This is a genomic window from Salinigranum halophilum (genome assembly GCF_007004735.1).
In the GTDB taxonomy this organism is placed as follows: Archaea; Halobacteriota; Halobacteria; order Halobacteriales; family Haloferacaceae; genus Salinigranum; species Salinigranum halophilum.
The window spans coordinates 388,244-503,586 of record NZ_SSNL01000005.1; the positions used below are offsets into that span (position 1 = coordinate 388,244).

Consider the following 115,343-nt stretch of genomic DNA (forward strand, 5'->3'; position numbering starts at 1 on the left):
CGGCGATGGCGACGGCCGTCGTGGTGCCGTCCCCGGCCTCGTCCTCCTGGGTCTCGGCAACCTCGACGATCATCTCGGCCGTCGGGTTGTCGATGTCCATCTCTTTGAGGATGGTGACGCCGTCGTTCGTGATGGTGACGTCGCCCATCGAGTCGACGAGCATCTTGTCCATCCCTTTCGGGCCGAGTGTCGAGCGTACGGCGTCCGCGACGGCTCGTGCCGCACGGATGTTGTACGCCTGCGCGTCGCGGTCCTTGACGCGCTGGGAGTCGTCACCGAGAATGATCATCGGCTGTCCCTGCTGCATGCGCTGACTCATAGTACACCAGCGGATTGTTTGTGATTCTATATAAACGTTTCGAGAGTGGCCGAAGCGTCGTCCCGGCTGAACGTCCGAGAGAGGCACCGAAAACACGACGACTGCGTTCGAGTATTCGACAGAGACATGCCAACGAGTCGCATACAAATGGGCCGTCAACGCTCGCGACAGAGCCCGTGTTTATATACTATCCGTCGACGGGTTCCTTCCAGTGAACGGTGACAGTCCCGACGGCGAAGGCGTCTCGCGAGTCGGGGTCGCGACGGATACGAAGAGTGTTCGTCCCCTCGTGGAGCCCCGTCCCCGTCAGCGTGTCCACCCAGTACTGCCAACCGTCGTTCGGGGGGATGTCGAAGCCCGACAGCGGCTCGCCGTTCACCTCGATCTCGTGACCGTACTCACCGACGTCGAACGCCTGCAGGCCGACGTAGGCGTCCTGTGGGTCGTCGGTGGGGACCTCGAACTCGTGGGGGTCGGTGGTGTCGCCGACGTTGGTCGCCCAGTCGAGGTCGAGCGCTCGTCCCTCCGGGGCGAGCTGGACGCCCAGGTACAGCGTCGCGTAGTTCGCGCGGTGTGACACGGCTGTCGCTACTCGTGGGTGGTGCATAAACACGGCGACATGGGCCGAAAACGCGAGTACGAGGTGGTTCAGTCGTCGTCGGGGGCCTCGTCGGCGATGAACTCGCCGTCGACGTCGGCCCACCGCGGCGGTTCGTCGTCGCGGTCGAGTGTCCGGAGTTCGCGTTCGTTCAGGCGCTCGTCCAGCTGGTTCAGCTTGTTCAGGCCTTTCTTCTCACGGCCACTCTTCGTGTCAGGCATTGTCAACCACACCAACGCAGGCAGTCGGTATTAACATTTCGTCAACGAGTGGAGACGACGTCCGGCGCCCGTCGTCGCGCGGCCCCGAACCCGACGGCTGTCCGAGGCGTGCGCGGTATCATCGGGGAGCGAACGGCCGAGTAGTACGTCTGTGGCGTCCGAGCGCTCACCAACCGCGGGTAGCGTCCGCGACCTCTCCCTCGCCCACCCGGTCGAACTCGTCGGCGAGTTGCTGGCGGACGGCGTCGGTGTCTCGGTCGGGGTCGGTCACGATGTCGAGCGCGGCCAGGAGGGCCGCGCGTGTCTCCTCGAGTTCCTCGACCCGTTCGACCAGTTCCTCGTGACTCCAGTCGTCGTACTTCGTGGACATGTGTCTACGGGCAGGTGGGGCGAGCACATAAGCAGTGGTGGCTGTCCGGGGCTCGGACACCGCGAACGGCGGGACGGGCAAACAGGTTTTGTGTTCGGCGCTACCTCCGACAGTATGGACCACGCTCTCGGTCGTCGCCGACTCCTCCGAACGATCACCGTCGGCGCGGCCGTCGGCCTCGCGGGCTGTTCGACGTCGTCGCCGGACGCCGGTGGCCAGTCCGAGCGGGCGACCGGCGAACCCACGCGAACAACCGACGCGCCGACGGCGACCACCACGGAGACGACGGCGGTGAACGCCTCGCCCGCTGACGTGCCGGACGCGGTCGGACTCGACACGCTCGCGACGGGACTCGGTGCCCCGCTCGACGTCGTCTTTACCCCCGACGGGACCCGCTACGTCGCCGATCAAGCGGGGCGTATCCTCGTCCACGACGCCGACGGCCTCCGCAACCGGCCCGCGCTCGACATCCGCGACGCCATCACGACCGGAGGCGAAAAGGGTCTCCTGGGGATCGAACCCCACCCCGCGTTCGCCGAGAACGGCCGGCTGTTCGTCCGGTACAGCGCGCCGTCCCGGGAGGGGACGCCGTCGGGTTTCAGCCACACGTTCGTCCTCAGCGAGTTCGACGTCGAGGACGACCGCGTCGACCCCGACTCCGAGCGGACGCTCCTGGAGATTCCACAGCCACAGAGCAATCACAACGCGGGTGACCTCGCGTTCGGGCCCGACGGGTTCCTCTACGTCGCCGTGGGCGACGGCGGGGCCGGCGGTGACCAGGGTCGGGGTCACGCCGACGACTGGTACGACGCTGTCGGCGGCGGGAACGGCCAGGACGTCACGGAGAACCTCCTCGGGTCCATCCTCCGCATCGACGTCGACGCCGGAGACGAGCCCTACGCGGTTCCGGACGACAACCCGCTCGTCGACCGCGAGGGACTGGACGAACAGTACGCCTGGGGCTTTCGTAACCCGTGGCGGCTGTCGTTCGACGGGACGGACCTGTTCGTCGCCGACGTGGGACAGCGCGACTACGAGGAGGTGAGTCTCGTCGAGCGGGGTGGCAACTACGGCTGGAACGTCCGGGAAGGAGCCCACTGCTTCCAAGCCAGCGACTGCCCGACGACGACACCGGACGACGTCCGCGGTGGCGAGCGCCTCGTCGACCCCGTCATCGAGTACCCCCACGGCGGCGCGTCGGTGAGCGGAATCTCAGTCATCGGCGGAGCGGTCTACCGGGGGTCGGCGCTGGCGGGTGCCGAGGGCGTCTACGTCTTCGGCGACTTCCAGGTCCGGGGACGGCTGTTCGCCGCGACGCCAGCGGACGAAGGGTTGTGGCCGACGACGACGGTCGAACTGGTCGGCGACGGCTCCGACCGACTCCGGACGCTCAGGTCGTTCGGCCGCGACGCCGACGGGGAACTGTACGTCGTCGGGACGGGCTCCGAAGGCGGGGCGCTCCACCGACTCGTCCCCGCGTGAGGACGGTCTGCGAAGTCGCCCGCGCCTCAGCGCTCCGTGACCTCGAGTACCTTACCGGCGGCGATAGTCTGGCCCATGTCCCGGACGGCGAAGCTCCCGAGTTCGGGAATCTCCGACGAGGGTTCGATGCTGAGCGGCTTCTGCGGCCGCAGCGTCACGACGGCGGCGTCACCCGCCTTGATGAAGTCGGGGTGCTCCTCGGCGACCTCGCCCGTCTTGGGGTCGAGTTTCTGGTCGATAGACTCGAAGGTGACCGCGACCTGCGCCGTGTGGGCGTGCAGGACCGGCGTGTAGCCGGCGGTGATGACCGAGGGGTGCTGCATGACGACAATCTGGGCTTTGAACGTCTCGGCGACCGACGGCGGGTTCGACGCCTCGCCGCAGACGTCGCCGCGGCGGATGTCGTCCTTGCCGACGCCACGGACGTTGAACCCGACGTTGTCACCGGGACCGGCCTCGTCGACCTCCTCGTGGTGCATCTCGACCGTCTTCACCTCGCCGCCCACGTCGCTCGGCATGAACACGACGTCCATCCCCGGCCGGAGGACGCCCGTCTCGATACGCCCGACGGGAACGGTCCCGATACCGGAGATAGTGTAGACGTCCTGGATGGGGATGCGCAGCGGCGCGTCCGTCGGCGGCGACATCTCGGGGAGGTTGTTCAGCGCCTCCAACACGGTCGGCCCGTCGTACCACGGCATATGCTCGGACGGCTCGGCGATGTTGTCGCCCTCGAACGCCGAGATGGGGATGAAGCGCGCGTCGTCGCTGTCGAAGCGGACCTGTGTGAGAAGCTTCTGGACTCCCTCCTTGACCTCGTTGTAGGTGTCTTCGGCGTAATCGACGGTATCCATCTTGTTGATGGCGACGATGAGCGTCTCGATTCCCAGGGTCTTCGAGAGGAAGACGTGTTCGCGGGTCTGTGGTGCGACGCCGTCGTCGGCGGCGACGACCAACACGGCGTGGTCGGCTTGACTCGCCCCGGTAATCATGTTCTTCACGAAGTCGCGGTGCCCGGGCGTATCCACGATGGTGAAGTAGTACTTGTCCGTGTCGAACCGCTGGTGAGCGATGTCGATGGTGACCCCTCGTTCGCGCTCCTCGGCGAGGTTGTCCATCACGTACGCGAACTCGAAGCCGCCTTTCCCCTTCTCTTCGGCCTCTTCGCGGTGCTGTTCGATGACGTGTTCGGGGACCGAGCCGGTCTCGAACAGCAGGCGGCCGACCAGCGTACTCTTCCCGTGGTCGACGTGCCCGATAATCGCTAGATTCTGGTGTGGTTTGTCTGCCATGATGTACTCCCCCCGGCGGTGTGCCGCAGGAGCTTACGAGTAGGGTGCCGACGGGCAAAACGGTTGTGTGATTGCTAGATTGACATGTATGTTCGGAAGGGACGAGTCTCGCCACTCACTCCCCGACTCGAACCCCTTCGGCAGCGGCTCACACGCTCACGAGTGGCGAGCACACGAGGTGCGCGCCGTGTTGTTCGCGGTAGTAGACGCCGGGACAGGAATGTGAACCGCCTGAACGTCGCTCGCGTTGCTCGCTCGTTCCGTGCTTCAAATCCTCCCACCGTCGCGTACAGAACCTCATCCGCGTCCGCTCGGCGACGACACGCCTCGCTCAGGGTCAGAGGTTCAGAGAAGCGCCGGGACAGGGATGTGAACCGGAACCGGACGGTCGTCCTCACTTCGCTCGGACGCTGCGACCGGTAGGGTTCAATCCCGTCCGTCTCGCTTTGCGTCCGTCACCGTGGTTGCGCCGAGATGAAACTCGGCGCTCAGCAGGTGACGGTTACAGAAGCGCCGGGACAGGGATTTGAACCCTGGATCCCAGAGGGAACACGCTTTCCAGGCGTGCGCCTTACCACTCGGCCATCCCGGCTCGGATTCAGCTAGCCCAGTCCGAGATTTAAGTCCTTCCCTTCGCCCTGAATCGGGGGGCGAGCCGGTACGAGAGCCCCGCAGCGGCGCTCCCGACGACCACCGCGACGGCGAGTCGGGCGACGAACCCCACGCTGAGCCCCGCGAGGAGGTCGTACCCCTGGACGAGCACGAGGAAGGCGAGCGCGCCGACGAGCCCCCAGAGGAGACTCGACTTCGTTCGCGGCGTCACGGTTCACTCACGCCGCGTCGGGGACGGCGGCGATAGCCTCGATTTCGACGGCGACCCCCTTGGGGAGGGCCCCGACCTGGACGGCGCTCCGCGCCGGTGGTTCGTCGTCGAAGAAGGTCGCGTAGGTCTCGTTCATCTCGTCGAAGTCGTCGATGTCGGCGAGGAACACCGTGACCTTGAGGACGTCCGCGGGGCCGGCGTCCTCGGCGGCGAGCACGCCCATGACGTTCTCCAGCGCCTGTGCCGTCTGCTCGGCCACCGGTGCGTCGTCGAGCAGTTCGCCGTCGGGCGTGAGCGGAATCTGTCCGGCGGTGAAGACCAGTTCGCCGGTCGTCGTGCCCTGGCTGTACGCGCCGACCGCGGCCGGTGCCTCCTCGGTAGCGATGGTTCGTTTCACACCGGTGGCTCGACGGGCAGGTACAAGAAGGTCGGTCTCTCGGGCCCGCCAGCGGTTACACCAGCACCTCGACCTCGTAGCCGTGGTCGCGGAGGTCGTCGAGCAGGTCCGCGACGTGGGCTTCCCCGCGCGTCTCGAGGTCGACCTCCACCTCGGCGGCGTTCATCGCCACGTCCTTCGAGGTGCGGTCGTGGTGGATGGCGTGGATGTTGGTGCGGTGGTCGACGAGGATCTCGGTGAGGTGCAACAGCGCACCGGGGCGGTCCTTCAGCACAGTCCTGATACGGAGGTATCGTCCGGTCTCCACGAGGCCGCGCATCAACACCGTCGTGAGGACGTTGAGGTCGATGTTGCCGCCACAGAGCGCGGGGACGATGACCTCGCCCTCGTCGTAGTCGAAGCGCTCGGCGAGGACCGCGGCGAGCGGGACCGCGCCGGCTCCCTCGACGAGCGTCTTCGAGCGTTCCAGGAGATGCGTCACGGCCATGGCGATCTCCTCGTCGGAGACGGTCACCACCTCGTCGACCCGCTCGCGGATGACCTCGAACGTCTGCTCGCCGACGCGACGAGTGGCGATGCCGTCCGCGATGGTGTCGACGGCGTCGAGTTCGACGATCTCGCCTTTCTGTAGCGAGTCGGCGAGGCTCGACGCACCTTCGGCCTGAACGCCGACGACCCGCGTGTCGGGCGACTGCGCTTTGACGGCCGTGGCGATACCCGAGATGAGGCCGCCGCCGCCGATACCCACGACCACGGTCTCGACGTCGGGGCACTGCTCGACGATTTCGAGGCCGAGGGTCCCCTGCCCGGCCATCACCGCCGGGTCGTCGAAGGCGTGAACGTAGGTCCGGCCCTCCTCCCGTTCGATCTCGTGGGCCTTCGCCTGCGCCTCGCTGTAGTCGACGCCGTGGAGGACGACCCGGCCGCCGTAACGCTTGGTGGCGTTGACCTTCGAGATGGGGGCGAACTCCGGCATGACGATGGTCGAGTCGACCCCGGCGCGGGTCGCCGCCAGCGCCACGCCCTGCGCGTGGTTCCCCGCGCTCGCGGTGACCACGCCGGCGTCTCGTTCGTCCGCCGACAGGGTCGCGATGCGGTTCGTCGCACCCCGAATCTTGAACGAGCCCGTCCGCTGGAAGTTCTCCAGTTTCAGGTGGACGTCGGCACCCGTCATCCGCGAGAAGGTGTGTGAGTACTCCAGGGGGGTTCGCCGTGCGACCGCCTCGACACGAGGCTGGGCTTCGAGCACGTCGTCCAGCGAGAGCATGCGCCGAGTTGCTCGGGGGAGGCGATAACCGTTGGGTGTCGACGGGACGAGCGACCGCGCCGCGAGGACGGCGGAAAGCGGGGGACTCGAACACACCCATCGGCTGCCGAGACGATTGTCAGAGTGCGGGAAGGACAGTCCGAGTATATCCAACTGTGGGGGTATCTCCGAAGTAGAGGGAAATCACGATGTCCACACACACTCGCACACTCAACGCCGAACTGTTCGGTCGGGAAACGAACTTCGAGTACTCAGAGCACTGGCTGGGCTACGCCATCATCGCGCTGCGGGTGACGATGGGATGGGTGCTGTTCCAGGGCGGCATCACGAAGCTGGTGACGTATCTCGACGCGGACCCCGCGAACAACTGGACGGCCGCCGGCTACCTGGCGAACGCCATCCCGGCGGGGAACCCGCTGGCGGGATTCTTCGCCTCGATGGCCGGCAACCCGCTCATCGACGTCCTGAACATGTGGGGGCTCACCCTCACCGGGTTGGCGCTCATCCTCGGCGCGTTCGTCCGCTGGAGCGCGTTCTGGGGCGCGGTCATGATGCTGTTCTACTGGCTCGCGGCGCTGGAAGGCGGCCTCCTCGCGGGACTGCCCCTCGCGCACGGCTGGGTCGTCGACGACCACCTCGTCTACGCCTTCCTCCTGTTCGGTCTCGGGGCGATCGGCGCGGGACGCATCCTCGGTCTCGACGCGTCCCTCGAGGAACTCTCGGTCGTCCAGAACAACCGCTGGCTCCGCTGGTTCCTCGGCTGAGCGGACCGGCACGGCCCGCCGTCGACCGTCTCTCCGACGGGACCTCGACCGGGGCCGTCGAACGCGGCCGACTGTTTTTACCAAGAGCGCACAGCAGACTCACCGCACGGACCGAGCCGTCGCTCCGAGAGTGATGGAGAAAGAACCGGCATGCCGCGTCCGCAATCGCGTCGCGTTCGTGCGGATTGGGGGAATGCACACGCTTGACGCGCACTTACTGATACGCCGGAGAAGGATATAAACGTCCGCCGAGCGGGGTGAAAGTGAAACTGTCCGACGCCGGCGTGTTCAAACGGTGCGTCAGACGTCTGTCGTCCGAACCGAGGGAGCCGAGAACGGGTGAGATGGAGCGACGACTCACCGGTCGACGACCGGTTCGACGGCGACCTCGAGCCGAGTCAGGAAGTCGCGGACCCGGGTCGCGAACGGGCCTTCGCCGGGCCAGGTGGCGTCGGCGTCGAGACGCTCGGGGTCCCCGACGTAGACGGCCGCCGTCCCCCCGTCTGTCCGGGGAACCGAGACGCGGACGTACAGGCCGTCGTCGACGCCCTCGTAGGCGTCGATGCGGTCGACCTCGTCCGTCCGGAGGAGTCGCCCCGCCGCCTCGCCGCCCGGCGCGAGCGTCGGATACCGTCCCTCGACGAGGTGGAGGCCGTGGAGACGCGCCGGGCCGACGAACGCGTACGAGTCGACGACGGTCGCGACGCGCTCGGGGTTCGTCAGCGTGCCGTAGACGAAGACGTCCATGGACGGTCGACGTGGCGCGATGATAAAAACGTCACAGCGCGAGTGACCCGATGACGACGCTCCGGATGGTGGAGAGCCACCGCGAGGCCGGGCGACCCGCGCCACGTGCGTCGCCGCAGTCACGGGATGGTCGTGGCGAACGGTCGGACAGAAGCGGGACGAACAGTGTAGCGACTGCCAGTATCCGGGAACGACCGTGGCGTGGGGACGAAGGCGGACGAGACGGCGGCCGGACGGGCGTTATCGCTCGTCGAGCGGGACGATCGACTGGTCACGCGGGCCGACGTAGCGGGCGCGCGGGCGGATGAGGCGATTCCCGTCGTACTGTTCGAGGACGTGCGCGATCCAGCCGCCGACGCGCGACATCGCGAAGATGGGGGTGTAGATGTCGATGGGGATGCCCATCTGGTAGTACGTCGAGGCGGAGTAGAAGTCGACGTTCGGGGCCAGTCCCTTCTCCGCCATCATGTACTCCTCGATGGCGACGGAGTAGTCGTACCACTTCATGTCCCCCGCGGCCTCCGCGAGCGCCTCGGACTGTTCGCCGAGGATCTTCGCCCGCGGGTCCTTGACGTTGTAGACGCGGTGACCGAAGCCGGCGACGCGCTTGCCCTCGTCGAGCGCATGCGCCACCCAGTCGGTCGGGTCCATCCCACTCTCGTCGACCTCGTGGAGCATCCGCATCACGTTCTGGTTGGCACCGCCGTGGAGCGACCCGGCGAGTGTGCCCACCGCGGAGGTGATGGCGGAGTGGAGGTCCGAGAGGGTCGACGCCGTGACCATCGCCGAGAAGGTCGAGGCGTTGAGGCCGTGGTCGGCGTGGAGGACGAGCGCCTGGTCGAACACGTCGGCGAGGACGTCGTCGGGTTCCTCGTCGTTGAGCATGTAGAGGAAGTTCGCCGCGTGCGAGAGGTCCTCACGGGGTTCGACGGGGTCTTCGCCGTCGCGGTGGCGCTTGAACGCCGCCAGCGCCGTCGGAACCTTCGCGGTGATGCGTCGGCCCTTCCGGACGTTGGCCTCACGGTCGGTCACGCCCTCGGCGTCGAACGTGGCCTCGTCGTCGTTCGCCGAGAGCTGTGAGACGACCGTCCGGAGGGCGGCCATCGGGTTCTCGTCGGCGTCGGCGAGCGCCTCGATGGTCCGGTGGATATCCTCGTCGAGCGACCGCTCGGCGGCCATCGCCGAGGAGAACTCCGCCAGTTCGTCGTGGTTCGGGAGCGTCCCGTACCAGAGGAGGTAGACGACCTCCTCGTAGGAGGCGCCGTCTGCGAGGTCGGCGATGTCGTACCCACGATAGACGAGCTGTCCGGCGTCGCCGTCGATAAAACTGAGCTCCGACTCCGCGACAAGGACGCCCTCCAGCCCCCGTTTCAGGTCGTCTGACATACGACCTGATTTCAGACCCTCTCAAAAAAGCGTTATCGTTCGGTGCGTCATCCGCCGGAACCGTGGTCGCGACGCAGGCGAGCAATTCTTTTGCGTCCCCGGCGGGTATCCGGGCGTATGTATCCGGAGGACGTGGAGTACGAGCCGGTCAGCGTGAAGGCGGTACTCGCGGAGATGAAAGACACCGCCGAACTGCTCATCGACCTCTCGTACTCCGCGGTCCTCCTCGGGAGTGACGAGATCGCGCGCGAGGTGTTGGCGCTCGAAGAGCGGATGGACATCCTCCAGTTGCAGGCGCGCATGAGCCTGCTGATGGCCGCCCGGAGCCCCGAGGACGCCGAGGAACTCGCGCCCGTGTTGGGCGTGGTCGGTGCCGCGGAGAAGATATCGAACGCGGCGGGTGACATCGCGAAGGTGGTCCTCGAGGACATGGGGCTGCCGGACGCGATTCGCTCGGCGCTCCCGGAGGCGACGGAGATTCTCGTCCGGGTCCCCGTCGCCGTGGACTCGCCGTACCACGGCCACTCGCTCGGAACGCTCAATATGGAGACCGAGACGGGAGTGCGAGTCATCGCCATCCGCCGCGAGCAGGCGACGGGGAAACGGCGGTGGATCACGAACCCGGACCACGAGAGCGTGCTCCAGTCGGGCGACATCCTCCTCCTGCGCGGTCCCGAGACGGGGCTGAAAGAGGTGTACGAGCGAGCCAGCGGCACCGCCTACGAACCCATCGCCCCGGCGGAGCCGCCCATCGACGACCTCGAACGGGCCGTCGACTCCATCGTGCTGATGAAGAACATGAGCGAACTCGCCGTCGACCTCGCCTACGGGGCCGTCCTCTTCGACAGCGAGGGCGTCGCCGAGGAGGTGGCCGAACTCGAAGCGGAGGTCGACGCGCTCAAATCGCGGTTCGAGGCGTGGACGCTCCGGGCGGCCGCTCGTGTCGAAGACCCCATCGCGCTCCGCGGACTGATGCATCTCGCCGTCTCGACGGAGGTCATCTCGGACGCGGCGCTGGAGATCAGCGAGGGCGTTCTCCACGGCCTCGCGGCCCACCCGGTCGTCGCGGCCGCGGTCAAAGAGTCCGACGAGGTCATCGTCCGCCTGACCGTCTCGCCCGGCAGTGACCTCGCGGGGACGACCATCGGCGACCAGATGATTCAGACGGAGACCGGGATGCGCATCATCGCGGTCAGGCGGGGCGGCGAGGGGAGCGACTGGGTCGTCCAGCCCGGGCCGACGACGGCACTGCGCGCCGGGGACGTCATCGTCGCGAAGGGGACCCGCGCGGGGACCGCCCGCCTGGGGGAGCTAGCGGGCGACCAGCCGGACGTCGGCGAGTGACGGGGAGGAGCTGTTGAACGGCTGCCACGTGTGGCGGTTTGTGAGGACACACGCTTATGCGCGTCCTTCCCTTCCCCCTGGTATGAGTATCGTCGCGGAGTTCACTATCGAAGCCGAGCAGTTCCTGTTAGGGCGAGTGCTCCGCGCAGGCGGAGGGATGAACATCGAAATCGAACGGGTCGTCCCCGCGTCGAAGCAGGTCATGCCGTACGTGTGGGTGAGCGGCGGGGACAGGACGGCGTTCGAGGAGGCCGTCAGGGCGACGGACGAGGTGCGCGAACTGCTCCACCTCGACACCATCGGCGAGCGCTCGCTCTACCGGATCGACTGGGACGAGACCGTCGAGAGCCTCATCTACGGGATGGTCGAGACGAACGCGACCATCCTCGAAGCCCACGGGCGGGACAACTGGCTGTTCCGCATCCGGTTCAACGACCACGAGTCGCTGTCGGCGTTCAGCGAATACTGTCAGATACACGATATCCGACTCAACGTGCGTCGCGTGCACAACCTCACGGCCGACGAGGTCGACGACGACCCCTTCGACCTCACCGACGAACAGCGCGAGGCAATCGAACTCGCCCTGCAGAAGGGGTACTTCGAGGTCCCCCGCCAGGCGACACTGTCGGACCTCGCGGTCGACCTCGACGTCTCCCAGCAGGCGATTTCGGAGCGACTGCGGCGGGGCACACAGAAGGTGATGGACGTCATCGTCGACGACACGTTCCGGGCGTCAGAACGGTAGGGCTGGACGAGCGCGTATGAGTGGCTTGAATTAACAAGCCGAAGGGCCTTGCGGGCGGAGACGCCTCAGAAGGTATGGCGCGAACCGGCGGACACAGCGGAGACGACCGACTCCTCAGCGAGTTGGTCTCCTCTCCACAGCGGCGGGAAGTGGTGTGGTACCTCACAGGCAACGGTGGCTCGGCGAGGTTCGACGACATCGTCGACGTCATCGCCAGCGACGCGGACCGGACGATGACCGCCGTTCGACTGCACCACGTCCACCTCCCGAAGCTCCGGACCGCCGGGGCTATCGAGTGGGACGACGAGCGAGGCGAGGTCCGGCTGACACCGCGAGCGCACGCGGCGGTCGACGACGTGTCACGGAGCGGTCTGCTCGGTCAGCGCGCGGGCGACTAGCCCGTCGAGCGTCCTCAGACTCGGAGTTCTCGCGCGAGGCGATACGCGGAGACGACGGTGAGCAACGCGGTCACGAACAGCGCCGTCGCCGACGCGAGGACGAACGCGAGGAGGAGGAACCACCCTTCGGCACCGAGGATCGGATACTGTCGCGTCCCGGCGAACGGCCCGAGCAGTTCGAGGACGCGAAACAGGTAGACCACGACGGCCAGCGCGACGCCGGTGGCCACACCCAGTTTCGCGTTCCGCGGGACGTTCAACGCCTGGACGAGACCGCCCGACGAGGGACGACCGGGAATCTCGTCTGTCACGTGTCGGAGGGAGGACGCGGGCGGTAAAGCCGCGTCGATTCTCCGTGTCCCGTGTCTCCGCCTCACTCAGGCGTACGCCTCGAACTCCTCGCCCGCGAGGAGGAAGTAGCCCGTCCCGAGGAGTCCGACGGCAGTGGCGACGCCGAAGGCGACCGCCGGCGACCCCCCGTAGAGCCACCCACCGACGGCCGCGCTCGGAATCGTAATCGCGTTGCGGACGAGGTAGTACGAGCCGACGACTCTCCCGCCGGTGTTGGCTTCCGCAGGCCCGACGATGAGCGCTTTGTGCGCCGGCAGACCCGCGAATCTGAGCCCCGAGAGCGCGAAGAGGAGCGCGACGACGAGCGGGTCGGCGGGGGCGGCGATGAGAAGCACGGGGAACACCGCGTAGACGGAGAAGCCGAGGGCGACGACCGGTTTCAGCCCCACGCGCTCGGCGAGTTTCGCCACCGGAACCATCGTCACGAGCGCGATGGCCATCTCCACGGCGAGCAGCACACCGAAGAACGCATCGGGCGAGAGGCGCCCGACGACGGGAAGCGTCACGGAGACGGCGAGGAACTCGGTGACGACGATGACGAAGAAGACGTACACCATCCCGTTGGCGAAGCGGACGAGAGTGTCGCCGACGAGGAGCGGTCGGAGTGGGGCCGGGAGCGACCGGAGGTCGGCGACGACGCTTTCGAGCCCCGCCAGGGACTGCCCGAACGAGTCCGCGGAGGCGTCGTAGAGGACGTGCTGGGCGAGCGTCCCGACGGCACCGAAGACTGCGGCGACGAGCAGGACGTAGCGGAAGCCGACGTCGAAGGCGAACCGTGCGAGAATGGCGGCTGCGAGGAGCGGGCCGAGGAGGAACGCCAGTCGGCGGACGGTCTCCGTCGAGGCGAAGCCGGTCGCCAGCTTCCCGGGTTCGACGCTCTGTTTGACCACGGCGAACGTGGCACCGAGGCCGAACGACTTCCACGCCTGTGAGAGTACCAGCCCGACGAAGACGACGACGACGCCGGCCGAGGTCGGTCCGAGTGGAACGTCGGCGAGTGGGCCCGCAGCGTACCAGACGACGAAGCCGAGCGTGGAGGCGAGCCCGAACGCCGTGAGCGCTGCGCGGGAGCCGATGCGGTCGGAGACGGCACCGCCGGGGTACGGGTAGACGGCGCTGATGAGGTTCCCGAAGCTCCCGTAGAGACCGATGGCGAGGCTCCCAGCGCCGAGGACGCTCAGATAGCGCGGCATGTACCGGCCGGTCATCTGGAAGCCGAGGCTGAACGCGAACATCGCCACGGAGAGGACGAGCACGTCGCCGTCGAGGGCGAGGAACTGTCGGAGCGTGCCACGGACGCCGGTCTCCGCGTCGGCCATAGCTGGCGGTTCCCGTCGCGACGAAAAATAGCTCCCGATAGGGGAGTGAGATGAGAACAGTTTACAGGGGAGCGCTCGGGAGCCGTGTGACGGTCAGAGGTCGACCCACTCCGTCGGCCGGGTCGCGGGAGCCGACAGTCGCTGGGCCGCACGGGGGTGCTCGCGGAGGTCGACGAAGGCGTCGAACAGCCGGTCGACGGGCAACGCCGAGAGGTCCCCACGCGGCCCGAGGTATCGGTAGTGACCCATACCCCGGACGCTGGCGACGGCGTCGGCCACACGGCGGAGGAACTGCTCGGCGGCGAGGGTGTCGTGGTCGGCAACGACGTCCTCGAGCGAGGTGACCGCGAGGCGGAGTTCGCCGCCAACGAGCGGTGACGAGGCGTCGAACGAGGTGACGACCGCCGCGACCCGGCGGGCGAGCGACGCGAGCGGGTCGGCGTCCTCCGGGGACGCGCGGTACTGGACGACGCGAACGTCCGGGTCCGTGGCCGAGACGCCCGAGGGGAGGAGTTCATCGGGTGTCGCGTCCCCACCGGTCCGAACGAGGACCCGCTTGCGTTCGAGGTCCGGCGAACCGAACAGCCGCTGTGTCGCGCGGTTCGCGGTTTCCTCGGAGGCGGGTCCCGCGACCAACAGGTTACACCCGTTTCGTTTGAGTCGCGGGAGGAGTGCCGCCGCCGACGGACCGTGTTCTCCCCCCACGGCGCGGCGGTCTCCCGACATATATTACATTAAGTAGCTTACAGAGATAAAACTTGTTACGAGTTTCATATAACCTCATTGTATTTGAAATGAACCGTCCGGAGCCCGAGACCGCCGGGCGGTACCGTCACGGTGGACCGAACCGGTAAAGGGGAGGCCGAACCAGTGTCGAACAATGACAACACTGGGAACGGCGACTGCGGCCCCCGGGGAGGTGGCGACGGGACGGCTCGACGTCGGTGAGACGCGAGACGGAAGCACGGTCGGTCTGCCGGTCGCCGTCGTCAACGGCTCCGCCGACGGGGACACGCTGTACGTGCAGGCGGTCAGCGACGGCGACGAGCTCAACGGCGTCGGCGTCATCAGTCGCGTCGTCCCGCAGTTAGCCCCCGAGGAACTCTCCGGGACGGTCCTCTTCGTCGGCATCGTCAACTACCACGCCTACCAGGTCGGCGAGCATCGCAACCCTATCGACGACCGGAAGCTGAACCGAACCTACCCGGGTGACCGGAACGGGACGTCGTCGGAGCGAATCAGTCACGCGACGTTCCAGGCGGCGCGGGAGGCGGACCTCATCCTCGACCTCCACCAGGGGTCGACGAGCCGGATGATCGACGAGACCCGAGTCCGCTGTGGCTCTCGTCACCGCCTCCACCGCGAGTGTCTCCGCCTCGCGAAGACGTTCGACTGCGGCTACATCCTCGACCAGAAGGGCCCCGACGGCCAACTCGCCCGCGCCGGTCCCGACGAGGGGATTCCGACCATCGACCCGGAACTCGGCGGGAGTGTCGGCTGGGACGAGACGAGTATCCGGCGCGGCGTCGACGGCGTCTTCAACGTGCTCAGAGGCTACGGCTTCCTCGAGGGGAGCGTCGACCCCGGACGGCAGGTCCGCGCGAAGGGGTTCGACCAGTACGGGTCGCCTAACGGTGGCCTCGTCCACTTCGAGAAAGACCTCGGGGACGAGGTCTCGGTCGGCGACACTCTGTTCGAGATCACCGACCCGTTCGGGACCGTGAAGGCACGCGTCACCGCCGACAGTTCGGGGGTCTTCTGGCGGACGCGACGCCTTCCCCAGGTCGCGACCGGCGAGTACGTCTGTTCGGTGGGAACGGACATCGACTCCTACTGACCCACCGCTTTCGAGGGACGGCACGGCCCTGGGGACCGGCCGCGCAGAAAAGCGGGAGCAGAAACGTCCGACTCTGGCTCGGCCGGTCGTCGCCCCCGACGAAGGGGCAGAGTGGCTACCTTCTTGTGCCGCCTCGCTCGACTGAGAGCCATGCCCGCCTCACTCTCCTGTCCCGCCTGTGGCTCGGAGTTCGAGGACCGCTGGCGGTGTACCTGCGGTGCCCCGCTCCGGTTCGCCGACCGGCCGCTCCCCGACGGCCCAGCGCCCGACCCGCACGAACTCGAACGCGACCGCGGCCTCTGGGCCTTCGAGGACTTCCTCCCCGTGGGTCGTGAGGTGACGCTCGGCGAGGGGTGGACGCCGCTCGTTCGAGCCGACGAGTGGGACGCCTCCTTCAAACTGGAGTACGTCTTCCCGACGGGGAGCTTCAAGGACCGCGGGGCGGCGACCACGCTCTCCAGAGCGGTCGAACTGGGGGTCGACACCGTCGTCGAGGACTCCTCGGGTAACGCGGGCGCGGCCATCGCCACCTACGCCGCCCGCGCCGGCATCGACGCCGAGATTTACGTGCCAGCCGCCGTCAAGCAGTCGAAGCTCAGGGCCATCGAACGAGCGGGGGCGACACCAGTCCGCGTCGAGGGGAGTAGACAGGACGTCACCGACGCGTGTCTGGCGGCAGTCGAAGCCGGCGACGGGTGGTACGCGAGCCACGCGTGGAACCCCGCCTTCTTCGCTGGCACGTCCACGGTCGCGTTCGAAGTCGCCGCCCAGCGCGGATGGGAGGCTCCCGACGCGTTCGTCACACCGCTCGGCCACGGAACGCTCTTTCTCGGGGCGTACCGGGGCTTCCGTGCCCTCTACGAGGCAGGGTGGATAGACGAGCTACCGCGACTGCTCGGGGCACAGGCCACCGGGTACGCCCCCATCGCCGACACGCTGCACGGTGAGGCCGACGCCGACCCCAACGAGGTGGCCGACGGCATCCAGATTCGCGAGCCGGTCCAGCGCGGCGACATCCTCCACGCGGTCGAAGCAACCGACGGCGACGTCGTCGCACTGTCCGAGGCGGCGGTCGAGGCCGAACTCGACGCGCTCCACGCGCGGGGGTTCTACACCGAGCCGACCTGTGCCGTCGCGCCCGCCGCCCTGCACGAGTTCAGAGCGCGTGGCGTCGTCGACGAGGGTGAAGACGTCGTCGTCGCGCTCACCGGAAGCGGGCTCAAAAGCTGATGGTCGCACGCACCCCCTCGTACTGCCCCGACTGCGGGAGCGAACTGGATAGCGTCGAGACCGAAGGGCGGACCCGCCGGCGCTGTCCCTCGTGTGCCCGAATCGTGTACCGGAACCCCGTGCCAGGGGCGAGTGCGGTGGTCGTCGACGGCGACCGCGTCCTGCTCGTCGAACGCGACATCGACCCCGGTGCGGGCACGTGGTGCGACCCGGGCGGGCATCTCGAGGTCGACGAGTCCCCTGCCGTCGCGGCGGCGCGCGAACTCGAAGAGGAGACCGGCGTCGCCGTCGACCCCGACGCGCTCACCCTCGTCGACGCCGTACAGATGGCGCCGTGGGGCGAGAAGTACATCGTCTCGGTGGGGTACGCCGTCGAGCGGGAGCACACGACCGGTGCCCTCTCGCCGGGAAGCGACGCGCGAGCGGCACGCTTTGTCCACCGCGAGGACCTGCCGAGGCTGACGTTCGCCTTCGACGACGTTCCCGCACGCATCGACCGGGCGTTCGCGCTGTTCGACGGCGATTAGCGCTCGGGATGCACCGGGGCGTCGAACCCCCCGCGGACGAGGGGTGTGGCGACGTGTCGCCGGGCACACGGCGGCACCTCGTACCAGCCGACGTCGAGGTCGCGGTCGAGAGCCGCCGGGACCTTCTCGCTCCGTGTCCCGCACGCTCGACAGCGATAGCCTTGTCCTCGCCCCGCACTCTCCATCGACCGCTCGCAGTCGGGGCAGGTCGGCGTGACGAGCGTCGTCCGGACGAGCGACCGCACGGCGAACTTCTCCAGCTTCAGTGTCCCGCGTGAGACCTCGCCACAGACGGTGACGCGGTCGCCCGGGCGGAGGGCGCGTACCCGGTCGCGGAAGCGCTTCGTCGGCTCGAACGCGACGCAGTCGAGACCCGTCTCGGTGTCGTCGTCCGAGTCCGGTCCGAGCCCGACGAAGACGTGACCGCCCCGGCGGGTCTCGGGTGCGGACGTGACCACGCCCGAGACCCGGGAGGCGCGGCCGTCGCGGAGCTCGTCGAAGCCGTCGTCGTGGAGGTGGGCGTCGGTGCCCTGGTTCGTCACGAACGTCGCCCGACGGTCGACCGGTTCGCTCTCGATGCGGGCGGCGGCGGCGCGACAGGTGTCGGGGTCGTCTCCCCTGATGCCGTAGAGGATGGGACCGGGGGCGTTCGGGACGCAGACGGGCTCACCCTCCACTCGGTCGACGGTGTCCCACACCGTCGGATAGCCCCAGTCGGCGGCGGCGAAGACGGAGTCGACGTCGACCGCCCGCGGCGTGCCGCAACGCTCGAATTCGCGGTAGGAGATGTGCTCGTAGGTCCACTCGTCGAAGCCGACCCACGCGCCGACGGCGGCGAGCGCGCCGATACGCCCGCGACCCCCGTCCCACCCCCGGTGCTGGTAGCCGTACTCGTCGACGAGCGTGAGCGCCGACTCGAGCGAGAGTCGCTCGCGGACGGCGTCGCGAGCGAACCGGGCGACGGGGGCCGGAACGGCGTCGGGGTCGCCCGCGGCGACGACGACGCCGGGACTGGTCCGGTCGTCTTCGAACTCGCTCCAGCGCTCGACGGCGCGGCAGGCGCGGTCGAACGCTGCCTCGGGCGGGCAGGAGGTGTGGAGCGCGACGGCCGCGTTGCCGCGGGTCTTGTGCTCGATGGCGGGGTCGAGGCGAACGAGCAGCCGTCGCTCGACGTCGTCTCCGGCGTCGCGAAGCGTCTCCGCGAGACGGGTCGCCAGATAGGTGCTGCACATCCCACGCTCGCGTGAGTCGGTGTCGTCGAGCGCGATGACGGTCATTGCGCGGCGTTACACGCCGAGGGGCTAACCGGTTTCGTCCCGAGCCTCGCTGTCGTGTGGACCGCGGCGAGGCGCTGGCGGACGGAGCGCCGGAGATGCGACGTCATCCTATATAACCGTGTCGGGGGCGGGCGGGCAAAACCACCGGACACCGCTCACGGCCGGGTGGGAAACACATATATCTGAGGAGCAGCCTAGTAATCCCCATGTCGCGGTCTGCGCTGATCAGTAACATCACCGCGATGTTGCGCGATGCCGGGTTCGTGGTGAGCGACCGCATCGCCATCAGGCCCAAGAGCTTCGACCTCGCAGCCCGCCGCGGAGACGACCTCATCCTGTTGAAGATTCTGGGGAACATCGACGCGTTCGACGGCGGGACGGGGGCGGAGATGCGGCGGCTCGGCTCGTATCTGGACGCGACGCCGATGGTCATCGGCATGCGCACGCGGAACGAGGACCTCAAGCCGGGCGTCGTCTACTTCCGTCACGGCGTCCCCGTCTTCAACCCGGACACCGCGATGGACCTGTTCGTCGAGGAGGTGCCACCGCTCATCTACGCTGCGCCCGGGGGACTGTACGTCAACATCGACGGCGACCTGCTCGCCGACGAGCGACAGGAACGCGGGATGAGCCTCGGCCAGTTGGCGAGCGAGCTCGGCGTCTCCCGGCGCACGGTCTCGAAGTACGAAGACGGCATGAACGCCTCCATCGAGGTGGCTGTCCAGCTGGAGGAGCTGTTCGACCAGCCCTTCTCCGCACCCGTCGAGGTGATGGACGGGGCCGACGAGGTTCGGACGTCCGAGCCGACGCCCGCAGACCCCGAGGCCGACCCCGACGACGAGCACGTCGTCACCGTGCTCACGCGGGCGGGGTACGACGTCCACCCGACGATGCGCGCGCCGTTCAAAGCCGTCTCCGAGGACAGCGCCGACAACCGACGCGGCCAGAACGTCCTCACTGGCCACTCCCCGTTCAACCGGAACGCCGAGAAGCGCGCCCGCATCATGTCCTCGCTGGGTGAGATTACCCGGACCCGCTCGGTGTACTTCACCGAGAAGCGCACGAAACGCGAGTCGATCGATCGGACCGCCATCGTCTCCTGTGAGGAACTCGCGTCCATCGACGACCCCGACGCGATTCGTGACCTCATCCGCGAGCGGACGAGCGAGCCGGCCGAGTCCTGAGAGCGTCTACGCTTATCTCGTTCGGCGTCGTCAGAGTGTGCCATGTACACGGACGAGTCAGGAAAGACGCTCTGTGACGCCGTCGAGGACCTCGTCATGGCGTGGCCGGGCGTCTCACGAAAGACCACCTTCGGCTATCCCTCCTACGTCGCCGACGGCGTCCTCTTCGCCGTCGTCTCGGAGCAGGGGCTCTCGCTCACCCGACTCACCGACGCCGAACGAGCCAGACTGGAGCGGTCGCTCGCCGTCGAACCGTTCGATACTGGCGGCCGACTCGTCCGGCGGTGGGCAACGGTTCGCGTCGACCACCCCGAGGACGCGCCGGTCGAGCGAGCCCTGCGACAGAGCTACGAGGCGGCCGTCGTCTGAGTTCGGGTCGTTAGCTCGCGCCGCCGTAGGTCTCTTCGAGGTACGCGACGATGTCGTCGGACTCGGACATCCCCTCGACACCGTGTTCTTCGTCGACGAGGACCGGGACACCGGTCTGGCCGCTGATCTCCTCGACAGCGGTTCGCTCGCTGTGCGACCGGGGGACCTCGCGGGACTCGTACTCGAGACCGAGTTCGGAGAGCGTGTTCTTCACCTTCGCACAGTAGGGGCAACCGGACAGTTCGTAGAGGATGAGACCTGACATCGTTCCAGCCTAGGGACTTCGGAGATAAGAGGGCGACGGTACTGTGTCGGGACGGGTCACAACCGTCGCGAACGAGACGCACGCAGGGGCCGGTCGCAGCCGTCAGAGTCGGTCCCGAGACCGTGTCCGAGGAGACGACTGGACGCGCGTCCGGACCGTCTCGACGGGGCGCGCCACGGGAGAGTCGAGGACTGTTCCGCCGTCGGCCCGACGTTACACCTGCGCGGCGAGGACGCCGCTGGTCCGGACGACGAAGTAGACGACGAACGCGAGGGCGAGCACCCAGTGACCGGCCCGGACGTCGTCGAGTTCGCCCGCGGCGAGCTTCACGATGGGGTAGGAGATGATCCCCGCGGCGATACCGTACGCGATGGAGAACGTGAAGGGCATGATGAGGATGGTCATGCCGGCAGGGACGGTGTAGGTGATGTCGTCCCACGCGATGTCGACGACGTTGCGGAGCATCACGACGCCGATGACGACCAGGGCGATGTGGGAGGCGTAGAGTGGAATCGCGGCCGCGAGGGGGACGAGCGCGAGCGAGGCGACGAAGAGCACGCCGACCGTGGTGGCCGTGAGGCCGGTCCGGCCACCCTCCTCGACGCCGGTAGCGCTCTCGATGTACGTCGTCACCGTCGAGGTGCCGAGCATCCCGCCGACGGTCGTGCCGACGGCGTCGGCCATCAGCGGCTTGTCGATGTCAGGGAGGTTCCCGTCCTCGTCGAGGAAGCCCGCGACCTGTGAGACACCCGTCAAGGTGCCAGCGGTGTCGAAGAAGTCGACGAAGAAGAAGGTGAAGACGATGAGCGCGAAGGAGAACGCCTCGACGTCCCCCAGTCCGGAGACGAACGCGCCCGCGAGCGGCGTGATGTCGTACTGAGCGGTCGTCGGCGGGGCGACGAGGCCGGCGTCGGGCGCGACGAGGCCGGCCTGCGTGACGACCCACCCGAGGGCGGTGGTGGCGACGATGCCGACGATGATCGAGCCTCTGATACCGCGGGCGTACAGCGCGAAGGTCAAGAAGAGACCGACGACCGAGAGGATGGCGATGGGGTCGGACGCGACCTGTCCGAGCGTGACGTACGTCGCCGGGTCGGCGGCGACGATGTTCATCTCCTCGAGGCCGATGAGCGCGAGGAAGAGGCCGATACCCGTCCCGACGGCGAACTTCACCGGTTCGGGGAACACCTTGATGATGTACTCACGCGCGCCGACGGCGGTGAGGACGATGAAGATGAGCCCCTCGACGACGACGGCGGCGAGCGCCGTCTGCCACGGGATGCCGAGCGCGCCGACGACGGTGAACGCGAAGAAGGCGTTCAGCCCCAGGCCGGGTGCCTGGCCGAACGGACGGTTCGCGTACAACCCCATGATGAGGGTGGCGACCGCCGCCGCGATGATGGTCACGACGGCGAGCATCGAGCGGACGGCCGCGGGGTCGAACCCCTGGATGATGATGCCCGGTTTCGCCTCCGGAATGCCGGCGAGGATGGCGGGGTTGACGACGACGATGTAACTCATCGTCAGGAACGTCGTCACCCCGGCCAGAATCTCGGTCCGGACGGTGGTGTCGTACTGGTCGATGTCGAAGTAGTCGGCGAGGGTCTGTTCCAGCCCCATATTACACGTCTGAGCATAACCCTGAGAACTCACTTAACCGTTCTCATCTCGCCCCCCGATTCTGTACACGAACGCGTACAGAATTTGGGGAGAAAAGGTGAAAATCGCCTGAGAACCGCACGAGTACGGATACCGACGGGGCCTCAGTCGAACGTCGCGAGGGCGGCGATGGGCGCGTCGGTCATGTCGCGGGCGGCGGCCATCCCCTCGTCGCCGGCCGCGATGAGCGTGAACACGCCGACGACGTCCGCGTCGGCCTGCGCCGCGATGTCGAGGAGGAGTTCCTGGGTCTCGCCCGAGCGGATGAGGTCGTCGACGACGAGCACCGACTGCCCGGACGAGAGCGCCGACGCCGGGAGGTAGTAGGTGAGTTCGATGCCCGAGGCCAACCGTTGTCTGGACTCGATGAAGTCCTCGACGGCGGTCTCTTTCGACTTCTTCGCGTAGGCGAGTCGTGCGTCGAAGTACGACGCCATCGCCGCGCCGAGCGTGATTCCGTCCGTCGCCGCCGTCAACACGACGTCGGGCCGGTCGAACCCGAACGCGTTGGCGGCGACGGGTGCGACGAGGTCGAGGAAGGACTGGTCGAAGACGACGCCGGAGTTGTCGACGTACCCCTCGTCGTCGAACGTCACGCGGGCTTCGAGTTCGGTCGCGAGCGCCTCGCGGCCGACGCCTTCGACGACCTGCCGGGCACGCTCGACACCCGGGAGGACGTGTCCGTTGACGTATCTGTTGAGGTCGCCGGCCGGCAAGTCGGTGAGGTCGGCGAGTTCGTCGTACGTCCGGGTCTCTTTCAGCATCCGAAGCACGGCGACCGCCTGCAGCTGGAGGGCCGCTTTCTCCGCTCTGTTCATGCGTCGTACGACAGCCCTACACAAGTATGAATACGTCGATGTACCGTCGAGAAGGAGTTGTCCACGTCCGTGTCGTCACCCGCCGCGACAGGGGTGTTCGAGCGTTACGCCGCGTCGGCGTCGCGGTCGGCGAGCAGGTCCGTCGCGGAGACGAGCGCCTCCAGTTCGACGTCGTGGTCGGCGAGCAGTTCCCGGGCCCCCTCCTCGCGGTCGACGACCACGAGGACGCGGTCGACGACGGCACCCATCTCACGGAGCGCCTCGACGGCGTCGAGCGCGCTCTTTCCGGTGGTGGCGATGTCCTCGAGGACGACGACTTCCTCTCCCTCGTCGAACCGTCCCTCGACGCGCTTTGCGGTGCCGTACTCCTTCGTCTTCTTGCGGACGACGACGTACGGGTTACCGGTCTCGACGCTCGTGACGGCCACGAGCGGGACGGCACCGAGGGCGACACCCGCGAGTTTCGTGTCGCCGACCCGCTCGGCGAACGCCTCGGCGATGAGCTGCAGGCAGTCGGGGTCGGTCTCGAAGAGGTACTTGTCGACGTAGTAGTCTGAGGTGCCGCCGTGTGAGAGTTCGAACTCGCCGAAGCGGACGGCGTCGGCGTTCTTCAGCGCCGCGATGAGTTCTCGGTTGGGCATGAGGGAGTGTCGGTCCGCGGGAGAGTATAAACGGGGTGGTCTGCGTCGGCTGTATCACGGACGCTGGTGTCGTCGTCAACAGAGGCAACCACACACGGCGGCAGTACCCGGTCCAGAACGGGTCGTCGCAGCACCACCACTGCGGTCTGACGTTTTTCGGGTTGTGTCGTGGCGACCGCGGCGAAGCCACGTGTCGCCACAGAGAAGCGGGTTCACCAGGGCTCGTCTTTCAGCCGCAACAGGTAGGCGATACCGTTCGTCACGAGGTGTAAGACGGGCGTGGCGGCGAGGACGACGACGAGCGCCAGGGGAGGGAAGGTCGCGGCGAACCAGGCGGGGGCGACGAGCGCCGCGAGGCCGAGCGCGCCGACGACGAAGTCGAGCTGGTCCAGGCCGGGGAACGCCGCCCCGCGTTCGCGACCGGTGCGGCGTTTGACGAACGAGGCTCCGATGTCGCCGAGCATCGCACCGAACGCGAGCGCGACGCCGACGGCGAGCGGAAAGGTCGGGAGCGCGAACCCCACGAGCCCCTCGACGACGGGTGCGGCCCGGTTCAGTACCAGCGCGAGGAGCGTCCCGGCGAGTGTCCCGGCGAGCGTCCCGCGCCAGGTCTTGCCGTCGCCGAGGAGCCGCCGACCGCCCCAGGTGCGTCCCCCGTCGATGGGCCGACCCCCACCGAAGATGACGGCCGCGTTGTTTGGGACGTACGCGGGCAGCATCGCCCACAGCGCACCGACGACGAGTGAACCGACCATACCGGATGTCCGAAAGCGACCCGATAAAACGCGGCGATTCTCCGCCGGTCGTGACTGTCGGTCTCACTGTCGACGCGGAGACGGCCGCCACGGGGGTCGAGAAGAAGACCTGATAAGGCCGGCCGACAACTCTCCACTGATGTCCTCATGGAGACGTGATTTCGCGTCGGGGCTCGTCGTCTTGGTCCCGATACTCGTCATCTTGTTCGTCGTCAACTGGCTCTACACACAGATCGCGTCTCTCCCGATCATTCGCGACATCAACCAGCCGCTCGGGTTCGGCGTTCTCATCGCCATCGTCGTCTTCGCGATGCTCGTGCTCTCGGTTGGCTATCTGATGCGCACGACCGCCGGTCGGCTCTTCGAGGCCGGCCTCGACAACGTGATGAACCGCGTCCCCCTCGTGCGCGTGCTCTACAACGCCTCCAAACTCGCCGTCGAGACGGCGCTCACGGGGACCGAAGACCTCCAGAAGCCCGTCCGGCTGGAAGTGTGGCCCGGCGTGCGGATGACCGCGTTCAAGACGGGCAAACGGACCAAAGACGGCCGCGAGGTGCTGTTCATGCCCACGGCGCCGAACATCACGACGGGGTTCGTGATGGAGGTCGAGTCCGAAGACATCACCGAGACCGACGAACGCGTCGAGGAGGCGCTGACGCGCATCCTCTCTGCGGGCTTCGCCGAGGAGACACACGGCGTCGAAATCGACGTCCACGAGGAGGACAGCTCCGACGGCGAGTCGTCGGGGTCGGTCGACATCACGACCGAATCGGGAACCGGATCGGGATCGCAGTCCTCGCAGTCGTAGCCGGCGGCCAGGCGGACAGAAGACGGGTGTCCGCGGCGACGGCGAGGAGAGACGCCTGACTCATTGGACGGACGGTGCTCCGAGCGGCCGCGCTCACGTTCTCGTCGACGGCTGTCTCCCGCTATCCCCGATTCGATGACATTCGCGTCCGACGGAGGCGGGCGGCACGTCCTCGTCACCGTCTCAGGGCGAGTCAGGACTCCGCGCCGAAGCGTTCTCGCCCGTCCTCGACGGCGAGGCCGTCGGGACGGCAGACGTCCGGGGGCTCAGCGACTACTCGACGTACGTGAACCACTCCTCGTGGTCGTCGGTACGACGCTCCACGAGGTCGAAGAACGCCTGCTGGAGTTCTTCGGTCACCGGCCCGCGCGAGCCGTCGCCGATGACGACGTTGTCGACCTTGCGGATGGGCGTCACTTCCGCCGCCGTGCCGGTGAAGAACAGTTCGTCGGCGGTGTTGAGTTCGCCACGGGAGATGGTGGCGTCGTCGTGGACGGTGTAGCCAAGTTCGCGCGCGAGGGTGATGGCGGTCTGGCGGGTGATGCCGTCGAGGATACTCTGAGAGAGCCCCGGGGTGTAAATCTCGCCGTCGCGGACGAGGAAGATGTTCTCGCCCGGCCCCTCCGCGACCTGGCCCTCCTTGTTGAGGACGATGGCCTCGACGTAGCCGTTTCGGCGCGCTTCCTCGCCGGCGAGAAGCGAGTTGACGTAGAGACCAGTCGTCTTCGCGTTGGTCGGAATCTGACTCGAGGAGTGCTTGCGCCACGACGAGACCATGACGTCGACGCCCTGTTCCAGCGCGTTCTCACCGAGGTACGTCCCCCACGGCCACGCCGCGATGGCGACGTCGACGGGGCAGTCACGCGGACTCACGCCGAGCGAATCGTAGCCGTAGAAGGCGATGGGCCGGATGTAACACGACTGGAGGTCCTGCCGGCGGATGAGTTCCAGCGTCGCTTCGGTCAGTTCCTCCCGCGAGAAGGGAATCTCCATGTTGTACGGCTTGCCCGACTGGTAGAAGCGCTCGAGGTGCTCCTCCCAGCGGAAGATTGCCGGTCCCTTTTCGGTGTCGTAACAGCGGACGCCCTCGAAGACGCCCGTCCCGTAGTGGAGGCCGTGTGTCAGGACGTGGATCTGCGCGTCGTCCCAGTCGACGAACTCGCCGTCCTGCCAGATCGTATCGACGTCCATCTCGTCGAAGCTCATACTCGCTCGTAGCGGGGCACCGTTATAAAATCATGAGCATCCCGTGCTCACACGCCTCACGAGGTCGTTCGGGGTGTGCGCCCCGTTCCGCGAGAGAACAGTGTCACGACCGTGGACGGTCGAGACACACCGGCTATTTTTTCGACGCGGTGTGACTCTCGGACGTGACCAACACTGTCCTCGTGACCGGTTCGACCGGTCGCATCGGCCCCATCGTCGTCGACCGCCTCGCAGACGAGTACCACGTCGTCGGCAACTCCCGCTCCGGCGGCGACGTCGGCGACGAACACGTCCGGGGGAATATGACGGACCCCGGCGACGCCTACGGCGTCCTGGCCACGAGCGACGCCGACGCCGTCGTCCACCTCGGGATGCTGTCGAACCCGACGGAGACACCAGGGCACACGACGTTCCTGAGCACCGTCGAGAGCACGTACAACGTCCTCGAGGCGAGCGAAGCGCTCGGGGTCGAGTCGGTCGTCCTCGCATCGAGCATGAGCGCGCTCGGCGCGGGATTCGACCCCGACCCCGTCCACCTGGAGTATCTCCCCCTCGACGAAGCCCACCCGCTCACGCCGCAGGACCCCTACGGCCTCGCCAAGCAGGTCATGGAGGTGACGGCCGACGGTGTCGGACGCCGGGCGGACGCACCCACCATCACCTCACTGCGGGTGCCGTGGATGCCCAGAGAGCAGGAGGTACAGGCGGCGTTCGTCGAGCGCGACCGCTCGCTCGACGCGGTTCGAGGCCACGAGTCGTACCACGCCATCCACAACACGCTCTTTTCGTACCTGCACGCCGAGGATGCCGCCGACCTCGTCGCCTGCGCGGTCGACGCAGGACACACCGGTCACGAGGCCGTCTGGGCGGCCGCCGAAGACACGACGGTCGCCCTCCCGACGGCCGAGTTGGTCGAGCGGGAGTATCCGGGGGTCGAGACCAGGCGTGACTTCGAGGGCTACGAGAGCCTCGTCTCGACGGAGAAGGCGACGGCGTTGCTCGGGTGGGAACCACAGCGGGGTTGGCGCGACTAGAACGGGGCGTCGCTCGACGGGGACGGATGCACGGGCCGGACGACGTCGACCCGGGCACTCACCGCGCCGCTCACGACAGTCCGTCGACGAGGTCACGACCCTCGACGTAGACGAAGTCGTTGCGCTGGGCGTACGCCCGCGCGTCCGCGACGGAGCGGGCCGCCCCCGTCTCGTCGTCGAGCATCTCACAGACGACCACCGCGGGCGGGAGGTCGGCGGCGCGGGCGAGTGCGAGGCCTAGTTCGGTGTGGCCGCGGCGCTCGTCGAGGAGTCCGCGGGCCCCGCGGAGCAAGTGGACGTGCCCGGGCGAGCGGAACTCGCGGGCGAAGTCGTCTGAGCCGTAGTCGTCGCCGGCGACCACCCGTTCGGCGACCGAGGCCAGCTCCGTGATGGTCAGCGAGCGGTCGGCATCCGTGATGCCCGTGAAGGTGTCGCGGTGGTTCACCGGCAGCGAGAACGACGAGCGCGAGTCGTAGCCCAGGTCGTGCCCCCCGGCCGTCGGGTGGTCGATGGTACTGTCGAGAAACGGCAGGTCGAGTGTCTCGGCCACGCGGTCGTCGAGTGCGGCGCAGACGAGGCCGCCCGCGTCGTTCCGGAGGTGCGCGACGGCGCTCGGCGTGACCGCGCTCGCGGGGTAGATGATGTCGGTCTCACCCTCGCGGTCGGCGGCGTCGTGGACGAGCACGGGGTCGCCGTGGCCGAACGCCGCGACGGCGCGGGCGACCGGGTTCTCCGTAGCGGTGGGGTCGGCGTCGACGTTCACGTCGGTGTCCGGGGTCGTCGGCATCACTGGACCTCCTCGACCGTGACGACGACGTCGTCGCCGTCCCCGACACCGAGGGCGTCACGGAGTCTGTCGGGCGCGATGACCTCCAGTTGCGTCTCGTCGTGGTGGGTTCGGTCGGGGACGATGATGTGTGCCCCCTCGTACGTCTCCCCGTCGGCGGTGAGTCGGGCGGCGTAGCAGGTCGCCGAGCCGAACGTCCGTTCGTCGTCCTCCCACGCGTCGATGGGAACGGCGTCGAGCGAGCGGATGCCCGCGCGGGTCCGCACGCTGTCGGGTGTGAGGTCGACGTTGAGCGTCCCGGGGTATGGCTCGTACCCGAGTCGCTCGCGGAACTGCGACATGTACCCCGGCAGGGAGATGTAGTGTTTGCCCTCGCCCATCCCCCCAGTGACACTCCCCTCGAGCGTGACCGACTCGGGCGACTCGAAGAGCGTGCGGTACGCGGCGTACTCCGCTCGGAGGGCCGCCTCGCCTGCGTCGGTGACCGACACCCACTGGCCGTCGCTCACGACGTCGCGGTCGAGATAGCCCGCCTCGTCGAGCCGCTGGAGGCGGCGCGATGCGGTCTGCCCCGACGTCTCCAACCCGGCAGCCAGCCCCGAACAGGAGATTTTGATGGGACCGGTCAGCCCACCGTCGAGCGCAACCCGCCGGAGGGCGGCGAGTTCGTCGTGACCGACGGCCGGCGTCTGTGCCGATTCTGACATGGAAGATACAACGAGGTCGTCGCGGATAAGTATATCGAAAATGGGATGCGTAACGAAATTGTGATGGTTTCCGGCGGCGGGAGAACGGGGGATTCGACGTATGAATCGACGCAGGCTAAACGTGTCGGTCGGCTAGCCGACGACGTGCTCGCGGTGGCTGTCGACGCCGCACGCGTCTCGGGACGGCGCGCGGACGTAACTCGATACTCTGATACCGGACGGGGCGGAAGGCACGCGCATGTTCAGAGCCTTCCGAGCGGAGGTCGAAGCCGCCATCGAAGCGGCGCTCGACTCGCTCGAACTGCCGACGGGCGACCTCGGCGTCGAGGAACCACCCGAAGACGTCCCTGCCACGCTCGCCTCGAGCGTCGCGTTCCGCCTCGCCGGCGAGGTCGGTGCTCCGCCGCCGAAGGTCGCCGCCGACATCGCCGACGCCATCGACCCGAGCGAGTACGCGTACGTCGAGGCCGTCGACACGCAGGGGCCGTACGTCAACTTCCACGTCACGCCCGCGTACGACGAGGCGACGCTCGACGCCGCCCAGGACGACGGCTACGGCCGTCTCGACGACCAGGAGACGAGCGTCGTCGTCGAGCACACCTCGGCGAACCCGACCGGGCCCGTCCACGTCGGCCGCGCACGCAACCCCATCCTCGGTGACGCCATCGCCCGCTGTCTCGACTACGCCGGCTACGACGTCGAGCGCCACTACTACGTGAACGACGCCGGCCGACAGGTCGCGGTGTTCACCTGGGCGTACGAGACCTTCGACGAGGAGGACCTGCCCGAACCCGAACGCGACCGCCCGGACTACGACCTCGTCCGGTACTACCGGAAAGGGAACCAGTGGCTCGACGAGGCCGACGCGGACCGGGCCGAGGCGGCCGAGGCCGAAATCGAATCCATCATGCAGGGGCTCGAAGCCGGCGACGACGAGACGTTCGAGCGGGTCGGGCGGGTCGTCGACCAGGTGCTGTCGGGGATGCGCCAGTCGCTCGAACGCCTACCGGCGGTGTTCGACGCCTTCGTCAAAGAGACGGAGTTCATCCGCGACGGGAGCGCGGAGGACGTCGTCGCTCGTCTCAAAGCGGACGACCACTCAGTGTACGAGGAAGACGCCTGGCAACTGGACCTTTCGGACTATGGAATCGAGAAACACCTCGTCTTCCTCCGCTCCGACGGGACGACGCTCTACACGACGCGCGACCTCGCCCACCACGAGTGGAAGTTCGAGAACTTCGACCGCGCCGTGACCGTGTTGGGAGAAGACCACAAGCTCCAGGCCGAACAGCTCCGAGCGGCACTGGACGTCCTCGGTAACGACACTTCGAAGCTCGAATCGACGTTCTACTCGTGGGTGAACCTCCCCGAAGGCGGAATGTCCACGCGGGAGGGAACCGGTGTCGACCTCGACGACCTGCTCGACGAGGCCATTGCCCGGGCGCGGAAGGAGGTCGAGTCTCGACTCGACACCCGTGGTCGCGACGACGACCTCTCAGAAGACGACATCGACCGCATCGCCCACCAGGTCGGCATCGGTGCCGTTCGCTACGACATCGTCTCGAAACAGCCGACCAAATCGATCACGTTCGAGTGGGAACGCGCCCTCGACTTCGAGGCGCAGTCCGCGCCGTACATCCAGTACGTCCACGCGCGCTGCTGTGGCATCCTCGACGAGGCCGACGTCGAGGAGACGGTCGACGCCTCGGTTCTCTCGACGCCCGAAGAACGCGCACTCCTTCGAGTCATCGCCCGCTTCCCCGCCCAGGTCGAACAGGCCGCCGATGACCTCGAACCGCACGTCATCGCGACCTACGCCCGCGAGTTCGCCGAGACGTTCAACGCGTTCTACCGCGAGTGTCCCGTGCTCTCCGCGGCGGATGCGGAGGTCCGCGCGGCCCGCCTCGCGCTCGTCCGCGCGTCGCGACACACCGTCGCGAACGCCCTTGACGTCCTCGGCGTCGAGGCCCCGACGTCGATGTGACGCCGGGCGGCCGTCGAGACGGTCCGCTCGACGGTGCGAGACGGTCGTCTCGAGAAAGGGGTCCGTCAGTCAGACCGCGACGGGGACCGGTGCAAGGACGCCGGCGACGAGCGACCCGCCAACGCCGAGGACTGTCGCCGCTCCCAGTCCGAGCGCGAGGAGCAAGAACAGCACGAGCCACCAGAACGGAACGGAGTCTGATTCAGCCATACGAAAGCTGTTCGGAGCGAGCTAAAAGAACTTCCCGTTCTTATGGAGAACTCAAGGCTAAAACCCCGCCCTTCAGAGCGGGGATACAGCCGACAATCCCGCCACTAACCACACCCGATGGCATAGCATGATATTCCACGTCTCGGTCGTTATTTTTAATATACTAATTCTCATAAGTACTTATGAACACAGTCTGATGCTGGAGACAACCCGTACCTATCGAGCGAAAATCGTCAACCACTCTCAGGTGAGTGACGACCTCGATGACTGCGGGCACTCAGCCTCAAAACTGTGGAACGTCGCCCGCTATCACATCCAACAAGAATGGGATGCTACCGGCGAGATTCCGTCCGAAGCCGACCTCAAGCGCGAATTAAAAGACCACGAACGATACAGTGACCTGCATTCTCAGTCAAGTCAGCGAGTTCTTGAAGAGCTTGCTGAGTCGTTCACCGGCTGGTTCAAAAAGCGCAAGAACGGCGACACAGACGCGAATCCCCCCGGATACAGAAAGCGAGGCGACAACCATCCACGCTCCACCGTGACGTGGAAGCAGAACGGCATCAAGCACGATTCCAAGCACAACCAACTCCGTCTGAGCAAAGGCTTCAACCTGAAGAACCACCGCTCGGACTTCATCCTCGCAGAGTACGAGACGCGCCCGGACGTGACCGTGGAGAACATCCAGCAGGTTCGAGCCGTGTGGAACGGCGACCGTTGGGAACTCCACCTCGTCTGCAAGGTCGAGATTCCTGTCGAGGACGCACCCGGTGACAACACCGCTGGAATCGACCTTGGTATCAGCAACTACCTCGCCATCGCCTACGACGACGGTGACGCTGAGTTGTATCCGGGGAACGTCTTGAAGCAGGACAAGCACTACTTCACCCGCGACGAGTACGACACAGAGGGCAAGAACGGCCCCTCGCGTCGTGCGCTTCGTGCTCGACAGAAACTCTCGCGTCGGAAAGACCACTTCCTACACGCTCTCGCCAAACACATCGTTGAGCAGTGCATCGACCACGAGGTCGGTCGCATCGCCATCGGTGACTTGAGCCAGATTCGTGAGGACGAGAACGGTGAGTCTCGGAACTGGGGCAAGCGTGGCAACAAGAAACTCCACGGATGGGAGTTCGACCGCTTCACCACGTTACTCGAATACAAGGCCGAAGAACACGGTATCCTCGTTGACCGTGTTTCAGAGCGAGATACGTCGAAGACGTGTTCGTGCTGTGGGCGAAAGCGTGACGCGAACCGTGTGGAGCGTGGCTTGTACGTTTGTGAGTCGTGCGGAACGACGATGAATGCGGACGTGAATGGTGCGGTGAACATTCGCAGAAAGATAACTCAGAATCCTCCGACGGAGGATATGGGTAACGGTCGTTTGGCACGGCCAGCAGTCCACCTGTTCAACCAAACCTCGGGGCGTTTCGCACCGAGCGAACAGGCGAGTTGCGAACCCTGATATCCCAACGCTCGGGAATCCTCGCCCTTTAGGGCGGGGAGGATGTCAATCTCGGTCGCCGCCTGCGGCGTCAGCCGAAGAAGCGCTTGAACAGCCCTCGCTTCTCGTCTGACTCCGCGACGTCGTCACTCTCGTCGGCGTCCGAATCCGTGTCCGTCGACGCGTCGCCGTCGGCGTCGACTTCGGGTCCGGCTTCGGATTCGGCGTCCGCATCGGCCCCCCCGTCGGCGTCGACAGCGTCGCCATCGGAATCGGTCGACACCGCCGAGGTGGGTGCATCGGTGGGGTCCGCCGGCCGGTCGGCCTCGGCGTCGGGGATACCGGCCGCCTCGTCGGCCGTGACGGACACGTCCTCGTCGGCCGCTTCGGCCTCGAAGGACGCGTCGGGTTCGGCCTCGTCGACCACGTCGGCCACCGGGGTGTCGTCGTCAGGTGCGTTCGAATCCGTGTCCGTATCCGCATCCGAATCCGTGTCTGCGTCCGGGACCGCATCGGGGGCAGCGACAGCCGAGTCGGTCGCGTCCGCCCCGGCACCCGCCTCCGCGTCTGCGAGCGCCGAGGCGATACCGCCACCGCGACTCCCGCCGGCGACCTCCTCGTCGTCGTCGTCGCCATCGTCGCCACTGTCGTCGCGATCGTCCCCCTCGTCGAAGAGCGACGCGACGTCCAGGTCGTCCGTGTCGTCGGTGCTCTCGTCGAGGAGCGATGCGACGTCCAGGCCGCTCGGCTCGGAGACGTCGTGCGCCGCGTCGATGCCGCCCGCCGGAACCTCATCCTCGGCTTCGCGCGCGTCGTCCTCGCCTGTGTCACCCTCGCTCGCCTCCCCGTCCGCGTCCGTGCCGCCGACGTCTTCGGTGTCCGTGGGCTCGCTGTCGCCCCTCCCCACGGCGACGGCGGCCTCGTCGAACGCCTCGCCCATCGCGTCGGCGGTAATCGCGTCGGCCAGCGTCCGGTAGGCGGCCGCGGCCGGCGTGTCGGCGTCGGCGTGGGGGGTCGCGGCCGGGTCGTCGCCGGTCTCGTTGCCGAGCGCGCGGTCCTCGGGGACGACCCCGAGGAGGTCGACGCCGACGTCGGCCACCGTCGCCTCGACGTCGACGTGTGCCGGGTCCACGCGGGCGAGCACGAGCCCGGCGACCGGGACCCCGACACGCGCGGCGAGTTGGTCGGTCTTCTTCGTATCGCCGAGGGCGTCGGGCGACGGCGTCGACACCAGCACGACCGCGTCGGCGAGGCCGAGCGGAAAGAGGGTGTCGTGGCTCAGCCCTGCGCCGGTATCGACGAGGACCAGATCGTACGCGGAGAGCGCGTCGAGGACGCGGTCGAGTCCGCGCGGGTCGGCCTTCGCGTACGCGCCGAGCGACGACGAGCCGGGGACGACGGCCAACCCCTCCGGGCCCTCGTAGACGGCGTCGAGCGGGTCCGCCTCGCCCGCGAGCACGTCGTGCAGCGTCGGGCCGTCGGGCGAGACGCCGAGCATCCGCCCGAGGTTCGGCATCCCGATGTCGGCGTCGACGACGGCGACCCGGTGGCCGGCGGCGGCGAGACTCGCCCCCAGCTTCGCTGTCGTGGTCGTCTTGCCGACCCCGCCTTTCGCGCTCGCGATGGCGTACACCCGTCCCATACTGTCCGAAACGAACCGCGGCGGGGATATAAACCTTCACCGGAGACTACGATAGATGAGAGACGGCTGAGAGAGTACGAGAGTCACTACTGACGACGACGGATTCGCTCCTGTGTATCTTCATATCTACTCTCGAGTTGACAGGGCGCTGGACTGCTCCCGTCTCGCACGGGTCGTATATGCGTCCGTCCGAGAGTTCGACGTTCGACCGCACACCAGACGGGAGAGGCACTCGTGCCGAGGAGGACGCACTGAGCCTCGTAACACACGCCGATGACTCGATGATGACTGACGATAGACAGACGAAGGGCGTACGATACGTCGCAGGTCAGCTCGCACACATCGCACCAGTAGGTGCCATGGCTGAGGCAGAGAGGAACTGGGGGAGCAGTGGCTCATACGAGTCCGAGACGGCTGTTCGGATGTTCGTGTGACACTCGGTCGAATGGTTTTCGGGAGTTAAGTCAGAGTGGTCAAAAGACCTCCGAGAAATCCACAAATATTGATATATTTGATAGTATATATAAGCCGTAGTTTTTCGAGTTATCTCCCAGTGAAAATCCACTTAATCTTATCGCAAAAATAGGACCATCGTCTGCGGGTAGACCTGACATATAAGCTCTAACCCCCCCGTTTCGTTCTACTGCATAGTACCGCGCCTTACACCGGTTTGTGCGCTCAAATATTCACTTTCACTCCGGTTTAGCATCCGTTAAGAGTGTCCCGATCATACTGGGGAATGAATCATCACCCTAAATGAAGGTACGACTGCTAAACAATAGTCTAACTTCAGATAGGTTTGGGACATCATCCCCGAGTCCCAAGAGTTAACAGCAGCAGTCACCCCACACACATCCATGTAAACGAGACACTCGCCACTGGTTGGCAGTATCGACCTGCGTGCATCAACGGACCTCCTACAATCTGCCGATGCACGCAGGGGAAAGCAAGCCCCTCTGCCGACAGGGGTCATACCTGTCGAGGGACATGGTGGGCTTTAGATAGCGACCACTTGAGTCCACCGGAGACGACAACTGTTCCTCGGCTCGGGAGTCGGCACGACCAGTCGAAACTATGGCAACAGCCGCCACTAAGACCGTCGCAGAACGCGCAATCGAATACCTCAAAGCCGAGGGGGGTTGGAAACGCCCTCGAACGGTAGCCGAGGCCATCGACTCAGGGACAGACTACACGAGGGACGTTCTCAACGACCTCTATGGTGAGGATAAAGTCCAGAAGCGAGAGAAGGGAATCATCCTTGGAACTCGCATCAGCGGGGATTGGAAGGTCATCGACTCCAGAGAGCAAGCGATATCGGTAATCCGTATACACGGTGATGCGGAACCGGATGGGATGGCTTCGATGACCCTCAACGAAGTTCGCAGTTACATCCGTACCAACATCGCTGAGGCTACTGGGGTACTCAACAAGAAGGTCTGGTTCAAGCGGGACTGAAACTCACACGAAAGGAATCGATCTAAATCATTTTTTCAGATTCGCTATCATGTGTTAGCTCTCTGTTGACCAATTTCTCGAGTTATGCCAGAGTAGGCAGGAGTCGTCTTCAAGAGAATTTCGTCCGCATTGGAAAGGGGGGCTCCCATTTTCGGAGGGATATTAACGGAGATATTCGTGAAATTCAACAGAAACAGATGGGTCAGAGATTTTTTCGAGAGGGTCGATTTCTGACCATGGATACAAGTACGAACTCGTCCCTGCCAGACCAAATCACACAGTCAAAGCATACTTAGCCACCGGACGGGCTACTAGGGACAATGAGTACCGACGCCGAAGAGGTAAGCGACGACCGCCGGAAGTACGAGTTCCGGAAGGTCATCGAGGACCTCAAGGAGTACGAGGGGTCAGGCACACAGCTCGTCTCCATCTACGTTCCACCGGACAAACAGATCTCGGACATCGTCGCCCACGTGACCCAAGAGCACTCCGAAGCGAGCAACATCAAGTCCAAACAGACCCGCACGGCGGTCCAGGACGCGCTGACGAGCATCAAGGACCGCCTCCGCTACTACAAGAACCCGCCGGACAACGGGATGGTGCTCTTTTCGGGTGCTATCGACTCCGGCGGCGGCCAGACCGACATGGTCACCAAGGTGCTGGAGAACCCGCCCGAGCCCATCCAGTCGTTCCGCTACCACTGTGACTCGGCGTTCCTCACCGAGCCGTTAGAGGAGATGCTGATGGACAAGGGCCTGTTCGGGCTCATCGTCCTTGACCGACGCGAGGCGAACGTCGGCTGGCTCAAGGGCAAGCGCGTCGAACCCGTCAAATCCGCGTCCTCTCTCGTCCCCGGCAAGCAGCGGAAAGGTGGCCAGTCCGCACAGCGGTTCGCCCGCCTCCGCCTAGAGGCCATCGACAACTTCTACCAGGAGGTCGCCGGGATGGCGAACGACCTGATGGTTCCCAAGCGCCACGAACTCGACGGCATCCTCGTCGGCGGTCCCTCCCCCACCAAAGACGAGTTCCTCGACGGCGACTACCTCCACCACGAACTGCAGGACCTCGTGGTCGGGAAGTTCGACGTCGCCTACACCGACGAGTCGGGGCTGCACGACCTCGTCGACGCCGGCCAGGACGTCCTCGCCGACCAGGAGGTCATGAAGGACAAAAAGCAGATGGAAGAGTTCTTCGAGAAACTCCACCGGGGAGACCAGTCGACGTACGGGTTCGAGCCCACGCGGAAGAACCTCGTGATGGGCTCTGTCGACCGGCTCTTGCTCTCCGAGGACCTCCGCGCCGACGTCGTCGTCTACGACTGCGGCGACACCGAGGAGTACGAGCTGGTCGACCGCCGACACTCGACGCCGACCCACACCTGCGAGGACGGCACCGAGGCGGAGGTGAAAGAGCGGACCGACGCCATCGAGTATCTGATGGAACTGGCCGAACAGCGCGGGACGGAGACGAAATTCATCTCGACCGACTTCGAGAAGGGCGAACAGTTGTACGACGCCTTCGGTGGCATCGCGGGCATCCTTCGGTACTCGACCGGCGTGTGAAGTCGGCACATCCCGCGGGACGACCCCGTGAACGTCTGGCGAGGACGACGGTCATCCCAACGTATATAACACCATCTCTCCTGTGAACGGGTGATGCGGGGGGACGGGAGCCCGTCGGACGTACGACAGTTGCTGAGTCAACGAGCCGATATCTTGTCGACGCTGTTGAGGAGCGAACGAACGAAGGGCGAGCTCACGGACACGCTCGACGTCTCGCGGTCGACGATCGACCGGGGCGTCCGACAGCTGGAGTCGACCGGACTCGTCCGGCGGAGCGGGGGGACGGTGACGGCGACACTCGCCGGCCGGCTGGCGTACGACTCGTACCGCCAGTACTGCGAGGAGACGGCGCACGTCGTCGAGTTCGGCGACCTTCTCGCGGAGCTCCCACCGTCGGCGGAGGTCAGCCACGAGATGCTCGACGGCGCGACAGCGTACCGGAGCGAACCGCCCGCGACGGGCCGGCCGGCCAACGAGATTACCGCACTCATCGCCCAGGGAACCCGAATGCGCGCCTGCGCGAGCGCCATCAACGACTCCGCGGCCGCCGACCAGTTCTACCGAATGATCACCGAACGCGGCGGACAGGGGTCGGTCGTCTACACGTCGAGCCTCGCCGAACACCTCCGAGAGGAGTACTTTCAGCCACATCACGAGATGGCGGCGACCGGCCGGTTTCGGGCGTTCGAGACCGACAGCCTCCCGCACGAACTCTATATCATCGACAGCGACGCCGGAACGACCGCTGGCGTGCTGATCTACAACGATTCGAAGACGATTCGCGGGACGATTCTCAACGACACCGACGCGGCCGTCGAGTGGGCGAGAGAGACGTTCGAAGACCAGGTCGCGGCGGCGACCGAGTTCACCGACGACTTCCGGATCGGAGGCACCACTGACGAGGATGCCGAGGAGGGGCCAGATGGCGGAGCGGAAACCGAGTGACGGAGCGGACCCAGAGCCGACCACCGACCACGGCAGTCGGCTCCGGCGCGTGCTCGACCAGCGTGCAGGCGTCCTCACACATCTCGGCGACGACCCGTCGACGAAGCCGGCGCTCGTCGAAGCGCTCGGCGTCTCGCGGTCGACGGTCGACCGGACGCTGAAGACGCTGACGGCGCACGGGCTCGTCCGGCGTGACGACGGGCGGGTCGTCGCGACAGGCGCGGGGCGACTCGCGGCTGACTCGGTTCGGCGCTATCACGGCGCAACCGCCGACGTCTCCCGCACGGCTGACGTCCTCCGAGTGCTCCCGGCGGACGCGGAAGTCGCACACGAGTTTCTCGCCGGGGCGACCGTCTACCGAGCCAGCGAAGCGGCGGGACGGCAGGCGCTCCGAGCGGCGATGTCCGTCGTCGAGGGAGCCGAGAGCGTCGCCGCGCTCTCGCGGACCGTCACCGACACCTCCGCACCGACGGCCGCGTACCGGCTGGTCGTCGAGACGGCCGCGACGCTGGAGGTCGTCTACGCGCCGAACGTCGCCGCGTTCATCAGAGAGGAACACGACGAAGACCGCCGTGAGATGGCCGGGACGGGGCGTTACCGGGCCTTCGAGGCCTCGTCGGTCCCGTTCGGGCTCTTCATCGCGAACGCGAACGGGGAGACGAGCGTCGCCCTCGCGGTTTACGACGCCGAAGAGACGCTCGTCGGCGTCCTCACGAACGACAGCGACGATGCCGTCGAGTGGGCCGAGGCGGTGTATCGGCGGTATCGGGCGGCCGCGACGGAGTTCACCGACGAGTTCGAAGCGACCTGAGACGGTCAGTCGACCAGCGAGGCGAGTTGGGCGGTGCGGTGGTCGAGGTCGACGTGTGGTTCGAGGGGGCCCGACGCGGCCATCTCGGAGAGGCGGTCGAGCGTGAGGAACGGGTCGCCGCCGGCCGCCTCGGCGTGTTCGAGGAGCGCGGTCACGTCGGCACGGCGGAGCGCGAGCGAGTCGAGGAGGCCGAGCAGGAGGGCCACGGCCACGCCCGCCTCGCCAGTCGGGAGTGGTTCCCACTCGACGGTCGCGTCCGCGTCCGCGTCCGCGACGTCGTTCGCATCGGCAGCGACCACCCGGAGGCAGGTCGTACAGAGACTCGCCCACGCGGCGGTGTCGGGGGCGTACGGGCGGAGCGACGGCGGAACGGCGAACGAGCGCTGCTCGCCGTCACAGGCGGGGCAGGACATAGGAGAAAACGGGAGGTGAACGGACAAAAACCCGTCCGTCGTGACGGCAGGTGGCGTGGGCGTGAGCGCGGCCGGTTCAGTCGTCGGCCGAGACGCGCTCGACGTCCTCGGCCGCGACTTCGGTCGCTTCCTGCTCGCGTTCTTTCTTCTCTTCTTCTTCCTTCTTCGCCTTGATCTTCTTCAGGCGGAAGATCTCCTCGCGCTCTTGTTCTTCGAGCTTCTGCTCGATGTACTCCTTGTTCTCGTAGAGGTCGGGCAGGAGTTTGAACTCGAGTGCGTTGACGCGGCGCTTCGTCGTCTCGATCTCTTCGAGCATCTTCTTCATCGCCGTCTCCACCTCGGCGGCGAGGATGATGGTCTCTAAGAGTTCCTCGTAGGCGTCGGCCGCCTCGTCGATCCGCGCCGACGAGCCGAGCAGCCCGTAGCCACGCTGGTCGAGGCTCTTTTTCACGCGCGAGGACTCGATCTGCGGGACGACGACGCCCATGATGTTCTTCGACTGGGTCGTGATCTCGGGGTGCTCTTTGAGCGCGGCCGCGGCTCCGCGGACCGCGACGTCGCCCTCCATGGCGCGGGCCATGTTGATCTTGTGCTGGGCGGTCTGGTAGTCGTCGGAGAGCTCCGACCGGACGTCCTGTGCCTGGTCGAGGATGTCCATGAACTCCATGATGAGGCCGTCACGCTTCTGTTCGAGCGTGTCGTGACCGCGCTCGGAGAGTTCGATGCGGTCCTCGATGGCCATCAGGTTCTTTCGCGTCGGTTTGACGTCTTCGGCCATTCTTGTCGGGTGTTGTTCGCCCGGGGTGTTAACCTTTTACTGTCGCTTCCGGCCCCGTTTCACGTGACGGGCCGAACGAACGCGCTAGCGCCGCTCGGAGGCCGGTGCGCGGACGTCGTCCGCGCGGACGGTTCGGTCGTGAACCCACGTCGTCTCCGAGGGTGCCGACGGGGTGACAGGGGCGGCCACCTGGCTCGTCCACCCCCACCGCTCGAGCACCCAGAGGAACAAGAACAGCCCCTGGACGACGAACAGGTTCGTCACGAGGAAGAACACCGCCTCCTCGACCGGGAGGCCGAACAGCGTCACACCGGTGGTGTACGTCTCCGAGATGACCCACACGCCGACGTCGATGGCGACCCAGTCGGCCGCCCAGAGGTACAGGGTGGGGACGCCCACGCCGAGAGCGAGAGTTCGTCGGGTCGCCCACAGCACGGGCCAGCCGAACCCCCACTGGAGGGCGAGGACGGGGCCGGCCCAGGCGAGAATCGCACCCAGGTAGTACGTCGGGGCGTCCCGAAGGAGCACCACGCCGACGAGGAGCACGAGACCCCCGGCGGCGACGCCGACGGCTCGCTGTCGGAGCGTGACCGAGACCGCACCCGGGTTCGGTGGGGCGAGGAGCGAGACCCACAGCACGGCCAGGACCGGCTGGAGCAGCATGAACAGGTACTCCTCGACCGGCGCGAGCCAGACAGTCGCGACGACGGTCCCGTCGCCGTACCACCAGACGCCGCGTTCGATGAGGTAGTTGTCCCACGGCGTCGTGTAGACGAGTGCGACGAGCGCCAGTACCACCAGTCCGAGGCCACGCGCCCGCCACGCGTCCCGGTCCAGTCGCGCCCGCCGACGCCACGCGACGGCGGCGAGAACCACCAGCGGGGGGACGACGAACACGGCGTGAAACGCGAGGTAGCTGAGTCGAATCACGGTCGGCTCCGAGTCGGGGTCGAGCGGTGTACAGTCATGTGATGGGGCTGTGGAACGTCCAAAGAACGGTTGTCAGGGCCGGGGTGCCGGTGTCAGTCGGCCGTCGCGCCAGCAGTGGTCGACTGCATCGCCGCTTCGAGGACCGAGTGGCTCCGCAGGAGGACGAACCCGAAGCCGACCTTCGCGGTCAGGTCCAGCACCATGAACGCCGCCGTCTCCCAGTAGAGGGGAATGATGCCGATGGTGCCCTCGGTGCCGAGGATCCACACCACGGGGTACGCCAGCCAGAGCACGATGAGCATGTTCCGGAGCGTCGTCGTCAGCTTCCGGACCTCCGGGGACTGCCTCGTCGCGGCCTCGCTGAGCGTGCGGATGAGGAAGTACAGGAGGAACAGCAGGAACACAGTGCTGATCGCCCACCAGACGATGCGGATGAACGCCGACGAGGCGGCGAGCGCGCCGATGACACCCGTCCCGATCATCAGGACGTCGAGTCCGACGAGCGTGTAGATGGTGTTCTTACTGGCCCGCGCCAACAGCGCGAGGTCGAGTAAGAGCAGCGGCGTCGTGAACAGCCAGTCGGCGTACCGTCCCCAGTAGATGTCGAGCACCTGGCCGTTGACCGTCACCTGCGTGAGGCCGAAGCCCGTGGCCATCGCGAAGTACGCCGCGGAGGCGATGGCCGTGATGAAGATGGTGATGAGGTAGAACCGTTGCTGTTCCTCGTCTTCGACGCCCCAGCCACGGGCGATGAAGTAGAACGTCCCGAGAGTCATCCCAGCGGTACCGAGCCACAGCCAGATGGATTCTGCGCCTGGAGTTGCCATTGCAGACGGACGTTAGTGTGTGAGAACATAACGCGGATACCGAACTAGTTGGGATGTCCTAAGCCGACTAGAACCACCTAGAATCACCTAGAACGTCCGAGGACAGCTCACGAGTCGTCTTGGTGGAACCGGGAGACGAGCTTCTTCTCCGCCGCGCGGAGGTGCTGGTGGAACGTCGACCGCGAGACACCCATCGCGTCGGCGAGTTCGTCGCCCGAGATGCCGTGGGGCCACTCGAAGAAACCCCCGACGTGTGCGAGCTGGAGCGCGGTACGCTGTTTCTCCGTCAGGACCTCTTCGACGTCGGCGACGAAGCCGCGACGGGTGGCGGGCGGGGTGTCGCGCTCGCGGATGCGACCTACCCGGACGCTCGCCGAGACCGATTTGAGCCCGTCGAGCAGCGCCCGTCCGGTCGAGCGGTCGGCGACAGTCACAGTGAGCGTGAGCGAGCGGTCCTGCGGGTCGACGGTGAGGTCGGTCAGGCGACCGCCCGTCTCGGCGACGAGTGAGAGGTTCGAGCGGGCGGGGAGCACGACCTCGAACACCCCGGTCTCGGTAGTGTCGCCGATACGTCGGACCTCCTCGATGCCCGGTATCGAGACGGTGTCGAGGGCGGTCTCCGGCGGCGTCACGGAGACGAACAGGAGAATCGTCCCGTCGTCGCGGACGACGACGCCCTCCGAGGCGAGCGAACACTCCGCCTCGACGGCGAGCGCGACCAGTGGGGCGGCGGGGTCGTCGACGACGACCTGGAGTTCGACCACGCTCTCGGTCAGCAGCGTCCGCCGGCTCTCGAACGCGTCGATCGCCGCACCAACGGCCCGGCCGACCGTTCCGAGGACGACCAGTTCGTGCTCCTCCACCGAGGCGCTGTGGGTGTACACCACGAGAACGCCGTAGAGCGTCTCCCGGTGGAGCAGCGGCACCGCGACGACCCCCTCGAACGGGAGGTCGGCGGGGTGGCCGCCTCGTTCGTCGGCGAGCGCTGCCGACTGCGGCTGCCGTGTCGAAACCGCTCGCGCGACGGGGTCAGCCGCCTCGTCGCGGTCGATGACGACGTCCTCGACGCTGACCTCACCGTCCGTCCACACCTTCGGGACGACGGTGTCGGGCGCGAGGTCGCAGTCGCCGACCCAGGCGTACGCGTACGAGGGGGCATCGGCCACCCGCTCGCAGACGCCGCGTTCGAGTTCCGCACGACTCTTCGCGCGGACGAGGACGCCGGTGACCTCCTCCAAGAGGCCCTCGATGTGCTCGAGCAGGCCCTGGAGCCGCTCGCGTTCGCGGTTGGCGGCCGCGGCGTAGCGCTCGGCCGCCTCCTCGGCGCGCACGCGCGCGGTGATGTCCGTCTGGAACCCCACGTAGTGGGTGACCTCGCCGTCGCCGTTCTTGATGGGGGCGATGTCGACCCGGTTCCAGAACTCCGACCCGTCGCGGCGGTAGTTGAGGAGTTCGACGGACGTCGGCTCGCCGGCGTCGACCGCACGCCGAAGCTCCGCCACCGACTCGGGGTCGGTGTCGGGGCCCTGCAGGTAGCGGCAGTTACGCCCGAGCGCTTCCGAACTGGTGTACCCGGTCGTCCGGCAGAACGCCCGATTGACGTACACCAGCGGTCTGTCGGGGAGTGAGAAGTCGGCGATGGTGATACCGACCGGGGCCTCGTCCATCGCCTGCTCTTTCAACTCCTCCGTGATGCGTGCCGTCGCCTCGGGGCGGAGTTCGCTCCAGGCGACGACGGCCGCGACGCGCTCACCCAGGCGGGCGAAGCGGTTCGAGTCGTCGACGGGGACGACGTCCGCCGCGCCGGCATCGAGTGCCGTCGCCACGTACTCCACCGCCAGGTCCGTCGACAGGACGACGATGGCCGTCTCCGGGTAGTCGGCGACGAGCGCGGCGACGTCGTCGACGACGTTGTCCGCGACGACGAGACAGCGAGCCGCCGGCGTGGGTGAGAGCGCGTCGAGGTCGTCGAGACTCCTGACGCCGTCGGTGCCGAAGACTTCGGAGAGCGGTGTCATTGCGCGCGACCGGGTCTCCTCGTCCGACGTCACGAGGACGACGGTCGCACTGGAGACGTCGTCCCCGGCGTCACCCAGACGGACGGCGTCGGGCGTCTCCACGTCGGTCGCGTCGGTCATACCCACACCTCGTGACGAAGGGGCGAATAGTTTTCGCGGCAACGGCCCCGTCGCGCGGCGGCGAGACAGCCGACGTTCGTTCGGGCCGTGTCGCTATCGCTCGCGAACGAATCGGCGGGCGGAGAGAAAGTGCGAGACGCGTTACGCCTCGGCCTCGACGGTCTCGGCCGACTCGTCCTCGCGGTAGTACTTCTCGATGAGTTCCTCGTCGATGCGGTTGAGCTCCTCTTTCGGGAGCATCGACAGGAGGTCCCAGCCGATGTCGAGGGTCTCGTCGATAGAGCGTTCGGTGGTGAAGCCCTGGTCGACGAACTCGTCCTCGAAGCGCTCGGCGAAGTCGAGGTACTTGTTGTCTCGTTCGCTGAGTGCCTCGCGACCGACGATGTTCACCAGGTCGCGGAGGTCCTCACCCTCCGCGTACGCGGCGTACATCTGGTCGGAGACGTCGGCGTGGTCCTCGCGGGTGAGGCCTTCGCCGATTCCGTCGTCCATCAGCCGGGAGAGCGACGGAAGCACGTTGACCGGGGGCTGGACGCCCTGGGAGTTGAGATTCCGGTCGACGTAGATCTGTCCCTCGGTGATGTACCCGGTCAGGTCCGGAATCGGGTGCGTGTCGTCGTCACCCGGCATCGTGAGGATGGGAATCTGCGTGACGGAGCCCTCACGACCCTGGATACGGCCGGCGCGCTCGTACAGCGTCGCCAGGTCGGTGTACATGTACCCGGGGTAGCCACGGCGACCCGGCACCTCCTCGCGGGCGGCACCGATCTCGCGCAGCGCCTCACAGTAGTTCGTCATGTCCGTGAGGATGACCAGGACGTGGTAGCCCTTGTCGAACGCGAGGTACTCGGCCGTGGTGAGGGCGAGTCGCGGCGTGACCGTCCGCTCGACGGCAGGGTCGTCCGCGAGGTTCATGAAGACCACGGAGCGCTCGAGTGCGCCCGTTCGCTCGAAGTCCTCCATGAACTCGTTGGCCTCCTCAGCGGTGATACCCATCGCGCCGAAGATGACAGCGAACTCGGAGCCTTCGCCGCCTTCGTCCTCTTCAGGGACGGTCGCCTGCCGGGCGACCTGCAGTGCGAGGTCGTTGTGCGGCAGCCCAGAGCCGGAGAAGATGGGCAGCTTCTGGCCCCGAACCAGCGTGTTCATGCCGTCGATGGCCGACACGCCCGTCTGGATGAACTCCTCGGGGTACTCCCGGGAGTAGGGGTTGATGGCGGCACCGACGATGTCGCGACGCTCGTCGGGGACGATCTCGGGGCCGCCGTCGATGGGCTGACCCGAGCCGTCGAGGACCCGGCCGAGGAGGTCCTCGGTGACGGGCATCTTCAGCGTCTCGCCGAGGAAGGTGACGGACGCGTTCTTGTCGATACCGGTAGTGCCCTCGAACACCTGGATGGCGACGACGCCCTCCGAGGACTCGAGCACCTGGCCGCGCTTGGTGTCGCCGTCGGGCGTCTCGATCTCGACGATCTCGTCGTACCCGATCGGCTGGTCGACCTCGGCGAACACCAGCGGACCGCTGATCTCGGTGATAGTCTGGTACTTCTTCATGTTAGTACTTCTCCCGGAGCTGCGACGCGAGGTCGTCTTTGAGCTCCTCGATGTACTCCTCCCAGTCCTCCTGGACACCGATGCGGTTCAGCCGCGGAGCGGCCTCGATAGACGTGATCTCGGGCACCGGGACGCCCGCGCCGAGGGCGTCGAACGCCTCGTCGTTGAACGTCTTGATGGCGGTGAGGATACCGTACGTCTTCGCCGGTTCGCAGTAGGTGTCCGTCGGGTGGAACGCGTTCTGCTGGAGGTACGCCTCGCGGAGGTAGCGGGCCACCTCGAGGGTGAGCTGCTGGTCCTCCGGCAAGGCGTCCTTCCCGACCAGCTGGACGATCTCCTGGAGTTCGGCCTCCTCGTCGAGGGTGTCGACCGCCCACTGGCGGATCTCCGACCACTCGTCGGTGACGTTGTCCTGGAACCAGGGGTCGAGCTGTTCGCGGTACAGGGAGTACGACTCGTTCCAGTTGATGGAGGGGAAGTGCCGACGCTCGGCGAGGTCGGCGTCGAGCGCCCAGAAGCACTTCACGATACGCAGGGTGTTCTGCGTGACCGGCTCGGAGAAGTCGCCGCCGGGCGGCGAGACGGCCCCGATGACCGAGATAGAGCCCTCGGTGCCGTTGATGTTCTCGAAGTAGCCGGCACGCTCGTAGAACTGCGAGAGGCGCGCGGAGAGGTAGGCGGGGTAGCCCTCCTCGCCGGGCATCTCCTCCAGTCGGGAGGAGATCTCGCGCATGGCCTCGGCCCACCGGGAGGTGGAGTCGGCCATCAGCGCCACGTCGTACCCCATGTCGCGGTAGAACTCCGCGATGGTGATGCCCGTGTACACGCACGATTCGCGTGCGGCGACGGGCATGTTCGACGTGTTGGCGATGAGCGACGTGCGGGCCATGAGCGGGTTCCCCGTCTTCGGGTCGTCCAGTTCGGGGAAGTCCTCGATGACCTCGGTCATCTCGTTACCGCGCTCGCCACAGCCGACGTAGACGACGATGTCGGCGTCGGCCCACTTCGCGAGCTGGTGCTGGGTGACGGTCTTTCCGGAGCCGAACGGACCGGGAATCGCGGCCGTCCCACCCTTCGCGATGGGGAACAGGCCGTCGAGGATGCGCTGCCCCGACACGAGCGGTTCGGTCGGGGTCTGCTTCTCCACGCTCGGCCGGGCCGAACGGACCGGCCACTCCTGGTGCATCGTGATCTCCTCGCCGCTCTCGAGGGTGACGACCGCCTCTTCGACGTTGAAGTCGCCCGCTTCCGCGGCTTCGACGACGCCGCCCTCGGAGCCGGGGGGCACCATGACCTTGTGGTCGATGCTCACCGTCTCCTCGACGACGCCGACGACGTCACCGGATTCGACCTCGTCACCGACCTCGACGGTGGGCTCGAAGGCCCACTCCTTCTCGAGGTCGATGCCGGGGGCGTCGACGCCGCGGTCGAGGAACGCACTGTTCATCTTGGATTCGAGGACGTCGAGGGGCCGCTGGACACCGTCGTAGATGGAGTCCAGCAGTCCCGGCCCCAGGTCGACCGTCAGCGGCTCGCCCGTGTTCTCGACGGGTTCGCCCGGGCCGACGCCGGAGGTCTCCTCGTACACCTGGATGGTCGTGATGTCGCCTTCGATCTCGATGACTTCGCCCATCAGCCCTTCGTCGCCCACGTAGACGACGTCGTTCATCCGGGCGTCGAGGTCGACGGCCTGTACGACCGGACCACTCACGCTCTCGATGATGCCGTCCTCTCGGACGTCCTGTGTTGCCTGACTCATGTGTTATTCGTCCATTAGGTCGATACCGATGGCTCGTTTGATCTGTTCGCGGAGGCCGCCCGCGCCGGCGCCGCCGCCGAGAGTGACGAGCACCGGTTCGATGCTCCCCTCGACGGCCTGTCGAGCCTGCCGGGACAGGTGGTCCATGTCGTCGTCGTGCATCACGATGATGCCGACCTCGTCGTCGTCGAGCGTCTCCATAACGGCCTCGTCGAGCGATTCGTCCTTCTCCTCGTCGGGGACGTTCCGGAACTTCCGGACGCCCGCGAGGCGAAAGCCCGTGGTGAAGTCGGGGCTGCCGACCACGGCAATCTCCTGACTCATAGTATCACCAGTTCCTCCTCGATCTGCTCGGGGGAGAGGCCGGCCTCGCGGGCTCGCGCGATGGCCCGGATGTTGTCGACCTCGCGCTCCTTCGCCAGGATGTACGAGATGACCGGGCTCACCGAGAGCGGGAAGACGTTCCCCAGGCTGGACGAGTACTCCAAGAGCGCCGTCTCCAGCGCCCGCTCGAACGCGATGAGGCTCTCGGCCTCCTCGAAGTCGTTGAGCGCGTCGGAGAGGTCGTCGCCGTACGTCGAGTCGCGGATACGCTGGACGAGTTCGTCGAGGTTCGACGCCAGCCCGCTCAGCTCCGCGCGGGTGAACAGCTGCCCGCCGTCGATGTAGTACTCCGCCGGGTCGATGTCCGCGCCGCTGCGGGCCAGCCGCAGGGCGTTTCGCGCGTTCCGGAAGTCGACCTCGGCCAGCAGGATGTCGCGATACTGCTGGGTCGCCTCGTCCCATCGGACCTCCGAGAGGAGGTTCTCGTAGAAGACGCGGTCGACGGCGTTCTCGAGGGGGACCAACACGCCCGCGGACTCGTACTCCTCGAACGCCGCCTCGAGCGCGGAGCCGAAGATGGTCCGGTCGAGGGTGTCGATGACCTCCTCGATGCTGGTCGCTTCCAGCAGCCGGTTGACGAGCCGTTCGTCGAACTCACCGGCGCGGATGAGGTCGGCTTCGACGTCCGCTCGCGAGGTGTCCGAGTAGATGCCGCGGATGACGGTCTTGACGTTCCACGCGTCGAACTTCCGCAGGTACCGCGCGATGAGGTCGTACAGCCGTCCGTTCGCCCAGTCGAGGATGTCGTCGAACTGCTTCGCGAGGTTGCGGTTCAGCGCGTACTCGACGAGGTCGACACCCGAGTGCCGCGCACCCAGGGCGTTGACCTCCTCTTCGTACGTCGACTCCTCCATGAACCGGGCGATTTCGGCCGTGCTCATCCGCACGAGTTTGCGGTAGTCCTCGTCCGCGAAGAGCGCGCTCCGACGGGCTCGAACACGGGCGTTGACGTACTCCGGATTCGAGCTGCCGGCTTTGCTCATTGGTCGAAAAGGATGCCGCTGACGTCCTTCAGGTTGTTCTCCCAGACGGTGTCGAGGAGCGAGTCGAAGGTGTTGTCCACCCGGACGCGCGACGTCTCCGCCTCGACGATGACGCCGCCGAGACAGTCGACGGCGTCGTCACCGAGCGAGAAGCCCTCGTAATCGGCGAGGATCTCCTCGAGCAGCGCTTCGTCCGCGGCGCGGCCGTGGACGACGACCTCCGCGTCGTCGAACTCCGCGGCCGACGCGTCGATCAGCGCTCGGGTGAGCTCCTCGCGCTTGTCGCCGGCGAGTTCGGCCAGCTCCGCTTCGACCTGCTCTCGCACGGTCTGCAAGGCGTCGCGGCGAGCCTCGAGGCGCTCCTGTTTGGCCTCGAGTTTGGCTGCCGAGAGCGCCTGTTCGCGCTCCTGGGCGATCGTCCGTTCGACCTCCCGTTCGCGCTCTTCGATGATCGCCTCGGCGTCGGCTTCCGCCTCGGAAACGATCTCGTCAGCGCGCTCTTCGCCCTCCGTACGAATCTCCTCGGCACGCGCGCGGGCTTCGTCTCGAATGTCCTCGACAACTGTGTCCAGACTCATTGGTAAAGGGAAAGGGGGTGCTTACCCGACCAGGAAGACGACGACGAGCGCGAGAATAACGAGCGTCTCCGGAAGGACTGTGAAGATGAGTCCCTGCACGAAGAGGTTCTCGTCCTCGGCGACCGCACCGACCGCGGCGGCACCGATACCACGCTCGGCGTAGCCCGCACCGAAGGCAGCCAGTCCGACTGCCAGTGCGGCAGCGGCCTGAGCGGGGATCGCGGGAGCGGATGAGCCTTCCTGCAGTACGACGTTCGCCAGCTGGGTTGCAGCGTCAATCATGGTTGTGTGGTATATCTCAGTGGTGTCCGTTTGGTCGTCTCCGAACGTTCGTGTGTGGAGGCAGGGTCATCATAAAGCTTCCCAAAAGACGTCGACAGCGCCCGATTCGGCTGAAAACGGAGTTACATCTGGTCGCGGGGCGAGCCCGCAGCGGGGGGCGAACAGGAGGGAACGGAGGTGCGTCAGTCGTCGGACGTGTACTTCCGCTCGTACCCGAACGGCTCGTACGGCGTCCCACCGCCGTCGAAGAACTTGTTGAAGAACTCGACGTACTCGAGACGCACCGCCTGCAGGCCGGCACTCGTGACACCGAGCGCCAGCACGAGCGCGTGACCGATGACGAGGACGAGGAAGCCGACGAGCACGAACGCCAGGCCACCGTGGACGAGGCCGCCGAACATGACCTCGGTGACCTCGTAGCCGTGGTACATCACGGTGTCGGCCCCGGCCGGGATGGTCGGCATCCCGTCGACGCCGAAGTGCCACCCGCCCTTGCTGTCGACGTAGACGCCGAAGAACAGCAGGTTGACCGTAAAGGCCATCCCTGCCTTCGCCAGCAGCACCGCGGCGATTCGGGTGTACGACAGCACGTTGACGAGCACGTTCAGGAACTCGACGGCTTCGATAGGCTCGCCGATGATGAGGAGGACGAGTCCGACCGCGAACACTGCGAGCCCCGCCAATCCGACGACGGCGGGGAAGCCGGAGAAGCCCAGCGCGATGACGCCCTCGCTCGAGAACGTCGTGTAGATGAACTCGGGAGCGGTCCCCCGGACGGCGTCGCTGAAGATCCAGATCCAGAGACCGTTCACCATCAGCAGCCACGAACCGGACTCGTAGAGCGCGTGTTTGAAGCCGTGGAACTCGAGGGTCTCGATGAAGTCGAGAATCCAGCCCATGTTGAGGTGGACGATGCCGATGAGCACGCTCACGAAGAGCCACGCCAGCGCCCACTCGGCGGTGGCCGGCGAGAGGCCCTTCTCTATCGGGGCGTGTTCGAGACCGACAACACCCTCCCAGAAGACCGACGCGATGGTGTGCAGTCCGAATAGCTCGCCGTAGAGGATACCGAACAGCATCGTGAACAGCCCGGCCGCGATGGTGATCCCGCCCATCGACCGGAACGCCGGCGACTCGAACTTCGAGTAGAGGAAGTACCCGATGAGGGTGTACACGACCCCGTACCCGAGGTCGCCGATCATGAACCCGAAGAACGCCGGGAACGTGAGGAAGACGAGGACCGTCGGGTCGAACTCGGTGTACTTCGGCCGGCCGACCGCGTTGACGAGCACCTCGAACGGCTTGACGACGCCCGGGTTGTCCTGGACGACCGGCGGGTCGTCGTTCTTCATGACGACGCTGCCACCGTCCGCCTTTGCTTCCTTGCCGCCGTCGGTCTGCGCCTGCTGACCGCCGTCGGCCGCCGCGGGCGCACCGCCGCCGGAGTACTGCTCGCGAAGCTCCTCACCGCCGTGGCGGTTGAACTGCGCGTCTTCGAGCCGCTGAATCTCGACGTGGTCGCCGACAGCGTCGGTGAGTTCGGCGACGAAGTCGCCGTACCGCGTGGTGGGAATCCACCCCTCGGCGACGAAGGCGTTGTCCGTCGTCGCGAAGGTCAGCGGTGCCTCTGTCTTCTGGACCTCGATGGAGAGGCGTTCCTCGGCCGCGAGCAGGAAGCCCGCGGCGTCGAGTTTGACCTCTTCGAGTTCGCCTTCGACCGTCTCCAGTCGGGACTGGTACTTCTTCCGACGGCTCTGCAGTTCCTGGACGTACGTCTCGGGGGAGACCGACCCGTCCGTCCCGCGCACGTCGTCGGGGATGTCGGAGATGTCGGGAATCTGGACGGGCCCGAACTCCGTGCCCACGAGGGCGTCAGAGAGGGTCTCGCCCTCGTAGGTGCGAGCGAAGATGCCCAGCGTCGACCCGTCGTCGGCGGCGAAGATGCGGTAGTGTTCGACCGCCGACGAGGAGACGAGCGCTTCCTCGACGGTGTCGCGCTTGCCCTCACCCACCGACACCTCGATTGACTCGTACCCAGAGAGGAGGTCGAGGTCGATCCCGAGCGCGACGAACGGCTCCATCGACTCGATTCGCTCTTCGACCTCGCGGAGGTCGGATTCGATATCGCTCTGTCGGTCGTCGAGTTCGTTGACGCGACCTCGGACCTCGGCGAGGTCCGCCTCGAGCGCCTCGTCGGAGACGACGCGCGTCGGGCCGGCGTCCTCCTCGTCGACGTCGAGGATGCTCTCGATGGAGCGGATGGTGACGAGTTTCTCCGACGCGGATTCGGCACTTGCCGCCGGGGTGCCCTGTTTGAAGCCGTCCCAGGAACCGTCGTACTCGGTGACGTGGAGCAAGTTGAGGTCGTGGACTGTCTCGACGACGTCGTCCATGACCTTCTTCGAGCCCGTCACCGACACTTTGCTCATCTGCTCAGGTCTGAGCATTCACCGCCTCCTCGAACTGTTCGATGGCGTATTCGACCGCCTCGTCTACGTTCGCTTCGGCCTCGTCGCGGAGCCGCTGGCGGTCGTCGGCCCCCTCTTCGAGGAGGCTCTCGCGCTCGGCGGCGATCTCCTCGCGGGCTTCGGCGAGCCGCGACTCCGCGAGCTCGTCGGCCTCCTCCTCGGCCTCCGCTCGGATACGCTCGGCCTTTGTTCGGGCCTCAGAGATCGTCTCTTCGCGGTCAGCCTCCGCCTCCGCGACGATCTCGTCGGCCTCCTGTTCGGCCTGCTTGATTCGATCGAGAACCTCTGGTCTCGGCATACTCCTATCACCCGTGAGGTGTGCAAGCGGCGTATAAGGTGTTTGCGGAACACTCGCGTGGGACACCGCGATACGCCTCGGACACGACGGGGGGTATGGGTCCTGCGACCAAAGTCGTTGTCCGTCGGCCGCCCGTCCCACGACAAATCCGCACCGTTATGCCAGACGACTCCTAAGCCGGCACGAGATGGGAGTCCTCGAGAACAAGGCCCGGGCACGCCTCTTCTACAAGTACCTCTCGAAGGTGTACGACCAGGTGAACCCGTTCATCTGGGACGACGAGATGCGCGCGGAGGCGCTCTCGATGATCGACATCCAGCGCGACGACAGAGTGCTCGACGTCGGCTGTGGGACGGGCTTCGCCACCGAAGGGCTGCTCGAACACACCGACGACGTCCACGGACTCGACCAGTCGGTCCACCAGATGGAGAGGGCGTTCGAGAAGTTCGGCAAGCGCGACCGCGTGAAGTTCTACCGCGGCGACGCCGAGCGGCTCCCGTTCAAGGACGACACGTTCGACGTCGTCTGGTCTTCGGGCTCCATCGAGTACTGGCCGAACCCCGTCGACGCACTCGTCGAGTTCCGCCGGGTCGTGAAGCCGGGGAACCAGGTGCTCGTCGTCGGCCCGGACGACCCCAAATCCTCGGTGTTCCAGAAGCTCGCCGACGCTATCATGCTCTTTTACGACGAGGAGGAGGCCCAGCGGATGTTCGAGGCGGCCGGCTACGTCGACATCGAACACCGCGTCCTCCAGCGTCGTCCGGGGTCGCCCCGCGCCATCGTCACCGTCGCGCGCGCTCCCGAGGAGTAGCGCGTCTCGCTCCCGACCACGACAGCAGTTCTCGACCCGAGATTCCGTTCGGATAACCGTCATCACCCCGTCCGCACCGACGCATCGGCGACCAGTGCGTCGTCGGTGTACACGCGAACGGTGACGACCTCGCCGGTCGTGAGCACCGGTCGGTTCGTCCCGGCGACGCGGACGCTCGCCGTCTCGCCGGCCGTCCACCGCGGGTCCGACGCGCTGTTGAACGGTCCGGTCGGTCCCGCGTGGAAGCCGCGCGCGGAGAAGAACGGCACGGGGGGCTGGTGCGCCAGCGGGTCGCCGTCGACGGTCACGACGAATCGGAGGGCGGTGACGTCGAGCGCGTCGCCGCCGCGGTGCGTGAGCCTGAGTTCGTCACCGTCGACGGTGAGTGACAGGGACGCACGGAGTGGGACGCCGTCCGAGACGCCGCCGTGCCCGCTGGCGAGGACCGCCCCCGAGACGGTGACGGCGAGGCCGAACGTGACGAGGAGCAGGAGGACACCGGTGAGGGGAGCGAGTCCACGGGCGCGAGCGGTGAGTCGAGCGGACATACGTCGGGTCACGCTGCGTTGGTCGCGGCTTCGTACTTCAACGCTCACGCCGGCGGCGGTGTGACCACGGCGTGCAGCGACGATGCGAGCGGGACCCCCTGGTGGACGGCCACGAGCACGGTCCGAAAACGCGTAGATTCGCCCGCCGCTTCGGGTATGGAAAGCGTTTTGACGTCACGATGAGGAGAACGAACGCACATGCGGAGCGCCGCGCTCACTCTCGCCCTCCTCATCATCCTCTCCGGCGCGGCACCGGCAACAGCCCTGGTTCCCACCGGTGTCGACGACGGACAGGAACCCGCATCAGCGACCGCGCTCGCGACGGCACCCGCAGTCGCGCAGGTCGAGTCGGACATGCGCCCTGCGACGGAGATACGGGTCCAACTCGAGCGGGACACCGACGCCCGATGGACGGTCACGCATCGGTACGCGCTCGCCGGCGAGGACGAAGTCGAGGCGTTCCGCGCGCTCGGCGCAGAGTTCGAGAACGGACAGGCGAGCGTCGGGTTCGACGCCAGCGTCTTCCGGACCATCGCAGCGGAGGCCGCACAGTCGACGGGGCGGAACATGGTCATCCGCGACGTCGCGCGCGAGGCGAGCGTCGAGCGGAACACGACGGCGACCGCCACGGGGACTGGGACGGTGACACCGACGGCGACACCGACGGGAACGCCCGAGAACGAGACCGTCACGGGCGTCCTCCGGCTGTCGTTCACCTGGACGAACTTCCTCGAACGCCGCGACGACGGGACCCTCCAGCTCGGGGACGTGTTCGTCACCAGCGACGGCGGCACGTGGCTCTCGTCGCTCGGTGACGACCAGCGACTGACGGTCGTCACCCCACCGGGGTACGTCATCAGCCGCACGAGCTTCCCCATCCAGCAGCAGAACGGCTCGCTCATCATCGACGGGCCGCGGGAGTTCACCAGCGAGGAACGGCTCTCGGTCACCTACCGCGAGAGCGGCCAGTCGGAACTGCCGTGGGTGCTCATCGTCGGCGGCGGCGTCGCAGTCGTCGTCGTCCTCGCGCTGGTCTTCCTCCGCTCGCGCGACCGGCGGTCGGCGGCGTCCGCGACGGGGAACGGAACCCCGATGACGAACGGCGGCGAGACGACGGCCGAGAGCCCCGAACGGACCCCCGACGACGCCGGAGCGACCGCCGGGTCGACGTCGGACGCCTCGACGACATCCCCGTCTCGGGGCCCAGAGCCGGGGCCGGGCCCAGGCCCTGGCGTCGACGCCGGTGCGGAGGACGCCGAAGCGCCCGCCGAGGACGAGGAGCCGGACTTCGACCTGCTCTCGGACGAAGAGCGCGTCGAGTACCTCCTCGAACAGCGCGGCGGGCGGATGAAGCAGGCGAACATCGTCAAGGAGACCGGCTGGTCGGACGCGAAGGTGTCACAGCTCCTCTCGTCGATGGCCGAGGCGGGTCGGGTCGAGAAGCTCAGGCTCGGCCGCGAGAACCTCATCTCGATTCCGGACGCCGACGAGGACGCGGCGGACGAGTAGGCGGTCCGGCCGGGGGCCGAAGGCCGGGGGTTACTCCACCGAGAACGTGCGTTGCACAGCCTCGGCATCGGTCGCCGACCGTCCGAGGGAGAGCGTGAACTCGCCGGGCTCGACGGTTCGCTCGCCGTCAGGGCCGACGACACCCATCGCGTCCGGTTCGACCGAGAGTTCGACCTGCCTCGACGCCCCGGCGTCGAGTTCGACGCGCTCGAACGCACAGAGTTCTCTGACCGGTTTCGCGCGCGAGGCGTACTCGTCACGGAGGTACGCCTGGACGACCTGGTCGCCCGCGCGGTCGCTCCGGTTCTCGACGGTCACGGAGACGCTGACTGACTCGCCGGCGTCGACGGTCTCCGCGGAGACGGTCGCCTCGGTCACCGCGACGTCTGCGTAGCTCAGTCCGTGGCCGAACGCGTACAGGGGGTCGTACGACGGCGGGTGTTCGTGTGCGCCGATGGGACAGGGGTGGCGGACGTAGTCGTGGTGAGTAGGGAGGTGCGCCGCCGACCGGGCGAACGAGATGGGGAGCGCTCCGCCCGGCTCCGCACCGAGGAGGACGTCCGCGAGCGCTCGGCCGCCCTCGGTCCCGCTCGGCGGGGTGAACAGGACGGCCGAGAGGGTGTCGGCCGCCCAGGGGAGCGGGAGCGGCCGGCCCGACGAGAGGACCAGGACGGTCGGCGTGCCGGTCGCGTGGACCGCCTCCAGGAGGTCGCGCTGGGGGCGGGGCAGCTCGAAGTGGTGCCGGGAGGGGAAACGCCCCGTCTCCGTGCGGCTCATCTCGCTCGGACCGAACTCGTGGAGATACCAGCCCTCACCGAGCGCGACGACGGCGACGTCGGCGTCGCGGGCGGCGTCGACGGCGGCGTCGATGTCCTCGTCACCGTCGTGGGTCACGCCGGGTTCGTAGGTGACGGCGGCGGCGTCCGCGAGGGCCGCACGGAATGTCACACCCTCGCTCGGGTCGAGGACGCTCCACCCGCCGACCTGGGCCGTGCGGTCGTCCGCGTTGGGGCCCGTCAGGAGGATGTCCTCGTCGCCGTCGAGCGGGAGGAGACCGTCGTTCTCGAGGAGCGTGATACCGCTGCGGGCGACCTCGTGTGCGAGGTCGGTGTGGTCCTCGCTGCGGAGGACGGAGTCGAGGCGGTCGGTGTCGACGAGGGGAGATTCGAACAGCCCCAGGTCGCGCTTGAGCGCGAGGACTCGCCGGACGGCCTCGTCGAGGAGCGCCTCGCCGAGGTCACCGGCGTCGACGAGGTCGACGATGGCCTCGGCGTGGCGCGTCCCGTTCACCGAGCCGATGTCGACGCCGGCGGTGAGCGCGTCGCCGACCGCCCGCTGGGAGGTCTCGGCCGTCTGGTGGTCGGCGTGGAGCATCTCGACGCCGTTCCAGTCGGAGGCGACGACGCCGTCGAAGCCCAGTTCCGCACGGAGTTGGCCGCGGAGGAACCGCGTCGACCCGTGGGCGGGTTCGCCGTCGATGGAGTTGTAACAGGGCATGACGCTCCTGACACCTTCGTCGAGCACGCGCGAGAAGGGCGGGACGAAGACGCGGTGGAACGTCGTCCGGGAGACCTCGACCGGCGACGCGTCTTCCCCTCTGAGGGGGCCGCCGTACGCCGGGAAGTGCTTGGCAGTGGCCGCGACCGTCTCGTCCGTGTCCAGCGCGTCGCCCTGGAGACCGCGGGCCTTCGCGGCGGCCATCTCGGCGACGAGCGTCGGCGACTCGCCGAACGTCTCGAAGGTGCGCCCCCAGCGGGGGTCGCGGGCGACGTCACAGGTCGGCCCGTAGTTGGTCGTCACGCCGGTGGCGCGCGCCTCGCGCGCGGTGACTCGTCCGACGCGCTCGGCCAGGTCGGGCGAGAAGGTGGCCGCCAGCGCGAGGTTCTGGGGGAACACGGTGGTGTGGTCGACGTAGGCGTGGCCGTGGACCGCATCGACGGGGACGAGAAGCGGAATCCCCGCTCGCGTCTCCTCGACGGCGTATCGCTGGAGTCGGTTCGCGACTTCGGCGGCGTCGTGCGGGTCGACGTGTGGCGACCCGGCCCAGCCGAACGGGGTCACCGAACCGAGGTGGTGGCTGTCGATGCGCGCCTCGACGTCGTCGACGCTCAACTGTTCGTCGAGTTCACCGACGTAGATGCCGGCGCACTGTCCCGCCTTCTCCGCGAGCGATAACTCGTCGAGGAGGGTGTCGACGTCGACGCGGCCGTCGTCGTCACGAGGGTAGTCGGGATTCATGGTGAAAAAATCACTCAGACTCGAAGTAAACCCACCGCATCTCGCGGTGCCTTTTTCGAAACCATTTAGCGCCGAGGAAGGCGAAGGGTCGATGATGAAGGTTCTCGTCACCGTAAAAGAGGTCGCCGAGGCGGCCGACGACTTCGAAATCGACGGCCTCGACATCGCCTCCGAGTATCTAGAGTACGACCTGAACGAGTGGGACGAGTACGCGGTCGAAGCCGCCGTTCAACTCCAGGAAGCGGGCCACGCCGACGAGGTGGTGAGCGTCACCATCGGGCCCGAACGGACCGAGGAGACGGTTCGGATGGCGCTGGCGAAGGGCGTCGACCGCGCCGTCAGGGTGTGGGACGACGACATCGCGGCGGCAGGGCTGCTCGACGTCGACGCGAAGGCGCGCCTCCTCGAGGCCGTCGTCGCCGAGGAGGAACCCGAACTCGTGCTCACCGGCGTCCAGGCGAACGACGACGGCTTCGGCGCGACCGGCGTCTCACTCGCCGAGCGCATCGGGTTCGAGTGGGCCGCCGTGGTGAACGACCTGGAACTCGAGGGTGACGTGGCGAAGGTCCACCGCGAACTCGAAGGCGGCGTCGAAGAGCACACCGAAGTCGACCTTCCCGCGGTCCTGACCATCCAGACGGGTATCAACGAGCCGCGGTACGCCTCACTCCGCGGCATCCGCCAGGCGCAGTCGAAGGAGATCGCGCCGAAGACGCTCGCAGACCTGGGGCTGGACGCCAGCGCCGTCGAGAGTTCGTTCTCCATGACCGCGATGTACGAACCCGAGACCGAGTCGGACGCGACCATCTTCGAGGGTGACGCTGAGACGACCGCCGCGGAACTCGCGACGGTCCTCCGCGAGAAGGGGGTGGGTGCGGAATGACGGTGCTTGCCGTCGCCGACCACCGTCGAGGCGAACTCCGCGACGTGAGCTACGAACTCGTCACCGCCGGGCGTGAACTCGCAGAAGCGCTCGACGCGGAACTGCACGTCGCGGTCGTCTCCGGCGACGTCGAGGCCTTCGCCGAGCACCTCTCGCTCGACGGCGTCGACACCGTCCACACGGTCGCCCACGGCGAGGAGTTCAACCACGACGTGTACGTGCAGGCGCTGGAGGCGCTCGACGCCGAAGTCGACCCGACGGTGCTTCTGATGCCGAACTCGGTGAACGGGCTCGACTACGCCCCCGCCGTCGCCTCGTCGCTCGGCCTCCCGCTCGTGAGCGACGCCGTCGCGCTCGCGTGGGACGACGGTCTCACCGTGACGCGAGAGATGTACGCCTCGAAGGTCGAGACGACCGTCGACGTGGACGCCGACCGGGTCGCCGTGACGATTCGCGGTGGCGAGTGGGGCCCCACGGAGGACCACGGGTCGCCGGCCGTCGAGGCGTTCGACCTGACGGTCGACGAATCCCGTGTCCGCTCGCGCGTCACGGGCTTCGAGGAGGTCGGCGGTGGCGACGTCGACATCGCCGACGCCGACGTCCTCGTCTCGGTGGGCCGCGGCATCGAAGAGGAGGAGAACATCGAACTCGTCGAGGAACTCGCCGACGCGATGGGCGCGACGCTCTCCGCCTCGCGGCCCATCGTCGACAACGGCTGGCTCCCGAAGAACCGGCAGGTGGGCCAGTCCGGGAAGGTGGTCACGCCCGACGTCTACCTCGCCATCGGCATCTCAGGCGCGGTCCAGCACGTCGCCGGGATGAAAGGTGCGGAGACCATCATCGCCATCAACACCGACCCGAACGCGCCTATCTTCGACATCGCCGACTACGGCATCGTGGGCGACCTCTTCGACGTCGTCCCCGCGCTCGTCGAGCAGTTCCGGTAGCGAACGACCGTCTCGAGCGCGAACGGCGGTCGGGGAGCGAGCGGTGACCGGTGACCGGGTGACGCCACTACGCTACCTCGATCGTGACCGCTTCTGAATCACCGTCGCTGTCGAGCGATTCGTCGGCCGCGGCCAGGTCGGCGAGCGCCAGCTCGACGTTCCGCGCGTTGGCCTTCCACACCGCGTCGAAGAGGACGCCGACGACGGGGACGGAACCGACCGCGACGTCGACCGCGACGTTCGCGAGCATCCGAAGCAGGGTGGTGAACGAGACGCCGAGGCGTGCGGATTCGAGGACGATGTACAGCGAGAGCCCGGCCCCGACGACGTCGCCGACGTTGCCCGGGAGCGCGCTCAAGAGCGGGTCGAGCCCGACGCGGAAGTCGGTCCCGGGGACGCGGACGCTGTCGTCGAGGAGTCGCCGCACGAACTGCATCCGCCTGACCGCCGCCTCGTCGACCGTCGACGGGAGGTCGACGGTGCCTTCGAACGAGTCTTCGGGGTCGTGAGCACGGGTAACCATACGTCAAACGTGAGGGCGACGAGGGGAAAAAGTGACGTGTGGGTTCGAGCCACGACCGAGCGGGCTCGTCGATGGGCGCGCGTCACGGTCACAGCCATCGCTCGGACACCGAGGCCGACGGCGAGAGACCTCTCGGTTCCGTTACCTACTTGCCTCCGCCGTCCTGAGACCCGCCAATGGAGTATCTGGAGCGCCGGGTCGGGCTCGTGAACGACCGACTCGAAGAGGTGGTCGAGGCGGTCGACCCGCCCGAGCTGTCCGACGAGCTCGAACACGTGGCGCTCTCCGGCGGCAAGCGGGTCCGCCCTGCCGTCACCGTCCTCTCGTGTGAGGCGGTCGGCGGCGCACCCTCGGCGGCCGTGGACTTCGCCGTCGCGGTCGAACTCGTCCACAACGCCTCGCTCGTCATCGACGACATCATCGACCGCTCCGGGGTCCGACGGGGGAAGCCGAGCGCGTGGGCCGAGTACGGCTACGGTCCCGCCATCGTCTGCTCGGACGGCCTCCTGGGAGAGGCGTTCGCCCTCCTCTCCGTGGACGACCAGGCGACACAGATCGTCGCGGAGGCGATGGTCGAACTGAGCGAGGGGGAGGCGACAGAACTCGTCGCCCGGCCCACGACCGACGACGAGTACATGACGCTCGCCCGCCGGAAGACGGGCGTCCTGTTCCGCGCGGCGGCCGAACTCGGCGTCGTCGCGGCGGGCGGAGAGATGGCGACCGTCGAGGCCTTCGGCGAGTACGCAGAGCGCGTCGGAGTGGCCTTTCAGATCCGCGACGACGTCCTCGACGCGACGGCCGACGCCGACGACCTGGGGAAACCCACCGGACAGGACGAGGCGATGGACCGCCCCTCGCTGGTGCAGGTGACCGGCATCGCGCCCGAGGAGGCGAACGAGCGGGCGCGCGCGGAGGCCGACCAGGCTCTCGCGGCGCTCGAAAACGCCGACCCCGAGGAGACGGCGGCGCTGGGCTATCTGCGTGACCTCGCGGAGTTCGTCGTCGTCCGCGAGCGGTAAGCGACACCCGCAACGGTCCGGACGGGGCGGTCACGCGGAGGCGTCGGTCTCGACGCCGGTGGGAAAGCGTGACTCGGCGATGGCGAACGCGAGCGTACTCAACACACCGAGGAGCGTCCCCGCCGTGAGCGCGACGGCGAGGTCGGTCAGCGAGAGCGAGGTGGCCCCCGGCACGGCCGGCAGGAAGAACCCCGAGAGGGCGTGGAGGACGACCGCGATGGCGACCACGTAGAAGGGCGCGTTGAGGTAGCGCCACTTGAAGCGGTCGGCGAGGTACTCGTCGGTCACCTGCCCCAGCGAGGAGGTGATGCCAGCGGCGGCGAACCACTGGACCGCCCCGTGGACGACCGCGGCCAGGACGACGCCGACGCCGAGTTGTCCCGGGACGCCAGCGTCGACGGTGCGGAGGAGTTCGAAGCCGCGGACGCCGCCGACGACCATGAGCGCGGCGGCGACGACGTAGGTGATGAGCGTCGCGCGGCCGGCGTAGAGGAGGTTGCGCCCGCGTTCGGCGACGTCGTCGACGACCGTCTCCAGGCCCAGCCCTCGAAAGAGCGTGTACAGGCCCAGGAGGGCGGAGATGAGGCCCAAGACGACCGCACCCGGGACGTCGAAGTACGAGGCGATGGTGACGAACGGGTAGATGAGGAGGAGAATCCCGAGCGGAACGAGAATCGTCCCCCGCGTCTCGGGGTCGTCGAGCACCTGTTTCATCGTGTAGTACATCGATTCGAGGTCCTGGGCCTGTCGGACGACCACGCGTCGGACCCCGTCGATGGGCACCCGCGACCGGATGACCGGGAGGACCGACTCGTCCTGTGCCCCGTCGGTGATGACGATGGCGCGGACGTTCTCTCCGGTCTGGAGGGCGGCGAGCACCTCGTCGATCTCCTCGCCGATGGCGCGGTTCGCTTTCACGTCCGAGCCGTCGATACCGGTGACGGCCGCGACCTCGACCTCTTCGCCGCCCTCGGCGAGGAGGTCGTCGTGGGTGTGGATGCCCTGGAAGAGCACGTTGATGTCGGAGTCCTCCGGGTCGGCCGTCGCCAGGGCGACTGCAGCCGTCTCGACGGCGTCTCGGCCGACGACCGGCGTCTCGAAGCCAGTCTTGCGACCGAGGTCGTCGTCGAGGTCGACACAGAGGACCAACAGCATCGCGGAGAGGTACGTCGTCGTCGTATATCTGTTTTCGGGACGAGGGCGGAATCGGCTGACGGGGATGGTGGGCGACGGGACGGGCGGGCCGGACGGCGGCAGGGTTAATCCACGGCCGTCCGAAGCGCTCGTGTGCCCCCCTCGTCGGTCCACCCGCCCACAGTCGAGTGGGAGTTCAGCCCCGCCACGACCCGCCCGCTCCGCCTCCTCGTGTACACCGCCGTCGGCCTCGGCGTCGGCCCAGTCTGTGGTCTCGTCGTCCTCGTGGGCGCGACGCTCGTCGGGAGCGGCGGCGTCCAGATTGCCCTCTTCGTGCTCGTGCTCGCCCTCTTCGTCGGTCTCGGCGTCGGGAGTGGCCGCGCGCTGTTCGCGCTGGGGAACGCCCCGCCCGAGGTCCACGAGACCGTCCGCGCGCTCTCGCGGAGGCGCGTCGTCGCCAGCGTACTGCTCGGGACGGGGCTCGGCGTCGCCGGCCTGTGGTGGACCGACGTCGGCTTCGAACTCGTCGTCGGTGGCGTCGTCGCGGGCTTCGCCGCCCTCGTCGTCGGGGCGGGACTGCAGTCGGAGGGTGTCGTCGACGGCGACACCGGGGAGCTGACGTACGCCGGGCACACCGTCCCGGTCGACGCGATTCGACGCGTCCGCTCCTGGCGACTCGGGAGGTTCGTGGTGATGGTCGTCACCTACCACCCCGGGCGGGTCGGCGCGTCGACGCCGCGGTTCGTCGTGTGCTCCGAGGCGGCCCGCGACGCAGTCAACGCGGGGGTGGCGCGGGCGACGCCCGACGACGACACCGCCGTCGAGGAGGGAACGCGAGCGCCGCGAGCGGTGCGAGCCGTCGCCGCGGCGTTCGGACTCGCCTGTCTGGCGGCCGGGCCGGTGCTGTGGGTGCTCGTTCCACCGGACGGTCGCCTGTTCGCGGGGTATCTCGGGCTCTTCGGCCTCCTCTTCGGAGCGCTGTTCGTCCGGTACGCAGTCGTCGCCTGAGACGGGGGGTCGCGCGTCAGTCGTCGGCGCTCGCCGCCTGCGGACGGTCGGTCGCCGCGTCCCCCGCCGCGACGGCCGCACGGTAGCGCCGGAGTTTGCGCACGAGCAGGAAGAGCAACACGCCGTCCCAGAGAACGATGAACGCGAACGTGGTGAGGCCGCTCATCGGCAGTACTCGGGGGAGAATCGTCGTGAGCGAGTTGTACGTCCCGTGCAGCAGCGCGGCGACGAGCAGGCCCTTCACTACGAGCGGGCCGTAGTGGTCGTCGGTGAACTTCGCGAGGCCGAGATAGTAGCCCGCGAAGGCGGAGTACAGGACGTGCCCGGGGCCGGCGAGCGAGCGGGCGACAGTGGTCGGGATGGTGGCCGCGAGGACCGGCCCGCCGCTCTGGATGGCCGTCAGCGCGTTCTGTGCGATGTAGATGACGTTCTCGATGGAGGCGAATCCCAGGCCGGCGGCCGCGCCGTACATCGCCCCGTCGATGACGGCGTCGAACTCGGAGCGGTCGTACGCGTACAGGCGGACGGCCAGCCACTTGACCAGTTCCTCGCCGGGGCCGACGACGAGGAAGAACAGGAGGATGGAGCCGACGACGGGAATCTGTCGGAAGACAGTCCCGGCGGCGGTGTTGACGAGGGCGGCGAAACTCGCGAGCAGTCCCCCGAGGACGAACGTGACCGCGAGCGTCCCGACCGGTTCGGGGTCGACGTCTTGTCGGCGGATGTACCAGACGAGGAGGAGCGCCGGAATCACCGACACGGCCGAGAACACGGCCAGGAAGGGGTCCGTGGCGAACAGGCCGAACGCCACGAAGAACTGTCCGAGCAGTACGAGTGCGGCGAGTGCGACGACGAGGACGCGCCAGTTGGCGGCGAGCGTTTCGTACATCGCGACGGAGAGCCGGTCACCGAGCGTTCGCGGCTCCCACGTCGTCACACCATGCGTGTCGACGGACGACTCGTCCGAGGACGTGGGCATGCGTTCTGTCCCCCGGACGCCAGCCTGAAGAGTTATGTGCAATAGATTTCGAGTGAATCTAACACAGAGCGCTGGGACAGGACAGTCTCGGTCAAGCGAGGGAGGCCTGGTTCGGTACTCCTGACAGCCACTTCGCGTCTGGAGGTGATTTAAACGATTTTAGTAGGTGGAACGAGAGGCAGGGGTATGGACAGACGACAAACAAGTAGCCGTGGCTTCCAGCCCCATCGATGGTAAACGTCGCGCTCTCGCTGGCACAGGTCGTCGTTGCGCTGGCTCTCGTGGTACTCAACGGCTTTTTCGTCGCTGCAGAGTTCGCCTTCGTACGGATACGAGGGACATCGGTCGAACAACTTGCCGAGGAGGGGCGCCCCGGCGCGGGGACGCTCCAGGAGGTGATGGCGGATCTCGACGACTATCTCGCGACGACACAACTCGGGATCACCATCGCCTCGCTCGGATTGGGGTGGGTCGGCGAACCGGCCGTGGCGTCGCTCATCGAGCCCGTGCTGGCACCGATTCTCCCGGCGGGGCTCATCCATCTGGTCGCCTTCGCGGTCGGCTTTAGTTTCATCACGTTCCTCCACGTCGTCTTCGGAGAACTCGCGCCGAAGACGCTCGCAATCGCCCAGACCGAGCGACTCTCTCTGTTTCTCGCCCCGCCGATGAAGGTGTTCTACTACCTCCTCTATCCGGGAATCGTCGTCTTCAACGGGGCTGCCAACGCGTTCACGCGAGCACTCGGCGTGCCACCCGCTTCCGAAACGGACGAGACGCTCGGCGAACGGGAACTCCTTCGGGTCCTGACCCGGTCCGGCGAGGAAGGGGACATCGACGTTGCGGAAGTGACGATGATCGAGCGTGTCTTCGACCTCGACGACATCGTGGTGCGGGAGGTCATGGTTCCACGACCGGACGTGGTGAGCGTTCCGGCGGATGCCTCGCTCTCTGACCTCCAGTCGGTCGTCCTCGAAGCTGGTCACACGCGCTATCCGGTTCTCGATGCCGACGACGGCGACCAGGTGGTCGGATTCGTCGACGTGAAAGACGTTTTACGAGCGGAGGTAGAGGGCGGAGAGGCCGAGTCAGTCGGCGACATCGCCCGCGAGATTCTCATCGTCCCCGAGACGATGGCACTGAGCGACCTCCTGAGACAGTTCAGGGAAGACCAACAGCAGATGGCCGCCGTTATCGACGAGTGGGGGGCGTTCGAGGGGATGGCAACGGTCGAAGACGTCGTCGAGGCGCTCGTCGGAGACCTCCGAGACGAGTTCGACGTGGACGAGCGTGAGCCGTCGATTCGCCAGCACGACGACGGGTACGACATCGACGGCAGCGTCCCGTTGTCGAAGGTCAACGACCTGATCGAGGGGGAGTTCACGAGTGACGAGGTCGAGACGATCGGTGGACTGGTACTCGAACACCTCGACCGTGCGCCAGAACGTGGCGATCGCGTCGAGGTTGCCGGATACGTTGTCGAGGTGATGAGCGTCGAGGGGACCCGAATTTCGACGGTCTGGGTCCACAAAGGTGAGGTGGACGACCCAGTCGTGGACTGAGTGGGGATGCGGAGTTGCCTGGGAGGATTCGTTCTTGAGTGCTCTCCGTGAGAGTAGTGTCTCGTGACGGTCTGACTCGAAGTCGCAGCACCCGAATCTACGAGTGACGGGTCCGGTTTTCGGTGGCAGAACTCCATCTTCCGGGACACGTACTGGAATTCGGTGCCAGTACGCGCGCGCTGTTCAGCGCGTCCGCTGAAACATCACTAACTGCTGTCAGAATCGGCGTGACACAGACAGAGGGTGGGTTCAGCACGGCGGATTCGTTTATTTTGAGAGGGTAGCTCTGAGTTGGCTAGTAGAGTGCAGGTGCGTGTCTATTGGTTCTCGTCTTGTTGAGATGCCAGACGTTGTTGAGCGTCGGCAATTGCTTCCACGGCCATGAGACCTCTCCAAAGGAAGTACAGAAGCACGATTACGAAACCGGGCAAGATACCCAGTAACAGCTGCCCCGCGATGAGTATCGAATACGCGAGGAAAAGTATGTAGAACACCGCTATTGCAACGAGCCAATTGCGTGGGATCGAAGGTGGGGACCAGTCTGACATACATTTCGGTCAAACTGTCACTGGATTATAAATTACGCTGATTGAATGGTTAGGAGTCCGTTTGTACCGACCGATATGACTGGTTCAGTAACAACCAGTCTCGCGTGACCGACTTGCGCTCTGTATGCGGCAGCATCGCTCGCAACTGTTCGATTTTGGTGGATACTGGCATGACTGCGATAGCGCGTGGGGCCGGCGCTCAGCAAGTACCCACCGGCGGCCGTCTCGGCACGCCGAATCCAGTGGATTCACGCAACTCTTGCGGCAGGTGTACCCACCGGGCGGTTTGCTCGAAGGAGACCGGTTGGGGTCCCAAAGTATACTGCACTCAACTGAGATGACACTCGTATGGGTGACTCCAAACGAACCCACTACGAAGTCAGTGCTTCGCGTGTCAGTCCGCACCGGACCCGAGTGACGACTGACGACGGGGAGTTCGTCGTCGGACACGACGTGAATCCCGTCGAGAATCTCCTCGGATCCGTCTTGGCCTGTCTCAACTCGACCGGGACGATGGTCGCCCGCGACATGGAGATTGATATCGTGTCGCTTGAGGCAACGGTCGAGGGGGATGTGAACTACGCGAGGTATCTGGGCAAGGACTCCGAGGACCGTCCAGGTTTGCAAGGACTCGACGTATCCCTCTCGGTCGAGGCAGAGGGCGACGCTGACCTCGACGCCTGGCTTTCGGCAGTCAAAGAGCGGTGTCCGGTCACTGATAACATCGAACACGAGACCGGACTCCGCGTCACACTCGATTGAACTGATAGAGAGCTGTACATGACCGGCTGGATGGGGTGAGCCGACGCCGTTTTCGGCTCTGCCAGTGGTGAATGCGCTCCCTGTACTTAGCACGGGATCGACAAACGAGCAGTGACAGAGCGTTCACCAGGTTCGACGCAGGTCAGAACGAGGGTCGCTGCTGGTCGCGGCAAGTCGCACCGTTTTTGACCGTTCGGACTCCTAGGTTCGGTACTGAATGATCTCGAAGGGCTGTGAGCAGTGCGCCAAGGGTGGGAAGATGGTCCTGTTCGTCTACGGCTACTGCGACCAGCGCGACTGTTTCTACTGCCCGCTGGGCGAGAACCGAAAGAACGTCACGCAGGTGTACGCCAACGAGCGCGCGGTCGAGTCGGACGAGGACGTCCTCACCGAGGCCAAGCGGATGGACGCGCTCGGCACCTCCATCACCGGCGGGGAGCCACAGGAGGCGCTCGACAAGACCTGTCACTACCTCTCGCTGCTGAAGGAGGAGTTCGGCGAGGACCACCACACGCACCTCTACACGGGGATTACGGGCGGGCGAGAGAACATGCGCCGACTCTCGGAGGCGGGCCTCGACGAGATTCGGTTCCACCCGCCGCTCGAACAGTGGGGCGACCTCCACGGAACCGAGTGGGAGGAGATTCTCTACATCGCGCGCGAGGAAGGCCTCACCCCGGCGTTCGAGATTCCCGGCATCCGCGCCGAGCCGGAGTTCCTGGAGTTCCTCGACGAGGGGGCCGCGGACTTCTGTAACATCAACGAGTTCGAGATGAGCGATGGGAACTTCCGCCGGATGCAAGAGGAGGGCTTCGAACTCCGCGACGGGCACATGAGCGCGGTCGAGTCGCCGAAAGAGGAGATACTCGACGTGATGGGCAGCCACGAGCGGGTCTACTTCTGCACCTCGGTGTTCAAAGACGCCGCCCAGCACCGCCGTCGGCTGAAGCGGATGGCTCGCAACCTCCGCCGCCCGTTCGACGAGGTAACCGACGACGGCACCCTCGTCTACGGGAAGACGTGGGTCTCGCCCGAGGAGTTGGATGCGCTCGGCGTCCCCGAGGAGTTCTACACGGTCAAGTCCGAGCACGTCGAGGTGGCGTGGTGGCTCCTCGAAGAGATGATCGAGGAGGGCGACCTGCCGGAGGGCGAAATCGTCGAGCAGTACCCCACCGTCGACGGGACGGTCGTCGAGCGAACGCCGTTAGCCTGAGCGGAGGTTCTTTCGCTCCGGCTTCGGAGCGGTGCGAAGCGAGTGAGCGGCCGCTCCGGTCACGCCCTCGCCGTCGTCGTCACCGTCGCGTTCGCGGCCGACCCGCCGCCCGACGAGTCACTCGGCGGGCGGGCCAGATGGAGCCACGCCGGTTCCGCGACCGTCGTCGCGTCGAACTGGCCGTAGGTCCACTCGAAGCGGAACCGGTAGCTCCCCTCGACGGTGACGACAGTGAACTCGACGGTCGCCTCGTGGACCAGGCCGTGCTCGCCGACGAACGCGACGACGCTGTAGTTGTACACCTCGGCCTGGAAGGCGGGCGGCGTGCCCGTCCCTTCGAGTCGATAGCGGGTTTCGCGGCCGACCTCGATGCGCTCTGTCACGTCGGTGGTCGGGGTCGCCAGATAGCGCGTGACGAGCGTACGGCGGAGGCGATGAGGGTCGGGGGCGACGTCGCCCTTGCTGCCGTTGATCCAGCGGACGCTCGCCGCCGCCGTCGTGCGGTCGTCGACGTACCAGTCGGTGCCGTCGAAGTAGACGATGCGGGTGAGCCGCCTGTCGTCGCCGGTCTCGAACGTCTCCTCGACGAGGTACCGGTCGCCCGCGACGGCGATGTCGGTGTCCCGCTGGGTCCGCGGCGCGTCGGGGACGCCGTTCTGTGGCCGGTAGCGGTCGGTCCAGAGCGTGTAGTTGACGCCGAGTTCTCGGTCGTGGGCGACGGCGAGCGCGGTCAGGTTCGTCACGCCGTCGGGACCGAGGCCCGGGACCGTGGCGAGCGACCCCACGTCCGGGTCGTCGGTGTCGGCCGTGGCGCTCGTCGAGGGTGTCGCCGTCGGTTCGGGCGTCACTGGACCGCGGTCGTCGGTCGGCTCCGAGAGACTCGCCGCGCCGACGAGCGGGTCGGACCCGTCGGCGGCGACCAGCGCGCCGTTCACGGCGAAGACGAGGACGACGACCGCGAGGAGGGCGGCGACTGTCGTGACGCCGATGGACTCCTCAACGCCGTGAATCGCGTCGACCCGGTCTCGGGCACGGAGTGAGAGTGGTCGCGGGAGGGTCTCGGGGGAACCACCCAGGTAGCGTCGGTAGAGCGACTCGGCGTCGGCGGAGTCGAGCGCGTACCGGAGCATCTCGCGGAGGCCCGTGGCGTCGAGCACACGCACGTCGTTCGCCGCAGTCGCCCACGCCGGGGGCTCGTCGAACGCGACGACGACGTCGACTTCGGGGGCAGGGCGAGGGACACGACGGCGGTGACCGAGACGGCGCGGCGGGACGGGGTAAAGCACCAGCGACTCGGCACGGCGGCGAGCGACCACGACGTCGTCGTCGACGGTCGTCTCGAACCCGCGGACGGCCCACAGGTCGGCGACGAAGGCGCGGCGGGTCGCGGCGTCGAGTCGAGCGAGGTGTGCGTCGACGACCGCGTCGGTGTCGGCGGTCACGGCCGTCCGGGGCGGCGCGGCCGCGACCGGGCCCGGAAGCCGCGGCCGGCCGGCCGGCGCGGCGGGACTGTGCGTGTCATCGGTACGCATACGCAGAGGGCGGCTGGGATATAGAGGCTTTCCCCACACTCAGGCGCGCTCGGGCGCCGTGAGGGCGTAGAAGAACGTCGGTGCGGCGGCGAGACAGAGGCCGACGAGGACCCACGACTCCAGTGCAGTTCCGCGGAGGAGGCCGACGAGGACGACGAGGACGCCACCGGCGGCACCGCCGGCAACGAATCGGCGGCGCGTGCGGGGAGTGAGTCGCTCGCCCCGTGCACGGGCGTAGAGACCGCCGGCGAGGACGGACGCGAGTGCCGTCGCCGCCGCGAACGGCACGCCGCCGACCAGGAGGGCGTATGCGAAGAGGCCGATGGCGACGAGCGTCGTCGCGAGGAGCGTCTGCGGCGAGGTGAGCGGATTGAGTCTGTCGGCCGCGTCACCCGCGGAGACGTGGTACGCCGCCGCCGGGAGGACGACGAGAGCGCCGAGGAACAGCGCGTAGGGGACCTCACGGGCGAGGCGGGACGGCTCCGCGTCGACCAGCACCGCGCCGGCGAGGACGACGCCGGTGACGAGCGCGGCGAGCGAAGTGAGTCGGGGCGGGAGGACGGTCGTGGGGTCGGCGCTGTGAGTGGTCGAGTAGGCGGCGAACGGGTAGAGGATGACCACCGACGTCAACAGGGTGCGAACGACGTCACCCGTGAGCGCGAGCCCGGCGACGAGGAACGAAAGCGAGAGGAACGCACCGGTGACGAGCGCGAACTCCGGGACGTGGCGGTTCGTCTCGGGGGAAGCGTCCATACCGGAGGGTAGGAAGAGCGGCACAAAGCCGTTCCGTCCCGCTACTCCGGTCGGATGACCGACTCACAGGACGGACACTCGGCGAAGACGCCCTGTTCGCCGTTCGCGCGTTCGTACTCGATGAGCGCCCACCCGCTCGGCACCGACCGACCACACTCCGGACAGCGGCCGAGCGGGGCGGCGTCCGTCGTCATGGCCGACGGACGGCCGACAGCCGTCCGTGCCGGACACGACGCAGTCGTGACGACGACGCGTCCGTCGGTGCCGTCGTCGGTAGATTCGTCCAGTACTCCCCCATCGAACGAACGGACGCGGCCGACCCACATAATGTTTTTTCCATGATAAGTCAGGAGGCACGGCGAACCACGGGCCGCTGAATTCACGGCGCACGCCCAGGAGGTGAATCCATCCGTTCGGCGAGCGGAACCGAGGCGTGACAGGCGTCGACACGCGGGGCGCAAGCGTTTAGAGCGCCCCCCGAGTACTCCACCGCATGCCCGACTGTCCACTGGCGGACGAGTGCCCGCGGTTCTCCGAGCGCATTGCGGGGATGGGCTGTCAGTACTTCGGCGACAAGGGCGGCGCCGAGTGGTGTGACAGCTACAACATGCCGATCTACGAGTTGAAACAGCAGCCGGTGAAAGCCGGCGAAGAGATCGAAATCGAGGTGACGGACATCCACGAGAGCGGTGCCGGGGTCGGCCGGACCGACGACGGGTTCATCGTGCTCGTCGACGGACTGTTGCCCGAGTGCCGCGCGATCGTCCGTATCGACCGGGTGAAGTCGAACCACGCACTCGCCAAGAAGGTCATCGAGAAGATGCCCCTCGAAGCCGACGACGAGGCCGACGAGACGAGCGAGAGCGACACCGGCCCCGAGCGGGGCGGCCGGCGCGGCGGGCGGAACCGTCGTGAGGCGCTCGGGAGTCGCGACAACTTCTGGGGGAAGTAGCCGACCGCGAAGTCTCGAATCGACGACAGAACCCACTCACCCGCTCCACCAGACACAGTCGACGCGCTGTCTTTTTCTCCGACGCCTCGTTGTATCCAGTATGGACGACACGGGAGCCGCCGACGCCGGCGACAGCGGCGCGAGCGACCTCGATATCGACATCGACGCCCTCCTCGACCGGGCGGGGTTCGACCCCGAGACGAGCGTCCTGACGCGGCGGCAGGCAGAGGTGCTCTTGCTCCGCGAGCAGGGGGTGCGCCAGACGACCATCGCCGACCACATCGGAACCTCGCGTGCGAACGTCTCGAGCATCGAGGCCAGCGCCCGCTCGAACGTCGAGAAGGCCCGCGAGACGGTCGCCTTCGCGGAGGCGCTGTCGGCTCCCGTGCGAGTCGAACTCGACGTCGGCACCGACCTCTACGACGTGCCGAAACTCGTGTACGACGCGTGTGACGAGGCGGGCGTGAAGGTGACCTACACGGCACCGGACCTGATGAAGGCCGTGAGCGACGCGGCGGGGGAGGCCGTCCAGGGTCGGGAGGTCCGCGAGTCCATCCTGGTCGGCGTGACGAGCGCCGGCGACGTCCGCGTCCGTCGGTCGACGGAACAGTGACGATGGCAGACACCGGCGGTCTCTACGCTCGGGTGAAACTCCTCGGTGGTGTCGCGCTCCCCCTGCTCGTCCTCTCGGGGGCGCTCGTTCGCGTCGACCCCGTCTTGCTCGTCGGGGCGGTACTGGCGCTCGGGTCGGTGTTCGGGGTCACCTACGCCTACGCGCAGTACGTCGACTTCGACGCCGTTCCCGGCGTCGAGCGCAAGCAGTGAGTCGGCGGACTAGAACCGCCCCTGTTGCTTCAGCATCGACACCACGTCTCGGACCCGCTGAGCCGATGCTTTGGGAACGACGAGGACCCGGTCGTCCCACGCGACGACGGCGAGGCCGTCGACGCCGGCTAGCGAGACATGCGGGCCGTCGGAGACGACCACGTTGTCGCCGCTGTCGACGAACAGGGCCGCATCGGCCTCGGAGCCGTCGGTCTCGTGACCCGCTTCGCCGACGTCGGTCCCGGCGTGAACGACGTTCCCGTCGTCGTCCGCGGGGAGCAACCGGGCGAGGGCGTCCCACGACCCCAGGTCGTCCCAGGGCACCTCGAGCGGGACGACGGCCGCGTCGGAGACGCGTTCCATCACCGCGTAGTCGACGCTCGTCGGCTCGACGGCGTCGAATCCGCCGGCGACGTCGCCGTCGTCGAGCGCCCGCACGAGCGGGGCGAGCGGGGAGTCGTCCGCGGCCGCGCGGAACGTCTCCACCCGCCACGCGAACATCCCGGCGTTCCACAGGTAGCCCGCCTCGATGTACCTGGCCGCGGTCTCGGCGTCGGGTTTCTCGTGGAACGCGTCGAGGTCGGCGAAGCCGTCGTGCTCGCGGCCGGGTTCGATGTAGCCGTAGCCCGTCTCGGGCCGGGTCGGGTCGACGCCGAAGGCGACCAGTCTGTCCGCCGCGCGGGCGACCTCTGCGCCGCGTTCGAGCGTCTCCGTGAACCGGCCCACGTCGCCGACGGTGTGGTCGCTCGGGAGGACGACCACGACGGCGTCGTCGCCGTACCGCTCGCCGATACAGTGGGTCGCGTACGCGAGCGCGGGCCCGGTGTCTTTACCCACGGGTTCGACGACGACCTCGGCCCCGGGCACGAGGTCACGGACGTCCGCTTCGAGTTCGGGACGGGTGCTCACGACGACGTGGTCGGCGAACGAGGCCCGGTCGACGGTGCGTTCGAGGAGCGTCTCCTCGCCCAGCAGGGGGAGGAACTGTTTCGGGCGGGTCGAGCGCGAGGCGGGATAGAGCCGCGACCCCGTCCCGCCGGCGAGGACGAGGGCGACGACGGGAGCCGAGGTCACCACGTCTCGACCACCCCCTCTCTGACGTCCTCTGCACAGCCCTCACAGTCGACGTGGTCGACCTCGAAACAGGCGGGGCGACCCTCGCTGTCGACCGGGACGGCCCGGCGCTCGGCGTAGCGGCGACAGACCAACCGAGCGCGCCCCTCGTCGTCGGTCGGAAGGTCGAACGTCGTCGACCAGTCGCGGCCCTCGCGGTAGGCGCGTTTCGCCTCCGCGTAGCGCCGGCCGGCCCGTCGGAACGTCGTGCGGACGAACCGGGCGAACCGGTCGTCCTCGCCGGAGTCGTTCATACGGAACGGTCGGCGGGCGAGGGTTTCAACGTTGGCTCCGGGTCGGTGGGCGACGTTTCAAGTCGAGTCGGGGCGAGTGAGGAGTATGACCGGAGTTCGGTGTCGGGTGATGACGTTCAACGTCCGCTACGACACCGCCGCGGACGGCGACCACGCGTGGGAACACCGCCGGCCGCTGGTCGCGAGCGTCGTTCGGTACCACGCGCCGGACGTCGTCGGCCTCCAGGAACCGTTGCACCACCAGTACGCGTCCCTCCGTGAGCAGCTCCCCGAGTACACCTGGGAGGGTGTCGGACGGAACAACGGCGGCTCCGAGGGCGAACACTGCCCGCTCGGCTGGCGGACGGCGCGGGTCGAACGCGAGCGCCACGGCACCGTCTGGCTCTCCGAGTCGCCGGGGCAGCCGGGGAGTTCCTATCCCACCGCGAGCAAGCCGCGGCTCGTGACGTGGGCACGCCTCGTCGTCGACGGGGCTCCGCTCGTCGTCTGTAACACCCACTTCGACCACGAGAGCGAGACGGCGCGGGTGCAGAGCGCCAGACAGCTTCGGCGGCTCGTCGGTGAACTCGGTGGCGCGACCGACGAGTCGGCGCTGACCGTCCCGGTCGCCGTCCTCGGTGACTTCAACTGCACGCCCGGCTCAGAGCCGTATCGGGTGCTCACGGGTGCCGGAGGCGATGCGGACGTCGAGGGGGACCCGGGGCCGGTACTCACCGACGCGATGGACGCCTCCGAGCACCCACATCACGGGCCGACAGTGACCTTCGAGCGGTTCCACGGCCCACCCGACACGAAGATCGACCACGTGTTCGTCGCCGGCGACGTCACCGTGCGACAACACGCCGTCGTCGCCGACCACTGGGACGGTCGCCCGCCGTCGGACCACTGCCCCGTGGTGGCCGAACTGGTCGTCGGGAAGTGAGACAAATCAGGCGTCGTCACACGGTTTTCACTTTCGCTTCGCCTACAGAACTTTTTATATCATCGGGAACCAATCGACGTACGCCTCCCATTGAAAACGAAGCGGAGGCGAGTCAACCATGAGCGATTTGCGTACCCACGCGGAAGAGATTGCATCGCAGTTTTCAGACCATCTGGACCTCACGGCGGACGAGGTCGAAGAGCGCCTGGACAACCTCGTCAACGAGTACCGGGTCCCCGTCGACGAGGCGCGGCGGAGCGTCACCAACAGCTACCTCGACGAAGCGGGGATGGAGCGTGACGACCTCGGCCGCGGCGGCACCCAGGAGGTGAAGCTCGGCGACATCGACGCCGACGAACAGTGGGTCGACATCACCGTGAAGCTCGTCGACCTCTGGGAGCCCCGTAGCGACTCCATCTCGCAGGTCGGCCTCGTCGGCGACGAGTCCGGGACGAAGAAGTTCGTCGCCTTCACCACCTCGGACCTGCCCGAGTTGGAGGAAGGAAAGTCGTACAAACTCTCGAACGTCGTCACCGACGAGTACCAGGGGAACTTCTCGGTCAAGCTCAACCGGACGACGACCATCACCGAACTCGACGAGGAGGTCGAGGTCGGCGACGACTCCAGCGAGGCCGAGGGCGCGCTGGTCGACATCCAGTCCGGGTCCGGGCTGATCAAGCGCTGCCCCGAGGAAGACTGTACGCGGGTGCTCCAGAACGGCCGGTGCTCCGAGCACGGGAACGTCGACGGTGAGTTCGACCTCCGCATCAAGGGCGTCCTCGACGACGGTGCCGACGTCCACGAGGTCATCTTCGGTCGCGAGATGACCGAGGAGTTGACCGGCGTCACGCTCGAGGAGGCGAAACAGCGGGCGATGGACGCCCTCGACACCACCGTCGTCGCCGAGGACATGCGGACCGACGTGCTCGGCCGGTACTACCGGGTGCGCGGCCCGACGTTCGGCCGCTACCTGCTCGTCGACGAGTTCGAACAGCTTTCCGCGCCCGCGGCCGCGGATGCGAGTGCCCTGCTGTCGGATGCGAGGTCGAGTTAAATGAGCCAGTCAATCCCCACCCGCGAAGTCGCCCGCCGCGTCTTCGCCAGCGAGTTCAACGACGCCAGCTACACGTTCAGTGAATCGGACGACGAGCGCGCCCCCGTCTACTTACTCCTCCCCACCGGAGAGAAGGCCAACCGGGTGTTCCTCGTCGGGACCCTCACCGAGAAGGAGGACATCGGCGACGACTCCGAGTACTGGCGCGGCCGCATCGTCGACCCGACGGGGACGTTCTTCGTCTACGCCGGACAGTACCAGCCCGAAGCCGCCGCCGCGCTCCGCGACCTCGACGCGCCGTCGTACGTGGCCATCGTCGGGAAGCCGCGGACGTACGAGCCCGAAGACGGCGACGGCGTCATCGTGAGCGTCCGCCCCGAGTCCATCACCGAAGTCGACGCCGGCACGCGCGACCGCTGGGTGGTCGAGACCGCCCAGCGCACGCTCGAACGCGTCCGCGCCTTCGACGACGAGGGCAACCAGTACGCCCGGATGGCGAAAGAACACTACGACCTGCCCGTCGACCAGTACCGCAGTGAGGCCATCACGGCGCTGCAGAGCCTCGACGAGACGGGCGAACTCGACACCGACGCCCCGCCGGCGTAGGCGTCGACGTCGGCACCGCCACGCGGCTGGTTCGACGTGACTGTCGCCGAGAGGTGACTGCGGCGAGACCAGCACAGGCACACGTGCCCGCAACCCGCGCTGTTTAGTCACCCGCCGAGGGACGTGTCAGCATGACTGCCGAGTCGACATCGGCGCGGCGTCCGTGGGTCGTGCTCGCGGGGTGTTTCCTCGTGGCGACGGGGTTCAACGCGTACCTCTTCGCCCCCGCGAGCATCATCTCGTTTTTCGTCGAGGCGTTCGCCATCGACAAGCCGGCGGCCGGGCTGTCCATCAGCGTCGTCTTCCTCGGGTGGGTGCTGTTTCAGATTCCCAGCGGACTCCTGATGGACCGGTACGACAACCGGGTGCTCGTGTGGGTCGGCATCGCAGTGTTCGTCGGTGCCGCCGTCGTGGGCCCGTTCGCACCGACGTATCCGGCGTTCTTGGTGACGCGATTCGTCGGTGGCGCGACGGCGGTGTTCCTCTGGACGGCGAACGCCAACATCGTCGCACAGTCGTTCCCCCAGGCGCGGCGGGCGGTCGGGACGAGCCTGTTCGTCACGAGCGCGCCCGCGGGAGCGACGCTCGCACAGGTGGCCGGCCCGCCGCTGCAGACCGTCGTCGGCTGGCGGGGCGTCGTCGCCGCGTACGCCGTCGTCACCATCGCCGGGGTCGTCCCCTTCCTCTGGGCGCTCGACGACCCCATCCGGAACGAGTCGGCGCTCTCGCTCTCGGGCTTCGCGACGGCGCTCAGTGACAAGCGAGTGCTGGCAATCGCGACGAGCAGTTTCTGTGCGTACTCGCTGTTCGTCTTCTTCAACTCGTGGATGCCGACCTACGCCGCCGAGGCCGTCAGCGTCGACCTCGCGACCGCCGGCGTGCTCTCTGCCATCGTCCCCGCGATGGGACTGCTCGCCCGACCGGGCGGCGGCTGGCTCTCCGACCGTCTCGGTGGGCGTCGCCGACCGGTCATCATCGCGGCCTTCGTGCTGGTGATTCCGGCGCTCGTCGTCGCCGCCGTCGCGACGTCCGTGGTCTGGTTCGCGGCCGCGCTGCTACTCGCGGGAGTCGGCTCACAGCTCGGCACGGGCGTCTTCTACGTCTACGTCGAGGAGGTGTCACCGCCGGCCTCCGGCGGGACGAGTCTCGCGGTGTTGATGACGCTCTCGATCGCCGGCGCGCTCGTCGCACCGGTCGCGGCCGGGTGGCTCGTCGACGTCGCCTCGTGGACCACGGCGTTCGGGGTCGGCGGGGTGCTCGCCCTCAGTGGGGTCGCCGCCGTCGCTCGCCTCCCGGAGAGCGAGTGAGAGTCCGGATCGCTGTGCGAAACGTGCGATTGTCTGACGAACCATTAAGTACGACGCGCGTCCATACCGAGGCAGACACAGTCATGGGCAACAAGAACAAAACGATCTCCTTCCGCGTCAACGAGGACTCCTTCGAGACGCTCCGAGAGATCGCCGAAGAGCGGGACATCTCGCTGTCCGCCGTCTTCCGCGACTACGTCGACACGCTCGTTGCCCACGACGGTCAAGTGAGAGTCGTCCCCGAACACGAGCTCAAACAGCTCCAGCAGAGCGACGACGACTCCGAGAGCTTCCCGCCGAAGGTGAAGGTGCCGAAGAGCTTCATCCGCGAGCACGAGCGGCTCGAACTCGAGGCCGAACACCTCCGCGAACAGCTCGAAGAGCACAAAGGGTACGTCAACTACCTCCGCGAACAGGTCGAAGCCCAAGACGACAACGAGGTCATCCAGCTCGAAGACCTCGACAGCGGCGAGCGCGACGAGCCCTCGTTCCGTCTCGGCTAGCCCGACAGCCCGTCGCGTCGCGACCGGTTCGGTCGCGGGAGCTGTCAGTAGGAACACGTATGTCAGTGCGTGTCGAACTCTTCTCGAGAGCCGATGGCGTCGAACGGGGGAGAGGCGGTTCGGGGGGAGCGAGCGGTCGGTGTTCGTGACGACCGCGTCCTCCCGCTCACTCGGTGGGTCGCTCGCGCCATCGTGCCGTTTCTCGCCGCGGCGTTCGTCGTCCTCTACGGAGTCCCGGCGCGGACGACCGAGTTCTTCGCGTGGACCATCCGCCCCGAGATGACGCCCATCGTCATGGGGGCGGGCTACGGTGCCGGGGTCTACTTCTTCTATCGGGTCTCGACCGCCGACGAGTGGCACACCGTCGCCCCGGTCTTCCTCGGCATCACGACGTTCACGTGGTTCATGGCCGTCGCGACGGTCCTCCACTGGGCGAACTTCAACCACAGCCACCACACGTTCTTCCTGTGGGTCGTCCTCTACGCCGTGACGCCGTTGCTCGTGCCCGCGGTGTGGGCGCACAACGGACGGACGCAGTCCGGCGAGCGAGCCGCGGACGAGGCCGTCCTCCCACCTCCGGTACGAGTGGTGGGTGGGGTGCTCGGCCTCGTCATCACACTCAGTGCCGTCGCGCTGTTCGTCGCGCCCGGGCCGATGATCGAGTCGTGGCCGTGGGCGGTCTCGCCGCTGACCGCGCGCGTCCTTGCCGGCTGGTTCGCGCTCTTCGGCGTCGTGAACGGCGTCGTCGTCCTCGACCCCCGCTGGAGCGGGGCGCGTGTCCTCGTCCAGAGCCAGTTGCTCGGCTTCGCGCTGGTGCTTCTCGGCGTCGCCCGCGCCTGGGAGGACTTCGACACCGAGAACCCGCTCACGTGGGCCGTCGTCGGCGGGATGGCGCTGTATCTGGCGCTCGTCGCCGTCTTGTACCTCGCGATGGAACGCCGGTGAGTCGGCGGCCGACGGGTCGGTCAGCGCCGGCCGGAGAGCGACCGCTTCACCCGGCCGAGTTCCTGTGCTGCCTGCGGGTTCCCGTCGACCTCCGCGAGCGTCTCGGCTGCCTCGAGCGTCCGGACCCCCTGGTCCAAGAACGAGAGGACGTCACCCGGGTACGCGTAGAGCATATACTCGTCGCCCATCACGTCGACGATGTCGTCGGGGCCGAGCCCCTGCTCGCGGAGTTCGAGCAGGTAGCGGATGAACTGCCGCTCGGGGTAACCCGTGTAGAGCTGGTTCTCGTCCTTGCAGTCGAGGAAGTCCTGCGCGAAGTCCAGCAAGCGGTCGCGTGTCGCGTCGTCGACCTTCGAGAGACCCTCACCGGAGTAGAGCAGTTCGATGGTCGCCCCCTTGAACGCCCCTTTCGGGATGGACGTGTCTAGCTGAGAGACGATCTGGCGGTGGTTCTTGAGGTAGACCTTGTCGGTGATGGCCACGTTCTTACCGTGCATTCGGACGAGACAGGCAAAAGCGTCCCGTTCTGGTCTGTCAGCACACGACCTCGGCGTCGCGTGGGGTGTCGCCACCGTTCCCCAACGTCGCGATGCCGTCACTCCTGTGGCACGTGGTGGACCGACTAGTACTCGGTGGTGTCGACGTCACGACCAGCGACCGGTTCTGACGGACAGGACCACGACCGGTGCGGCGCGTCGCCGTCCTGCGACCCCCCCTCGCCTCACACGTGGACAACGAACCAATCGCCTTCTGGTAGAAAGTATCACAGCTGGTAACCGGGGCGGCCTCGTTAAGTAGTCGCCCGAAGACCGTGACAGTGATTCGGATGGTGTCAGACGAGCTCGTAGGCGACCGGGCGGTCACGTCCGGCATCGCGACGATATTCATGGTCGCTGTCGTCGTCCTACTCGGGGCGACGCTTTCGGTCGCGTTCGGTGCGACGGTCGACAAGCCGACGCCGTCACCGACAGCGACGTTCGAGTACCAGAAGCACGAACGCGGCACGTCGTCCGACGAGGTCGAGATCACGCTCACCGGCGGGGAGCCGCTGGAAGCGAAGAAGCTGATGGTCGTCGCGAGCGAACCGGTCGACCTGGGGACGCCCGGGAACTACTGGTCCGAGGGTGAGACGACAGGTGAGAAGGTGACCGAGGGGAACGACCAGGTACAGATCGGCGAGACGTGGGAGGCCGGCGAGTCGATACACCTCAGCAGGGACGGGGAGTTGGAAGGAGTGACCATCCGTCTCGTCTGGAACCCGGTGGAGGTCGACAAGGACGGCGCGGGCGGGCGGGACCCGAGCGAGGTCGTCGGCGAAGACTCGTACGTCCTCCTGCGGTTCACGGTGCGGTGAGACGGTCGGCGTGACCGGAGCCGACGATAGGCTGCTGTTCGCCGGTGTCAGCCGTCGGGAAGACGAGTCCTGCTGGTAGATTCACCACTGGGGCACGTCCACGCGCCGCTCGACGATCGACTCCACCTTCTCCCGCCGGACCTCGTCGAGGTCGCCGTTCGGTTCAACGCCGTTTCACCGGCCGACACTCAGAGGAGGCGAGCGAGCAGGTCGTCGACGCTCACCACGCCGTGGAGGCCGAGCGCGGCACCGACCTGAGTCGGAACGGGCGCCTGGACCCCCGACGCAGCCGTCACCGTCTCGTCGGTGAACGCCGCGGTCGGCGTCCCGTCCGCGAGCACTCGTCCCTCGGAGAGGACGACGACACGGTCGGCGTAGTCGGTGACGAACGCGACGTCGTGGGTGACGACGATCACCAGCCGACCGTCGGCGACGAGCGTAGAGACGACATCCCCGACCCGGTCGACGCCCGCGGCGTCCTGTCCGGCTGTCGGCTCGTCGAGGACGACCACCCGTGGCTCCATCGCGAGGACGGACGCGAGCGCGACGCGTTTGCGTGCGGCGCGGCCGAGTTCGTACGTGTCCGCCTCGCCCTGTCCATCGAGCCCGACCCGTTTCAGCGCCCGGTCGACCCGTGCGTCGACGTCGGCGGCCCCGAGATTCTCCGGGCCGAAGCCGACCTCGTCGGCCACGCGGGAGTGAAAGAGCTGGTCGTCGGGGTTCTGAAAGACCAGCCCGACGGCGGCGGCGAGGGTCGACACCTGCGTCTCTCGCGTGTCCGTCCCGTCGACGAGAACGCGGCCCGTCGTGGGAGTGAGCAGCCCGTTGAGGTGTTTCACGAGTGTCGTCTTGCCCGCTCCGTTCGGGCCGAGGAGCGCGACGCACCCACCGTCCACGGCGAGGTCGATACCCCGGAGTGCCTCGACGCCCTCCCCACGCTCGGACGCGTCGTAGGTGTGGTGGACGTCGTCGAGACGAACAAGCGGCTCGGCGTTCGCCGTCCCGACCGCGCCACCGCCGTCGGTCGGGGCCCGAGTCGTCCCATCCTCCGTGTCCAGGTCCGCGTGGCTCCGGAGTTCGTCGACGGCCGCCTCGACCGTGAGCGGCAGGGGTCGGTCGGCCGGGACGAGCCCGTCGTCGCGGAACGCGCGGCCGAGGCGAACCGTCGGAGGGACGCGGAGCCGGTCGTCGAGCGAGCGGTCGGCGAGCACGTCGCCCGGCGGACCGTCGCGGACGACCGCCCCGTCGTCGACGACGAGGAGCCGGTCGGCGCGGGGAGCCAGCCGCTGGAGGTCCTGGCTCACGACGACGACCGTGTAGCCCTCGCGGTGGAGTCGGCTCGCCACGTCGAAGACGGCGTCGGTCCCGTCGGGGTCGAGTTCCGCCGTCGGCTCGTCCAGCACCAGGAGGCTGGGGTCGAGCGCGAGGACGCTCGCCACCGCGACCCGCTGGAGTTGCCCGCCAGAGAGAGAGTGTGGGTCGCGCTCGGCGAGGTCGGCGACGCCCACACGGGCGAGTTCGTCCATCGACCGCCGCCGGAGGGCGTCAGTCGGAACACCCCGCTGTTCGAGCCCGAAAGCGACCTCCTCTAGCACCGTCGTCGCCGCGCCGGTCAGCTGGTCGGCGGGGTTCTCGAAGACGTAGCCGACCGTCGCTCCGAGTGCGGCGATGCTCGCCGACGGAACGTCGACGTCGCCGACCGTGACCGAACCGGTGAGGTCGCCAGTGAAAAAGTGCGGAACGAACCCCGGCAGGAGTCGACAGAGCGTCGTCTTGCCTGCGTCGGCCGGGCCGGTGATGCCGACGAACGAGCCCCCGTCGACTTGGACGGAGACCTCACGGAGCGCGGGGCTGTCACCGTCGCGGTAGCGGAACGTGACGCCGTCGAGCGAGAACGCGGTCACAGCAGCCGCCACCCCGCGAGGCCGACGACGCCGACGATGCCGACGACGCGCAGCGCCCAGTCGAGCGGTGACACAGAGAGCGTGTACAGCGACGTTCGCGGGCCATCGAGCGAGAAGCCGCGCGCCTCCAGCGCCAGCGACCGGGTCTGTGTCGCCACGAGCGCGCCGATGAGTAACGGACCGAGGAGGGAGACGAGCGCCCGTATCCGGCTCTGAAGCGACCCCCGAGTGTCCAGAGCGCGCGAGCGCTGGGCGTCGACGATCCGTTCTGCTCGCCGTCGAAGCTCCGGGACCAGCTGGAGCGAGGCGACGAACACGTACCCGAGTTTCCGCGGGACGCCCGCCTCGGTGAGTCCCGTCATCAGCTTCTTCGGGTGGGCGGTCGAGACGAACAGCAAGCCGGCGAGGACGAACGCGGCGAGGACGCCGAGGAACGAGACGGCGTACACGACGCCGTCGCGCCAGAGCGTGAGCGGGCCAACGGTGACGAGGACGGCTCCCGAGCCGGTGCGGAAGAAGCCGTGAACGGCGAGCAGCCCGACGCCGAGCGGAACGAGAATCGACAGTGCCGCGCGGCCGACGCTCGGGGCGACCCCCGCGACGGTGCTCGAGACGACGAGCACGCCGAGCAGGGCCGCCAGAGCGACCGGTGGCGCGAGGTACGCGCCGAGGATACAGCAGCCGAGCAGGGTGACCTTCGTCACCGGGTGGAGCCGGTGAACGACGCTCTCACCGTGCCGGTAGCCGGCGAGACCACTCATCAGGGGCGACCCCCCAGTGACACCCGCACGCTCACTCCTCCCGGTCGAGGACGCGCGCCGCCGTCTCGGGCATGTACCGCCGCGGGACCTGCTTGGCGACGAGCGCAGCCAGGAGGACGGTGACGACCTTGTCGATGGGTTCGACGACGAGCGTCTGGCCCACCACGGCCGACCAGATGTTCGCGCCGGTCGCGCGGAAGAAGGTCGTCACAGCGTCCGAGCCCGTTCCAGTGACGCCGCCGAAGGCCACCACCGTGATGGGCGCGCCCATCACGATGGAGATAGCGGCGATGACGAGGCCGACGACGACGATCTTCCAGTATCGACGGAACCAGCCGCGACGGGCCATGTAGCCCGCCGCGAGGCCGAACGCCACCTGTAACGGCGTGTACGCCCAGAACGTCGGGTTGACCAAGAACCCCTCGACGACGTTGACGAACACGCCGGTCAGCGCGGCCGCCCACGGCCCGGCGAGCAGGGCGACCAACACCACGCCGAGGGCGTCGAGGTAGAGGAACGGCACCTTCACCACGTTCACGACGTAGGCGGCGACGACGCTCAGCGCGACGCCGACAGGGATGAGCACCCACGTCTGCGTGGTGAACTCCCGGCGGAGGCCGCCGACGAACCCCGACTCAGTCCGCTCGGCCATCGCGGGTACCCCCGAACGAACCGTGCTCCGGTCGCTCCGTTTGGAGAGATTTTCTCTTCACATCCTCGGACTGAACGAGTTCTCTCATCGATTCGGAATCGTGTCTCTGTTCATATATGAGTTACGGGACATGTTAGTGTGTGGCAGAAGACTGTATCGTCACCTCGAATTCAGCGCCTCGGATACCGCGTATGCCACAAGAACAGGCGGTGAACACGGTGGAGAACGTCGTCACGGCGACCAACGGCGGCAGGGTTGCGGGCTCAGGGCGCTGTTCGAACGGGAACGTCGCGACGGAGGCGACGAACAGCGAGACGAAGAGCGCGAACGTCGCGAGCGGGGTGCAGAGGGCGCTGACGTCGTATACCTCGGGGGCGAAGCGCAACCGGAGAGACGAGTCGAAGATCGATCGGTGACCGTCGAGCGTCACCCGAGGCGGTCGGCGACAGCGGCCGTCTCCGTCACGAGCCAGTCGATGGCGGGAGACGGACGGTCGGCGAGTGCCGTGGGGACGCCCTCATCGAACCGGTTGGTCCACGCCGGCGCGACGGCGTCACGGCCGAGCGCGCAGCCGAGGACGGAGCCGACCGTCGCCGCGTTGCAGTCGGTGTCGAACCCCGCGTGGACGGCGCGGGCGAGTCCCCGAGAGAGGTCCGGCGGGGAAGCCGACGACTCCCAGACCAGCACCGCCGCGACGACCTGTGCGTTCGGCAGGACGTGGTAGCCCTCGTAGAAGTCGGCGTCGTCCCACGCGTCGTGAATGCGGTCGATAGCCGTCTCGTACGGGACGCCGGCGTCGTGCCACGAGAACACCGTCTCGACCGCATCGGTGAACCGCGAGTCGGCGGGGACTTCGGTCAGTCCCACGTCCATCGCGTCGCGGACCGTCTCGACCGCGGGGACGGCCGCGAGCGTCGCCGCGACCCACATCGCCCCGTACAGGCCGTTGCGGACGTGGCTGAGGCGGGCGTCGCGGTGAGCAAGCGCGGCCGCACGCTCCGGAGCGCCCGGGGCGACGTAGCCGTAACAGTCGCCGCGAATCTGCGCACCGATGAGTTCGCGGTACGGGTTCCGGTGGGTCGCCGTCTCGGGCGGGTCGACCCCGTCGAGGAGGTTCCGATACGCGACCCGCTCGGCGGTGTGGAGCGCACACGCCGGCAGCTGTGTCACCCACGTCCGTGCGAGGTCAGCGGTGGTGAACTGAGCGCCGGCACGCCGGAGCGTCTCCAAGGCGGCGACGGTGAAGTCGACGTCGTCGTCACGGACCCGCTCGTCGCGGTCGACCCACCCACCAGTCGCGTCGAGGTCGAAGCGGTCGCTCCCGGAACGGTCGGCACGGAGGTACCCCCCGAGCGACTGATCGGTCGTCTCGAGGAAGTCGTGGATTTCGGCTCGGGTCCACGTCTCGACCGGCTTGCCGAGGAAGCAGCCGGCGACCCGTCCCGCCCACGCCCCGGCGAGGCGATCGGAGCGGGCGTCGGGAGTCGTCGAGAGTGTCCGCGGGCCCGGCGGCCGGGCCGCGTGGATGGCGTCGAGGGTGTCCGGTTCGTCGTCGCGGGGGTCCGGTAGTGACCCACAGCGGTCGAGAAGCGACCGAGCGCGCCGTCGAACGTCCGCCTCCGTCGGGTCGCCGGCCGTCAGTTCCGCACGCAGCGCGCCGAAATCAGCGTCGACCGCCTCGGTCAGTCGGCCCGTGTCGGCGAGCTGGCGGCGCTCGACGTCGAGTGCCGCCGGACCGACCGTGAGGTAGTCGAGGTGCATGCAGAACGGTACGACGAGCCACACTTAGTTCCGGGTGTCACTCGCGCCCGGTGGCGGTCAGCCACTGGTCGGCTCTGCGCCCTCACCGGGAACGCCGAACCCCTCGTCGACGACGCCGTCCGCCGCGGCGACGCGCCCACCGGAGTCCGAAAGCAGCGGGAAGTCGATGTTGTCCGCGCGGGCGAATCACTGGTGGGCGTCGACGCTGTCCGCGCCGAAGCCGTCCGCGGGGAGGCGACCTTCACGAGGGACGCACAAGGCCCCGTATCGGAGAGGCGAGACGAGTCACAGCGGCGTCCGCAGCCGAACCGTCCGTCACCGCGGCGGCGCTCGGATGGCGGGGCTCGCTCTCCACCGTGATAATCTGGACTATACGGTTATCTTGGTGAGCAGAATTGTGGCATCAATGACCCCACCGCCAACTACTCGACCGATCCGACCGACTCGTGGACACGGGCCGGGAACCCACGTGCGTTCACCACCGGGCGGCGGCGGGGGACCCAGCGTCGACCACGGACCCAGCCGACTGCGCGGTCACACCGGTCGTCGCGACGACACGGGGAGGGATGAGCGCCCGTGACAGAGCGCTGGTTCGCCGGACGCCCGCTGGGAGTGCTGCTCGTGGTCGTCCTCGTCGTATCGGGCACGATCGTCGTCGAACCGGTGCGAGCGAACGGCTCCGACATCCAGTCGGGGACGATCGACACGTTCGGCAGTAACGCCTGGGCGTTCAACGACATGGCGCAGAACAGTTCCGGAACCATCCATCAAGTCAACATCGACGAGAACGACCGTATCACCGTCCGAGCGTGGGACGGCTCCGCGTGGTCGGTCGTGACCTCGTTCACGGCGGGGGAGGTGACCGACGTCACGGTCGATTCCCTCTCGAACGACCTCAGTCTCGACATCGACGCACAGGACCACCTGCACCTCACGTACAGAGGCTCGATCGGGTCCGGCGTCGACAACACCCGCGGTGTCCTCTACGGCGAGTACGACGGGTCGTCGTGGACGCACTCGTGGGTCGAGAGCGCCACCCACCCGAACGGGTGGAACAACTTCGACGACCCCCTGCTGGTCGTCGAGGACGACGGCACTCCCCACCTCCAGTACGAGTTCTCCGGTGAGAGCACGAACGACATCCGCTACGCCACGCCCGACGGCGCTGGCGGGTGGACCATCGAGACCATCGTCTCGACCGACGGCAGCGGGACGGACGAGGTGTTCACCGGAGCCGTCGACGTCGACAGCACCGGAACCGTCCACATGTGGTACACCCGCGAGGACGACCAGAACACGTACACCGGAAACGTCTACCACACGACGCGACCGTCGGGCGGCAGCTGGAGCAGTCCGACGAAGCTGCTCGACTCGACGGGCGACGGTATCGACTACGACTTCGGTGGCGCGCTCGTCGCCGACGGTGACCAGCATCTGGTCTACTCCTACACCGAGTGGGACACCGACTGGAACGTCGTCAACAGCGAGATTCGCCACGTGAGCGACGAGACCGGGTCGATGCAGGATACTCTCGTCGACCAGAGTACCTCCCGCTCGCTCGTCGCGCTCGGGGTCGCTACGACGACACAGGGTGCCCACGACGTGTACGTGATGGCCGACTCCTCCAACGCCGACTGGACGGTCGTCCACCAGCAGTTCTACGGACGGAACGCCGACGACCAGTGGGTCGACGGCACGGACCTGAGCTTCACGTCGAACAGCATCGGCGAGATGGTGTTCGAGGTGAACCCGTCGGGCGAACTCGTGACGGTCACCGAAGGGACGAACCTGCGGAACGTCTACTACAAGGCCGGACCCGTGAGTGCGTTCGTCCCCGTGCCCAACGATCCGCCGGCGTTCGACACCGCGTCGCCGACTCTCTCGGTCGACGAGGACAGCGGCGCGACGAGCATCGACAGTCTCCTCACGGCGACCGACACCGAAGGCGGAAGTACCCTGACGTGGTCTGTGGCGAGCACACCGTCGAACGGGACGCTCGGCGGCTTCGACGCGACTGCGAGTACCGGGACCGGCGTGGCCCCGTCGGGACTGACCTACACCCCCGACCCCGACTTCTTCGGCAGCGACAGCTTCGACGTGCAGGTCGCCGACGGCCTCGGTGGGACCGACACGGTGACCGTCGACGTGACCGTCTCCGGCGTCGGTGACGTGCCGGTCGCCGGCGACGAGACCCTGACGACGGACGAGGACACCGAGGGGAGCATCACCTTGCCGGCGGTGGACGCCGACGGCGACTCGCTCACTTACGCCGTGACGGCCCAGCCGACAGACGGGGTGGTGACGGTCGACGGCACCACGCTCACCTACGACCCCGACGCGGACTTCGTCGGATCGAACGTCTTCAGTTACCGGGTCGACGACGGCACCGACGGCACCGACACGGGGGACGTCTCGGTGACCGTCTCGGCGACGAACGACCCGCCGGTCGCGACGGCAACCAGCCTCACCACCGACGAGGAGGTCACCGCCGAGGTCGACGTCAGCGCGACCGACGTCGACGGCGACACGTTGACCTACAGCGTCGCCGCACAGGCCGCCGACGGCTGGGTGTACAACACCGACAACACGTTCACGTACGTACCCGACACCGACTTCTTCGGGACCGACGCGTTCACCTACGAGGTCGACGACGGCAACGGCGGGACCGACACCGCGACCGTCTCCGTCACGGTCACCAACGTCAACGACGCGCCGGTCGCCCCCGACGACGGACTGACCACCGACGAAGACACCCCGGGGACGCTCGCGGGCCCGGCGACCGACGTCGACGGCGACGACCTGACGTACACGGTACACACGTCGCCGTCGAACGGGAGCGTCTCCGTCGCCGATGGGACGTTCACCTTCACGCCCGATGCCGACTTCACCGGGAGCGATGCGTTCACCTACGAGGTCGACGACGGCAACGGCGGGACCGACACCGGAACCGTCTCGGTCACCGTCGCCGCGGTCAACGACGCGCCGGTCGCGGGCGACGACGACTACACGACCGCCGAGGATACGACGCTGACCGTTTCGACACCCGGCGTCCTCGGCAACGACGCCGACGTCGACGCCGACAGCCTGACCGCGACAGTCACCGACAGCCCAACGAACGGGTCGCTCAGCCTCGCCGCCGACGGCTCGTTCGACTACACCCCGGACGCCGACTTCTTCGGAACCGACGCGTTCACCTACGAGGTCGACGACGGCAACGGCGGGACCGACACCGGAACCGTCTCGGTCACCGTCACCGGGGTCAACGACGCCCCGGCGGCGACCGGGGACAGCTACACGACCGACGAGGACACGGCTCTCTCCGTCTCGACGCCCGGCGTCCTCGGCAACGACGCCGACGTCGACGCCGACAGCCTGACGGCGACAGTCACCGGCAGTCCGACGAACGGGTCGCTCACCCTCGCCGCCGATGGCTCGTTCGACTACACCCCGGATGCCGACTTCTTCGGAACCGACGCGTTCACCTACGAGGTCGACGACAGGAACGGCGAGACCGACACTGGGTCCGTCTCCATCACTGTCGCTGCGGTCAACGACGCGCCGACCGTCGCCGACGACGAGTACACCACCGACGAGGATACGACGCTGACCGTGGACGTCGCTGGGGGCGTCCTCGCGAACGACACCGACGTCGAGGGCGAGGGGCTCACCGCCTCGGTCGTGTCGGGCCCGTCGAACGGGACGCTCACGCTCTTTACCGACGGCTCGTTCACCTACGACCCGGACACCGACTTCGCCGGGGCGGACAGCTTCACCTACGAGGCCAGAGACGACACCGGGGCCACCACCGGAGGAACGGTCACGGTGACCGTCGCCGTCGTCGCCGACGCGCCGCGTCTCTCGAACCTCGATGGGACGACCGTCACGTACACCGAGGACGGGATGCCGGTCGAACTCGACACGGCACCGCACGTCACGGTCACCGACCCCGACCCGGATGGGAGCCGGACGACGGGGACGCTCGTCGCCAGCGTCACGGCGAACGGAACGGCCGAAGAGGACGTGCTCGCGCTGAACACCAGCGGCCCCGTCTCGCTGTCGGCCGGGACGACCGCCGGGTCGACGGTCGGCGTCTCCGGGACAACGGTCGGGACCGTCCGGGCAGGCGAGACGGGGGCCGACGGGGAACCGTTCGGCGTCGACTTCGAGCCCGGCATCACGGACGCGCAGGTCGAATCGTTGCTCCGGGCCATCACGTACGAGAACGTGAACGCGGATGCGCCGGACACGCGTTCTCGGACCGTGACGGTGACGGTCACCGACGCCGGTGGGTCGGACACCGCCACGGTGACGGTTCCGGTCGTCGCGACGAACGATGCACCGACCGTCGCCGCCGACCACTACAGCATGAACGAAGACGAGTCGCTCTCGGTCCCGGCTCCCGGCGTCCTCAGCAACGACACCGACGCCGACGGGGACACGCTCGCGGTGAACACCACGGCCGGGGCGGCTCCGACGAACGGGACGCTGACGCGGTTCGCGAACGGGTCGTTCGTGTACACGCCGAATCCCGACTTCGCAGGGACCGACAGCTTCGTCTACGAAGTCGCCGACGGCAACGGAGGCACCGACACCGGGACCGTCACCGTGGTCGTGACCGACGTCCCGGAGCCGAGGGGCAGCAGCGAGGAGGAGACGACGGCGGGTCGGGTCCTGCTCTCGACGTCGAGCCCCATCGACAGCGTGACCGGCCGGGCGACGTTCGGCGCGGCCAGCGACTCGGTCGAGTCGGTCCAGGTCGAGTTCGCGGGGCACGCGCGCGGGCGCTGGCGCACCAGCCAACTGGAGCGCCCGCCGGCCGAGTCGAACTACGCCGGTGACGAGGAGGACGTCGTCGCCTCGCTCGACATCACCGTCCCGCCGAACGTCGAGAACAGACCGGCCGTCATCACGATGACCATCCACGAGTCGCGGGTCGATTCGATGGGCGTCACGTCCGACCAACTGGTCGTCGACCACTACGACGAGCCGACGGACACGTGGACACGGCTGGACTCGCGCGTCGTCGGGACGGCGAACGGCTACGTCACCCTCGAGGTGCAGACGCCGCACTTCTCGCTGTTCGTCATCGCTGCCGACCGGTCCGTCGCCTCCCCCTCGACGGCCGGCCCGACCCGACCCACGACCCCGGACGCGACAGACGGGAGCGGTGACTCGGCGGGCGAGGACGGTCCGCTCGACGACGTCGTGTCGGACCTGGTCGATGCCGAACCCGTTCCCGACGTGGATGTCGACGTCGACGCCGCCGAGGTCGCACCGGAAACCGTCCCCGGTCCCGACGAGACCGTGGGCGCGGCGGTGGTCGCGCTCCTGCTTGCACTGGTCGCGGTCGGCGTCGGACTCCGCCGCCGGTAAGCGCCGTGTCGACGTCGCATCCGGGCTGTCCGGGTCCCGCGACCCCGTCGGGATGCGACCCGTTCGTCGCGAGCGACGACTGCAGGACTGACCAGTGTCGATGAAGCCCGTTCGGGCGTGTGTGTGCCTCACACGGCCTGAGAAGCGAGTCGTAACGCTTTTTGACTGCACACGACTTTGACTGTATTGCAGACGCAAGCACCCAGCGTGTCCGGGTTGGGGTAATGGTTATCCTTCAGCCTTGTGGAGGCTGAGAAGTGGGTTCGATTCTCACACCCGGACCATGTCAGAAATTAAACATGTTTGCAGGACGTTTCCTGCGAACGGTTCTTTATACGACTTCGGAGTCGCTACGCTCTCGGCCTATTTTGTCAAAGATAAAGTCAAATTTCCAAACTACTCCCGGTCACGGAGTGCCCGCAGTCGCTCGGGACTGATCTTCCCGAACTCGGCTTTTCGGTGACACCGACTGCAGAGAGACGCGACGTTGTCGAGGAAGTGCGCGTCCTCACGGCTGAGGTCCTCAGCTTCGATGTACCACCGCACGGGGACGATGTGGTGCACGTCAGGATTGCGGCCGATCTCCTCACGGGTCACGCCACAGACGACACACTGGTGCCCATCTCGTTCGAGTGCGTCCGAACGGACAGCAGCCCAGCCACTCCCGTACGCTTCGTTGCCGCCGCCGAGCCAGTTCGGGTGCCCGTCCCCAGAGAAGGTCTCCGAAAGCCACTGAGAACGACATTCTTCCCCGCAAAGAACGACGTCACCGATGTTGCTCGGATATCGTTCGACCACGTCGCCACAGACGTCGCACTCGGTCGTGCGTCGGCCCCCCGACCACCGGGGATTGCGGGGGCCGTCGATACTGGGTGGTGTTCGCCACTGTTCAGTCGTGACACACTCGGAACAGTACAATCCTCGCTTCTCCGAAGGGTAGTACTCGAACGTTGCACCACAGATACGACAGGTCGTCTCCGTCTTCCCACCTCGATAGTTCGGATTTCGCTCCCCGGCGTAGGGAGCCGCCTCGGTGAGGCACGCCTCAGAGCAGTATTTCTTCTCGTAGTCGCTGTAGAACGCATCGCCACAGTGATCGCACTCGCGATTTCGGAGGCGCTCGCCGTGTACAATCGAGTGGTGGACACCGAGACCACGGCGGGAGCTGAAGGGTTGACCGCACGTCGGACAGGTGTGGTCGTCGTATGCGTTAGTCGTCATCGGTCAGAGACGCTCCGGGAGTGGATGGGCGGTGAAGAGACGATACAGCAGTCGGTGAGTCGTGGGTGTGGTCGCATTGTATTGCTGCGGTGACTCGGATGAGTTCCCGCACTCCTCTTTGGGGACGACAAAAGTCACGGGCGGAGCACTCCCCAGTCGTAGTTCCGCTGAGAGTATTCAATCGGATAGTGATTTTCTATCAGTTCCTCAGACTACCATATTATATTGATAGTCTATGAATGGAGAACATGGCTCGAGTAGCACGCCAAGAGCGAGCGACGCTTCCGGCCGGGGTACCTGCAAAGGCCACGCCACAACACGAGAAGCCCGGACTCCGGCCGGCGGATAGAACGGCCGAAACGGATGTCTCGTGGCCACCGACTCCCGACCATATCCAGAGTATCAACACACACCACGTGGTCGTCGTTTGTTCTAGGAGCATCGATTTCCCACATCTTGAGCATACGAACGCGTGTTACACCGCGCTTGAGCGGATTGTGGGGTCGTATTCAGACGAAACCCTCGGCCTCGAGACCGTGCTGTCAGAAGTCGAGCGGCGATGGGATTCGCCGCGGCCCGGGCGCTGTCGAGGCGGTGTCATCGCCGGTGATACGTGTATCCAGACGCATACGAAGATACCTACAGCGTTCCTCGAAGACGTGGCGGCAGCCAAGCAATTCGTCCAGTCGTTGCCGGCGGACCTCACCAGATACGGAATGTCACCCTATGAGTGCCGTGCGGCACTCTGTTGGCCAGTCCAGCCAGGCCACTTCTACGTTGAGTACGAGTATCAGAGCGAGAATCACTTCGGTGGAGAACGCGAGCAGTTGGCATTCGGGCTCCTCTTGTCCGATCCGCTGTTCGACGACTCACTGGTCCGGGAGTTTTTTGCTGCACTCGACGTCGATCCACCCCTGTACCAGCGACAGTGGCCGTACCAGGTGCTCGTCGTGCAGGGAGGGTCCGAGGGCGTTCCGGTCGAGCCCATCGCGACCAGGGGGAACGACACGGATGAGAGCCGACGGCTGCTCCACGCGGAGAACCCACTCTACGGTGTCAATCAAGATGACCTCCGAGTGAAAACGAGGACCGATGCATCGGGGCCGCCGACCACGACGCAACAGCTATCGATGGAGTGCTACCGTCCGCTCCAACACATCGACTCGCTTGGGTACGATAAAAAGACAGACTCGTCGCATCTCGAGACGCACCACCTCGACGAAATCACCGTCATCAATCCACCGGGATTCAATTCGATGTGGGTCAACGCTTCACTTGACACGATTTATTCACGATATGGGTAAATCGATGTAGGAGACAACGAATTCCCAGACACGCGCGGCATCGACGAGCTCCTCAAATACGAATTCGTCGTCGCACTCACTGTGCAACATGGAGGACCAGATCGAGTATATTGTGATGATATTTCAGCGGCACTACAGTGGATGAAAATCATATTTGTCAGAATTAAGTCATCTTATCCTAACTAACCGAGTCTTGTACTACGGATAGCCATAATTGAGCAATCAGGAAAGACGCTTGATAAATTGTTTGACAGCCCTGCAAGCCGCTTCGGCGTCAGATGTCGAGCGGGAGAAGTCAGAACTGATAGGTTCTGTGAACCCGGGGCGATGGTAGTCAGGGCCAGCCGTCTCGCTAGCTTCTATATGCCACTTGCCGTCAAGATACTGGAGTGAAACGACTCGTATCGGCACGTCAGTGCCAACGAGTGAGACGTCTTCAAGATTCCATGAATATTCGTCATCAGCCATCTCTCGAACCCACTGATAGCTATCCTTGTCGAGCCGGGTTCGTTCCCAGTGACAGTCGTTCTCTTCGATACTCTGGGGAGGTAGGTCAACGTCATCTTCGGTCGACATACCCCAAGACACAGGTCGGAGCAGCTAAATAATGTAGGCCGGTGTGTCCGACTTATTGACCTCAGTTGAGACACAGGTCAGTCAATCATATAACTGAACTCGTCTATAAAGTGGCCCCGTGGAGAGATATAACAGTGCCTGATGATTTGAATGACTTCGCCCGCTGCGCCACTACCGAGAACGCCAAGGGTACGCTAAGTTCCGAACTACTTTGACGACCCCTACACAACCACGTGAATAATGGAAGATCGGCCGTCCGCGATCGATCTATTCTGTGGGGCAGGAGGTCTCACACAGGGACTCCGAGACGCGGATTTCGATGTCTGCTGGGCGATTGATTGTGATTCTGCTGCAGTAGAAACCTACCGACGAAACCACGGCAATCACGTAGTTGAAAAAGATATTCGTGAAACTGACCCGGGGATAGACGGACCCGACATCGAACCAAGGGTACTCGACCTTGTGGCAGGTGGACCCCCATGTCCCTCCTTCTCTACTATTGGACGAGCAAAACTTGGTTCGCTGGAAAACAGATCGACCGAGGAAGACGACAGGAACATTCTCTACCGTGACTTCCTCCGGTACGTCGACTATTTCGAGCCCGCAGCCTTCATCATGGAGAACGTTCCGGGCCTGCTCAATGATACCGCGGTCGTCGAAACAGACACGATTCAGCAGTCGCTACCGACGTTCTCAGCGTCTACTGGGGAACCGGTCGGCAAGGAAACCCCAGTCCCCGAGATTATCCTCGAAGAGATGAGGGCACTCGGATATCACGCGGATTGGGAAATGGTCGACGCAGCTGACTACGGGGTTCCCCAGCATCGAAAGCGGGTTTTCTTCATCGGAACACGTGAGGGAGACAGCCTACCGGACCTCAATCAATGGGAAACACACCGTGAACCGAAGAACAAGACAGAGCGAACCATGCAGGTCCGGAGTAGCCCCGGGGCGTTCAAAGAATCCTCTCAGACTACGTTCAATACGGAGCCAGCAGTTCCACCTTTCAACCGAGGTGACACGGCCAAGCGACCGTATGTGACTGTCGCGGACGCAATCATGGACCTGCCTCCGGTCTCACCTAGTGGAGAGATGCCGCCGAGAGAAGCGACGGAATACACCCTCCCCCCGGTTTCACCATATCAGGAATGGCTACGCGATATCCTGGAGGATGAAGACTGGGACGATCAACCGCTACGGAACCACAGTTGTCGGTGGCACAACCATCTGGACCTCTCTATCTACAAACTGCTCGGGCATGGTGTCGGATGGAATATCGGGGACGTAAGCCAGGAGCTCCAGCCCTACCGCGATGATGTCTTCCCAGACAAGTACAAGAAACAGAATCCCTCCAAGCCGGCGTCAACCATTCTTGCACACATCCAGAAGGACGGCCACATGTTTATTCACCCCACTGAAGCCCGATCGCTCACTGTCCGAGAGGCCGCCCGGTTGCAGTCATTTCGTGATTCATACTGGTTTCCGGAGAGCAGGACGAACGCGTATCGGCTTGTCGGAAACGCCGTGCCTCCACGATTGGCACACGCTGTAGGCCATGCGACTAGAGAAGAAGTTCTCGAGTGTTAGGTCAGGGACTATCGAGGACGTGGATTATCGGCGACAGCGGTGATGTATCCGTGGGCAAATTCGATTATATCAAGATCAAGCTCGCTCCGGTCTTCGATACGGAAGTGGAAGAGACGATTGCGGTGTTCTCCAATGCGGCTGACCAGCTGTCGAACGAAATCCTGCCGCTCGTGAAAGAACTCGTCGAACCCGTCGTTCCAGTTTTTTGAAATTAGGAATTCGTAGTGACTGAAGCTGCACTCGTCGAGGCTCTCAACGAGACGTAGATGGTCAGACTCCGAGGAGAGATCTCTCAACACCGCTGGAACCTCGTCGCCATAGACATCCCGAATGATGCTACGGATTGCGTTCTCAATGCCCTCGATCAGAAGAAAGGGCTGGGTGGACTCCCTCCAGAATTCGCGGATATCGTAGTCAGTAACAATTCTGTATCCGTCCGGGGAGTCCACGAGTACGTATGAGCGTTCGCCAAGAATGCTGAACAGAGTATTGAACTCATCATCGTGGTCGACTATCCGTGGCTTTTCGACTGCGAGTTCTGCTGTCCGGTTGCTCAGTCTCTTTGGCGAGTCGAACAGTTCGTCAGTTGCGAGCAACGCTCTTGCAATCGACTGATACGATACAGCGCCGATGAGTTCACCACTGCGGGTGATTCCAACCTGAGAGTACTGCCGTGCCAGCATTAGTTCGATTACGTCCCGCAGGTTTGTCTCCGCAGTAACCGTCTCAAAAGAGGGGGCGTCGATCTCACCAACTGTATCAAACACCATAGGGTATACATGAACTCCGTTCAGGAAAATATGAACGGGTCCCTGACATAGTCGTCTCGGATGAGTTACACAAGCAATTGATCAATGCGTTCATACTGGCGTTCATCTGGAAGTGACCGATTCACGAAGAGGAGTTGTCTAGCCCGCACGAATTGGCAGTACTCTCGCAAGAATTATTCGAACAGGTATCCGAGTTGCAACGATGTTATATACGATTGCGTGTGGAAATCGTCAAATAAAATTCAACAGACAACTGGGTTCTGTGGCTAATTCTCAAAGGCGTCGATAACGGCGGCCATGTTGATGAGCTCCGGCTCGTCAGGAATCACCTGCTCTTCCTCTTCAAGCCTCGCCAGCTCTGCATCCCGTTCTTTCTTTAATTCCTTGAGCTGGCTCTGTGCTTTCGCGAGAACGATGCGCATGTCTTCATCCGGCTGTGTGTCCCGTTCTTCGAAACGCTCGATCCGGTCCTCGAGGTCGTCGATACGGTACTCGAAGTATTTCTGTGTGTGCTCGCGTCGAATGCGGGCCTCTCGCTGTCGGTCTTCTCGTGCCTCGGCTGCCAGATTCTCTATAACCTCCCAAGCGACAGCCTCTGCACGATCCACGAGATCGTCAGAACACGCAGAAATCACTTCGACTGCGGGATAATCGTTGGCGGCGGAAGGCGGGAGGCCACCGGTGATGTTGATGTTGCCAGTCTTCTCATCACCGTCTGGTGTCACGTAGACTTGGACGAGGCGCTCAGTGACTGTGTCGCCTGTCCCAGAGAGATATCCCACCCGGAAGTGGCAGAGTAATCCCGGTGTTGCCAAGTCTCTTCCGCCAGTCAGGACGGCCGTCTGTCCACCGACTGCGTCACTGTCGAGACAGAACTGCATCATCGACCGCACGACTGGGTGGTCAAGGGCGATGAATTCGAGTGACTCGTCCTCAACAGCGTTCTTCCGGTCGAAGGTTGCGCCATCGTACCGGTCCTTCACTTCGCCCCCCGAGATCGGGTCTGGGACGACGAGGTCGAACACGTCGCCGCCGTCATCGGCGGGGCCGGACCGCACGTTGACAATCCGGCCACCGAACTCGTTGCATACGGTCCGAACGAGGTACTCCACGTCCGCCTCGCTGATTGTGTCCTCTGCACTCTCGTCGATGATGTCGAGGATTTCCCGATCCTTCTCGCTCAGGTCGAAGCGGTCACGGATGAGCAACTCCTCGTCGACGCGGCGAACGGCTTCCTCCTGGTCTTCGACAATCGCGTCAAGATCTGCGGCGATTGAGTCCGTACCGTCGTTCTGAGCGATAGCGGTCATGATCTGCTCCTCGAGGTCGACGTTCTCCAGAACGAGCCCGAGGACATCCGAACTCATGCCCAGCGTTTCCTCGATCTCATCGAGCTTGTTCAACAGCAGTTCGAGGATGTCGCTCTCCCGTGTATCGTCGACGAACAGGTTCCGGATCTCGACCGTTCGTTCCTGCCCGTAGCGGTGGAGTCGACCGATGCGCTGGTCGATTCGCGTCGGATTCCACGGGAGATCGTAGTTGACCATGATGTGGGCGAACTGGAGGTTCAGCCCCTCGCGGGCGGCGTCCGTCGCCAGCATGATGTTGGCCTCCTTTTCGAACTTCTTCAGCTGGCGTCTCCGCTCGGGCTGTGAGAGGTCGCCATACACTTGAGCGACGTCGTGTTCGCTGAAGAGCCGGTCTCTGAGGTATTCCAGCGTGTCCGTGTACTCGGTGAAGATGAGGACCTTCTCGTCGGGGTCCTCGGCCAGCACGCCGTCGACGAACTCGCGGAGCTGTTCGGCCTTGGTGTCGACGTCGATCGCCTTCGCTTGGTTGTAGAGGTCCCGGACGATTTGCAGCTCCTGTTTGACCTTCGCCGGATCACTGGATGCTGCCACGCTTCCGAGTTCCTCCTCGACCTTCTCCCGCTGGGCGTCGGTCAGCATCTCGGGGTCCTCGCGGTACTGCGGAAGGAGGCTCTTCGTGAGCTGAGACAGGTCGCCCGGATCCGCACCACCGGCCTGGATAGACTGCATCCGGTTCTTGAGCGACTTCCGGATGGCGTGAATCGACGAGACGAGTCGCTTCTGGTAGAGGACCATCGCGAATCCCGCCGTGTCGTTGTCCTCTCTGTGGGCGAGGTTGTAGTGCTCCGTGATGTACTCAGTGACGTTCTCGTAGAGCTCCCGTTCCTCAGGCGTGAACGTGACCGGCAGCGTCTCGATGTTCTTCTCGGGGAACATCTTTGACCCGTCGGACTCGTACATCTCGCTCTTCAGCCGACGGATCATCAGGTCCCGAAGTCCCTCCTTGTTGACGTCGTGCTCGTCACGGAAGCGGTAGGGGTCCAACAGAGAGACCATGAAGTAGAACTGATCGCGTTTCCCCTTATGGGGCGTCCCCGTCAGGAAGAGAAGCCCATCCGAGTTCTGCGACACTGCCTCGCCAACCCGGTAGCGCTCAGTCCTGTTGATTCCACGCTTGCCCTCGCGGCGTGCCGTGAGGTGGTGAGATTCGTCGAAGATTGCGATGTCCCACTCTTCGTCCAGATTCTCCAGTGCCGCGAGCATGTCGTCCTGCTTCGCGAAGTCGATGGAGGTGATGATGCGGTCGTCGTGTGTCCAGACGTTTTTGTTCGGATGGGCACCGCGCTTCGCGTCGACGTAGTCGCGGTCGTACACGACGTAGTTGCTGTCGAACTTCTCGCGGAGTTCCTCCTGCCACTGGGTCGTAAGGGGCGCAGGCGCGACGATCAGCACTCTGTCGGCCTGCCCACGGGCAGCGAGTTCCTCGATGACGATGGCGGCCTCGATGGTCTTGCCGAGACCGACCTCGTCACCGATTAGATACCGGTGATTGTACGAGGTGAGGATCTCGTAGGCGGCCTTCACCTGGTGTGGTGCGATGTCGATGCGGCTGCTCTCCAAGGTGACGAACCGGTCCTGCCGGTGGGCGAGGTCGAGTTCCGCAGCCCGAGAACGGAGATTGAAACGATCTGGTGCATCGAACTCACGGTTTGCGAGCAGCGTGTCGCTCCCCTCAACTTTGTCGACGACCGCGCTGGGGCGCTTGGTCTGTCCGCTATCGGTCAAGATCGTTAGCAAGCACTGCCCACTTGGGCGATGGTTAGCCTTTGCAACTTCCCCACTTCCGCCAGCGAAGCTTACGCGGTCGCCGACTTCGAATCCACATTCGCAGCTGGTCACTGATAGGTACGATGTGACTCTCGGATTTAATATCTTTGCGGATAAATGCCGCCACAGTGCACCCAGTGTCCCGAATGACCATCCGTAAAACTCCTCCCGAGAATCATGAATAGGGCGTTCAGAGTTGGCGAGCGATACCGAGACACGGGGAGTTTCAGGAACCCGGATGACCAGTTTCTGCGCTGGATTCGTGGCCCACTGAGCAGTGGCATCAAAAACACGGGCGGGATTCGCGACCTTGGGACGGACCGCAGCGATGCTCCTTCAGCACTGGTACTGGTCTCGAACGACAAGGGTGTCTCTCAGCACGATGACCCGTGGGAAGACACGCTCGCAGTCGATTCGGGATACATCAGCTACTGGGGCGACGCCAAGGCGGAGAACCCCTACGACAAATCGAAACAGAACGAGAAAATCAAGGACGCGTTCGACAGGAAAGCGTCCGGCCGACGTGAGGAAGTCCCACCGGTCCTCGTATTCCGGAAACCACAGTCTGGAACCGTCGAGTTCTGTGGGCTCTGTGTTCCTGACCACCTTGAGATCCGCTCCTATCAGGATGATTCAGGCACGCAGATTCCGAACTACCTCTTCCATTTCTCGATCCTCAACACGCAGTCTGTCCCGGTTTCCTGGCTCCACGACCGCGCACGGACGAACAGCTCTGCAAATGCCCCCGAGGTGTGGAAGCAGTGGGTTCGGACCGGAGACGTCAAGCAGTGGCCGACGGGGGAGCTCCTCGACTCCGTCGGTGGGACCATCCGACGCTACGAGCAACCCGAAGTCGCCGTGAGCGACGCGTTCAGAGCTGAAACGTTTGAGCGATATGGTCGGGCGTGTACTCTGACCGACATCCGGGAGGAGACGCTGCTCGACCTAGCTCACGTGTTGCCCCGGAGCCAGCGGCCGGACCTCGCTGAGCATCCGGAGAACGTGTTCGTGCTGAACTCACTCCATCACCGGGCGTTCGACGCCCACCTCTTCACCATCGATAGCGAGTACAGGATTCGTGCCAGCCCCTCGTTCGATCCAGCTCATCCGTTCCTGAAACAGACGATCATCGACCGTCAGGGAGAGCGACTCACACTCCCACCCGATGCTCGAGTACAGTCTGCGTTCCTTGAAGAGTTGAATTCCAGTCTGTCTTGGCTGTAAGCGAATCTCACCCTTTCTAGCTTGTCGACAACAGCGCTCGGGAGCTTGGTCTGTCCACTGTCGGTCAAGAACGTGAGCAGACACCTGCCACTCGATTGGTAGCTGACCTTTACAGCCTCGCACTTACCGCCAGCGAAGCTAACAGTCGCCGACCTCAAGTCCACAACCAGAGGCAGAGTTCAGTCTTTTAACATCATATATTGTTCCGAGATCGTTTGTGCGTCCATCTGTGAGTAAATTCGTTGTACGTCATCGTCAGATATTTCAAGAGTATCGAAAACCAATTTATCAATTTGTGCTTTATTCTGAGCAATATTGAGATCAATGTCTTCAATAGCAGACACCGAATTCTCGTACTCAGATTTCAATTTTGTTTGGAATGTTCTCGCTTCCGGATCTGGTGAAATCATACTGGAGTTATGTTTTGCAACGGACAGAATTCCCTTATCTGAGGAAAATTCGTGTTTCCAGTACTCTTTGACGTACGTTTTTCTTGCCAATTCTTCAAGATCGACCCCCCAATCGGTCTGAATCCATTGTAGGAATCCTTCGATCTCGTCCCACCTGTCGGAGACCAATGATTTGGTATCACGAGCTATTTGTTCGAGCTGTTCGCTCTGGAACAGGGATTTGGTCGCTGGAATGTCCTCGACACTTCGCTGAGTGGAGTATCCTGTTCGGGTGCTGCTTTCAGTTTGGAGATATTTAGAGAGGCTGGAATTCAGTAATGCAACACCAGATTGCAGGCGAATATCATCTGTTTTTGGTTTTAAGATCGTAATATCTCGTCTCTCGTAGTAACCATTCTCTTCGATCGCATACGGTTGCCAGTCATTCCCCCAATTGGAGTAGACGATTTTCGGTGTCGTAAATACTGACTCATCACGTGGCCAGTGGAGGCTGTACCATTCTATCTTACCCTGCTGAACTTCTCGGCGAGATTCAAGTTTAGTTTTATAGCGTTCAAGATGTTCCCGAATTGATGGGTAGTCGTCTATTCGATCTTCTGAAGTGATATATAACAAATATAGTTCTTCTGAATAATCAATCCAAAACTCAAAAATGTCGGAATTCCGATATGCGGGTCGAAGAAGCGGGTGATTGGCAGTAATACCAATTCTGTCGAGGTCAGACGTTGTTAACAAGTAAACTCCTTCTCCGACTTCGAGTTCCTCATTGTCGAATTTGTCATACGATCTGGATGTGACCGTATCTGGATTAGGCACTATTCCCTGCTTTGAGGTTAGGAATTCCCCAATTGTTTCATTTGCAGAGGGTATATGTATAGGTCCTCGGGCCAGCTCTTTCAGACCTGTCCAAGGAGATCCGTCTTCTGGTAATGAAAATCCTCCATCAGTATATTGTGTAGAATAGAAGAGGTCCAGAGAACCATTTAGTGAGTCACTGAGCTCCTTCCTTGTCACTGAAGAATCTTTCAGGTACGCTATAGTTACTTCGTCTGGTTCACTTTTTGAAATTTTATGTATCTGATTCTGTTGACCCTTGGCATCGTCAAATATTGTATAATCACTGAAATGGATTATATTTTCTATCCAAGCATCTTCCAGCAAGTTAGCACGTAGTTCTTGGGCACTGTCTGCCTCTGGCCAATATGCAGTAGTAATCATCGCAGAGGCACCAGACTGGTTTAGCAGCTTTGCCCCGAGCTGGACAAAGAAGTACAGCATATCCATTCGGCCGTGATAACAATTCTTTACCAGTGAAACCTTTTTTAATGTCTCAAAGGTTTCTTTTTGATTCTTTTCGCCGACATACGGTGGGTTACCAATAATTGCGTCAAAGCCAGGGTCTGTATCTCCACTATGTTGGGAATAGAAAACATCAGGGAATTCTAATCTATAGTGGATCGGCTTCAATGTACTAGCTAATGTCTGAGCTCTCTCAAACCAATCAGAACTTGAGACGTCTTCCCATTCTTCAGTATCGTCGATGGCCCGTGCAAGGGCGGAGTAAGCATTGTCCGGAACGTGTTCCCCATACTGATCTAAAATATATACGTTCGCAATGGAATTCAACCGGTTTCTGAAAATATCTCTCTCAAATTCACCATACTTCTCTTCTATATATTTGATGTCCTCAAGTGTTTCATTGTCAGATGAAACGATATTTTGATGAATATCGAGCAACTTCTCAATACTATCTTTTTGTGTAACTCCAAACTCAGACAGCTGTGAATTCGGGCCAGCATCCTCAAATCCAGTGTCTAATTCGTCAATGTCCTCGATATTTGCGCCGATTAACGAATTGCCGGTTTTAAGATGGTGATCCAGAAACGCAAGAGGCTGCTCAGCTGCCAGAGTCCGAAGCCAGAGCGAGACTTTCGCCAATTCTGTGGCGAGTGGATTCAAATCGATGCCATAGATACACCGCTGAGCGATCTGTCTGCGAGCCCAGTTGATATCTCGAAGTTCGCCTTCTTTGGTGGTAGGCTCCTCTATAGAATCGATTCTCCCACTCTCGATGGCCTGTTTGTCCTGTCGCTCTTGCGCGTCGATTATTTCACGGGCAAGATAATCCACAGCGTTCACCAGAAAGTGACCACTGCCCATTGCAGGATCGAGTATTTTGAGATTAAACACTCGCTCAGCGAAATCCTTCGCAAACTGACCCCCACCCTCCTTATCAAACGGGTCTTGAGCAAGGAGATCCTCTCGAATGTCACTCACTATCGGATCAAGTGTTTCTTCTACGATATACTCGACAATATATTCGGGTGTATAATAAGAACCAGTAGCTTTTCGCTCACCAGCGTCTGTGCGGAGATATACGTCTCCTTCGTGCACTTCTATCACATCACTCGATGTAGCAGGGGAGTACTCGCCTTCCTTTACAGTCAACGGCTGATCAGCAATATCAAGCTTGTATTCAAGTAATCCCTCGTAAATTGAGCCGAGATGACGCTCATCGAGTGAAGAATAATCGACAAACACCAGACCGTCGCCTTCGTCAGCGTCGCGTCGAGTCAGGAGGTCGATCACTTCCGCTACGTGCGCGTCGTCCGCTTTGTGAGTCGCGAGGAACTGTGCCTCTTCGCTGTCGTCTTGATCGGGACTGGTTCGGAACAGGCCACCATTGTACGCCGGAATGTAGAGTTGATCCTTCGGAATTCCCTGGCCCTGACTGCCTTGGTCAATGAGCAAGAACAGTTCCTCAAGCGTATCCCAAAGGTTAGTCTGCCAAGTCTGATAATGCTGCTGTGTCTCGTCACGTTTATCAACAACTTCCCGTTTCAACTCATTCAGACTGTAACTCTCGTTGTAAATGTCGTTGTCAGTGGGCAGGAGGTCACGCCCCTCACTCTCCGCGTACAGAACGAAGATGAGACGGTAGAGATAGATGAGCGAACTGTCGTGAATTAGCGGCAGGTCGTCCTCGCTGAGATTTTCGTTTGTGTCGAGGAAGCCCTCAGCGAGGACACGAATCGCATCGTAGATATTCTCTTGGAGGTCCTCCCCAATCGCCTCCGCGAACTTACCGGACTCGTCGTAGACGTCGTCGAGGAAACAGTCCCCTGACCGATCAGGCAGGAACGCCTGCTGTCGGAAGAAGAGATAGAAGTCTTTGAAATCCTCAATGCCACCCTCTCCCTCGACGACCTCAAAGAGTTCGGGCAGGTCAATCTCGTAGTAGGAGTCTAGGCGGTGACTCGTCGGCCCGTAGTAGAGCCGCCATTGCTTCCCGTTCGTCAGCACCCCCCACTGGGGAGGGGTCTCCATGAGGTAGTCGTGGATCTGGTAGCTCGGGTTCTCGTAATCCCGCTTCTTTTCGCCACGAGTGTCGAGCTCTCGGCCCCAGTACTTCGCGTCGGCGACGGCGATCGCCTCCTCGTAGAAATCCGCTCGGTCGAACGCAGCATCCGCGGCTTCCGTACTCGGGAAAAAGCCGTAGTCCGGTCGCCGGGCGGTTCGCATGACCGTCTCCTCGATCTCGAACGGAATTCCGAGGATATCGAAGACGGGCCTGATGAAATTCCGCTCCAGCTGAGCCTCGTTGTAATCCGCGACTCGATCCTGCTTGTCAGTCCAGAGATCGCGGATTTCGTCGTACGCCTCACGGACCTCGGCCTCGTCAACTTCCTTCCAAGGCTCCGTCTGTCGGAGATGCTCGGTGAGGTAGTGGTTGGAAAAGAGGTCCCGATTCGTCCGATAGGGATGAGATTGCTGAGACATGTGTGCTGATCTAATAGCGCCAAGGCGACGCTATCTGTGAATATTCAGACAGCCACGTTCCTGCCCTATAACAGTTAGTGAAAAACGGGATTGAACGAGTGTGCTTCGTCCTTCGCGCGTGTGCGCTCGCACATGCGCAGCGAGCACGCGTATTGCGAACGCGCACGACGCTAAAATCTCAGACCAGCACCGAGCTCATGCTCTTGCTTGAGGTGCTGGTCTGAGGCAAAAGTATAAGTCGGGTGGCACGATTTGTCCTAGGCGCAACATGACAGGGTTCGAGCCAGATACGGACGCCGGCCCTCCGGACGACGAGGAACGCATCGCACGACACCTCCGAAAACGCATCACTGACCGGGTGAGCGGAAATCTCGAGGGTGAAGACGCTCGGGTCAAGCGCGACGCCCCGAGCGACAAATTCTTCGCCGGAGCACTGGCCCTCGATGGGAACAGCGACCTCGGGGACAGCGATGACGACGACCTCCAGTCGAAGATGGAGCCCCACGCTATCGGTACCATGACCCGCATCCGAAACGGGTCCGCCGGTGACACGATTTCCATCGACATCACGGGGAGCGTGTGGGTGCGCGTGAACCCGACCTACGAGGAGATGGACCGACGCGAGGAGTACGTCTCGCTGGCCGACCGCGACGACGACGAGACCGAGAACACCACGCTCCTCCCCGTCTTCGAACGCCTCGAACTGGAGGTACCATCGATCGAGGTCCCCTACGAGGCCATCGCAGGCGGAACCCGGACAACCCCGGAGGTCGTTCGGGAGCGCGCCTCCGAAGCGATCAGGGCGGCCGTGGACGACGCTCGCGAACGGGCTGTAGCGCGCGACGACATCTACCTCGACAACGGAGACGACAAGCCCGACGAGGACGTCCCGAACTACGTCCTCCAGAACGAGACGGCGTTCAACGACTACCTCGAAGAACGGGACGGAACGCCGGCGATACCGGACTGGGACCTGTCAGTACAGGTCGTCACCACCGAGGACCGTGAGAGCAACGGTGACGAACTCCTGCTCGACATCGAGGTCACGAACACGGGCAGACAGTCGAAGCGGGACTACGTCTACACGCTCCGCGACCCGACCCTGTTCGAGGTTCAGCTCGACCTCAGCGCGAACGGCGACGTGGAGTTCACCCCCTTCACGTTCGACCCCCTGCCCGAGGACTTCCGCTACAACCGCGACCTCTGGGGACACGGACGGAACTGCACGATCAACGCTCCCGACTACGAGGAGACGCTCGGTGATGCCACACCGGGTCGCTCCGCACCTCGTGCCGACCCGCACACGGACCACCTCAAAACGGACTTCATCCCCGAGTACCGCCAGCTGGTCTACGAGTCCGCCGATCGAGGCGTGAACCCGGCGTTCAGCGAGCTCGCAGACCTTCAGGGCGGCGGGTACGAGGTACTGGAGTCGGTCGCGGACGCCATGGACGAGTACCTCGAAACCGCCTACCCGGAAGCCCTCCGGGAATACAAAAAGCGGGGCGACTGGACGGACGCCGACCGCGAGGACTTCGAGGAAGACAGGGCTGCATTCGAACGCGAAATCATCCGATTCTGTCGTGGCATCCGCGTGCTTCGCGAACACCCGGACACGGTCGGGCGCGCGTTCGAACTGATGAACGAGTCGATGGACCGGATGCACGACTTCGACACGTGGCGACTGTTCCAGCTCGTGTTCATCGTCATGCTCGTTCCCGACATCGCGGGCCGCGAGTACGAGGAGTGGGACGAGATTAGCTGGCGTGACGAGGAGGACCTCTCAGAGCGGTTCGAGAAGGCCGAAGGCGCCCTCGACGTCGTCGACGTGCTCTGGTTCCCGACCGGCGGCGGCAAGTCCGAGGCGTTCTTCGGTGTTGCCGTCTGGAACATGTTCTTCGACCGCATCCGGGGCAAACACTTCGGGGTGACGACGTGGACGCGGTTCCCGCTCCGTCTCCTGTCGCTCCAGCAGCTTCAGCGGATGTCGGAGACCATCATATACGCTGACCTCGTTCGCCGTGACCAGGACGACATTGGGAGCCGCCCGTCTCGTCCGTTCAGTGTCGGTTTCCTCGTCGGCAAGAAGAACACGCCGAACGCGCTCACGGGCTACAACAACGACAACTTCACGCGCTACAAGCAGGACGAGAAGCTCCGGGAGGAGGCGAAGGTCGTTCCGAGCTGCCCAGCCTGTGGGTCCCGGGTCGAGATGCGAGTCACGGAGGACATCCGCCTCGCGCACGTCTGTACCGGGAATCCCTTCGAGTGTGACTGGCAGAAGCGCGAGACCACGGCCCAGGAGGTCTACGCGGAGGACGAACTCCCGATCCACGTCGTCGACAACGAGCTCTACCGCTACACGCCGAGCATCCTCGCGGGGACCATCGACAAGATCACCGCAGTCGGCTACCAGCGGAAGATGGCACACATCCTGACGGGAGAGATGGAGTACGAGTGCCCGACGCACGGCTTCGCCAGTCTCGGTGAGTGTACCGAGAAGTACGGCTGTGACATCGACAAGGACGAGTTCGAGTTGATGGCGTCGCCGATAGACGTGTACGACCCGGCACCATCCCTGATGGTCCCCGACGAACTCCACCTCCTCGAAGAGAGCGTGGGGAGCTTCGACGGCCACTACGAGACGGGCGTCCAGACGCTCCAAGAGATCGTCGACGCCGGGAAGACGAAGGTACTCGCACCCACGGCGACGATCACGGCCTACGAGGACCAGGTGTACCACCTGTTCCTTCGGCCCGCAGAGCGCTTCCCGTCGCCGGGCCCCTTCCTTCGCGAGAACTTCTACGCGATGGAACAGCCCGAGACACAGCGGTACTACATGGGGCTCATCCCGCACGGGAAGACGCACATCAACTCCATCATCGACGTCCTGTTCACCTTCCACGAGGAGGTCCAGGACCTCCTCCGGATGGCGATGGAGTCGCCCGAGGACCTCCTCACGGGTGTAGCACTGGACGGGACCGATACCAGTGAGGCCCTGTCAGCGGACTCCATCGCGGAGGTCATCGACATCCTCACGCTCTACAGCACGAGCCTGACCTACCTGCTGTCGAAGAAGGACGGCGACCGTCTGGACCAGTCGTTCGTCAGCCAGCTGAACGCGTACTTCCGTGGGGAAGGCCGCCCGCCACTCAACTCCGAGCGCATGACTGGTGGGACGCCCTTCGAGGAGGTCCAGACCATTCTGGACCAGCTCGACGACCCGTGGCAGGAGGACGAAGACGATGCCCTCCTGCACAGCCTCGCCGACGACGGCCTCGTCGATGAGGATGACATCCCGGACATCATGGAGCTCCGTGATGTCCTCGCGGCAGAACTCGACGAGGACAGAACTCCGCGGACGGAGTTCCGCGTCGCCCTTCGTGCGGCGTCCCCCGAGGTGCGAGAAGGGCTCGCCTGGCTACTCGCGTACCGTCCCAACACGGTGACCGCCACCAGCATGATCAGCCACGGGGTGGACGTCGACCGGTTCAACATGATGGTGTTCTTCGGAATGCCGCGTGCCACTGCTGAGTACATCCAGTCCAGTTCCCGGGCTGGTCGCGCACACCCCGGGCTTGTGTTCAACATCCTCCACCCCATCCGGGAACGTGACCTGAGTCACTACCACTTCTTCGAGAAGTACCACCAGTTCCTCGACCGGCTCGTCGAACCCGTCTCGGTGAACCGATGGGCGAAGAACAGCGTCAAGCGGACGCAGCCGGGGCAGTTCATGTCGCTCCTGCTTAACCACTACATGTACACCGACGACGGGGAGCTGATGTACTTCGGTGACCGGGCCGAAGAGTTCCTCTCGACGGTCGACGACGTCGACCTCGAGAACCTCCTCGTGGACATGTACGGTGGGTCGGAGGTCCCACCGGAGTTCAGCGACGACGTCCGGCAGCTCACCCGGAGTGCGATCTCCGAGGTCCAGTTGAGTGACCGACAGTGGACGAGCGAGCGCCTCCCCGGTCCTCCGATGCGGAGCCTGCGTGACGTCGACGAACAGCTCCCGATCGATCCTGAGTGGAAGTACAAGGACATCCTCAGCACCTACAACAACCGATAACAATGTCAATGGAACGTAGCAAGTCGCAGGTACTCTACCAGTTCCTGCCCGAGAACACGTTCGACTACAGCGGTCAGCGGGGCATCTGGAAGACCACGCGACTTGAGACGAGCGATGCGAGTGGTACCGTCAGCAAGGACTACATCCTCGGCCGCGTCCTCGCACGCATCCGAAACTGGGACGGGGGCCAGAACGGCTTCGTCTCGAACAACACCGACCACTACCACTTCGGCGTCCCCGAGGGTGTCCGGGCCGAACCGTTCCCCACGACCTACGAGTGCCAGAAGTGCGACAAAGCGCACGGGTACTACACCGCAGACGAGGTCAAGAACAACAACCCTGATCTCACCTGTGAGCGATCTGGCTGTAACGGGAACCTCGAACAGTACCAGTTCGTGAGTGTTCACACCTGCGGAGAAATCCGACGCCTCTACCCGCAGAAGTGCCCAAACCACGGGGACCAGCACGTCATACTCAACCGCCGAAACAGTCAACGTGTCCGGAACTTCCACTGGAGCTGTGAGGTCGGTAACTGTTCATGGGACACTCCCATCCGGAACTACCAGAACTGCAATTGCGACTACATGGCCCCCGAAGCAGAGGAGAATGACGGGATGTACACGACGGTCCACCGGGCCGGGAGCGTCTTCTACCCCCACTACCTCTCGACAGTGAACCTGCACACCGCAGGCATCGGGCACCTCCGGAACTCTGAGGACGGAGCAAAGAGAGCGATCGCGAAGCTGTTCGGACTGTCAGATGCCGGGTCGCTTCAGGACGTCAGTCTGCACCAGCGAACCGGCCAGGTCGAGGTAGACGACGAGAAGGTGGTGGAGATCTACACCACACACGACGACATCACCACGCTCGACCAGGCACGTGAGCACCTCCGTGAACAGGGGACGCTGGAGAGCCAGACCATCCTCGAGCGTCTCGGCGAGACACTCGCTCTCGATACGGACGGCGAAACCTCCGAGCTCACCGAGGCTGGTGACGAGATTCTCCAGTACGTCCTCAGCCGCGAGTCGCTCACGACGGATACACTGGACGAACTGGAATCGGACGCCCGGGACCGTGGGTTCACCGACAAAGCGGACCGCATCAACAGCTACCACGACGACCTGGAGGCGCTCGGATTCGACGACGTCCGCGTCATCGAGGACTTCCCTGTACAGACGTTCGTCTACGGGTACACCCGTGGCAGCCGTGAGGAAGGCGAAGCACGGATCAACGCGTTCTCACAGAGCGCGAGTGACGGTGACGGAACGCCGATCTTCGTCGACACGTCCGAAACAGAAGCGGTTCAGTTCGACCTAGACCCCGCACAGGTCCTGCTGTGGCTCGCACTCAACATCCCCGAGACGAGCGACCCGACCGCGGTGAACGGAGACATCGTCCTCCCAGAGGTCAGCGGCCGCGACGACGCTGCACTCGAGCACGCGAGAAGCGAAATCGAATCGCTCTCCAGCGATGAGCAGTGGGCGTTCCTGCTCAATCACCTCGCGCCAGTCGAACGGTACGGCAAGTTCCAGACGGACCTCGACGATTCGGTCGAGGAGCAGGTCACAGAGCACGTGTTCCAGCTGGTCCACACGCTGAGTCACATCCTGCTGAAGCAGGCCAGTACCATCAGTGGATTCGACCGAACGAACCTCAGCGAGTTCCTCTTCCCGCGCGCGCTCTCTGTCGTCATCTACGCGAATAACCGGGAAGAGTTCAACATCGGCGGGATGCACACGATGGTCGAACAGCAACTGGATAACCTCCTCGGACAGGCCGAAACGCACGGCAACGAGTGTGTGTACGACCCGGTCTGCTCACAGCGCGGTGGGGCCTGTCTCTCCTGCCTGCACGTGAGTGAGATCAGCTGTTCGTACTTCAACCAAGTCCTCTCTCGGGACTTCCTGTTCGGGAGTCGACCGAACACTGACAAGGACATCGCCGGATACTGGACACTGTAATCGGCTCCTAGCGTGTACGGCCACCGACTTATATAGAATTCATATGACTGACGACGAATCTGACTCGACGTGGTTGCCCCTTGCTATCGCCGAGTACGTCGATCGCGACGAGCAACTCCTCTCCCAGCTCGAAGGCCTGTTAGTCCTGTCTGGCGGCCGCGGTGAACTGGTGACGCCCGCAGAGATTGCGAACAGAACAGATGTCTCCGTTGCCGCAACGACCGACACATTTCGACAGCTCTCACAGACTGACGCGGTCACTCGCGAGTCGTTCAGAACGAGTGTCGAGGACAGCCCCTACCGGATCAACGTAGAGGTGTGCCGGAGGGTATTCGAGACAGCCCGCTACGCTGCGCGCAGTGTCAACGCATACGAAGCCCGTCAACCACCGGCGACAGAGGCAACGCCGCTGGTAACGTTCCCCGCTGACCCCGCCTTCGATGAGGTGAGCCCGACCTCGTTCGGGATGTCATGGCTGATGCCTACCCTTACGCGACAGATCAAGAGGAGCAACACAACGATCACGCTGGTAGCACCGTTCTTCGAGAGAGACGGGTTCGCTCATCTCGAAGACGTGTTGCTTGCAGCCATGGAGCGAGGTGTGTATATGAGGATAATTTCCCGGTATCTCACAGACACAGACTCGTACAACTACTCGGTCCTGAAGTCGTTCGCAGAGAGAGCGGATGAGCGCAACCTCGACCGGTCACTTCTCAGGTGTGTGGACTATACGCGCTGGAGTACTGGAACACCCTCGACACAACGTCGTCAAGATGGTGCTACCCCTGCGTTTACTCTACACGCCAAGATCATGCTCTTCGACGATAAAGCAGCGTACGTCGGGAGTGCGAACGTCACAGACTACGGATTTGAGCACTATCTCGAAACCGGTGTGCTCCTCGAAGGTCCACCCGTCGAGGGCTTCGTTGACCTCGTAAGCTTCCTACTGAACTCGGAGGCCGCGACAACGGTATCTCTAATTGATTAATAGGGTTTATTGAATATCTAAGTTCATGTGAATTGACAAAGCGCATCCGGTACTGTCTGCTACTGTTACGTTATCAATATCAATATCAATATCGTATGAGGCACTAATATGTGCATCCTCTCTGACAGACCGGTATGGCTGATGAAAATCGGACGCTCTACGATACCTACATTGATTACGACCACGTTGACCTCGATATAACAGCGGTTGCAGACCACGTCGCGATGCAGCAGATCGCGGGCGACAATTTCGAGATGGAAAAGAGAACGTTGGAAGAGATTCTCTCTGATCGGAGATTTAACGTTCCGGAATACCAGCGACTGTTTTCATGGAAAGAAAAGCACCATCGACAACTGTGGTCTGACCTCCAGCAGTTCGTGGAGGCCGATCTCGTCAAGGACTCCGACATCTCTGACGTGTTCTTTAGTTCGATGTACTTCGCTGTCGACAAAGACAGCAACACACACGAAATTATTGACGGCCAACAACGACTCACATCGGTCAACATCCTCTTACTCTCTATCCTCGAGGAACTCCGTGCCCTCAACGCCGAGTCGATCCGGCAGGAGACTGTCAGTCGACTACGGGATGGGAGTATCAAGCAGATTGAGTCCCTTCTCTACCGCTTCGAGAATCCGCTCAAGGGAGACGTCCCGCGTCTGTCTCTCAACAAGCACGATGATGACGACGACGCAGACCTAGGGTTCTTCGAGGCCCTCATGCTGGGGCCTGAAGCCCGACTAGAGTATCTCTGTTCAGACGAACGTGAATACGTCGACGGTCGCCGCGGTGATGCGACTAGAATATCGGACCTCGTTGAGGAATTCCGAATTAGCGAACAAGTCGTCGAAGAACAAGACCCTGATACGTCCTCTTTCTCAAATTTCACGCCGGTATATGACTCGAACTGGCGATTGCTCGACGCCTACAACTTCTACAAAGACCGCGTTCAGGAGGTCGTTGATACGGCAGACGATACCGACAGCAAGGCGCTAGCGCTGATTAATCTCGGGCACTACATCCAGAATTCGTATCACGTCGGCGAGTTCATTATCCGGAACGCGGCACCCGACTTCCGGATGCAAATCTTCAAGATTCTCAACGACCGCGGGCTGGAACTCACCAAGATCGACCGTATCCGAGCGGCGGTCGTGAACGCGTTCTTCGATGCCGACGACCGACAAGAGTACGTGGATAAGTGGGAAGATATTGTGGTCGCATTCGCCACCGATGTCGATCAGATTGACGACTATCTCTCCGTCTACCTCAGCATCGTCGACCCCGAAATCGAGACGGTAGGTGAAGCCAGTGCGGAACTCACCAACGCGTTCGCGACGCGCAATCTCGAGTCCGATGTTCGTCCACGATTGCGCCATCCGGACGACGCTCGAGACTTCCTCGACCATGCTCACGACCTCGTTCAGTACTACAAACACATCACTAATTCAGCGCTGGATCCTACCGACCTCGCTCTCACAGAGGCACACGAGAAATGCCAGGAGGTGCTGGTTCGTCTCAACGACCAGCGGATGAATCAGTGGCGTCCATTTGTTTTGGCGCTGTATCACCACACGGTGACGGACCCGACTGCGAGCGGTGAACAGCTCTACGAAGCACTGGACGCGGTCGAGAAACTCAATTTCAGACGGCTCCTCGTTGGGGAAGATCCGAACATCTTCCAAGAAATATTCATCGAAACCGTCCATCGATTCTCGCTTTCGCCCGAGAAAGAGGATCGTGAGAACGTGTACGGTGACTCGTGTCGCTATCTGATTGACGAGATGCGGTCGTCGAACCCGTCGATGTTTTCAGATAGGTTCGTGGATATTGTCACTCAAGCACAGGCATGGAACCCTCAGACCGCGAAATTGTTGTTCGGGAAAGTCGCGAACGAACACTTCCGTGAGGACGGAATGTACGTCGAACGGCGTCTGAACATGGGAAGCATTCATCTCGAACACGTACTCCCACAGAGTCTGATACATGACGTTGACAACCCGATATGGCTGACTGAATTCTTCCAACTCGAGGACAACGAGGTAGAGATCGCAGAAGCAATTCAGACCTATATCAAGTTGTGTCGCAGGGACGGCGAACTCGACGAGGACAAACGTCAACGTCGAGACAATATCAAGGAGTTTATTTCTCAGCGTTTTGTCAACGACCTCGGGAATTTCCTCCTGCTCCGCGACAGTGACAACATCAAGGCGAGCAATCTCCATCTCGCCGAAAAAATGCCTCAGTACTTCGATACCGGGGAGGACTTCCGGAGCATCCTCCCGAACCGATATTTCACCGAAACAGAGGGAGTAGTGGACAGGGACAAACTCGAATCCCTACTTGAACAGTCTCAAGCAATCAAGGCAGGAGAGCGTGACCAGATTGATTCAGCCTTGGCAGACTATTTCAATTCTCTTTGGACGTACGAGGCGTTGCAGGACAGACGTATCGGTCTTCTCGAGGATACACTCGATATTGTGGAGTTTGACCAGCTCGATGATGAGTTCGGACTCGCGTCCGATCGTGATGGAGTACGTGAACAGATCCGCACGCAGACTGAAGGGGAGTTTGTGAAACGCCTCTCGCTTCGGTCGCTCTGATAACGCTAAGACCCGATTCCCTGCAATCCGGTCACTGGGTCAATTTCTGTACCTCTACTTTGAGATGAGACACCATGAGCCGTGCTCAAGATGTGTTCCACCGGCTGCCTGAGTTTCCGGAACCGCATGACCAGGAGGTTTAAATCACACCACGCAGAAAGGGTACCTATGTCCGGACCGGCCACTTCTTGCGGTTCTCCATCTGAGCAGGTGCGTTCTGCTCCAGAAGCTGAACGCACATTGCACAAACAGTTGCTTCTGGATAACCTCGATTTTCTCATAGATACACTGACCGCAGAGCACGTTCGGCGTCAACAGCAGCCTCCTGCCGGCTGTCCCCGTGCCACCCCCGAAAACATCGCTCGAAATCAGTCCAAAAGCGGGGACCCCTGCCGGTACCACGCTATCCAAGCGGAGAGTAGCGAGCCTGACGGGGAGTGTCCATGTGGCGACCCGCTCATCGAAAGCGACGATCCACTTGACACCGTCGCTGCGGTCGTCCTTGGGAAACAGACGACATCCCCTTCAAAACGGTTCTTCGACCGGATTCCGAGGAAGACGGTAGCGAACCTTCGCGAGGAGTATGGGACTTGGGAAGACATCGCAGCGCTGGATCGGAAAGACCTGCATGAGGCAGTCTGTGCTGCCAGTCCTCGAAAGGGGGTAAGCACGGAACGGATCGATTGCTTGCAATTGCTACTTGAGGCAGTTCGTGAGACACGCTATACAGAGGGCACGACTCTTTGTAGTTTCTCAAGAGTCCAGTACTCAACCTATGTGACATTCCTCCAAACCCTTCCGAGGATCGGAGAGCAGGACGCGTGGTGGATACTTCAGACCGCATTTGACAAGCCAGTTTGGCCCGCAGACCCGCTGATTGATGAACTACTGGTCTCGCTGGGGTTGCTTGCTCCTGATCTCCCGCCAGAATCGACTGGTCGTCACACCGAACTCGAGGAGGAACTGATCGACCGCCACGTCCCTATTCTGTACCGAGCGCTCGCCACCCATGCTGTCAACTCGGACACCGCTAGCTGTGGTGATAACTGCGAAATACGGAAGTTCTTGCTAACATACCGGCTCGAGGAA

The 115,343-nt window shown here is 64.9% G+C and carries 104 protein-coding genes and 1 tRNA gene (2 of these 105 running past the window's edge); 47 read left to right on the forward strand and 58 right to left on the reverse strand.

What is annotated here, in order from left to right; translation table 11 throughout:
* The 4 genes from thsB to E6N53_RS14160 all read right to left on the reverse strand — a co-directional run.
* A protein-coding gene (gene thsB, locus E6N53_RS14150; protein WP_136590942.1) for a thermosome subunit beta crosses the window boundary here: on the reverse strand, positions 1-289 show its start. Its footprint begins 1,343 nt before the window's first position; the window shows 289 of its 1,632 coding nt (coding positions 1-289); it begins with the start codon at positions 287-289; its stop codon lies off the left edge, out of view.
* Between the two features lie 217 nt (positions 290-506).
* Entirely contained in the window at positions 507-899 is a 393-nt protein-coding gene (locus E6N53_RS14155; protein ID WP_136590742.1) for a DUF7383 domain-containing protein, read from the reverse strand.
* 68 nt (positions 900-967) lie between these two features.
* Positions 968-1,138: a hypothetical protein gene (locus E6N53_RS21085; RefSeq protein WP_201740197.1), complete on the reverse strand. Its 171-nt coding sequence runs from the start codon at positions 1,136-1,138 to the stop codon at positions 968-970.
* A gap of 166 nt (positions 1,139-1,304) precedes the next feature.
* Positions 1,305-1,508 (reverse strand): hypothetical protein, encoded by a 204-nt coding sequence (locus E6N53_RS14160; RefSeq protein ID WP_136590743.1) that lies wholly within the window; start codon positions 1,506-1,508, stop codon positions 1,305-1,307.
* Positions 1,509-1,622: 114 nt separating this feature from the next.
* Here E6N53_RS14160 and E6N53_RS14165 point away from each other — a divergent pair, with 114 nt between their 5' ends.
* Positions 1,623-2,990, forward strand: a complete 1,368-nt coding sequence (locus E6N53_RS14165) for a PQQ-dependent sugar dehydrogenase (RefSeq protein WP_142860221.1) — start codon at positions 1,623-1,625, stop codon at positions 2,988-2,990.
* A 26-nt stretch (positions 2,991-3,016) separates the two neighbouring features.
* On the opposite strand, the gene tuf is transcribed toward E6N53_RS14165, so the two are convergent.
* The 5 genes from tuf to ilvA all read right to left on the reverse strand — a co-directional run bounded on the left by tuf (position 3,017) and on the right by ilvA (position 6,769).
* Entirely contained in the window at positions 3,017-4,282 is a 1,266-nt protein-coding gene (tuf, locus tag E6N53_RS14170) for a translation elongation factor EF-1 subunit alpha (protein WP_142860222.1), read from the reverse strand.
* Between the two features lie 511 nt (positions 4,283-4,793).
* Positions 4,794-4,874 (reverse strand) — tRNA-Ser (locus E6N53_RS14175).
* Between the two features lie 27 nt (positions 4,875-4,901).
* Positions 4,902-5,105: a DUF7981 family protein gene (locus E6N53_RS14180; protein ID WP_136603148.1), complete on the reverse strand. Its 204-nt coding sequence runs from the start codon at positions 5,103-5,105 to the stop codon at positions 4,902-4,904.
* A 7-nt stretch (positions 5,106-5,112) separates the two neighbouring features.
* Positions 5,113-5,502, reverse strand: coding sequence for a Rid family detoxifying hydrolase (locus E6N53_RS14185; protein ID WP_136590747.1), 390 nt, complete (start codon positions 5,500-5,502; stop codon positions 5,113-5,115).
* A 55-nt stretch (positions 5,503-5,557) separates the two neighbouring features.
* A complete protein-coding gene (gene ilvA / locus E6N53_RS14190) occupies positions 5,558-6,769 on the reverse strand; it encodes a threonine ammonia-lyase (RefSeq protein WP_136590748.1) in 1,212 nt (403 codons plus the stop codon).
* Positions 6,770-6,957: 188 nt separating this feature from the next.
* Between ilvA and E6N53_RS14195 the strand changes: the two genes are divergently transcribed.
* Complete coding sequence (locus E6N53_RS14195) at positions 6,958-7,533, forward strand: DoxX family protein (RefSeq protein WP_136603149.1); 576 nt, start codon at positions 6,958-6,960, stop codon at positions 7,531-7,533.
* A gap of 357 nt (positions 7,534-7,890) precedes the next feature.
* On the opposite strand, the gene E6N53_RS14200 is transcribed toward E6N53_RS14195, so the two are convergent.
* Together E6N53_RS14200 and citZ are read right to left on the reverse strand one after the other, a co-directional pair.
* A complete protein-coding gene (locus E6N53_RS14200) occupies positions 7,891-8,280 on the reverse strand; it encodes a gamma-glutamylcyclotransferase (RefSeq protein WP_136603150.1) in 390 nt (129 codons plus the stop codon).
* A gap of 240 nt (positions 8,281-8,520) precedes the next feature.
* Positions 8,521-9,666 (reverse strand): citrate synthase, encoded by a 1,146-nt coding sequence (gene citZ / locus E6N53_RS14205; RefSeq protein ID WP_142860223.1) that lies wholly within the window; start codon positions 9,664-9,666, stop codon positions 8,521-8,523.
* 117 nt (positions 9,667-9,783) lie between these two features.
* On the opposite strand from citZ, the gene E6N53_RS14210 reads away from it, so the two are divergent.
* The 3 genes from E6N53_RS14210 (at position 9,784) to E6N53_RS14220 (ending at position 12,153) form a co-directional block, all read left to right on the forward strand.
* On the forward strand, positions 9,784-11,010 hold the full coding sequence (locus E6N53_RS14210) for a potassium channel family protein (protein ID WP_142860224.1): 1,227 nt from the start codon (positions 9,784-9,786) through the stop codon (positions 11,008-11,010).
* Between the two features lie 82 nt (positions 11,011-11,092).
* Positions 11,093-11,755, forward strand: a complete 663-nt coding sequence (locus E6N53_RS14215) for a helix-turn-helix domain-containing protein (protein WP_142860227.1) — start codon at positions 11,093-11,095, stop codon at positions 11,753-11,755.
* Between the two features lie 74 nt (positions 11,756-11,829).
* A complete protein-coding gene (locus E6N53_RS14220; protein WP_142860229.1) occupies positions 11,830-12,153 on the forward strand; it encodes a DUF7344 domain-containing protein in 324 nt (107 codons plus the stop codon).
* Positions 12,154-12,167: 14 nt separating this feature from the next.
* Here E6N53_RS14220 and E6N53_RS14225 read toward each other — a convergent pair whose 3' ends face one another.
* The 3 genes from E6N53_RS14225 to E6N53_RS14235 all read right to left on the reverse strand — a co-directional run bounded on the left by E6N53_RS14225 (position 12,168) and on the right by E6N53_RS14235 (position 14,549).
* Positions 12,168-12,464 carry a DUF7536 family protein gene (locus E6N53_RS14225; RefSeq protein ID WP_142860231.1) on the reverse strand — a complete coding sequence of 99 codons (297 nt, stop codon included), beginning with the start codon at positions 12,462-12,464 and terminating at the stop codon, positions 12,168-12,170.
* Between the two features lie 66 nt (positions 12,465-12,530).
* Positions 12,531-13,823, reverse strand: a complete 1,293-nt coding sequence (locus tag E6N53_RS14230) for an MFS transporter (protein ID WP_142860233.1) — start codon at positions 13,821-13,823, stop codon at positions 12,531-12,533.
* 93 nt (positions 13,824-13,916) lie between these two features.
* A complete protein-coding gene (locus E6N53_RS14235; RefSeq protein ID WP_142860240.1) occupies positions 13,917-14,549 on the reverse strand; it encodes a DUF7504 family protein in 633 nt (210 codons plus the stop codon).
* A 154-nt stretch (positions 14,550-14,703) separates the two neighbouring features.
* Between E6N53_RS14235 and E6N53_RS14240 the strand changes: the two genes are divergently transcribed.
* From E6N53_RS14240 to E6N53_RS14250, 3 genes are all read left to right on the forward strand, one after another.
* Positions 14,704-15,660, forward strand: a complete 957-nt coding sequence (locus E6N53_RS14240) for a succinylglutamate desuccinylase/aspartoacylase family protein (protein WP_142860242.1) — start codon at positions 14,704-14,706, stop codon at positions 15,658-15,660.
* 150 nt (positions 15,661-15,810) lie between these two features.
* On the forward strand, positions 15,811-16,890 hold the full coding sequence (locus E6N53_RS14245; protein ID WP_142860244.1) for a pyridoxal-phosphate dependent enzyme: 1,080 nt from the start codon (positions 15,811-15,813) through the stop codon (positions 16,888-16,890).
* Entirely contained in the window at positions 16,890-17,417 is a 528-nt protein-coding gene (locus tag E6N53_RS14250; RefSeq protein WP_142860246.1) for an NUDIX domain-containing protein, read from the forward strand. Before E6N53_RS14245 ends, E6N53_RS14250 begins: the two co-directional genes overlap by 1 nt.
* On the opposite strand, the gene E6N53_RS14255 is transcribed toward E6N53_RS14250, so the two are convergent.
* Entirely contained in the window at positions 17,414-18,694 is a 1,281-nt protein-coding gene (locus E6N53_RS14255) for a tRNA(Ile)(2)-agmatinylcytidine synthase (protein ID WP_142860248.1), read from the reverse strand. The genes E6N53_RS14250 and E6N53_RS14255 overlap by 4 nt on opposite strands.
* 206 nt (positions 18,695-18,900) lie before the next feature.
* On the opposite strand from E6N53_RS14255, the gene E6N53_RS14260 reads away from it, so the two are divergent.
* Both E6N53_RS14260 and E6N53_RS14265 read left to right on the forward strand, forming a co-directional pair.
* Positions 18,901-19,878 carry a transcriptional regulator gene (locus E6N53_RS14260; protein ID WP_142860250.1) on the forward strand — a complete coding sequence of 326 codons (978 nt, stop codon included), beginning with the start codon at positions 18,901-18,903 and terminating at the stop codon, positions 19,876-19,878.
* Positions 19,879-19,920: 42 nt separating this feature from the next.
* Positions 19,921-20,247: a TfoX/Sxy family protein gene (locus E6N53_RS14265; protein ID WP_142860252.1), complete on the forward strand. Its 327-nt coding sequence runs from the start codon at positions 19,921-19,923 to the stop codon at positions 20,245-20,247.
* Positions 20,248-20,257: 10 nt separating this feature from the next.
* Here the strand turns inward: E6N53_RS14265 and E6N53_RS14270 are convergent, their stop codons facing one another.
* The 5 genes from E6N53_RS14270 to E6N53_RS14290 form a co-directional block, all read right to left on the reverse strand.
* The gene (locus tag E6N53_RS14270) at positions 20,258-20,512 is read right to left on the reverse strand and encodes a glutathione S-transferase N-terminal domain-containing protein (protein ID WP_136590764.1); all 255 of its coding nucleotides are present in this window, start codon (positions 20,510-20,512) and stop codon (positions 20,258-20,260) included.
* Positions 20,513-20,725: 213 nt separating this feature from the next.
* Positions 20,726-22,132, reverse strand: a complete 1,407-nt coding sequence (locus tag E6N53_RS14275; protein ID WP_142860255.1) for an NCS2 family permease — start codon at positions 22,130-22,132, stop codon at positions 20,726-20,728.
* Positions 22,133-22,275: 143 nt separating this feature from the next.
* Positions 22,276-22,989: a phosphoribosyltransferase family protein gene (locus tag E6N53_RS14280; RefSeq protein ID WP_136603162.1), complete on the reverse strand. Its 714-nt coding sequence runs from the start codon at positions 22,987-22,989 to the stop codon at positions 22,276-22,278.
* Between the two features lie 104 nt (positions 22,990-23,093).
* A complete protein-coding gene (gene pyrE / locus E6N53_RS14285; RefSeq protein ID WP_136590767.1) occupies positions 23,094-23,630 on the reverse strand; it encodes an orotate phosphoribosyltransferase in 537 nt (178 codons plus the stop codon).
* A gap of 212 nt (positions 23,631-23,842) precedes the next feature.
* Entirely contained in the window at positions 23,843-24,385 is a 543-nt protein-coding gene (locus tag E6N53_RS14290; RefSeq protein ID WP_142860258.1) for a CDP-2,3-bis-(O-geranylgeranyl)-sn-glycerol synthase, read from the reverse strand.
* A gap of 139 nt (positions 24,386-24,524) precedes the next feature.
* Here E6N53_RS14290 and E6N53_RS14295 point away from each other — a divergent pair, with 139 nt between their 5' ends.
* Positions 24,525-25,193, forward strand: a complete 669-nt coding sequence (locus E6N53_RS14295; RefSeq protein WP_136603165.1) for a DUF502 domain-containing protein — start codon at positions 24,525-24,527, stop codon at positions 25,191-25,193.
* A gap of 273 nt (positions 25,194-25,466) precedes the next feature.
* Here the strand turns inward: E6N53_RS14295 and E6N53_RS14300 are convergent, their stop codons facing one another.
* A complete protein-coding gene (locus E6N53_RS14300; protein WP_136603166.1) occupies positions 25,467-26,399 on the reverse strand; it encodes a branched-chain amino acid transaminase in 933 nt (310 codons plus the stop codon).
* Positions 26,400-26,563: 164 nt separating this feature from the next.
* On the opposite strand from E6N53_RS14300, the gene E6N53_RS14305 reads away from it, so the two are divergent.
* Positions 26,564-27,433 (forward strand): NAD-dependent epimerase/dehydratase family protein, encoded by an 870-nt coding sequence (locus tag E6N53_RS14305; protein ID WP_142860261.1) that lies wholly within the window; start codon positions 26,564-26,566, stop codon positions 27,431-27,433.
* Between the two features lie 70 nt (positions 27,434-27,503).
* Here E6N53_RS14305 and ribB read toward each other — a convergent pair whose 3' ends face one another.
* Both ribB and E6N53_RS14315 read right to left on the reverse strand, forming a co-directional pair.
* Positions 27,504-28,220, reverse strand: coding sequence for a 3,4-dihydroxy-2-butanone-4-phosphate synthase (gene ribB / locus E6N53_RS14310; RefSeq protein WP_136590773.1), 717 nt, complete (start codon positions 28,218-28,220; stop codon positions 27,504-27,506).
* Positions 28,220-28,927 carry a DUF120 domain-containing protein gene (locus E6N53_RS14315; RefSeq protein ID WP_142860263.1) on the reverse strand — a complete coding sequence of 236 codons (708 nt, stop codon included), beginning with the start codon at positions 28,925-28,927 and terminating at the stop codon, positions 28,220-28,222. Before E6N53_RS14315 ends, ribB begins: the two co-directional genes overlap by 1 nt.
* A gap of 238 nt (positions 28,928-29,165) precedes the next feature.
* Here E6N53_RS14315 and argS point away from each other — a divergent pair, with 238 nt between their 5' ends.
* Positions 29,166-30,911: an arginine--tRNA ligase gene (gene argS, locus E6N53_RS14320; protein WP_142860265.1), complete on the forward strand. Its 1,746-nt coding sequence runs from the start codon at positions 29,166-29,168 to the stop codon at positions 30,909-30,911.
* 69 nt (positions 30,912-30,980) lie between these two features.
* Here argS and E6N53_RS21090 read toward each other — a convergent pair whose 3' ends face one another.
* On the reverse strand, positions 30,981-31,121 hold the full coding sequence (locus tag E6N53_RS21090) for a hypothetical protein (protein ID WP_201740198.1): 141 nt from the start codon (positions 31,119-31,121) through the stop codon (positions 30,981-30,983).
* A gap of 196 nt (positions 31,122-31,317) precedes the next feature.
* Between E6N53_RS21090 and E6N53_RS14325 the strand changes: the two genes are divergently transcribed.
* The gene (locus E6N53_RS14325) at positions 31,318-32,586 is read left to right on the forward strand and encodes an RNA-guided endonuclease InsQ/TnpB family protein (protein ID WP_142860442.1); all 1,269 of its coding nucleotides are present in this window, start codon (positions 31,318-31,320) and stop codon (positions 32,584-32,586) included.
* Positions 32,587-32,656: 70 nt separating this feature from the next.
* Here the strand turns inward: E6N53_RS14325 and E6N53_RS14330 are convergent, their stop codons facing one another.
* The gene (locus E6N53_RS14330; protein WP_142860267.1) at positions 32,657-34,207 is read right to left on the reverse strand and encodes a nucleotide-binding protein; all 1,551 of its coding nucleotides are present in this window, start codon (positions 34,205-34,207) and stop codon (positions 32,657-32,659) included.
* 1,074 nt (positions 34,208-35,281) lie between these two features.
* On the opposite strand from E6N53_RS14330, the gene E6N53_RS14335 reads away from it, so the two are divergent.
* From E6N53_RS14335 to E6N53_RS14350, 4 genes are all read left to right on the forward strand, one after another.
* On the forward strand, positions 35,282-35,662 hold the full coding sequence (locus E6N53_RS14335; RefSeq protein ID WP_142860268.1) for a hypothetical protein: 381 nt from the start codon (positions 35,282-35,284) through the stop codon (positions 35,660-35,662).
* A 320-nt stretch (positions 35,663-35,982) separates the two neighbouring features.
* Positions 35,983-37,224, forward strand: coding sequence for a peptide chain release factor aRF-1 (gene prf1 / locus E6N53_RS14340; protein WP_142860269.1), 1,242 nt, complete (start codon positions 35,983-35,985; stop codon positions 37,222-37,224).
* Positions 37,225-37,317: 93 nt separating this feature from the next.
* The gene (locus E6N53_RS14345) at positions 37,318-38,169 is read left to right on the forward strand and encodes a helix-turn-helix transcriptional regulator (protein ID WP_142860271.1); all 852 of its coding nucleotides are present in this window, start codon (positions 37,318-37,320) and stop codon (positions 38,167-38,169) included.
* The gene (locus tag E6N53_RS14350; protein WP_161596567.1) at positions 38,147-38,980 is read left to right on the forward strand and encodes a helix-turn-helix transcriptional regulator; all 834 of its coding nucleotides are present in this window, start codon (positions 38,147-38,149) and stop codon (positions 38,978-38,980) included. The genes E6N53_RS14345 and E6N53_RS14350 overlap by 23 nt, the downstream gene beginning before the upstream one ends.
* A gap of 5 nt (positions 38,981-38,985) precedes the next feature.
* Here E6N53_RS14350 and E6N53_RS14355 read toward each other — a convergent pair whose 3' ends face one another.
* From E6N53_RS14355 to ahaH, 13 genes are all read right to left on the reverse strand, one after another.
* Positions 38,986-39,393, reverse strand: coding sequence for a DUF6276 family protein (locus E6N53_RS14355; RefSeq protein WP_142860274.1), 408 nt, complete (start codon positions 39,391-39,393; stop codon positions 38,986-38,988).
* Between the two features lie 76 nt (positions 39,394-39,469).
* Positions 39,470-40,171, reverse strand: a complete 702-nt coding sequence (locus E6N53_RS14360; protein WP_136590781.1) for a V-type ATP synthase subunit D — start codon at positions 40,169-40,171, stop codon at positions 39,470-39,472.
* An 84-nt stretch (positions 40,172-40,255) separates the two neighbouring features.
* Positions 40,256-41,101: a lycopene cyclase domain-containing protein gene (locus E6N53_RS14365; protein ID WP_142860275.1), complete on the reverse strand. Its 846-nt coding sequence runs from the start codon at positions 41,099-41,101 to the stop codon at positions 40,256-40,258.
* A gap of 92 nt (positions 41,102-41,193) precedes the next feature.
* On the reverse strand, positions 41,194-41,928 hold the full coding sequence (locus E6N53_RS14370) for a bacteriorhodopsin (protein ID WP_136603176.1): 735 nt from the start codon (positions 41,926-41,928) through the stop codon (positions 41,194-41,196).
* 107 nt (positions 41,929-42,035) lie between these two features.
* Complete coding sequence (locus tag E6N53_RS14375) at positions 42,036-44,066, reverse strand: bacterio-opsin activator domain-containing protein (protein ID WP_236642367.1); 2,031 nt, start codon at positions 44,064-44,066, stop codon at positions 42,036-42,038.
* Between the two features lie 141 nt (positions 44,067-44,207).
* Positions 44,208-45,620 (reverse strand): ATP synthase subunit B, encoded by a 1,413-nt coding sequence (locus E6N53_RS14380; RefSeq protein WP_136603177.1) that lies wholly within the window; start codon positions 45,618-45,620, stop codon positions 44,208-44,210.
* Between the two features lies 1 nt (position 45,621).
* Positions 45,622-47,379, reverse strand: coding sequence for an ATP synthase subunit A (locus E6N53_RS14385; RefSeq protein ID WP_142860276.1), 1,758 nt, complete (start codon positions 47,377-47,379; stop codon positions 45,622-45,624).
* A 3-nt stretch (positions 47,380-47,382) separates the two neighbouring features.
* Complete coding sequence (locus tag E6N53_RS14390) at positions 47,383-47,703, reverse strand: V-type ATP synthase subunit F (protein ID WP_136590786.1); 321 nt, start codon at positions 47,701-47,703, stop codon at positions 47,383-47,385.
* On the reverse strand, positions 47,700-48,746 hold the full coding sequence (locus E6N53_RS14395) for a V-type ATP synthase subunit C (protein WP_142860277.1): 1,047 nt from the start codon (positions 48,744-48,746) through the stop codon (positions 47,700-47,702). The genes E6N53_RS14390 and E6N53_RS14395 overlap by 4 nt, the downstream gene beginning before the upstream one ends.
* A complete protein-coding gene (locus E6N53_RS14400; protein ID WP_136603180.1) occupies positions 48,743-49,324 on the reverse strand; it encodes a V-type ATP synthase subunit E in 582 nt (193 codons plus the stop codon). The genes E6N53_RS14395 and E6N53_RS14400 overlap by 4 nt, the downstream gene beginning before the upstream one ends.
* 21 nt (positions 49,325-49,345) lie before the next feature.
* Positions 49,346-49,606, reverse strand: coding sequence for a F0F1 ATP synthase subunit C (locus E6N53_RS14405; RefSeq protein WP_136590789.1), 261 nt, complete (start codon positions 49,604-49,606; stop codon positions 49,346-49,348).
* A 182-nt stretch (positions 49,607-49,788) separates the two neighbouring features.
* Positions 49,789-52,053, reverse strand: coding sequence for a V-type ATP synthase subunit I (locus tag E6N53_RS14410; RefSeq protein ID WP_142860278.1), 2,265 nt, complete (start codon positions 52,051-52,053; stop codon positions 49,789-49,791).
* Positions 52,040-52,372 (reverse strand): ATP synthase archaeal subunit H, encoded by a 333-nt coding sequence (ahaH, locus tag E6N53_RS14415; RefSeq protein ID WP_136590791.1) that lies wholly within the window; start codon positions 52,370-52,372, stop codon positions 52,040-52,042. The genes E6N53_RS14410 and ahaH overlap by 14 nt, the downstream gene beginning before the upstream one ends.
* A 187-nt stretch (positions 52,373-52,559) precedes the next feature.
* Between ahaH and E6N53_RS14420 the strand changes: the two genes are divergently transcribed.
* Positions 52,560-53,183 carry a methyltransferase domain-containing protein gene (locus E6N53_RS14420; RefSeq protein WP_142860279.1) on the forward strand — a complete coding sequence of 208 codons (624 nt, stop codon included), beginning with the start codon at positions 52,560-52,562 and terminating at the stop codon, positions 53,181-53,183.
* Positions 53,184-53,245: 62 nt separating this feature from the next.
* Here the strand turns inward: E6N53_RS14420 and E6N53_RS14425 are convergent, their stop codons facing one another.
* Positions 53,246-53,731, reverse strand: a complete 486-nt coding sequence (locus tag E6N53_RS14425) for a type IV pilin (protein ID WP_142860280.1) — start codon at positions 53,729-53,731, stop codon at positions 53,246-53,248.
* A 198-nt stretch (positions 53,732-53,929) separates the two neighbouring features.
* Between E6N53_RS14425 and E6N53_RS14430 the strand changes: the two genes are divergently transcribed.
* Positions 53,930-55,240 carry a helix-turn-helix transcriptional regulator gene (locus tag E6N53_RS14430; RefSeq protein WP_142860281.1) on the forward strand — a complete coding sequence of 437 codons (1,311 nt, stop codon included), beginning with the start codon at positions 53,930-53,932 and terminating at the stop codon, positions 55,238-55,240.
* 30 nt (positions 55,241-55,270) lie between these two features.
* Here the strand turns inward: E6N53_RS14430 and E6N53_RS14435 are convergent, their stop codons facing one another.
* Positions 55,271-57,478: a glycoside hydrolase family 3 N-terminal domain-containing protein gene (locus E6N53_RS14435; protein ID WP_142860282.1), complete on the reverse strand. Its 2,208-nt coding sequence runs from the start codon at positions 57,476-57,478 to the stop codon at positions 55,271-55,273.
* Between the two features lie 94 nt (positions 57,479-57,572).
* Between E6N53_RS14435 and E6N53_RS14440 the strand changes: the two genes are divergently transcribed.
* Positions 57,573-58,361 (forward strand): electron transfer flavoprotein subunit beta/FixA family protein, encoded by a 789-nt coding sequence (locus E6N53_RS14440; protein WP_142860444.1) that lies wholly within the window; start codon positions 57,573-57,575, stop codon positions 58,359-58,361.
* Positions 58,358-59,308, forward strand: coding sequence for an electron transfer flavoprotein subunit alpha/FixB family protein (locus E6N53_RS14445; RefSeq protein ID WP_142860283.1), 951 nt, complete (start codon positions 58,358-58,360; stop codon positions 59,306-59,308). The genes E6N53_RS14440 and E6N53_RS14445 overlap by 4 nt, the downstream gene beginning before the upstream one ends.
* A 67-nt stretch (positions 59,309-59,375) precedes the next feature.
* On the opposite strand, the gene E6N53_RS14450 is transcribed toward E6N53_RS14445, so the two are convergent.
* Entirely contained in the window at positions 59,376-59,831 is a 456-nt protein-coding gene (locus tag E6N53_RS14450; RefSeq protein WP_142860284.1) for a DUF4112 domain-containing protein, read from the reverse strand.
* Positions 59,832-60,007: 176 nt separating this feature from the next.
* Here E6N53_RS14450 and E6N53_RS14455 point away from each other — a divergent pair, with 176 nt between their 5' ends.
* Positions 60,008-60,850 carry a polyprenyl synthetase family protein gene (locus tag E6N53_RS14455; RefSeq protein WP_142860285.1) on the forward strand — a complete coding sequence of 281 codons (843 nt, stop codon included), beginning with the start codon at positions 60,008-60,010 and terminating at the stop codon, positions 60,848-60,850.
* 30 nt (positions 60,851-60,880) lie between these two features.
* Here E6N53_RS14455 and E6N53_RS14460 read toward each other — a convergent pair whose 3' ends face one another.
* Positions 60,881-62,005: a DUF373 family protein gene (locus E6N53_RS14460; protein WP_142860286.1), complete on the reverse strand. Its 1,125-nt coding sequence runs from the start codon at positions 62,003-62,005 to the stop codon at positions 60,881-60,883.
* A 132-nt stretch (positions 62,006-62,137) separates the two neighbouring features.
* Between E6N53_RS14460 and E6N53_RS14465 the strand changes: the two genes are divergently transcribed.
* Positions 62,138-62,992: a hypothetical protein gene (locus E6N53_RS14465; protein ID WP_142860287.1), complete on the forward strand. Its 855-nt coding sequence runs from the start codon at positions 62,138-62,140 to the stop codon at positions 62,990-62,992.
* A 16-nt stretch (positions 62,993-63,008) separates the two neighbouring features.
* Here E6N53_RS14465 and E6N53_RS14470 read toward each other — a convergent pair whose 3' ends face one another.
* A complete protein-coding gene (locus E6N53_RS14470; protein WP_142860288.1) occupies positions 63,009-63,971 on the reverse strand; it encodes a PrsW family intramembrane metalloprotease in 963 nt (320 codons plus the stop codon).
* A 230-nt stretch (positions 63,972-64,201) separates the two neighbouring features.
* On the opposite strand from E6N53_RS14470, the gene E6N53_RS14475 reads away from it, so the two are divergent.
* The 3 genes from E6N53_RS14475 (at position 64,202) to E6N53_RS14485 (ending at position 68,053) form a co-directional block, all read left to right on the forward strand.
* The gene (locus tag E6N53_RS14475) at positions 64,202-65,530 is read left to right on the forward strand and encodes a hemolysin family protein (protein WP_142860289.1); all 1,329 of its coding nucleotides are present in this window, start codon (positions 64,202-64,204) and stop codon (positions 65,528-65,530) included.
* A 962-nt stretch (positions 65,531-66,492) separates the two neighbouring features.
* Positions 66,493-66,840, forward strand: coding sequence for an OsmC family protein (locus E6N53_RS14480; protein WP_201741156.1), 348 nt, complete (start codon positions 66,493-66,495; stop codon positions 66,838-66,840).
* 217 nt (positions 66,841-67,057) lie between these two features.
* Complete coding sequence (locus tag E6N53_RS14485) at positions 67,058-68,053, forward strand: radical SAM protein (RefSeq protein WP_142860291.1); 996 nt, start codon at positions 67,058-67,060, stop codon at positions 68,051-68,053.
* Positions 68,054-68,112: 59 nt separating this feature from the next.
* On the opposite strand, the gene E6N53_RS14490 is transcribed toward E6N53_RS14485, so the two are convergent.
* From E6N53_RS14490 to E6N53_RS14500, 3 genes are read right to left on the reverse strand one after another with little or no spacing between them, the layout of a single operon-like run.
* Positions 68,113-69,585 (reverse strand): hypothetical protein, encoded by a 1,473-nt coding sequence (locus E6N53_RS14490; RefSeq protein WP_142860292.1) that lies wholly within the window; start codon positions 69,583-69,585, stop codon positions 68,113-68,115.
* A 39-nt stretch (positions 69,586-69,624) separates the two neighbouring features.
* Positions 69,625-70,338 carry a hypothetical protein gene (locus E6N53_RS14495; protein WP_142860293.1) on the reverse strand — a complete coding sequence of 238 codons (714 nt, stop codon included), beginning with the start codon at positions 70,336-70,338 and terminating at the stop codon, positions 69,625-69,627.
* A gap of 41 nt (positions 70,339-70,379) precedes the next feature.
* Positions 70,380-70,664, reverse strand: coding sequence for a DUF7837 family putative zinc-binding protein (locus E6N53_RS14500; RefSeq protein WP_142860294.1), 285 nt, complete (start codon positions 70,662-70,664; stop codon positions 70,380-70,382).
* A gap of 167 nt (positions 70,665-70,831) precedes the next feature.
* Between E6N53_RS14500 and E6N53_RS14505 the strand changes: the two genes are divergently transcribed.
* From E6N53_RS14505 to E6N53_RS14515, 3 genes are all read left to right on the forward strand, one after another.
* Positions 70,832-71,290, forward strand: coding sequence for a TRAM domain-containing protein (locus E6N53_RS14505; RefSeq protein WP_136590808.1), 459 nt, complete (start codon positions 70,832-70,834; stop codon positions 71,288-71,290).
* 100 nt (positions 71,291-71,390) lie between these two features.
* Positions 71,391-71,903: a Tfx family DNA-binding protein gene (locus E6N53_RS14510; protein ID WP_136603194.1), complete on the forward strand. Its 513-nt coding sequence runs from the start codon at positions 71,391-71,393 to the stop codon at positions 71,901-71,903.
* A gap of 2 nt (positions 71,904-71,905) precedes the next feature.
* Complete coding sequence (locus E6N53_RS14515) at positions 71,906-72,115, forward strand: hypothetical protein (protein ID WP_136590810.1); 210 nt, start codon at positions 71,906-71,908, stop codon at positions 72,113-72,115.
* Between the two features lie 9 nt (positions 72,116-72,124).
* On the opposite strand, the gene E6N53_RS14520 is transcribed toward E6N53_RS14515, so the two are convergent.
* Entirely contained in the window at positions 72,125-73,189 is a 1,065-nt protein-coding gene (locus E6N53_RS14520; protein WP_142860295.1) for a mannose-1-phosphate guanylyltransferase, read from the reverse strand.
* Positions 73,186-73,482, reverse strand: coding sequence for a DUF7091 family protein (locus E6N53_RS14525; RefSeq protein ID WP_136590812.1), 297 nt, complete (start codon positions 73,480-73,482; stop codon positions 73,186-73,188). The genes E6N53_RS14520 and E6N53_RS14525 overlap by 4 nt, the downstream gene beginning before the upstream one ends.
* A gap of 85 nt (positions 73,483-73,567) precedes the next feature.
* Between E6N53_RS14525 and E6N53_RS14530 the strand changes: the two genes are divergently transcribed.
* The 6 genes from E6N53_RS14530 (at position 73,568) to E6N53_RS14555 (ending at position 78,819) form a co-directional block, all read left to right on the forward strand.
* The gene (locus E6N53_RS14530) at positions 73,568-74,404 is read left to right on the forward strand and encodes an endonuclease/exonuclease/phosphatase family protein (protein ID WP_142860296.1); all 837 of its coding nucleotides are present in this window, start codon (positions 73,568-73,570) and stop codon (positions 74,402-74,404) included.
* 118 nt (positions 74,405-74,522) lie between these two features.
* Positions 74,523-75,458, forward strand: coding sequence for a replication factor A (locus E6N53_RS14535; protein ID WP_142860297.1), 936 nt, complete (start codon positions 74,523-74,525; stop codon positions 75,456-75,458).
* Positions 75,459-76,064, forward strand: coding sequence for an RPA family protein (locus E6N53_RS14540; RefSeq protein WP_136590814.1), 606 nt, complete (start codon positions 75,459-75,461; stop codon positions 76,062-76,064).
* A gap of 131 nt (positions 76,065-76,195) precedes the next feature.
* Positions 76,196-77,371 (forward strand): MFS transporter, encoded by a 1,176-nt coding sequence (locus E6N53_RS14545; RefSeq protein ID WP_142860298.1) that lies wholly within the window; start codon positions 76,196-76,198, stop codon positions 77,369-77,371.
* An 83-nt stretch (positions 77,372-77,454) separates the two neighbouring features.
* The gene (locus tag E6N53_RS14550; protein WP_142860299.1) at positions 77,455-77,874 is read left to right on the forward strand and encodes a DUF8146 domain-containing protein; all 420 of its coding nucleotides are present in this window, start codon (positions 77,455-77,457) and stop codon (positions 77,872-77,874) included.
* Positions 77,875-77,967: 93 nt separating this feature from the next.
* Positions 77,968-78,819 carry a hypothetical protein gene (locus E6N53_RS14555; RefSeq protein WP_142860300.1) on the forward strand — a complete coding sequence of 284 codons (852 nt, stop codon included), beginning with the start codon at positions 77,968-77,970 and terminating at the stop codon, positions 78,817-78,819.
* Between the two features lie 20 nt (positions 78,820-78,839).
* On the opposite strand, the gene E6N53_RS14560 is transcribed toward E6N53_RS14555, so the two are convergent.
* Positions 78,840-79,301: a DUF5814 domain-containing protein gene (locus tag E6N53_RS14560; protein WP_136603201.1), complete on the reverse strand. Its 462-nt coding sequence runs from the start codon at positions 79,299-79,301 to the stop codon at positions 78,840-78,842.
* 347 nt (positions 79,302-79,648) lie between these two features.
* On the opposite strand from E6N53_RS14560, the gene E6N53_RS14570 reads away from it, so the two are divergent.
* The gene (locus E6N53_RS14570; protein ID WP_161596568.1) at positions 79,649-80,173 is read left to right on the forward strand and encodes a type IV pilin domain-containing protein; all 525 of its coding nucleotides are present in this window, start codon (positions 79,649-79,651) and stop codon (positions 80,171-80,173) included.
* 188 nt (positions 80,174-80,361) lie between these two features.
* Here E6N53_RS14570 and E6N53_RS14575 read toward each other — a convergent pair whose 3' ends face one another.
* From E6N53_RS14575 to E6N53_RS14585, 3 genes are read right to left on the reverse strand one after another with little or no spacing between them, the layout of a single operon-like run.
* A complete protein-coding gene (locus tag E6N53_RS14575; protein WP_142860302.1) occupies positions 80,362-82,077 on the reverse strand; it encodes an ABC transporter ATP-binding protein in 1,716 nt (571 codons plus the stop codon).
* Entirely contained in the window at positions 82,074-82,838 is a 765-nt protein-coding gene (locus tag E6N53_RS14580) for an energy-coupling factor transporter transmembrane component T family protein (RefSeq protein ID WP_142860303.1), read from the reverse strand. Before E6N53_RS14580 ends, E6N53_RS14575 begins: the two co-directional genes overlap by 4 nt.
* A 31-nt stretch (positions 82,839-82,869) precedes the next feature.
* Entirely contained in the window at positions 82,870-83,490 is a 621-nt protein-coding gene (locus tag E6N53_RS14585) for an ECF transporter S component (RefSeq protein ID WP_136590822.1), read from the reverse strand.
* A 218-nt stretch (positions 83,491-83,708) separates the two neighbouring features.
* On the opposite strand from E6N53_RS14585, the gene E6N53_RS14590 reads away from it, so the two are divergent.
* A complete protein-coding gene (locus E6N53_RS14590; RefSeq protein WP_161596569.1) occupies positions 83,709-83,906 on the forward strand; it encodes a hypothetical protein in 198 nt (65 codons plus the stop codon).
* A 10-nt stretch (positions 83,907-83,916) separates the two neighbouring features.
* On the opposite strand, the gene E6N53_RS14595 is transcribed toward E6N53_RS14590, so the two are convergent.
* On the reverse strand, positions 83,917-85,251 hold the full coding sequence (locus tag E6N53_RS14595; RefSeq protein ID WP_142860305.1) for an ADP-ribosylglycohydrolase family protein: 1,335 nt from the start codon (positions 85,249-85,251) through the stop codon (positions 83,917-83,919).
* 576 nt (positions 85,252-85,827) lie between these two features.
* Here E6N53_RS14595 and E6N53_RS14605 point away from each other — a divergent pair.
* The gene (locus E6N53_RS14605; protein ID WP_142860306.1) at positions 85,828-90,624 is read left to right on the forward strand and encodes an Ig-like domain-containing protein; all 4,797 of its coding nucleotides are present in this window, start codon (positions 85,828-85,830) and stop codon (positions 90,622-90,624) included.
* Positions 90,625-91,020: 396 nt separating this feature from the next.
* Here the strand turns inward: E6N53_RS14605 and E6N53_RS21095 are convergent, their stop codons facing one another.
* Positions 91,021-91,422 (reverse strand): HNH endonuclease, encoded by a 402-nt coding sequence (locus E6N53_RS21095; protein WP_201741157.1) that lies wholly within the window; start codon positions 91,420-91,422, stop codon positions 91,021-91,023.
* Between the two features lie 671 nt (positions 91,423-92,093).
* Here E6N53_RS21095 and E6N53_RS14615 point away from each other — a divergent pair.
* Positions 92,094-93,149, forward strand: coding sequence for a hypothetical protein (locus E6N53_RS14615; protein WP_142860308.1), 1,056 nt, complete (start codon positions 92,094-92,096; stop codon positions 93,147-93,149).
* A 222-nt stretch (positions 93,150-93,371) separates the two neighbouring features.
* Here the strand turns inward: E6N53_RS14615 and E6N53_RS14620 are convergent, their stop codons facing one another.
* Positions 93,372-93,725 (reverse strand): hypothetical protein, encoded by a 354-nt coding sequence (locus E6N53_RS14620; RefSeq protein ID WP_136590828.1) that lies wholly within the window; start codon positions 93,723-93,725, stop codon positions 93,372-93,374.
* 240 nt (positions 93,726-93,965) lie between these two features.
* Between E6N53_RS14620 and E6N53_RS14625 the strand changes: the two genes are divergently transcribed.
* Positions 93,966-95,312 carry a DNA cytosine methyltransferase gene (locus E6N53_RS14625; protein WP_142860309.1) on the forward strand — a complete coding sequence of 449 codons (1,347 nt, stop codon included), beginning with the start codon at positions 93,966-93,968 and terminating at the stop codon, positions 95,310-95,312.
* A gap of 8 nt (positions 95,313-95,320) precedes the next feature.
* Here E6N53_RS14625 and E6N53_RS14630 read toward each other — a convergent pair whose 3' ends face one another.
* Positions 95,321-96,082, reverse strand: coding sequence for a CBS domain-containing protein (locus tag E6N53_RS14630; RefSeq protein WP_142860310.1), 762 nt, complete (start codon positions 96,080-96,082; stop codon positions 95,321-95,323).
* A gap of 266 nt (positions 96,083-96,348) precedes the next feature.
* Positions 96,349-99,291 (reverse strand): DEAD/DEAH box helicase, encoded by a 2,943-nt coding sequence (locus E6N53_RS14635; protein ID WP_142860311.1) that lies wholly within the window; start codon positions 99,289-99,291, stop codon positions 96,349-96,351.
* A 105-nt stretch (positions 99,292-99,396) separates the two neighbouring features.
* Between E6N53_RS14635 and E6N53_RS14640 the strand changes: the two genes are divergently transcribed.
* Positions 99,397-100,443, forward strand: coding sequence for an HNH endonuclease (locus E6N53_RS14640; protein WP_142860312.1), 1,047 nt, complete (start codon positions 99,397-99,399; stop codon positions 100,441-100,443).
* Between the two features lie 179 nt (positions 100,444-100,622).
* Here the strand turns inward: E6N53_RS14640 and E6N53_RS14645 are convergent, their stop codons facing one another.
* Positions 100,623-104,633, reverse strand: a complete 4,011-nt coding sequence (locus E6N53_RS14645) for an Eco57I restriction-modification methylase domain-containing protein (RefSeq protein ID WP_142860313.1) — start codon at positions 104,631-104,633, stop codon at positions 100,623-100,625.
* 268 nt (positions 104,634-104,901) lie between these two features.
* Here E6N53_RS14645 and E6N53_RS14650 point away from each other — a divergent pair, with 268 nt between their 5' ends.
* The 5 genes from E6N53_RS14650 to dcm all read left to right on the forward strand — a co-directional run.
* A complete protein-coding gene (locus tag E6N53_RS14650) occupies positions 104,902-108,705 on the forward strand; it encodes a helicase-related protein (protein ID WP_142860314.1) in 3,804 nt (1,267 codons plus the stop codon).
* Positions 108,706-108,713: 8 nt separating this feature from the next.
* Complete coding sequence (locus E6N53_RS14655) at positions 108,714-110,666, forward strand: hypothetical protein (RefSeq protein WP_236642369.1); 1,953 nt, start codon at positions 108,714-108,716, stop codon at positions 110,664-110,666.
* 43 nt (positions 110,667-110,709) lie between these two features.
* Entirely contained in the window at positions 110,710-111,654 is a 945-nt protein-coding gene (locus tag E6N53_RS21100) for a phospholipase D-like domain-containing protein (RefSeq protein ID WP_201741158.1), read from the forward strand.
* Positions 111,655-111,788: 134 nt separating this feature from the next.
* Positions 111,789-114,254: a DUF262 domain-containing protein gene (locus E6N53_RS14665; protein WP_142860316.1), complete on the forward strand. Its 2,466-nt coding sequence runs from the start codon at positions 111,789-111,791 to the stop codon at positions 114,252-114,254.
* A 168-nt stretch (positions 114,255-114,422) separates the two neighbouring features.
* A protein-coding gene (gene dcm, locus E6N53_RS14670; RefSeq protein WP_236642370.1) for a DNA cytosine methyltransferase crosses the window boundary here: on the forward strand, positions 114,423-115,343 show its beginning. The gene runs 1,323 nt beyond the window's last position; only the first 921 of its 2,244 coding nucleotides appear in the window; the start codon lies at positions 114,423-114,425; its stop codon lies beyond the right edge, outside the window.

Bases quoted from the DNA above. Each gene is read 5' to 3' on its own strand.
- E6N53_RS14510 (WP_136603194.1), top strand. From the start codon at position 71,391: ATGGACGACACGGGAGCCGCCGACGCCGGCGACAGCGGCGCGAGCGAC.
- E6N53_RS14650 (WP_142860314.1), top strand. From the start codon at position 104,902: ATGACAGGGTTCGAGCCAGATACGGACGCCGGCCCTCCGGACGACGAG.
- E6N53_RS14335 (WP_142860268.1), top strand. From the start codon at position 35,282: ATGGCAACAGCCGCCACTAAGACCGTCGCAGAACGCGCAATCGAATAC.
- E6N53_RS14250 (WP_142860246.1), top strand. From the start codon at position 16,890: ATGGTCGCACGCACCCCCTCGTACTGCCCCGACTGCGGGAGCGAACTG.
- prf1 (WP_142860269.1), top strand. From the start codon at position 35,983: ATGAGTACCGACGCCGAAGAGGTAAGCGACGACCGCCGGAAGTACGAG.
- citZ (WP_142860223.1), bottom strand. From the start codon at position 9,666: ATGTCAGACGACCTGAAACGGGGGCTGGAGGGCGTCCTTGTCGCGGAG.
- E6N53_RS14220 (WP_142860229.1), top strand. From the start codon at position 11,830: ATGGCGCGAACCGGCGGACACAGCGGAGACGACCGACTCCTCAGCGAG.
- E6N53_RS14235 (WP_142860240.1), bottom strand. From the start codon at position 14,549: ATGTCGGGAGACCGCCGCGCCGTGGGGGGAGAACACGGTCCGTCGGCG.
- E6N53_RS21100 (WP_201741158.1), top strand. From the start codon at position 110,710: ATGACTGACGACGAATCTGACTCGACGTGGTTGCCCCTTGCTATCGCC.
- E6N53_RS14485 (WP_142860291.1), top strand. From the start codon at position 67,058: ATGATCTCGAAGGGCTGTGAGCAGTGCGCCAAGGGTGGGAAGATGGTC.
- E6N53_RS14430 (WP_142860281.1), top strand. From the start codon at position 53,930: ATGCGGAGCGCCGCGCTCACTCTCGCCCTCCTCATCATCCTCTCCGGC.
- E6N53_RS14345 (WP_142860271.1), top strand. From the start codon at position 37,318: ATGCGGGGGGACGGGAGCCCGTCGGACGTACGACAGTTGCTGAGTCAA.
- E6N53_RS21085 (WP_201740197.1), bottom strand. From the start codon at position 1,138: ATGCCTGACACGAAGAGTGGCCGTGAGAAGAAAGGCCTGAACAAGCTG.
- E6N53_RS14455 (WP_142860285.1), top strand. From the start codon at position 60,008: ATGGAGTATCTGGAGCGCCGGGTCGGGCTCGTGAACGACCGACTCGAA.
- E6N53_RS21090 (WP_201740198.1), bottom strand. From the start codon at position 31,121: ATGGCTGAATCAGACTCCGTTCCGTTCTGGTGGCTCGTGCTGTTCTTG.
- E6N53_RS14420 (WP_142860279.1), top strand. From the start codon at position 52,560: ATGGGAGTCCTCGAGAACAAGGCCCGGGCACGCCTCTTCTACAAGTAC.
- E6N53_RS14440 (WP_142860444.1), top strand. From the start codon at position 57,573: ATGAAGGTTCTCGTCACCGTAAAAGAGGTCGCCGAGGCGGCCGACGAC.
- E6N53_RS14400 (WP_136603180.1), bottom strand. From the start codon at position 49,324: ATGAGTCTGGACACAGTTGTCGAGGACATTCGAGACGAAGCCCGCGCG.
- ilvA (WP_136590748.1), bottom strand. From the start codon at position 6,769: ATGCTCTCGCTGGACGACGTGCTCGAAGCCCAGCCTCGTGTCGAGGCG.
- E6N53_RS14450 (WP_142860284.1), bottom strand. From the start codon at position 59,831: ATGGTTACCCGTGCTCACGACCCCGAAGACTCGTTCGAAGGCACCGTC.
- E6N53_RS14300 (WP_136603166.1), bottom strand. From the start codon at position 26,399: ATGAGCTTCGACGAGATGGACGTCGATACGATCTGGCAGGACGGCGAG.
- E6N53_RS14625 (WP_142860309.1), top strand. From the start codon at position 93,966: ATGGAAGATCGGCCGTCCGCGATCGATCTATTCTGTGGGGCAGGAGGT.
- E6N53_RS14490 (WP_142860292.1), bottom strand. From the start codon at position 69,585: ATGCGTACCGATGACACGCACAGTCCCGCCGCGCCGGCCGGCCGGCCG.
- E6N53_RS14290 (WP_142860258.1), bottom strand. From the start codon at position 24,385: ATGGTCGGTTCACTCGTCGTCGGTGCGCTGTGGGCGATGCTGCCCGCG.
- E6N53_RS14460 (WP_142860286.1), bottom strand. From the start codon at position 62,005: ATGCTGTTGGTCCTCTGTGTCGACCTCGACGACGACCTCGGTCGCAAG.
- E6N53_RS14385 (WP_142860276.1), bottom strand. From the start codon at position 47,379: ATGAGTCAGGCAACACAGGACGTCCGAGAGGACGGCATCATCGAGAGC.
- E6N53_RS14215 (WP_142860227.1), top strand. From the start codon at position 11,093: ATGAGTATCGTCGCGGAGTTCACTATCGAAGCCGAGCAGTTCCTGTTA.
- E6N53_RS14555 (WP_142860300.1), top strand. From the start codon at position 77,968: ATGGCGTCGAACGGGGGAGAGGCGGTTCGGGGGGAGCGAGCGGTCGGT.
- E6N53_RS14330 (WP_142860267.1), bottom strand. From the start codon at position 34,207: ATGGGACGGGTGTACGCCATCGCGAGCGCGAAAGGCGGGGTCGGCAAG.
- E6N53_RS14535 (WP_142860297.1), top strand. From the start codon at position 74,523: ATGAGCGATTTGCGTACCCACGCGGAAGAGATTGCATCGCAGTTTTCA.
- E6N53_RS14585 (WP_136590822.1), bottom strand. From the start codon at position 83,490: ATGGCCGAGCGGACTGAGTCGGGGTTCGTCGGCGGCCTCCGCCGGGAG.
- E6N53_RS14410 (WP_142860278.1), bottom strand. From the start codon at position 52,053: ATGCTCAGACCTGAGCAGATGAGCAAAGTGTCGGTGACGGGCTCGAAG.
- tuf (WP_142860222.1), bottom strand. From the start codon at position 4,282: ATGGCAGACAAACCACACCAGAATCTAGCGATTATCGGGCACGTCGAC.
- E6N53_RS14425 (WP_142860280.1), bottom strand. From the start codon at position 53,731: ATGTCCGCTCGACTCACCGCTCGCGCCCGTGGACTCGCTCCCCTCACC.
- E6N53_RS14615 (WP_142860308.1), top strand. From the start codon at position 92,094: ATGGCTCGAGTAGCACGCCAAGAGCGAGCGACGCTTCCGGCCGGGGTA.
- E6N53_RS14495 (WP_142860293.1), bottom strand. From the start codon at position 70,338: ATGGACGCTTCCCCCGAGACGAACCGCCACGTCCCGGAGTTCGCGCTC.
- E6N53_RS14380 (WP_136603177.1), bottom strand. From the start codon at position 45,620: ATGAAGAAGTACCAGACTATCACCGAGATCAGCGGTCCGCTGGTGTTC.
- E6N53_RS14645 (WP_142860313.1), bottom strand. From the start codon at position 104,633: ATGTCTCAGCAATCTCATCCCTATCGGACGAATCGGGACCTCTTTTCC.
- E6N53_RS14515 (WP_136590810.1), top strand. From the start codon at position 71,906: ATGGCAGACACCGGCGGTCTCTACGCTCGGGTGAAACTCCTCGGTGGT.
- E6N53_RS14210 (WP_142860224.1), top strand. From the start codon at position 9,784: ATGTATCCGGAGGACGTGGAGTACGAGCCGGTCAGCGTGAAGGCGGTA.
- E6N53_RS14375 (WP_236642367.1), bottom strand. From the start codon at position 44,066: ATGACCGACGCGACCGACGTGGAGACGCCCGACGCCGTCCGTCTGGGT.
- E6N53_RS14265 (WP_142860252.1), top strand. From the start codon at position 19,921: ATGTACACGGACGAGTCAGGAAAGACGCTCTGTGACGCCGTCGAGGAC.
- E6N53_RS14445 (WP_142860283.1), top strand. From the start codon at position 58,358: ATGACGGTGCTTGCCGTCGCCGACCACCGTCGAGGCGAACTCCGCGAC.
- E6N53_RS14580 (WP_142860303.1), bottom strand. From the start codon at position 82,838: ATGAGTGGTCTCGCCGGCTACCGGCACGGTGAGAGCGTCGTTCACCGG.
- E6N53_RS14545 (WP_142860298.1), top strand. From the start codon at position 76,196: ATGACTGCCGAGTCGACATCGGCGCGGCGTCCGTGGGTCGTGCTCGCG.
- E6N53_RS14475 (WP_142860289.1), top strand. From the start codon at position 64,202: ATGGTAAACGTCGCGCTCTCGCTGGCACAGGTCGTCGTTGCGCTGGCT.
- E6N53_RS14240 (WP_142860242.1), top strand. From the start codon at position 14,704: ATGACAACACTGGGAACGGCGACTGCGGCCCCCGGGGAGGTGGCGACG.
- E6N53_RS14360 (WP_136590781.1), bottom strand. From the start codon at position 40,171: ATGGCCGAAGACGTCAAACCGACGCGAAAGAACCTGATGGCCATCGAG.
- E6N53_RS14255 (WP_142860248.1), bottom strand. From the start codon at position 18,694: ATGACCGTCATCGCGCTCGACGACACCGACTCACGCGAGCGTGGGATG.
- E6N53_RS14505 (WP_136590808.1), top strand. From the start codon at position 70,832: ATGCCCGACTGTCCACTGGCGGACGAGTGCCCGCGGTTCTCCGAGCGC.
- E6N53_RS14315 (WP_142860263.1), bottom strand. From the start codon at position 28,927: ATGTCAGAATCGGCACAGACGCCGGCCGTCGGTCACGACGAACTCGCC.
- E6N53_RS14200 (WP_136603150.1), bottom strand. From the start codon at position 8,280: ATGGACGTCTTCGTCTACGGCACGCTGACGAACCCCGAGCGCGTCGCG.
- E6N53_RS14390 (WP_136590786.1), bottom strand. From the start codon at position 47,703: ATGAGTCAGGAGATTGCCGTGGTCGGCAGCCCCGACTTCACCACGGGC.
- E6N53_RS14620 (WP_136590828.1), bottom strand. From the start codon at position 93,725: ATGTCGACCGAAGATGACGTTGACCTACCTCCCCAGAGTATCGAAGAG.
- E6N53_RS14525 (WP_136590812.1), bottom strand. From the start codon at position 73,482: ATGAACGACTCCGGCGAGGACGACCGGTTCGCCCGGTTCGTCCGCACG.
- E6N53_RS14160 (WP_136590743.1), bottom strand. From the start codon at position 1,508: ATGTCCACGAAGTACGACGACTGGAGTCACGAGGAACTGGTCGAACGG.
- ribB (WP_136590773.1), bottom strand. From the start codon at position 28,220: ATGCCGACGACCCCGGACACCGACGTGAACGTCGACGCCGACCCCACC.
- E6N53_RS14540 (WP_136590814.1), top strand. From the start codon at position 75,459: ATGAGCCAGTCAATCCCCACCCGCGAAGTCGCCCGCCGCGTCTTCGCC.
- ahaH (WP_136590791.1), bottom strand. From the start codon at position 52,372: ATGCCGAGACCAGAGGTTCTCGATCGAATCAAGCAGGCCGAACAGGAG.
- E6N53_RS14665 (WP_142860316.1), top strand. From the start codon at position 111,789: ATGGCTGATGAAAATCGGACGCTCTACGATACCTACATTGATTACGAC.
- E6N53_RS14630 (WP_142860310.1), bottom strand. From the start codon at position 96,082: ATGGTGTTTGATACAGTTGGTGAGATCGACGCCCCCTCTTTTGAGACG.
- E6N53_RS14195 (WP_136603149.1), top strand. From the start codon at position 6,958: ATGTCCACACACACTCGCACACTCAACGCCGAACTGTTCGGTCGGGAA.
- E6N53_RS14280 (WP_136603162.1), bottom strand. From the start codon at position 22,989: ATGAACAGAGCGGAGAAAGCGGCCCTCCAGCTGCAGGCGGTCGCCGTG.
- E6N53_RS14500 (WP_142860294.1), bottom strand. From the start codon at position 70,664: ATGTGGGTCGGCCGCGTCCGTTCGTTCGATGGGGGAGTACTGGACGAA.
- E6N53_RS14530 (WP_142860296.1), top strand. From the start codon at position 73,568: ATGACCGGAGTTCGGTGTCGGGTGATGACGTTCAACGTCCGCTACGAC.
- E6N53_RS14405 (WP_136590789.1), bottom strand. From the start codon at position 49,606: ATGATTGACGCTGCAACCCAGCTGGCGAACGTCGTACTGCAGGAAGGC.
- E6N53_RS14295 (WP_136603165.1), top strand. From the start codon at position 24,525: ATGTCCTCATGGAGACGTGATTTCGCGTCGGGGCTCGTCGTCTTGGTC.
- E6N53_RS14655 (WP_236642369.1), top strand. From the start codon at position 108,714: ATGGAACGTAGCAAGTCGCAGGTACTCTACCAGTTCCTGCCCGAGAAC.
- E6N53_RS14275 (WP_142860255.1), bottom strand. From the start codon at position 22,132: ATGGGGCTGGAACAGACCCTCGCCGACTACTTCGACATCGACCAGTAC.
- E6N53_RS14165 (WP_142860221.1), top strand. From the start codon at position 1,623: ATGGACCACGCTCTCGGTCGTCGCCGACTCCTCCGAACGATCACCGTC.
- E6N53_RS14245 (WP_142860244.1), top strand. From the start codon at position 15,811: ATGCCCGCCTCACTCTCCTGTCCCGCCTGTGGCTCGGAGTTCGAGGAC.
- E6N53_RS14325 (WP_142860442.1), top strand. From the start codon at position 31,318: ATGCTGGAGACAACCCGTACCTATCGAGCGAAAATCGTCAACCACTCT.
- E6N53_RS14230 (WP_142860233.1), bottom strand. From the start codon at position 13,823: ATGGCCGACGCGGAGACCGGCGTCCGTGGCACGCTCCGACAGTTCCTC.
- E6N53_RS14640 (WP_142860312.1), top strand. From the start codon at position 99,397: ATGAATAGGGCGTTCAGAGTTGGCGAGCGATACCGAGACACGGGGAGT.
- E6N53_RS14270 (WP_136590764.1), bottom strand. From the start codon at position 20,512: ATGTCAGGTCTCATCCTCTACGAACTGTCCGGTTGCCCCTACTGTGCG.
- E6N53_RS14595 (WP_142860305.1), bottom strand. From the start codon at position 85,251: ATGCACCTCGACTACCTCACGGTCGGTCCGGCGGCACTCGACGTCGAG.
- argS (WP_142860265.1), top strand. From the start codon at position 29,166: ATGTTCAGAGCCTTCCGAGCGGAGGTCGAAGCCGCCATCGAAGCGGCG.
- E6N53_RS14550 (WP_142860299.1), top strand. From the start codon at position 77,455: ATGGGCAACAAGAACAAAACGATCTCCTTCCGCGTCAACGAGGACTCC.
- E6N53_RS14350 (WP_161596567.1), top strand. From the start codon at position 38,147: ATGGCGGAGCGGAAACCGAGTGACGGAGCGGACCCAGAGCCGACCACC.
- E6N53_RS14395 (WP_142860277.1), bottom strand. From the start codon at position 48,746: ATGAGCAAAGCCGGCAGCTCGAATCCGGAGTACGTCAACGCCCGTGTT.
- E6N53_RS14355 (WP_142860274.1), bottom strand. From the start codon at position 39,393: ATGTCCTGCCCCGCCTGTGACGGCGAGCAGCGCTCGTTCGCCGTTCCG.
- E6N53_RS14470 (WP_142860288.1), bottom strand. From the start codon at position 63,971: ATGCCCACGTCCTCGGACGAGTCGTCCGTCGACACGCATGGTGTGACG.
- E6N53_RS14435 (WP_142860282.1), bottom strand. From the start codon at position 57,478: ATGAATCCCGACTACCCTCGTGACGACGACGGCCGCGTCGACGTCGAC.
- E6N53_RS14370 (WP_136603176.1), bottom strand. From the start codon at position 41,928: ATGGCAACTCCAGGCGCAGAATCCATCTGGCTGTGGCTCGGTACCGCT.
- pyrE (WP_136590767.1), bottom strand. From the start codon at position 23,630: ATGCCCAACCGAGAACTCATCGCGGCGCTGAAGAACGCCGACGCCGTC.
- E6N53_RS14260 (WP_142860250.1), top strand. From the start codon at position 18,901: ATGTCGCGGTCTGCGCTGATCAGTAACATCACCGCGATGTTGCGCGAT.